Below are 112,345 nucleotides of genomic sequence, written 5' to 3' on the forward strand. Positions count from 1 at the left end.
CACCACGGGGCGGCATGCTACGTGAGTCGCCCCGGCCGCACGCGGCGGCCCGAGCGCAACGGGCCGCCGCGTCTGCGCGCCACCAGGGCGCGTATCGAGTCGTGATCAAAAACCAGGCATGCCGCCGAAGCCGGCCCCGAACGGGAGGAGCGACGACGCGTCCGGTGCCGCCGAAAGCTCCGACTGAAGGCCGCTCTGCTGGGCCGCTCGCGGGGCGGGCTGACCAGCAAGGTCCACCTCGCCGCCGACCGCAAGTGCCGCCCGCTGGCCTTCGTCCTGACCGCCGGACAGGCAGCCGACAGCCCGCAGCTCATCCCGGTGCCGGGGAAGATCCGGGTCCGGGGGCCCGTCGGCCGCCCCCGCATCCGGCCGGACGCGGTCGCCGGGGACAAAGCCTACTCATCCCGCGGAAGCAAGGCGGTCATCCCGGAGAAGTAGGACCAGGCCGCGAACCGGAGGAAGAAGGGCTCCCAGGGCGGCCGGCCCGTGGGCCACGACGCCGACCTCTACACACCCGATCCCCGCAGGCGAACAATCGCACTTCTACGGCGTGCACCGGGAACGAAACCGCCCCGGAGTGCTCGGCACTCCGGGGCAGTGGAGTGGATCAGTATTCGCTGGTGCAGGCTTGGCCGACGAACGCGCCGCTTGCTCGGAACTTCGCCGCGCAGGCCTCCACCCGGTATCCGGGGCCGTCCCAGTACCAGTAGGTCGAGTCCCCGCTGGAGTCGTGCAGGTAGTGCATGCCGCTCACCTGGGTCCACTGGTAGCCGCCGCTGAGGGTCCGGCGCTCGAGCCACATGTGGCAGACGTCACCGTTGTTGACGCTGCTGTCGGCGTAGAACACCCCTTGGGCGTAGTACGTCTGGGTGCTGTCGTAGTCCTTGACCACCAGGTCCACGTGGCAGCCGGCGACGTCCTTGGAGGAAACCTGGCCTTCGAACTCGGTGGCGTTGGCCGGGGTCGCGACGCCCAGGGCCAGGGCCAGGCCGGCGGTGGCGATGAGCGTCCGCCTGAGGTGCTTGTTGATGTCCTGCTCCTTCATACATATGTCTGTCGTGCGTGTGCACCTCGAACGGAACAGGAGACCGATAACGCCCCGCTAATGCGAGCATCACTCAGCACTCGTCCCTGGTAACCGTCGGGGCGGCGATATGGGACCGGATGACCCCGGTCGCGCTGGTCGGCTGGGTCATCATCAGGTTGGAAGCCGTCGTTCGCGAGGAGGCGCCGATGATCGGCACCCTTCCGTGCGTGGTCCTGGACTGTCACTACCCGGCGGTGCCGGCCCGCTTCTATGCCGCCTTGCTCGGCGGGGAGTTGGACCGGCCCGATCCGCGCTGGCCGCTGGACGAGGGGTGGGCCACCCTGCACACGCCGGACGGGCTGATGCTGGCCTTCCAGCGGGTCGAGGAGTTCCACCCGCCGCAGTGGCCGGACCCGGCCCACCCGCAGCAGTTCCCCTCGACGTCGGGGTGGCCGACCTCGACGCCGCCGAGCGCGAGGTGGTCGCACTCGGGCCGCCCCGATGAAGCTCGATGCCGGCTGGCGGGTCTTCGCCGACCTGCCCCGGCAGAAGTAGAAGCGCCGCTCCTACGGCGAGGGCGCCCACGGCCTGCGCGCGGGCGGCACTTGCGCTCGCCCGCGACGCACCAGAACCACCCCGTGAACCGCCGGCCGACAACCCGGCCGCCGGCCCGATCATGGCGGCGGGCCCGGGCCACGCACAAGTCCGGGGACGGGCAGCCCGGCCGCGCGTCTCAGTCGTAGTGCTTGAGCAGCGGCCACAGTCGCTCCCAGCTGTACTCCTGCCCCGTGCACACCAGGATCGGCAGTCCCTGCTCGATGTTGGCGATGCCCTGTCCGTTGTCGATGTGCCCGGCGACGACGCAACTGCGCCAGTACGGCTCCAGGGCCTGCGGGCCGTAGCCGATGGCGATGGTGGTGCCGGACACGCCGGTGGGCCGGCCGAATCGGCTGTACCCGTTCTGGTCCGCGTAGACGGCGGGCAGGCCGAGGGCCGGACCGTAGTGGGCCAGCGCCCCGGCCTCGCCGTAGTTGACGGCGAGCAGCGTGGCGCCGGGATTGCGCTGCTCCAGCACCGCCACCTCCCGGGCGAGTTGGGGCCAGCCGATGGAGTCGGCGTTGAACGGGTTGACCGCGGTGAGGTGCTGGTAGACGGACACCGGCAGGATCGGCGGCCCCACGGCGAGGGTGACCACGGCGCTGGCCGCGGTGAGCGCGGCGAACCACCGCCGCCCGCCCGACCAGCGGTCGGCCAGCCAGACCGCCCCGGCTCCGAGCAGGAGCGGGTACCAGCCCATCGGGTAGTAGAAGTTGCCGCCGGCGGCGACCACGATCACCAGGCTCACCGCGTAGGCGAGGGCCAGCATCCGGTAGCGGGTGTCCTTCCAGGTGAGCCGCCAGCCCATCACCCACACCCAGCTGAGCAGGGTGGCCGCCTCCACCTGCATGGGGAGGGCCACGAACCGCTTGGGCCAGGTGGACAGGTGGCCGGCCATCGTGAACTGCGGCCAGCCGTGCGCCGCCTGCCAGAGCAGGGCCGGCGCGGCGATGGCGAGCGCCAGCAGCACCGACAGCCAGACGGCGCGGTCGCGCAGCAGCCGGGCGTTGCCGGTGAGCGGGGCGGCGACCAGCAGGGACAGCGCCAGGATCACGATGGTGTCGTTGTTGAGCATGCCGAGGCCCAGCGTGGCGCCGAAGCCGTACCACAGGCGGCGGTCGCCGGTGCGCAGCAGCCGCAGCAGCAGCCAGATCGCCACCGCCCAGAAGAAGACGCCGGTGGTGGCGGTGGTGAACAGGTGTCCCTCGACGAGCACGAGCACAGAGGTCGAGACGGCGATCGCGGCGATCTGCTGGGCGCGGTGCGAGCGGGCCTCGTCCGTCCCCGCGAGCTCCCTGGCGCACAGGACCGAGACCAGCGCGATGGCGACCGCGAAGAGCATCGGCGCGATGCGCACCACCTGCACCGAGTCGCCGCCGATCCAGGTCTCGGCCCGGACGATCAGCGGCACCAGGGGCGGCTGGTCGTCGTACCCGGGAGCGAGGTGGCGGCTGGCGGCGAGCCAGTACAGCTCGTCGCGGAAGTAGCCGTAGCGGCCGGCGGTCGCCAGCAGGACGGCGCAGGCGCAGAGCAGCGGTGGAAGCACCCGTTTCCAGGCGATCCCGGGCAGCGCGGGCGGCCCGGCCGGCCTGCGGCGCAGGTGGCGGCGCACGGCGATCGCGGTGTACAGCGCGCCGACGACCCAGCCGAGGTCGACGGCCCACATCACGCCGTCGGCCCCGTGCCGCACCCGCAGCAGGTACGACAGCGGCAGCCGGACGGCGACGAACGACACGATCGTGCACACCAGTGGCACGACGGTGCGGCCGATGCCGTTGAGCGCGCCGTGGACCACGGCCATGACGGCGTAGAGGGCGAAGCACGGGTAGGTGACGAGGATGTAGACCTCCACCAGGTGCCGGGTGACCGGATCGGTGGTGGCGGCCGCGGCGAGGGCCGGGCGCAGCAGGATCACGGCGAGGCTGACGGCGAGTGCCGCCGCGAGGGTGAAGGGCAGCGTCCGGCGGACCGCGTCCCGGCCCCGGTCGGGCCGGCCGGCTCCGAGGTTCTGGGCGACGAAGACGGTGAGCGCACCGGACAGGTCGAGGAACGCGGTGGCGGCGAGGAACTCCAGGCGGCCGACGACGGTGACCGCGGCGAGCAAGGAGGCACCGAGCGGGGCGACGATCCGGATCAGCGCCACGATGCCGAGGGCGATGAGCAGGTACTGAGCGGCTCCGGGCAGGCCGAGCCGCAGGCCGGCGGCCGCTTCCGCGCACACGCCCGAACGGCCGAGGGAGCGGCGCGGCGCGAGGTCGCGTCTGCGGTACAGCACTGCGAGTCCGGCGACGGCGGTGCCGGTGGCGGCGGTCACCGTGGCGAGGGCCGCACCGGCGACGCCCAGGTGGAGCACCGCGACGTACAGCCAGGCCAGCAGGGTGTTGGCGAGGCTGCTGCCGATCATGAGCCGCATCTGGGCGCGGGAGTCGCCGAGTCCGCGCAGCAGGGCGAAGACGGCGGAGACCGCGAAGACGGACGGGAAGCCGTAGCTGAACGTCGACAGCAGCAGCCGGGCGTCGTGCAGCACCTCGCCGCGGGCTCCGGTCAGCCGCAGCACGGCGGCGCCGGCCGTGCGGGCGGCCAGCAGGCACAGGGCCGCCCACACCGCGGTGGCGAGGGCCAGGGCAGCGGCCACGGTGGCGGGGCCGTGCCGGGAGCGTTCACCGGTGAAGCGCGCGAGGCGGATCGCGAAGCCGCCGGTCAGGCCGAGGAAGACGCCGTCCGCGAGGAGGTAGAGCGGTTGGACGACGCCGGCGGCGGCGAGGGCGTCGACGCCGACCCAGTGGCCCAGGACGGCACCGTCGGCGAGCAGGTAGGTCTGCTGGAGGAGGTTGGCCAGGGTGAGGGGCACGGCGAAGCCGAGCACGGAACGCAGGACGGGGCCGCGGGTGAGGTCGGCACGGCCCCGGTCGGGGTGCCCGGCCGCCATCGCGCCGGCGCCGGCGGCGCCCGGGGACGCGGTGTCCCCGGGCGGTCCGGTACGGGTCGCCTCGCTCATCCGGGCTGACCGTCGGTCCCGGCGGCGCGGCGGCGCTCATCGGCGATCTTGGCCTGGGCGGCGACCGTGCGGTCCACGAGGAGGTCGCTGCTCTGCATCTCGATGCCCAGGACCGAGGCGACGGTGGCCACCAGCGACATCCCGGTGATCGAGTCGATGCCGAGGTCGAAGAGGTCGGCATCGACGTCGATGCTGGTGAATCCGAAGACATGGGCCCAGCAGCGGCCGATCGCCATCTCGGTCTCGGTGTACCGGCCGTCCAGGCGGCCGGTGAGCTCGACCGGCAACTCCTCGATCTCCCTGCGCACCTGTCCGGCCGTCCGTTCGCGGTGCGAGGCGCGGCGGCGCGAGGCCTCCTCGAGCTTGGCGGCGATCTGCGGGTCGAGTGCGATGTGGTAGCCGGGCAGGGCGTCGGCGTAGTCGCCCTCGTAGTGCAGTTCGCCGCCGAACACCCGGGCCCGGTCCGAGCGCAGTCCGGTGTCCGCGATCGCGAGGCCGAGCGCGGTGGGCAGCGCCTTGAAGGTGGTGTCGACGTTGGCACGGCTGCGGACCGCCATGCCGATCTCCTTCCAGGAGACCCAGTCGAAGGTGATGACGTGGCAGTCGGGGTCGGTCTCGGACTCCGCCAGGGTGTCCAGGAACTGGTTGGCGGAGGCGTAGTCGGCCTGCCCGATGGCGGGGAACACGGCCGCCACGGAGGAGAAGTGGACGATGAAGTCGGGCCGGTCGTCGCGGGTCAGCAGGTCGAGGACGAACGCGCCGTGGATCTTGGGGCGGATCACCGCGTCGAAGTCCGCCCGGGAGCGCTGCGTGATGACCTCCCCGCCGGGGAGGCCGGCCGCGTGGACGATGCCGTCGATGCGGCCGAAGCGCTCCCGGACGGCGGCGACGGCCGCCCCCAGTGCCTCGGGGTCGCCGGCGTCGGCGGCGAGGACCAGGACCTCCGCTCCCAGCTCGCGCAGCTCCCGCAGGGCGGCCCGCAGCCGCGCCCGGGCCGGGTCGCCGTCGCCGCCCGCGTCCTGGTCCGGGCCGCTGCCGGGATCGCCGGAGCGGCTGAGCAGCACGAGGTTGATGCCGGGTTGGCGGGCCGCGAACTCACGGCACAGGGCGAGGCCCAGTCCGGCGGTGCCGCCGGTGACCAGGTAGGTGCCGCCGGGCTTGAGGTAGTCGCCGCGGTCGGCGATCTCGGTCTCCGGCAGTTCGGCGAAGGTCTCGCGCAGCCGGGTGCCCTCGCGCAGGGCGACGACGGAGGTCTCCGCGCCGAGGATCTCGTCGAGGACGGTGCGGGCGGGCGTGGCCTCGTCGGTGTCGACGACGGAGACGGTGAGGTAGGGGTATTCGCGGCTCACGCTCTTGGCCATGCCCGCCAGCGTGGAGTTCTCGGCCACGACGCCGGGTTCCGCGCGGCGGGAGGCCAGGGCGGTTCGGGTGAGGACGGCCAGGTGGAGCTGGGCGCCTTCGGCGATCAGGGCCTTGGCGAGCCGGAACAGGCCGTGGAGGTTCTTCTCCAGGCGGGCGTCGAGGGTGGCCAGGTCCCGGGCCGGTTCGGCCTCGAAGCCGAGGGCGTGGACGAGGTGGGTGACGCCTTCGTCCACGGCCCGGACGGCCAGGTCCTCGTAGAACGCCTCGGCATCCGGCCCGTCGGGCGCATGGATGATCTGACTGTCCGTCAGTCCGGCTTCGCGGAGCAGCGCTTCGGCCCCGGTCGAGCCGTCGACCAGGGCGAGCACCCGGGCCTCGGGGTCGGCCGCGGGGGCGGGTCCGTCCGCGGGCCGGAAGAGGATCTGGTGGGTGGCCGGGCCCTCGGACCCGGGGGTGCCGAGCGCCAGGGACTCCCGCCAGTCCTCGGGGAAGTCGATCCAGGCGCGGCGTTCGTCGAACTGGTAGGGCGGCAGGTCGACCGGCCGCGGCGGCGAACCGGCGGCCTGGCGGGGGTCGGGTTCGAGGTCGGCCCCGGCGGCCCAGGCGGCGGCCCGGGCGGCGGTGCCCGGATCGGCCGCGCCGGCGGGGTCGGGGGCCCAGAACGCCCAGTCCGGGTGGCTGGAGTGGAACGGTGCGGCCTCCACGAGCCGGTTCGCGGCCAGCGCCTCGAGCCGGGAGCGCAGCTCGCCGAGGTCGGAGACGGTGAAGGCGACCCGGTGGCGGTGGGCGGCCCGGGAGTGCTGGACGGCGGCGCAGAGCTCCGCGAGGGTGACCGCGTCGAACAGGCCGCGCTCGAACCAGTCCGCGTAGGCGCGGGCCAGCAGCCGCAGCGACTCCTCGCTGTGCGCGCTGAGCGTGAACAGCTGGGCCGCGGGCGCGGGTTCGCCGGTGGCGCCGGGCGGCGGGACCGGCGCGGCGTACTCCTCCAGCACCACGTGGCAGTTGGTGCCGCCGAGCCCGAACGCGCTGACGCCGCACCGGAGCGGACCGTGCTCGCTGCTCCACGGCTCGGTGCTGGTGGGGACGCGGATCGGCGAGTTCTCGAAGTCGATCCGGGGGTTGGGCCGTTCGAAGCCGGCCAGCGGCGGCAGCCGGCGGTTGCGCAGGACCAGCGCCGCCTTGATGAGGCCCATGACGCCGGAACCCTCGAAGAGGTGCCCGATGTTGGCCTTGACCGTGCCCACCGCGCAGAACCGGTGGTCGCCGGTGTGCGGCGCGAACGCCTGCCGCAGGCCCTCGATCTCGATGGGATCCCCCAACGTGGTCGCGGTGCCGTGCAGTTCGATGTAGCCGATGCTGCGCGGGTCGACCCCGGCGTTCGCCCAGGCGGTGTTGAGGAGATCCGCCTGCGAGGCGGAGTCGGGCGTCGTCACCCCGCCGGCGACGCCGTCGTGGTTGACGGCGCTGCCCTTGATGACGGCGTACACCCGGTCGCCGTCGGCGAGCGCGCGATCGAGGCGCTTGAGGACGACGGCGCCCGAGCCCTCGCCGTAGCCGGTGCCGTCGGCGCGCTCGTCCAGGGTGCGGGTGCGGCCGTCGGAGGACTCGATGCCGATCCGGGTGTCCGGATGGTCGATCGGCGCGCTGACGATGCGCGCCCCGGCGACCACGGCGGTGTCGCAGTCGCCCAGCAGCAGGGCGTTCTTGGCCTGGTGGACGGCGACGAGCGAGGCGGAGCAGGCGCTGTCCACCACCATGCTGGGACCGCGCAGGTCCAGCAGGTGCGAGAGGCGGTTGGCCATCATGGTGGGCACGTTGCCGGTGAGCGCCGGCTGGATCAGCGACCGGTCGATCTTGGACAGGTACTCCAGGTAGGCCGAGCCCGGGTTGACGGCGAAGCCGACGAAGACACCGGTCCGGGTGCCGCGCAGCCGGGAGGCCTGGTAGCCCGCGTCCTCCAGCGCCAGGTACATGGCGCGCAGGGCGTGCCGCAGGTGCGGTTCGGTGGTCGCGGCCTGCCTCGGGGTCATCCCGAAGAACTCGGCGTCGAAGTACTCCGGGCGGTCCAGGTAGGCACCGTCGCGGTAGCCGATCTCGGCGTCCGCGGGGGAGCGGACGGTCGTGCCGAAGACGTAGCGCAGGTAGTCCTCGATGCTCCGGGCCCGGTGCTCGGGGAAGCGGCCGGTGAGGTTCCGCCCCTCCGCGACGAGGTCCCAGAACGCGTGGATGTCCCGTGCTCCGGGTACCTCCACCGAGATGCCGACGATTGCGATGTCCGAGCTCACGTTCTTCTCCTTCGGGACGGGCACGGCGCGGTCAGGCGATCGCGGGCAGCAGGGAGGTGAGGGTGCTCCCGTTGGCCTCGTCGAACCGGGTGACGCCGGCGCCCCGCAGCGAGCGCACGGTGCGCACCCACTCCACGGGGGCGGTGATCTGGGCGGCGAGCAGCGCGGCGGCGCGGGCCGGCTCGAAGGCCGCCGCAGTGACGCCGGAGAACACCGGTACGGCGGGGGGCGCGAAGGCCTGGCCGCTCAGGGTTGCCATGAACGCCCGCGCCGCGGGCGCCATCAACGGGGTGTGGAAGGGGCCGCTGACCGGCAGCGGGACCACCGCCCGCGCGCCTGCGCCCCGCAGCACGCCGGCGGCCTCGGCCATCTCGTCCCGGCCGCCGGCGACGACGGTCTGCCGGTCGGAGTTGCGGTTGGCCACGTAGACGTTCCGCACCCGCGCTGCCCGCAGCGCCGACTCCACGTCCTCGGCGGCCATCCCCGCCACCGCCGACATCGCGCCGCCGCGCACCGAGGCCATGGCCTCCGCCCGCGCCCGCACCAGGCGCAGGGCGGACAGCAGATCGAGGCAGCCGGCGGCCACCAGGGCGTTGTACTCGCCCAGGCTGTGCCCGGCGTAGCAGGCGACGGGCTCGGCCGCACCGCCCTCCTCCGCCTGGAGCCGCCGGGCGTCGAGCGCGTTGACCAGGAAGACGGCGGGCTGAGCGTAGCGGGTGTCGGCCAGCCGCCCGTCGGGGTCGTGCAGGCACAGGTCCCGGATCGAGTAGCCGAGCACCGCGTCGGCCGCTTCGACCTCCTCCGGGAACAGGTCGAACAACTCGGAGCCCATGCCGGGGCGTTGGACGCCCTGGCCGGGGAAGACGAGGCAGCGCACGGCGTGCCCCCCTTTCTCGTGGTGTGAAGGCCCTGCGCGCGACCGCGTTCGGTGCTCCGGCGGTCAGATCGAGCTGAACCGCGCGGCCGATCCGCTCTCGCGCAGCCGCGAGCGCGTCAGCGCGGCGGCGGAGACGCCGGGGCCGATGTCGAGGACCAGGTCCGGGGCCAGCTCCGCCACGGCGGTGTCGAGGAGCTGCGGCCAGTCGAAGGGACGGCACATCTGCTGCTCGGCCACCTCGTACAGGACGTGGGGCGAGAGTTGCAGGTTGGCGGGCGTGCCGGTGCCGTAGACCGGCATGGTCAGGTCGTCGCCCTTGACGGCCTGCCAGTTGTGGTCGATGTCGTGTCGGATCAGCGCCAGGGCGGAGCCCAGCACCGCGCTGTGGAAGGGGGCGGTGGCGCCCAGGTAGGTCCAGCGGACCCCGGGCCGCTCGAAGAGTTCGTCCTCGGCGAGCCGGAGCCTCATCAGCGCCTCGGTACCGCCGGTGAGGACGTGGAAGGTCGGCGAATTGACGAGGCCGATCTCGACCCGGGCTCCCGGATCGCCGCCGCTGCGCCGGATCGCCTCCTCGAGCGCCGGGCGCCGCGGGCCCACGACGGCGGCCATCGCCCCGGGGACGCCGGCCGCCGGCCCGAGCGCGGCGTGCCGGCGCAGCAGTTCCGCGTCCGACCGGGGCGCCGCGGGAACGGCCTGCTGACAGCGCAGCAGAGCCACGGTGACCTGGGCGACCGAGCGGGCGGCGGCTGCCGCGTACTCCCGCCGGCCGCCGACGTGCAGGGCCGAGAAGACGGCGGCGTAACTGCCCAGGCTGTGCCCGACCGCTCCGACCGGGCGCAGGCCGCCCGACCCGTTCGCCCGGGCCAGCGGATCCCCCGGCCCCGGCTGGAGGACGCAGAGCTGGTAGAGGTGCAGCAGCACGCCCTCGGCCACCGAGCCGAGCGAATTCACGGCCGCCGACTGCTCGGCGGAGTCGGCCAGCCAGTCGCGTATCGGCAACCCGCCCGGCAGGAAACGGGCGCATTCCTCGCGTCCGACGATCTCGAAGGCCGTTTCGACGCCCGTGAAAGCGGAGGCGAAGAATCGGGAATTCTGCTGCTGCCGGAACAGTTGACGGAGCCTGCTCAGCAGCGGTCCTTCGGGATCGCCCAGCCCGCCGAAATGAAGTAACACCCGCACAGGTATGTCCTCACCGGTAGCCGGAGTAGCGATCGGTCACTCGGTCAGCAATATGCAGCCGCGCGTGATTGCCGGTCAAAGTCCGATGAAACTTACATGCGCTCCGGTGCGGCCACCGGGCCGGGTGAGCGCGTTCCCGGGAAACTTCGTACGCCTTGACGGTGTCCGCCGCCGGAGCGAAGATCTCGTCATAACCGCCTGTCTTCGTCCGCCATTGTTGTCGGGCGCTGGAATGGAGGACCGCCCCGACCAGCACGTCAGGGAAGGAACCACGGTGGCGCTCACCGACCGGATGATCCGGATACCGGATGTCGACCGCATCCGCACTCAGGACCCGAACAACCACCTCCACTGCCGGAGGTCACAACTCCTGGCCTACGTCGCGGGCAGCACCCCCTGGTCCGACCTCCTGATGTACCGTGCGCTGGGTTCGACCGCGGCCGTCTACCGCCACTGCCACCTGCGCGGAAAGGACCGCTGGGCCTTCGAGCCGCCGTACGTGACCGGGGGCGATCTGCGTCTGCTCGGGTTCGAACTGCTCTCGGCCGGCACGGTGGCCATCGACCGGTTCGAATCCGGCCTGCCCGGGTTCCTCGCCGCCGGGCAGCCGGTGTTCTTCTACGCGCCCCGGCACCACCTCCCGCACTGGGTGGAGTTCATGCGCCGGGTCGGCACCGTTCCGGAGGAACAGCGGCTGCTGCACTCGTTCCTGGTGTGCGGGGCGAGCAGCACCGAGGTGCTGCTGCTCGACAACACCTCCGACGACCACGAGTACGTCCCGCTGACGGTGGGCTGGGACGTGCTGCGCGAGGGCTACGCCCGCGAGCCGGAGCGCTGGTTCGTCGACTCCTCCACCGTGGTGCGCGAGTCGGACCCCGATCTGGACGGGTTCGAGTCCGCGTACCGGGCGTTCCTCGCCCGGTACCGCGACGGGTTCCAGATCTATGACCTCATCGGTGCGGGCCTGGTGGCCGAGCGTGCGCAGGCCGGGGCCGTGTACCGGGTGCCCGGCGTCAACAGCATGGCCCTGCTGGCCGGTTCGCGCACCCTGTTCAGCCGGTTCCTGGCCCTCACCCGGCACGGCCACCAGGTCCGCGCCGCGTACTCGGGCATCGCGCAGCTGGCCAACGCGCTCTCGGACCAGGTCAACGCCTTCCACGCCGGGACGCCGACGCTGTCGGCGGGCCGGATCCGCAGCGGTCTGACCGAGCTGCGGGAGCGCGAGCAGCGGGCCGCGGTGCTGCTGACCGACGAGGCGGCCCGGCTGCCGCGCATCCTGCCGAGCGGTCCCGGCGTCCGCTGACCACCGGTCGGCCGCGACCCCGGGCCGACCTTGCCCGACCCTGCCGGCGTCCCCGCTCCTTCCCGTCTCCGGGCGCCGGGTACCCGGTACCCCGTGGAGTGGAGGAGCCCGTGACCGCACCCGCCGACGCCCTCGTCAGCCCGCCCACCCTCGCCGACGTGGCCCTGCTCGCCGGCGTGTCGACAGCCACCGCGTCCCGGGTCCTCACCGGCTCGGCGCGGGTGAGCGAAGAGACGAACCGCCGCGTCCAGGAGGCGATTTCACGACTCGGATACGTCCGCCGGCGAGCACCCTGGACCCATGGGCGGCACCGGGCGCAGGGTGGCTCCGTCGCCGCGATCATCACCGAGTCCAGCGAGCGGTTCTTCTCGGACCCCTTCTTCGCCCGCCTGCTCCACGGCGCCTCGCGGACCCTCGCCCCCGTCGGCTACCAGCTGGCGTTCGTCGCGGTGCGGGACCAGAGCGAGTACGCCGCGGCGGCCCGTTTCGTGCACCGCGGAGTCGACGGGGTCCTGCTGGTCTCCTCCCACGGCTCGGATCCGGTGATGGCCCTGCTGGACACCGCGAAGGTGCCCACCGTGCTGTGCGGCCGGCCGCTGGCGGAGCACGGGGCGCCGTACGTGGACACCGACAACTACGGGGGTGCGCAGGCCGCCGTGCGCCATCTGCTCGCGGCCGGCCGCCAGCGCATCGGGACCATCGCCGGGCCGCGCGACATGGCCGCGAGCCAGGACCGGCTCCGCGGCTTCACCGAGACCCTGGCGGCCACCGGCCTGGAACCCGTCGTCGACCTCGGGGACTTCTCGCTGGAGTCCGGCGAACAGGCCATGACCCGGCTGCTCAGGCGCCGGCCCGACCTCGACGCCGTCTTCGTCGCCTCCGACCTGATGGCGGCCGGAGCCCTGCGCTCGCTGCGCCGGGCGGGACGCCGTGTGCCCGACGACGTCGCGGTCATCGGCTTCGACGACGATCCGGTGGCCCAGCGCACCCGCCCTCCGCTCAGCACCATCCGGCAGCCGGTCGAGGAGCAGGGCTCGACGCTGGCCCGTCACATCCTCGCACTGATCGAGAACCGGACGGAACCGGATCCCAGGACTCTGCTGCCCACCACCCTCGTCTGCCGCGAATCGGCGTGACCCGGCCCGCCCGTGGAGACGGCCGGGCCGCCCTCAGAGCCTGCGCAGGAAGGTCCCGAGCGACTTCACCGCCGTGTCCGCCAGGTTGCTGAGCGCCTGGCCCAGCTGGTCCAGGTCCTCGCCGAGGGTGTTCGGCGCCTGCTGCTCGGCCGGGCGCTCCGGCTCCTCGGCCTCGACGGCCTCGCCCCGGTAGCCGACCGGGCCCTCGTTGACGCGCTGCGACCAGCCCAGGAACGAACTCCCGTCCTCCGCCAGGCCGATCGAGGCGGAGCAGGCCCGCTGGTCGGCCCAGGCGATCCGGTCGAAGGGGGTCTCCTCGCCCACCGCGAGGTGGAAGGTGAGCGGACCGCCCCGGTGCCAGCGCCCGCCCCAGCCCGCCTCGGTGGCGAAGGTCCGGGTCGCGCCCGGGTCCGCGTCGCCGGGAAAAGTCTGACGATCCGTCAACTCACCGCGGAGTTCGTACCACTGGCCGCCCGCGTCCCGCGCGTGGCCGTAGAAGGTGTTCAGCTCCAGCGCGAACTCCACCGACGCCTCCGCGCCCGACCGCACCCGCCAGTCCAGCCGGGACGGCATCGCGCCCTCGCCGGAGGCGAGGTGCAGCCGCCAGGTCGCCGTCGGTTCCCACTCCTGCGCGCCGGGCGCCCGGCGGTCGGTGCGGTAGGTCAGCAGCGAGCGGCCCATCGAGTCGGCCAGCCAGGCGCGTTCGGCCTCGTCGCGGTCCCAGACGGGTTCGGCCAGCACGCGGTAGAGCCAGAGGTGCGAGCGCGCGTCCGCGGCGCTGCGCAGGGTCAGCGTGTTGGTCTCGCCCGGGACCAGCAGGTCGGCGGGGACGGCGAAGACGATCTGCTGCGGGAGGTCTCCGCCGCCCGGTATCCGGTAGTCGCTGACGATCACCTCGGAGTTGACGGCGACCTCCAGCGGCGCGAAGCCGGGCCGCGGGCCGAGCTTGGAGACCAGGGCGCGGATCTTCACCGTGAGCTCGTCCTCGACGCCCTGCTCCGGGACCTCGAACTCGATCGCGACCGTGGCCCCGCAGTCGAGCGCGAAGTGGTCGCCCGCGAAGTAGGCCCGCTCGGCGGCGACCACGGCGTTGCCGGTCCGCGGGACGGCGGTGGAGAAATCGACGAAGACAGGCTGCACGTGGGGCTCCTAGGGACGACCACAGGGGCGCGGCGAACGGCGCGGGAGCCAGCCTATGCGGCGCCCCCGTCACCCTCGCTTCGAGAAGTCACTCCCCAGGACCGGGCTCCGCCGTCAGCCGACCCCCAGCCCGTCCAGCACCGCCCGCGCACCGCCCGCGAACGCCTCCCCCGGCTCCGCCGCCGACCGTTGCGCCAACGCCTCCGCCAGCAGCGGGAACGCCTCGCCGCCGACCCCCTCGCCCACGCCCTGCTGCTCCACTTCCAGCGCACCGATCACGTACGACACCAGCACGTGCAGCGCCCCCGCCCGCGCCGGGCCGGCCACGCCGGCGTCCGCCAGCGCCTCCAGCAGCCACTCCCGCCAGCGCATCACCGCCAGGCAGCCCCCGTGGTGGCGCACCGCCAGCGGCAGCACGCCCGGGTGCGCGGCCACCGCCTCGCGCATCGCCGCCAGCAGCGCCAGCAGCCGCGCCCGCGGCGGGCCCTGCGCCGGCTCCCGCAGTGCGGCGCCGAGCGTCAGGTCCACCACCAGGCACTCGAGTTCCTCCCGGTCCTCGACATAGCGGTAGAGCGCCATGGGGCGGCGGCCCAGCTCCTCGGCCGCCGTGCGCATGGAGAGGGCGGGCAGGCCGTCGCGGTCGATCACGGCGAGCGCGGCGGCGGCGATCTGCTGGGTCGTCAGAGAGCGGGGGCGGGGCACGGATTGACAGCGTAGGGCATACGCCTACAGTTTAGGCGTACGGCCTACCCCTATTGCGACGAGCCCGCGAGGAGCCCACGTGTCCCGTCTCCGGCCCGGCACCACCGCACCGTCCCTCCCGACCACCGACGTCACCGGCCTGCCCCTGCCGCCCGCGCCCGCCAACGGGCTGACGCACCTGCAGTTCCGCCGCTTCGCCGGCTGCCCGATCTGCAACCTGCACCTGCGCGGCTTCGCGCTGCGCCACGGGGAGCTGAGGGCCGCGGGCATCCGGGAGGCCGTCGTCTTCCACTCCCCGGCGGCCGAACTGCGCGAGTACGCAGACGCACTGCCGTTCGCCCTGGTCGCCGACCCGGAACAGCGGCTCTACCGCGCCTACGGGGTCGAGCGCGGAGCCCGGGCGCTGCTCGACCCGCGGGCCTGGCCCGCGATCGCCCGGGGCGTGCTCCGCAGCATGCCGCTGATCCTGCGCGGGCAGGAGCGGCCGCCGGCCAACCGCCCGCTCGGCGGGCGCCTCGGCCTGCCCGCCGACTTCCTGCTCGCCCCCGACGGCCGCCTGCTCGCCGCCCACTACGGCACCCACGCCGCCGACCACTGGACCGTCGACCAGGTCCTCAGCCTCGCCGCCGGAACCACCCCGCCACGGTGACCGCCGCGTCCAGCACCCGGAGCGCGAACCCCTCCACACGGCCGATCTCGGGCGGCCTCAGGTCCGCCTCCGAGACCGGGACCGTCCCCGGCATGCACCAGAGGTGGAGGCGCAGCTCCTGGGCGCCGTCGCAGAGCGAGTCCAGCCGCAGCAGCCGGTCCGCCTCGTCGGTGAACCGCGCCCGGTCCCACACCCTGGCCACCGTGGCGATCGGCACCGCGGTCCGCCCCTCACCCGCGCGCACCACCGCCCAGCTCGCGCCCGGCATCGGATAGGCATAGCCGGCCACGCTGTCGATGAACTCGCCCAGCGGGGTCGCACCGTCGGCCGTCAGCAGCCACACCGGCGGATGGTCGCCCGGGTGGATGTCCTCCCGCTCCACAGTCACTCGCATGCCCGGCACGCTAACCCGGCCGACCATTTATCGTCAATCTGACGCTAATAATGTGCATTATTACAGCGCCCGCCGCCCCGACCACGTACCAGAGGAGGTCCGGAACGTTGAACGTCGTCCCGAGCACCAGCCGCGCGAGCAGGCTGTGCCGGGCCAGCCCGGCGGGAATCCCGGTGGCCTGGAAGAACTCCACCGCCCAGCTCACCCCGAGCGCCACCGCCCCCGCCCGTGCCGGCCCGGTCCGCGGCGCGACCAGCACCGCCACCGCGTACACCAGCACCGTGTACAGCACGTCCCCGGCCACCTTGCCGGCCTCCGCCGGCAGCACACCCCGGCTGCCCAGCCCCGCCGCCACCGTCACCACCGCCGCGCCGAACGCGGCGAGGCGCACGCCCCGGCCACCACCCCGAAGATCATCCATTCCACGCACCCTACGGCCACCCCGCCCGCACCCCGCCGCGGCCGGCAAATGCCTTTGCCGCGCGAGCGGGCGTACACGATCCTCTCCGTCATGGACCTTCCCCAGCCCGTGATCGAACTGGACGCCCACCTGACCCTGCGCCAGTTCGACGGCGAAGCCGACCTCGCCGAGTTCTGCCAGGTCATCGAGGAGTCGCTGGAGCACCTGCGCCCGTGGATGCCCTGGGTGGCGGACCACAGCCCGGCCTTCACCGCCGACTTCCTCACCCAGCTCCCGGGCCGCTGGGCGAACGGCACCGAGCACACCTACGCCGTGGTGCTCGACGGCGCCATCGTCGGCGCCTGCTCGCTCTTCCGGCGCGACGAAACCCCGGCCGGAGCCCGCGAGATCGGCTACTGGCTGCACCCCGCCGCCACCGGCGGCGGCATCGCCACCCGGGCCGCCGGCGCCATGGTCGAGCAGGCCTTCCGGCTGCCCGGAGTCGAGTGCGTGGAGATCGTCACCGACCCGGGCAACCTCCCCAGTGCCGCCGTCCCCACCCGGCTCGGCTTCACCGTGGACCGCCGCCGCCCCGCCGAACGCGTCGCCCCGGCCGAGACCGGCGAGGAGCTGTTCTGGCGCCTGACCCGCGATCAGTAGCCGACGCCCGGAGCCACGCCCGAAGCGCCCCCGCCCCGGACCCCGTCGCGAGCCCTTCGCGACGGGGTCTTCCATGTGACCGATGACATATGAAATATTACCTTCGCTTTACCCCCACCCGCAGACCACCCCCGATCCGAAAGGACCGGTCACGTTGCGCAGACTCTCGGCAGCCCTCGCGGCTGCGCTGACCACCAGTGCGATAGCGGCGACGCTGCTCGGCGGTGCGGTCACCGCCCAGGCCGCCCCCGTCCAGCCCGAGACCGTCTCCGGTGCCCAGGCCCTCGCCGCCCAGGACGGCTCCGAGGGCCGCGAGGGCCCGCAGCAGAAGCAGATCCCCCCGCAGGAGCGGCTGCGCGAGTCGCTCCGCTCCAAGGCCCTGGAGCTCGTCAACAAGGGCGCCGTGGCGAAGAGTTCCGACGGCACGGTGCCCCCGGTCGCCAAGATCGGCAAGGACTACGTCCAGCTCGCCGAGAAGCGCACCGACAAGGTGTTCGTGATCCTCGCCCAGTTCGGCGACGAGGTCGACAACTCCACGCTCTACAACGGCGTCCCGCGCTACGGCGGCACCCCGGGGCCGCGGCACGACACCATCCCGCAGCCGGGCCGGGACGACACCCACACCTTCTGGCAGAGCGACTTCAGCCGCGACTACTACCAGAAGATGTTCTTCGACGGCACGCCCGGCGCCAACTCGCTGCGCAACTACTACCGCACCCAGTCCTCGGGCCGGTACGACGTCGACGGCACCGTCAGCGACTGGGTCACCGTGCCCTACAACGAGGCCCGCTACGGCTCCAACAAGGGCCCGCAGGGCAGCGGCGCCTGGACCCAGGCCCAGGAGTTCGTCCGCGACGCCTTCGACGCCTGGTACAAGGGCGAGCTGGCCAAGGGCCGTTCGGACGCCGACATCAAGGCGCAGCTGGCCCAGTACGACGTCGAGGACCGCTACGACCACCTGCACGACGGCAACTTCAACCAGCCCGACGGCTACCTCGACAACGTGATCGTGGTGCACGCGGGCGTGGACGAGACCTGGGGCGGCGGCGCGCAGGGCTCGGACGCCCTCTGGGCGCACCGCAGTTGGGAGTTCCCGGATCCGGCCGGCCGGACCGGTCCGGCGGGCAACAGGATCGGCGGCACCGAGATCGGTGACACCGGCTACTACGTCTACGACTACGTCCAGGCCGGCGAGAACAGCGGAGTCGGCCTCTTCTCCCACGAGTTCGGCCACAACCTCGGCCTGCCGGACCTCTACCCGCTCACCGGCGGGGACAACGGGGTCAGCTTCTGGTCGCTGATGTCCTCCGCCTCCTACCTGGGCCGCGGCAGGAACTCCACCGGCGAGTACCCGGGCGACCTGGACGCCTGGAGCAAGCTGCAACTCGGCTGGCTGAACTACGACGAGGCGCAGGCCGCCACCACCTCCAGCCACACCCTCGGGGTGAGCGCCTACAACACCGACCAGGCCCAGGCCGTCCTGGTGCACCTGCCGCCGGGCACCACCTCCACCGTGCTGGCCGACCCCGCCGAGGGCAGGGCGCAGTGGTGGAGCGACACCGGCGACAACCTGGACAACGCGCTGACCCGCACGGTGGACCTCACCGGCAGGTCCGGCTCCGCCGCCCTGGACACCGCCGCCTGGTGGGACGTCGAACAGGACTACGACTTCCTCACCTTCGAGGCCTCCACCGACAACGGCAGGACCTGGACCGCCCTCCAGGGCACCGCCAACGGCGTGCCGTACGGCAGGACCAGCGCCGACGTGCCCGGCCTGACCGGCGCTTCCGGCGCCTACCAGCAGGTCCACGTGCCGCTGGACGCCTACCTGGGCCAGCAGGTCGAGCTGCGCGTGCACGTGACCTCGGACGGCAACACCCACGGCAAGGGCGTGCTGATCGACGCGCTGAAGATCTCCGCCGACGGCTCGGTGCTCTTCGCCGACGGCGCCGAGAACGGCAACCAGGGCTGGGACACCCGCGGCTTCCTGATCGTCGACGGCAGCACCGCCGTCCAGCAGCACCCCCGGGCCTACCTGGCGGAGAACCGCCGCTACGTCGGCTACGGCGCCTACCTGAGGACCGGGCCGTACAACTTCGGCTACTCGGGCGTGAAGAACAAGGCCAACGTGATCGACACCTACCCCTACCAGGAGGGGGTGCTGGTCTGGCTCTGGGACACCGACTACCTGGACAACAACACCAAGGACCACCCGGGCGGCGGCCTGATCCTGCCCGTGGACGCCCACCCGGCGGCCACCCGCTTCGGTGACGGCTCCCTGGTGAACGGCCGGGCGCAGACCTACGACGCGCCCTTCTCGCTGAAGCCCACCACCGGCTTCACCCTGCACAAGGGCGGCGTGCCGACCACCATCGGCACCGAGCCCGCCGTGCCGGTCTTCAACGACCACACCGGCAGGTACCTGGACCCGGCCGACCCGCAGGTCGGCGTGAACGTCCCGGACACCAACACCCGGATCGAGGTCGTCCGCGAGACCCAGGGCGGCAGGCTGACCACCATCAAGGTCGGCCCCGCCGCCTGAGACTCCGCCCGAACCGCCTCGACTGCCGCTCCCTCTGCCGGGAGCGGCAGTCGACCGGGGTCCTACAGCTGGCTCAGGATCGTCGGATCCGTGATCCGCAGGTCGTCCGCCAGCAGCATCGCCTTGCTGAGGATCACCGCCAGCATCCGGTCGCCCTCGAACGGCAGGTAACCGGCCTGCGGAGAGACCGGGGTGGCGCTCGGCACGATGCACAGGTACTGGTCGTTCGGGGTCCGCAGGATGTTGCCCGACCCCAGGTGGATCTTGTAGGTGTGCCGCTCGCCCTTCACCTGGAGGAACCGGCCCTCGAGGGTGCAGCGGTCGGCGATCGCCAGCCTGGGGACCAGCCGCTCCAGCAGCGCCCGGCGGGTCTCGGCGCCCTCGGTCAACTCCCCGAAGCCGTAGGAGGTCCAGTACTCCTGGAACCGGCCCCGCGGTCCGCCGTCCTGCCAGGTCGGATCGTTCCCGATGCTGGCCACGCCGACGAACAGGTCCACGTCGCGCAGGACTTCGGAGAGCACCAGCGGCGGGACCTCGGCGATCGGCACCGGCCGCACCGGCTCGGCGCCGTCGGGCAACCGCATCCGGTACTCGCCGCCGTAGCAGGAGGCGGAGTTCTCCGGGGCGTCGATCGGGTAGAACCGCACCTGGTCGGTGGTCAGCCGCAGGTAGCTGCCGGAGTCGGTGGTGTCCTCTCCGAACTCCTCGCCCTCGCCCTGGATCCAGTACTCGGCGCGCAGCCCCCAGTGCGGCAGCCCGCGAGTGGCCGGCGGCGCCCAGTCGTCCACCATCAGCCGCAGCTTGTTGCGCCAGCCACGGATCGCGGCAAGCGAGTTGAACTGGTGTTGGCGCAGCACATGGGCGGCGAACCGGTTGGAGTAGCTGCCGGTCGCCCGCTCGGCGTCGGTCAGCAGGTACACCTCGCGGTGGGCCTGCTTGAACGGCTGGGTGATCCCGTGCCGCTCCAGCCAGTCGCGCCAGGCCACCACCTGGGCGGGCTCGTTCCCCACCGGGTGCCAGAGCCGGACCTCGGCCCCCTCGTGCACCGGGTCGTCGGCGAGCGTGCGCAGTTCCCCGGCGGCGAACCCGACCGCGGTGCCGTCCACCGTCCAGAGCAGCCGCCGGGCCAGCGTGCCGACCAGCGGGTGGTCCAGGTAGCGCTCGCGCCAGGCGGCGTACGGCCAGCTGCGGTCGGCGACGAACTGGCGGTCCAGCCGGTCGCTCTGGGCGGAGAGCATCTTCTCGATGTCCTTGACCGCCGTCTTCAGCTCCTTCAGCTCCTCGGCGTGGTCGCGCCTGACGGCGGCGGGCACGGTCCTGACCTCCTTGCCCGCCGGGTTGCGCCAGCCGAGTACCGCCTTGGTGCCCTGGACCTCCAGCACGCCGGTGACCTCGCCGAGCCGCACCTCGGCGCGCCCGACCTCGGTCAACCCATAGGCCGGCACGGCCAGTTCCTCGATCTCCTCGCGCGACAGGCCGAGCGCCACGGCCCGGCTCTCCAGCGCGGCGTCGAGCAGCTTCAAGGTGCCCTTGTAGGTCACCTTGGTCGCCAGCCGGGCGAGTTCGGCGAGCGCGGGCGCGCCGTCGAGCCGGGCCAGCGTGGCCACCGCGGCGTTGGCCACCCTGGGGTTGCGCGGACCGATCCCGGCGGCCTTCTTGAGCGAGGCCTCCACCAGGCGGCCGAGCGCCCGCACGCTGTCCTGGTGCGCGGGCAGCAGCGCCAGCAGCCAGGTCAGCCCGCGCAGCGCATTGGCATTGCACGGGTCGAACGCACTGTTGACATCGGCCTCGTACTCGCGCCGCTCCAACTCGAAGCTGCGCCGGCCGACCAGCGCCAGCCAGCCCACCACGGCCGCCCGGACCCGCTCGGCTCCCAGCGGCTCGACCACCTCCCGCGCCCGCTGCTCCCACTTCCCGCTCGGCCTGCTCGCCGTGGCGGTCATCGCATGCCGCAGCAGCGCCTGCCACTCGGCCGAGCCCCCGGCCTCCCGCAGCGCCTGCTCGGCCCACTCCTCACCGACGTTGAGCACCGGCTCGACCAGCTTCCGGTCGAGCTCGGCCAGCGACGGATACCGGTAGGCATCCAGCGCCGTCCGCCGGAAGACCGCCACCACGGCCGGCTCCAGCGCCCGGCCGGCGGCCAACTCCGCCTCGGCCAGGTACTCCTGGCGCTCCAGGTACCAGTAGGTCTGCCGCCGCCCCAGCTCCGCCAGCCGCTCCCGCCGCTCCACCGCCAGCCGGTCCCCGGGCAGCCCGTGCGCGATCGCGCAGACCAGCACCAGCACCGGCCCGGCCTCCTCCGCCCGGTACCGCGCCACCAGCGCATCGGCCAGCGCCGCCCGGCTCCGCTCCGGCAGCTCCCGCAACTCGTCCAGCAGCCCGGCCCCCGGCGGGTTCCACAACCCCCGGTTGGCGACCGCCAGTTCCACCAACCCGGCGGCGGCCGCCCCCCACTCCCCGGCGAGCGCCAGCTCCCGGGCCCGGTGCGCGATCAGCTCGATCTCCCCCACCCCTCAGCCCCCCACCAGCGCCACGAGCTTCAGGAAGGTGACCTCGGTGCCGAGCGCCAACTCGACCACCTCCTCCGGATCGGTCACCTGCCGCTCCCCCACCAGCACCAGGAACCCGTTCCCCGCGAACGCCTCCAGCGCCAACCGGCTCTGCGCCTCCGGATCGATCCGCCGCGGCTCCCGCAGCGCGAACCCGTTCAACACCCGCTCCGCATCCGTCGGCTGCACCAGCCCCCGGAACACCCGCGCACCCCGCGCATTGAACTCCGCGACCTCCTGGAACACCCGCCGCCGGATCAACTCACCCACCGTGAGCCGCTCCTCGGCGATCTCCAGCCCCCACCCGTCGCTCCGGTCCCCCGCCGTCGTCTCGTCGACGAACATCACGATTGCCATGCGGAGGAGCGTACGGCCACCCGGTGACAGGGGCGCCGGGGCCCTGGCGTCCGGTCAGCACCCCGGTCAGGCAACCCGGTCCGGGCCCGCGGGGCCCGGGAGGCGGTCCGGGTCGTCGAGCAGGATGGCCAGGTGGCGGCCGACATGGCCATCCCACTCGGCCGGGCCGAGGGCCAGCGCCTCCTTGCGCCACTTGCTCACCCGCTCCACCAGGTTCCCGAGGCCGCGGTCCTCGAGCATCTCGCTGACGGCGTCCCGGAAGGCCGGGTCCTCGCAGTCGTGGCGGTGCCAGATCATGGCCGGCAGCCCGGCCCGCAGGCCGGCCAGGATCTCCTGGCGGCCGGTGCCGCCCACCGCCGAGGGCGGCTCGCTGAGCACCAGGCAGACCGCCTGCTGGTCCTCCTTCAGCTCCCGCTCCAGCTGGTAGAAATCGCCCTCGCGCCCGGTCGGCCGGCTCCAGTGCGGGTGGCTGCCGACCGCCTGCTCGGTCAGCTGCCGCCACTGCAGGCGCCACCTGCGGTGCCAGGCGGGTCGGCGCAGGCGTTCCAGGCTGCGCAGCACCACCGGGTAGTCCATCACCAGCGGGGTGGGCACCGGTGAGTCGGACTCCTTGGACCACCACTCCACCGGTTCGTTGAGCAGTTCCCAGGGCAGGATGAACTCCAGCACCACCGGCGCCCGCAGATCGGCCCAGCCCTCCTCCACCGCCTCGATCAGCTCCTCGACGGCGGTGGCGAGTTCCGTGCGGTGCAGCGGCCGGGTCTCGCCCGGCACCGGGTGCCAGCCGTCCGCGTCGGACTGCCGCCAGTGCGAGAGGTGGAAGCGGTCCGGGTCGATGCCGTCCGGTGCCAGCTGGATCAGCAGGTAGGCCGGGATCAGCGAGGGGGCCACCGGGGTCGCGGTGTCCCGCTGCCAGCCGGCCAGTTCACCCTCCAGGCCCCAGGCGCGGGCCTGCTCGCGGTTCCACCGGCGCAGCGCCTCCGCCGCGGGCTGCTGGCCGTCCTCGACCAGGCGGTCGGCGACCAGGGCCAGGAAGGCCATGCTGACCGGCAGCGCACCGGCCGGCGAGTTCCCCCCGGCCAGGTGCAGGAAGGCGTACCAGGCCGTGGTGCACCAGGCGGGCAGTTCCTGGGTGCGCGAGCCGCTCGCCCGCCGGGCCAGCGCCGCGAGCCCGCCGTGGCCGACCCCCTGCAGGACGGTGCGCAGCACCCGCAGGTCGGCGCCCTCGTAGAAGTCCAGCGCGTCCCACTCGTCCACCAGCTGCCACAGCGCCGTGACCTCGGTGGAGTTCTGCTCAAGGTACTCCAGGCTCTGCGCCAGCCGGGCCAGGTCGCCGCGGTTCTCGGTGCAGGTCTTGATCAGCCGCAACAGCCAGGGCCGCAGCGCGATCTGGTCGGCGGCCTCCACCGGCCGGTCCAGTTCGGCCTGGAGCATGTCCAGCCACAGGTCGCGGGCGGCGGCGTGGCGAGCGGTGGCCGACCGCTGCAGGACGTCGGCCATCGCGGAGACGAGCGCGTTCCGGGCCCTCGCCCCGCTGTGTTCCTCTGACACTCACGCCCCCAGCGCTCGCAAGGCAACTGATAGTACTGAAAGACCGTCAACTCTTGCTGATAACGGTAACCTTAGAGGGTTGAGAAGAGTGAGATGGAGGCTCGCATGTGGCAAACTGCTGCCCCGTGATCGTCTCAGCGACGCCGTCGGCCGGGCTTCCGCACGCCCGTTCGGCGCATCATCCAGCGGCGGCGCGGGCCCGCGCTGCCACCGATGGGTCGCGGTGATCCGATGTCCCACTCGACGCGGGGCACCGCGGCCATCGACGACGCGCTGCGCGGCCTGCGGCTGCTCGGCGCCGATCCGGCATGCCCCGCGCCCGAGCTGCTGCTGGCCGTGGACGCCCACGGCACCATGGCGGTCTGGGAGGAGGTCGTCGCCGCGCTCCTCGAGGGACTCGCCGGGCTGGAGCAGGTCGCGGCGGTCCGCTCCGGCCGCCTGCTCGGCACGGAGCACGCCGTCCCCGAAGCGGTGACGCTGGAGACGGCTCCGGAGCCGTCCGCCCCGCACCTGCTGATGGTGGTCACCGACGGCCTCGGCTCCGCCTGGCGCTGCGGCGCGGTGCTGCCGCTGCTGCAGGCCCGGGCCCGGTCGCTGCCGGTCGCCGTGCTGCAGTTGTTGCCGCAGCAACTCTGGTACCGGACGGGGCTGGAGGTGCGGCGCGTCGGCTTGCGGGCCGCCGCCGGCTGGCTGCCGAACAGCGAACTGGAGTGCGAGGCGCACGACACCCCGCTCGACCTGCTGGCGCGCGAGGCCGATCCGGCGGCGCGCCGGGAGCGCCCCGACCGCCCCGACGAGTCGGTCCCGGTTCCCGTACTGGAGCTGGACGCCCGCTGGACGGAGCCGTGGGCCCGGCTGGTCTCCGGCCGGGCCGGGGACGGCGGCGCGGCCGGCGGTCCCGTCGAACTGACCGTGCTGCGCGCCGACCGCTGGAAGCGGCGCCCGGACGCGGCCCGCAACCTGCCCTGGACCGTGGACGCCCCGGACGGACGCTCGGGCGGCACCACGCGCGAGCGGGTCTCGGAGTTCCGCGCGGGTGCCTCCCCCTCGGCGTTCCGGCTCGCGGCCAGGCTCGCCGCGGCCCCGCTCTCGCCGCCCGTGATGCGCGCCCTGATGCGGGGCATGCCCGGCGGCGAGCCCGTGCACCTGGCCGAACTGCTGATGAGCGGCCTGGTCAGGACCGGCCCGGCGGAGCCGCCCGGACCGGAGACCGACCCGCCGTTCGAGTTCTTCGGCCAGGTCCGTGCGGAGCTGCTGGCGGCGGGGCGCCGCGGCGAGACCGTGCGGGTGCTCCAGGAGGTCCGCGAGCTGCTGGGCGGGTCGGCCGGCCCGCCCCTGCTGCCGCCGGCCGCCGAACCGCTGGACGCCGCCCGCGTTCCCGCCGTGACCCGTCGCAACGCCCCGTACCTGCGGATCGAGCTGGCCGCGCTGCGCGCGCTGTCCGGCCGCTGCCTGCGGCGCGCCCACGCACTGCAGGACGCCCTGCACGCCTTCGACGCGCAGCAGCAGCCGCGCCCCGTCGGCACCGACCCGATGGCCACACACACTGGAGGACCGCAGGTGAGCTCGCCCGCCACCACCGTCACCGTCGAGGGCGAGCGCCCCGCCCAGCCGCGCGTCTGGGGCGGCATCCCGCCGCGCAACCCGAACTTCACCGGGCGCCTGGAACTCCTCGAACTGCTCGAGGCCCGGCTGCGGCAGGGCACCACGGCGGTCCTGCCGGAGGCCATCCACGGCATGGGCGGGGTCGGCAAGACCCAGCTGGCGATCGAGTACGCCTACCGCCACCAGGCGGACTACGACATCGTCTGGTGGATCCCGGCCGAGCGGCCGGGCCAGATCGGCCAGGCGCTGGTGGAGCTGGCCCAGCGCCTCGGCCTCACCACCGGCCTGGAGGCCAACACCGCCGTGCCGGCCCTGCGCGAGGCGCTGCGCGAGGGCCGCCCGTACGCCCGCTGGCTGCTGATCTTCGACAACGCGGACAGCCCCGAACGCGTCCAGCAGTACTTCCCGACCGGCGGCAGCGGCACCATCCTGGTGACCTCCCGCAACCGCCGCTGGGGGCTGATCGGCGGCTCGCTGGAGGTCGACGTCTTCACCCGCGAGGAGAGCGTGGAGCTGCTGCGCCGCTCCGGCCCGGACCTCGCCGACGAGGAGGCCGACCGGCTCGCGGCCGCCCTCGGCGACCTCCCGCTGGCGCTCCAGCAGGCCGCCGCCTGGCGTGCCGAGACCGGCATGCAGGTCTCCGAGTACCTGCGCCTCTTCGAGGAGAAGCGCACCGAACTCCTGGAGGTCTCCCCGCCGCCGGACTACGAGCTCCCGGTCGCCGCCGCCTGGAACGTCTCGCTGGACCACCTGGAGAGCCGCAGCCCGGCCGCGCTGCGGCTGCTCCAGCTCTGCGCCTACTTCGCACCCGACCCGATCTCCCGCTCGATGTTCTCCGGCCTCGGCAACGGCAACATCACCCCCGAACTCGACGAGGCCCTGAACGACCCGATCCGGCTGGCGCGCGCGATCCGCGAGATCAACCGCTACTCGCTGGCCCGGATCGACCACCGCACCAACTCGATCGAGATGCACCGCCTGGTCCAGGCCGTCGTGATCAACCGGATGCCGCCCGAGGAGCAGGAGCGGATGCGGGCCGGCGTCCACCTGCTGCTGGCCGCCGGCGATCCCAAGTCGCCCGCCGCGCACGCCTACTGGCCCCGCTACGCCGAACTGTACGGGCACGTGGTGGCCTCCGGGGCGATCGACTCCGGCCACCGCTGGGTCGCCCAGCTGGTGCTGAACGTGGCCAAGTACCTCTACTTCTGGGGCGACCACGAGGTCTCGCTGGACTTCTCCGAGCACGCCTGGGAGGCCTGGCGGCAGACCTTCGGCGAGGACGACCGCCAGACCATGCTGATGGGCCAGTGGCTCGGCTTCATGTACCTGGTGGTCGGCCGCTACCGCGACGCCTCGCTGTTCGTCGCCCGCCTCCAGGAGGCCTACTCCCACACCGCGCCCGCGGACGGCCCGGACAGCCGCGAGGACGCCCTGGACGCCTACAACCTGGAGGCCGCCGTCCGCCGCGCCGAGGGCGAGTTCACCGTCGCCCGCCAGCTGGACGAGACGGTCTACGAGCGCGCCCGGCTCACCTTCGGCGAGGACGACCCGATCACCCTCAACGCGGCCCACAACCTCGGCGTGAGCCTGCGGCTGACCGGCGACTTCCAGCGCGCGCTCGAACTCGACAGCCGCACCTACGCGATGAAGGTCCGGATCTTCGGCGCGGACTACCAGGCGACCCTGATCACCGAGAACAGCGTGGCGATCGACGTCCGCGAGACCGGCGACTACGTCCGGGCGCGGGACTTGCAGGAGACCGCGCTGGTCGGCTTCCGCGAGGTCTTCGGCGACGACAACCCGCAGACCCTGCAGACCATGCGCCAGTTGAGCGTCGCGATCCGCAAGGAGGGCGACCACCTGGCCTCGCTGGAACTCGCCCAGCAGGCCGCCGGCCGCTTCTCGCTGCGCTACGGCGACACCCACCCGCAGTCGCTGGCCGCCTCGCTGACCCTCTCGGTCGCGCTGCGCCACAACGGCGACCTGCAGCGGGCCCGCGAGCTGGGCGCCAAGGCCTGCGAGCGCTACCGGCGGCTCTTCGACCCCCAGCACCCGCACGTGCTCTCGGCCGACCTCAACCTCGCGGTGACCCTGCGGCTGCTCGGCGAGGTCGAGCAGGCCCACCGCAGCAACGAGGCGACGCTGCGGGCGCTGCGCGACCGGCTGGGCGACCAGCACCCGACCACCGTGGTCTGCGCGATGAACCTCGCCAGCGACCTCTACACGCTGGGCCGGTTCGAGGAGGCGCGGGAACGGGACACCTGGGCCCTGGAGCGGAGCCGGACCTCCCTCGGCCCCGACCACCCGGTCACCCTGGCCTGCGCGGGCAACCTCGCCACCGACCTGCTCGCGCTCGGCGAGGAGCAGGAGGGTCTGCGGCTGCGGCACGAGACCGTGGAGCGGATGCGGCGCCGCCTGGACGAGCCCCGGTTGCAGCGCGGCGCCAGCGAGGGGCACCTGGTGACCCGTCAGACCGCCGCGGGCGAGCGGGTCAACGGCGACATCGACCCGATGCTGCTGTAGCGCGCGGGCGCGGTGCCCGCTGCCGCGCTCAGCCGGCGTCCGCGAGCCAGGCCGCGAGGGCGATCGGGTCCGCCGCCCGCGCTCCGGAGTCGAGCAGCGTGCCCTGCACCGCCCGGACGGTCTCCGGCCGGTCCCGCAGGACCGCCGCCGCCCGGGTGTGCGCGGCCGGCCGCGGGTCCGGGCCGGCGGCCAGCGCCTGGCCCAGGCCGGTCCACGCCGACGGGCTGTCCGGGTCGGCCGCCAACTCCGCCAGGAAGAGCCGGCGGGCCCGGGCCGGATCGCCCGCCGCCAGCGCGACATCGCCGGCCGTGGCCCCCCGGACACCGACCGTGCCGCCGTCCGGCCGACGGCCGCTCAACCGGGCGAACGCCGCCGGGTCGCCCAGCCGCAGCCGGGCCAGCGCCGCCCTGGTGTCGAGCCAGCGGGCGGCCGGGTCGACCCGGACCGACGGGGCGCTGACCGGTCCGCCGGGCGGGCGCGCCTCGCCGCGCGACCAGGCGAGAGCCGCTGCCGCGACGGCCTCCGGATCGGGCCGCAGGTGGTGGATCCGCCAGCGGGCCCGGTGGTCGGCCGCGGCCTGCCCGGCCGCCCTCAGCTGCTCGGCGGGCACCGGTTCGCCCTGCCAGGGCGTGCAGCGCTGCCGCAGGCCGTCGAGGAAGTCCCGGCCGAGCGGGGTGAGCAGCTCCGGACGGCCCGTCAGCAGGTCCAGTGTGCGCCACACCTGCCGGCGCCACAGGGCGAACTCGAACTGGGCGAGGCCGGCGGCCGGACCGCCGCCGCGCCGGTGCGCCCGCCAGAACCTGGTCACCCCGAGGAAGGCGTAGACGCCCTGGAGCAGGCCGCCGAACGGCCGCGGATCGTCGCGCCAGGGCGCGTAGAACAGCTCCTCGCGGGCCGGCCGCTCGGCGTGCAGCGGCGCCAGGTGGTCCAGGGCGCTGAGCTTGATGTGCTGGAACTCGTGCACCAGGGTGGCGGCGAACTGCACGGGGTCGTCGGGTTCGGAGGCCAGCAGCCCGCCGAAGGCGTCCCCGGCCGAGGCGCTGCGGGGGCGGTACCTCTCGGTCGCCGGCAGCGGGGAGATCGACAGCAGCCCCGCGCGCATGGCCGCGGCCGTCTGCGGCTCGTCGCGCAGCAGCAGCCGCCAGGACTGCTCGAGCAGCACCTGCCAGTGCTCGGCGCTGCGCGCGGGGAGCCGCGCCGGGGCGGCCGACCGCGCCATCGGGCGGTACGGGTCGAGGTCGTCCAGCCGGACGGAGAGGTCCGCGCCGGGCGCGCCGACCGCGAGGCTGCGCAGGCCGTACCAGCGCGGGCCGTCCTCGGCGGGCCGCTCCGGCAGCAGGACCTCGGCGGGGGCTCCGTCGGGCCCGGTCACCCCGCGCAGCCGGACCCGGCCGTCGGCCCTGCTCAGCTCGGCGGTCCCCCAGGACTCCGGTCCGGCCTCCGCGCCCGGCAGCACCGCGCATCCCAGGGTCGGCAGGACCACCCGGCCGGCGCGCACCGGCAGCCCGATCCGGAACTCCAGCGCCGTCCGCACCCCGGCGGCGGCGGCCAGGGCGTGCAAGTGGCCGAGATCGGCCCAGAGCGGGCCGGCGCCGTCCGCCCCGCCGCGCAGGCGGCGCAGCGCGTGCGCGAGCCACAGGCCGGTCTGCGGGTGCATCAGGACGTCGTCGAAGACGGCGGGGTCGGCCCGCTGCGCCTGCCCGAGCAGGTCCCAGGCGGCCTCCGCCGGGGGCAGCGGGCCGACGGCGCCGGGGCCGCGCCTGAGCGCGTCGTCCAGCGCGCGCAGGAGCAGCAGGCGGCGGCTGCGTTCGGCCGCCAGCAGGTGCCCCAGTGTGCGGGCGTCCCCGTCGCCCCGGGCCAGGGCCTGGAAGTCGCGGATCGGTAGGCGGTGCGGGCCGGGCACCGCCGAGCTCACGGCGGCCCCTGCCGGCCCGCACGGGCGCGCGTGTCGCCGGGCTCCGGGGAGTCACTGCCGTTGTAGCCGGCGATGTTGTGCCCCGGCGCGTCGAGTTGGCCGAGCAGTCTGTCGAGCACCGTCGACAGGGCGGCACCGTCATAGCGGCGCAGTGCGTCGATAGTGGCCCCCGAAAGGTCGATCAGGTCGGACTCGACAGCGGCCACGGCCTTCTCCACGACGGCTGGCCCCCCTTCCCCCAGGCTCGGATCGCGACCGACCCTTACCCTTCCTATGGTTTCCGCCCGTCAAACCTCGGAAACTCGGTTTGTCACAACCGGACTGACGGAGAGTCAGCCATTTTCGGCGGCCAGCTCGGCGACCACCGCGTCCAGTCGGGCCACGGCGGCCGAGTCGCCCTCCAGCATCCGCACCGCGTCGATCAGCTGGTCCAGCGCCCCCGGGTAGTGCAGGCAGCCGCGGACGATGTTGATCACGTCGATCTTCATCGCCGGGCTGCGCTGCGCGAGCGCGGCCACCTCCGGGCGGATGCTCTCCAGCAGCAGCGTGCGGCCCTGCGCGTCGCGGACCACGGGGGTGGCGAGCAGGGCCTCGATCAGGCCGTCCAGCGCGCGCCAGGGGAGCGTCTCGGGCAGCCGGGCGGCGGGCGGCGCGGACACCGCCCGCGGCAGCGGCACCAGCTGCGCGGGGTCGGGCGGCAGTCCGGCGTACCGGTGCAGCAGCTCCAGGGCGGCCGGGTCGAGTTCGGGGTACCAGCGGTCCACCCGGACCGCCGCCAGCCGGCCCGGGCCGTCCGCCGGATGGTGCCGGCTGACCAGCCCGATCACCACGCCGTCGCTCCAGACCGCGGCGCCGGACATGCCCTCCCAGGGCGACCTGGCCGGATCCGGGTCCCCGCCCGGCGCCGGCACGCTGAGTTCGAGCGTGCCGGCCCGGCGGTTGGAGAGCGCCGCCACGGTGCCCACCGCGTGGCAGGCGTCCCGGTACCGCGTGGGCGGTCCACCGCCGGGCGGCGGGACGGGATCGTCGCGGAGCTTGAACCGGGGGAAGCCCAGCGCGCTGCAGGCGAGCGTCACGTCCCGGTCCGGCACCAGGCCGTAGCGCGGCGGCTCCGGCGACGGGCCGCCCGGTGCGGCGGCCAGCTCCAGCAGGGCGAGGTCGGCCCCGGCGGACACCAGGACGGCCCGGGCCGGGCCGATCCACTCGGACGGGCGGTCGGCGTCCAGGCGCACCCGCAGGGCCGCCGCTTCGCGGACCACATGGGCGGCCGTCAGCACATGGGCGGCGGAGACCCGGTAGCCGGACCCGCGCCGGCCGGTCGCGCCGCGGCCCGGGCTCACCAGGATCTCGGCGGCCCGGGCGGCGTCGAGGCCCGCGGGACGGGTGGCCAGCGGTCAGCGCTCCTGCCGGGTCTCGTCGCCGGAGACCCACGGCGACCGGCCCGAGGCCAGCTTCGGCTGCAGCGTGAGGGTGATCCGCTGGGTGGCGGAGTGGTCGATCCTGCCCTCGGCGCCCAGCTCGGCCAGCCAGAACTTGAGCTTGCCCCCGGCGGCTCCGGACCGTTCGACGACCACCGCCGCCTCCAGTGTCACCGGGCCCAGCTCCAGCTGGAGTTCGGAGCCGTCCGCCTCGGCCTGCGCCATGGCGGAAACCAGCTGCTCGCGCAACTGGCCTATGACCTCTGCGAGTTCGATCATCGACGCCCCTCGTGCTCGATCGCGGGAGATCACTATAGCCGGATCAGGGGCCGTCTCAACTCGCCTTCGGCAGCGGGCCGCTGGGCAGCGGTACGGCCTTCAGGGCGTCCTTGCTGGTGATGTAGACGGCGGTGCCGGTGACCGCGGGCGGGCAGTAGACGGGGGTGGCGGTGTCGCAGTCCCAGCGGTGGGTGCCGTCGGTGGCGTTGAGCGCGACCACGGTCCGGCCGTAAGTCCCCACGTACACCAGGCCGTCGGCGACGGTGGCGGAGGTCACCACGCTGCCGGCCGGGAACGACCAGGCGAGCGCGCCGGTGGTCGCGCTGATCGCGAAGAGGGTGCGGTCGCCGTCGCGGGCGTAGACCATGCCGCCGGCCGCGGTGAGGTCCTGGAGCTTGATCCCGGGGCCCGCCGAGTAGACCCACTGCTGGGTGCCGCCGGCCGAACTGACCGCGAAGATCTTGTTGTCGGCGGCCAGGTACACGTTGCCGCCGTCCACGGCCTGCGACATCGCGGTCCCCGGGTAGCCGAACTTCCACCTGACCTGGTGGTCGTCCAGGCCCAGTGAGTAGAGCAGGTTGAGGCTGCTGCCGAAGTAGACGCCGTTGCTGTCCGCGGCCGGCATCCCGGCGATCTGGAAGGTGCCGGCCGCCCAGGCGCTCTGCCCGTTGGTGGAGTCGACGGCGTAGAGGCCTCCCCCGGTGGCGCGGACGAAGATCCGGTTGCCGAACACCGTGGGCGTGCCCACGACCTCGTCCTCCTGGAACGCCCACCTGGTGGCGCCGGTGGCGATGTCCAGGGCGACCAGGCGCCGGGCCCGGTCGATCAGCAGCACCATCGAGCCGGCGATCGCGGCCTGCCCCGCCGTGCCCATCACGGTGGTGGACCACTTCCTGGCGCCGGTGTCGGCGTCGTAGGCGTGGAAGCCGCCGTTGTCGTCGCCGAGCAGCACCAGGCCCGCGGCGCAGACCGGCGAGTACTCGGCCCCCGGGACGGCGGCGGACCACGGGCGGAACGACCGGTCCGGCTTGCCCTGGGTGAGCGCGTAGCCGGCCCCGGCCCCGCCCGCCGCGAGCACGCCGCCCGCGCCGAGCCAGAGGAACGAGCGGCGGCCCAGGCCTCGCCGGCGCGCAGGCGCAGCGGGTGTGGCGGGTGTGGCGGGAGCGATGTCCTCGGGCGGCAGCGGCGGGAAGAAGCCGGCGGGCGGCGCCACGGGGTAGGAGGTCTGCTGCGGGTAGGAGGCCTGCTGCGGGTAGGAGGCCGGCTGCGGCGCAGGGTGGGCCGGGGGAACGGTCAGCGGCACGGTCGCCACCGGCCCCGGCACCGGGGCCGTCTGCGCCGCGATGCCGCGCAGCCGCCGCTCCACCTCCGCCGCGCTCGCCGGCCGGTCCTGCGGCGCCTTGGCGAGCAGCGCCAGCACCAGCTCGTCCAGCGCCGGCGCGATGCCCAGCCGCACCGCGCCCGGCCGGGAGGGTATGGCGGTCAGGTGCGCGGTCATCATCGCGACCGGCCCGCTGACCGCGAACGGCAGCGCGCCGGTGAGCAGTTCGGAGATCACGCAGCCCAGCGAGTAGAGGTCCGACCGCTCGTCGCCGGGCAGCTCGTGGAACCGCTCCGGCGGCATGTAGGCGAGGGTGCCCATCACCTGGCTGGACTTGTTGGTGTTCTCCATGAACCGGGCGATGCCGAAGTCCAGGATCATCACCCGCCCGTCCTCGGTGAGCAGCAGGTTGCCGGGCTTGAGGTCCCGGTGCACCACGCCGGCCCGGTGCGCGGCGGCCAGCGCACCGGCCGCCTGGGCGGCCCACTCCACCGCGGTGCCGATCGGCGGCACGCCGTCCTCGTGCAGCACGGCGGAGAGGCTGCGGCCGCGCAGGAACTCCATCACCAGGAAGAGCGACCCGTCCACCGGGTCCTGCCCGAGGTCGTGCACGGTCACCACCCCGGGGTGCCGCAGCGCCCCGGCCGTCCGCGCCTCCCGGAAGAACAGCTCGGTGCCCACCGTGTCGCCCGGCTCGTGCGGCAGCAGCTTGACGGCCACCGTCCGCTCGATCACCCGGTCCCGGGCCTCCCAGACCTCGCCCATCCCGCCGCGCCCGACGAACCGGACCAACTCGTACCGCCCCGCCAGCACCCGCACCGCCGCCACCGCCTGCCCTCCCCGGCTGCCCCACTGGCACCGCACCGCGCATGCGCCACGGGTGACGATCTCATCCGGTGGTTCGCGGACCGACAGCGGGTGACCACCTTGGCCCCCTTGACGCCCACTCAGCTACGCCGCGGTGCCGACCAGCCGCGACTCCGCGCCGGCGCAGGCCGGGTGCGGCGGCACCGTCGAACAGGTCGGCCGGTCGCCCTGGAAGACCAGCGCCACCACCATCACCGCCACGAACCCGAGGTGCGCGACGAACACCCAGCCCGCCGCCATCACCGCCCGGCGCCCGCGCCGCGCCGTCACGGCCCCGACCGCGCCGACCAGCAGCACGGCGCCCACGAACACCGCCATCTGCACCAGCACCACCTGCGCGTGCTCCGCCCGGTACCGCTGCCACCCGGCGGCCAGCGCCCAGACGTCGAACGCCGCCCAGGGCACCCCGAGGCAGAGCGGCAGCGCAACTTGACGACCGTTCAGCACGGCTTCCCCCGAATGACGACCGCTCAGAGATCCCCGTGGTCCCCGAGCGGATCCCCATCCTGCAGCGTCTCGCCGAAGCGGTCCAGCGCCTGTTCCGGGGTGCAGCCGAAGGCACGGCCGATGTACTCCCAGGTCAGCAGATTGGTGCGGACGGTGCGGCCGACCAGCAGGGCGGTGGAGCCGGCGGCGCGCTCGAAGCGGGCGGCGGCCCGGGCGGCGGCGTAGGGGTGGGTGTCGGTGAGGTCGCAGACCCGGTCGACCAGGGCGGCGAGCAGCTCCTCGACCTCGCGCGGGACGATGCCCTCCGCGAGGTCGACGTGCGCCTCCCAGTCGGCGAACGGGCCGGTGCTCTCGCCGACGCCCTCGGTCGCCTCGTCGTCGCCGAAGTCCAGCAGGTGGAGCCGCTCACCGCGCCAGCCGCACCCGCAACCGCCGCGGACGGCGACGGCGCGCGGCCCGTCCGCGCCGTTGTAGAGCCACCAGGCGGAACGCCCGTCCGGCAGCGGCGCCGGCTCACTGCCGTCCGCCAACACCGCTGCCGGGAAGCCCTCGTGGCGTCCGGATTCGTCAACCCATGGCATGCCGCGCCCCTCGTGTCCCTGGAGTACGCCACCAGGGTTCTGGACCCGTGACGCACTGTCAAGGCTCCGCGACAACCGGTGCGGGCGCCTGCGGTCCACCGGTGCCGAGGCCGACGCTCCGGCGGCTACCCCCACCCCGGCGCCGGCGCCGCCGGCCAGCGCGGCACCGCCGGCAGCGGAGCGTCCGAGCGCAGTGCCGTCCCGTCCGCACGGCCCGCGAGCCAGGCGAGCAGCGCGTGCCCCGGGCCGCTCACGGTGGGGCCCGTCGCGGCGGGGGACCAGCCGCGGCCGAGGTCGGTGGCCTCGATCCGCCGCACCGGCACGGCGGCCGCCGCCAGGGTGGCGGCGGTCTGGTCGAGCGCCCAGCCGACGTACGAGGAGGGCCAGTCCGCCGACCCGTACCCCAGCTCCAGATCGGCGTGGTGGGTCTCGAACTCCCGCCGCGCCCGCTGCAGCACGAACCAGGCCGGGTGCCGCCAGCCGGCCAGCGCCGTGAGCAGCACCGGCCAGCGGTCGGCCGGCATCGCCGCGGCCTCGGCCAGCAGCAGGCGCAGGCTCTCCCTCAGGTCGGCCGCGAGCTCCGCCGCACCACGGCCGGCGCCCTCCCGCAGGGCCCGGTCCAGGGTGGCGCCGTCGGCGCGCGGACCGGGCTCGGTGCCGGTGCGGGCCAGGGCGAGCAGCCAGCGGTAGACGTCGGCACTGCGGGCGAGGTGGGTGATGACGTGGCCCCGGCTCCACCCGTCGAGCGCCGACGGCCCGCGGGCCTGATCGTCGGTCAGGCCGTCGAGGGCGGCGCCGAGGCGGGCGGCGGAGTCGCGGACCTCGTGGAGCAGGGCGGCGAGCTCGTCCGGGTCGAGGCCGACGGGGTCGAGTCGGGGGTGCGCGGTCATGGCCGAGCACTCTAGCGCCGCCCCGAACGGCCGCCCTCAGGCGCCGCTCAGCGCCGCGAGCAGCCGCTCGCCGGTGAACGCCTCGCCGCCGAGGCCCCACGCGCCGTCAGGTGCGTTGAGGATGTTGACCCAGATGTCCTCCCGGCGGTGGCCCGGCACGGTCAGCTCCTCGACGACCTCGGTGGCCGCGCGGATGAAGGCGGCCCGGGACTCCTGGGTCGGCAGGCCGATGTTCGGCAGCTTCAGCTCGACCATCACGATCGGCCGGTTGGTGCCGCCCGCATAGACCGCCTCCGGCGCCGGCAGGTGCACGGTGCCGCCGACGACGGCGAGGAAGGCGGGGTTCCCGGCGAGGCCGCTGGCCTCGGCGAGGGCGGTGGTGAGGCGGGGCAGGACGGCGCGCTCGCCCTCGGGGGTGAGCACGCCGCGGGGTGCGGTGACGGTGATGGGCATGGTGGTGCCTTTCGCTCCGGTCGAGCACTAGCTAGTACGTCCGTACTAGCGCTTCTCCAGCTTCGGCTAGGATGGGCGTACTAGTCAAGCCCGGAGAGTCCGGGGAGTCCGGAGCGGTGGGAACAGCTGGAGCGGCTGGAGAGGGGCGCGGAGCGATGGCGGGCGACACCCGGGAGCGCATGATCGACGCCACCGTCGAGGCGCTGCGCCGGCGGGGCGTGGCAGGCATGTCGTTCACCGAGGTGCTCCGTGCCAGCGGCGCGGCCCGCGGTGCGATCTACCACCACTTCCCGCAGGGCAAGGGCCAGTTGGTGGCCGAGGCGGCGGCCGCGAACGGCTGCGGCATCCGGGACCGGTTCGCCGCGCTGCCGGCCGGGGACCCGGGCACCCTCGTGGAGGCCTTCCTCGCCCTGGTCCGCCCGGTGGTCGAGGCCTCCGCCGACGGCTCCGGCTGCGCCGTCGCCGCGCTGACCATCGCCTCCGGCGAGGAGGCGGAGAACGCGGCGCTGCGCGAGGTCGCGGCCACCGCCTTCAGCTCCTGGACCGAGGCGCTGGCCGACCGCCTCCGGCTCGCCGGGCTGCCCGCACCCGCCGCCGCCGACCTGGCCACCACCTTGATCACGCTGCTCGAAGGCGCCCACATCCTCTGCCGGGCGGCCGGCTCGATCGAGCCCTTCGACCGGACCGCCCGCACCGCCCTGGCGCTGACCCGCACGGCGCACCCGGGCTGACCGCCCCTCACCCCTCGTCGACCGCCCCAGCGCCGCCCGCCCCGCGGCGGAAGCCGGCCGGTTCGGCGTCCTGGCCGACCACGCGGGCGTCTGCGCCCCGACCCGGCGCGGCGCCGCTCACTCCGCCATGCTCTGGGTGCCCAACACCTCCAGCAGCGCCAGCCGTTCGGCAGCCTCGGTGCCCGGCTGGGCGGTGTAGACGAGGATCCGCAGATCGCAGCCGGCCACGCTCAGCAGATCGCAGTCCAACGCGATCGGGCCGACCACCGGGTGGTCCACTACCTTGCCCCCGGAGAGCAGCCCGCCCACCGCGCCCGCCTCCCACAGCTCGGCGAACCGCGGGCTGCCGGAGCGCAGTTCGGCGATCAGCCGGCCCAACCGCTGGTCCCCCGGGTAGCGCCGGGCGGTGGCGCGCAGCGCGGCGGCCATCGCGACGTCCAACTCCCACTGCGCTCGCGGGGTGTGGCGCACCCGGCCATCACTCCGGCCGAGGAAGTTGCGCCACACCGCGTTGCGCTCCTTGCCGTGCCGCTCGCCCATCAGCGCCGTGTAGAGCGGGTTGGCGAGCAGCAGGTTCCACGCGGCGTCCGAGACGGCCACCGGCGTGCCGGCCAGCCGGTCGAGCAGCCGCTGCACGCTGGGCGGCAGGTGGCGGGGCACCGTGCCGTGGCCGGGCGGCACCAGACCGGCGGCGTGGAAGAGCTGCTCCCGTTCGGGATCGGGCAGCCGCAGCGCCCGGCTGAGCGATTCCACCACCTGCTCCGAGGGGTTGGCGGCCCGGCCCTGCTCCAGCCGGGTCAGGTAGTCCACCGAGATCCCGGCCAGCAGCGCCAGCTCCTCCCGCCGCAGGCCCGCGGTACGGCGCTGCCCGCCCGCGGGCAGGCCGGCGGCCTCGGGGGTGACCCGGCCGCGCCGGTGCCGGACCAGTTCGCCGAACTCGGTGGTTGCCATGCCACCACTGTGCACCCTCGGCGGCCGGGCTTCCTGGCCCTGGGAGTCCCAGGAAGCCCGGGACCTGGCGCGGTGCCGCCCCCGGACGCAGGGTGGAGCCATGACAGTCACACTCATCACCGGAGCCAACAAGGGCCTTGGCTTCGAAACCGCCCGCCGCCTGCTCGCCGCCGGGCACACCGTCTACCTGGGCAGCCGGGACCTCGAGCGCGGCCGGGACGCGGCGCAGCGGCTGGGCGCCCGGGCGGTGCAGCTGGACGTCACCGACGACGCGTCGGTCGCGTCCGCCGTCAAGGAGATCGAGGCGGCCGGCGGGCTCGACGTGCTGATCAACAACGCCGGTGTGCAGGCCGAGATGCTGCCGAACCCGGACGGGCCGCCGAAGATCATCGGCGCCGAGGAGCTGACCGCCGACATCATGCGGCGCACCTTCGAGACCAACGTCTTCGGCCTGGTCCGGGTCACCGGCGCTTTCCTGCCGCTGCTGCGGCGCTCGGCCGCGCCGGTGGTCGTCAATGTCAGCAGCGGGCTCGCCTCGCTCTCCGGCGTCACCGACCCGGACTCGCTCGCCTACACGTACCCCGGCGTCGCCTACCCCGCCTCGAAGGCGGCGGTGAACATGGTCACCGTGCAGTACGCCAAGGCGTTCCCGGCCTTCCGGATCAACGCGGTCGAGCCCGGCTTCACCGCCACCGACCTCAACCACCACGCCGGCCACCAGAGCGTGGAGCAGGGCGCCGAGATCATCGTCCGGATGGCGCTGGTCGGCCCGGACGGCCCGACGGGCGGCTACTTCGACGCCAACGGGCCGCTGCCCTGGTGAGTGGGCGCCTGCCCCCTACTCCGGTGCCGCCAGCAGCCGCTCCAGCCAGCGCAGCCGCGCCTCGCGGGCGGCCCGGCTGACGGCGGCGCCGGGAGCCAGGGTGTCGAAGCCGTGGCAGGCGCCCGGCCAGACGTGCAGCTCGGCCGCGCCCCCGCAGCGCCAGATGGCGTCCGCGTACCCCACGGCCTCGTCGCGGAAGGTCTCGGCGGAGCCGACCTCCAGGTACGCCGGGGGCAGGCCGGCCAGGTCCGTGGCGCGGGCCGGGGCCGCGTACGGGGGCAGGTCGGGCGCGCCGTACCGCCCGCCCAGCGCCGCCTGCCAGGCGGTGGCGTTGGAGCCGCGGTCCCAGGTGTCGTGGCCGTCCGCCTGACGGCTGGAGAAGGTCTCCCCGCGGTCGTCCAGCATCGGGCTCAGCAGCAGCTGCCCGAGCAGGCCCGGACCGCCCCGGTCCCGGGCCAGCAACGCGAGCGCGGCGGCCAGCCCGCCCCCGGCGCTCTTGCCGCCGAGCACGACGCACCGGGCGTCGAGCCCCAGGCACTCGGCCCGCTCGACCACCCAGCGGAGCGCCGCGTAACAGGCCTCGACCGGCTCCGGGTACCGGGCCGCCGGCGCCAGCGGGTACTCGACGGAGAGCACCGCGAGCCCGAGCGGCAGCGCGAGTTCGCGCAGCAGCCGCGGCAGCACGGACCAGGCGTTGCCGCCGATCAGCCCGCCGCCGTGCAGGTAGAACAGCACCGGCAGCGGCCCGCCCGCCCCGGCGGGCCGGACGCTCACCAGCGCCGTCCCGCCCGCGCTCAGCTCCGCGACCTCGAACCGGCCGCCGTCCGCCACCCGGGCGGCGGTCGGCCGGGGCCGCGACAGAGCGTCCCGCCGCTGCCAGTCGGCCAGCCCGTCCGGCGTGAGCGGCGGCGCGCCGGTGAGGCCCCTGGCGGCCAGCGCGGCGCGCACCTCGGGGTCCAGGTAGGGCGGCGGGAGGCTCATGACGCCGGATCACCTTCCTCGTACACCGGGGAACGGTAGCCGCGCCCCGCCCTCACCCCTTTCCCTCCGCCCACCACCGCGACCAGGTCAACGCCTGCCGCAGGTCCCCCGTGACCGGGTGCTCCGCCCCCAGGTGGCGTTCCGCGTCGGCCACCAGCTCGGTGAAGAGCGCCACCGCCTGCGCCCGCCGCCCCGGACGGCCCGACCGCGCGGTGCGGACGGCGAACCGGGCCCGGGCGCGCAGGCCGTCGGCGGTGTGCGCCGTGCCGTGGGCCGGGTTCGGGGCGAGGGCCAGGTCGGCGCTGGTGTGGGTGAGGCGGTGGCAGGGGTCCGGGGCCTGGGTGCGGCGCGGCATGCCGGGCGGCACCTGGCCGAGCGTCACCTCCACCCGGCGGTGCAGCAGCGGCAGGGTCAGCCGCTCCGGCCCGTCCGGCACCCCCTCGCGCAGCAGCTCCAGCACGGCGCCCGCGAACAGCGTGGTGCGGTCGCCGGGCGGGGACAGCGCCTTGCGGGTGCGGTCGGCGGCGGCCAGCAGGTTGACGTCGCCCGCGCCGGGCAGGTCCAGCGCGAGGCCGGCGAAGCAGCAGTCCAGCCAGGCCAGCCGGTGCTGCACGGGCGCCTGCTGCAGCAGGTCCAGGACCTGCTGGACGGGCAGCGCGGTGGTCGGCACGGCGTCCTGGTCGGTGTCCGGCAGCGCGAGGTGCAGCCGGTCGCCGGCCGGTACGCCGTGGCCCGCGTAGTAGAGGAGCAGCAGGTCGGGGCTGTCGGCGGCGGCCGCCCGCAGCGGGCGCAGCACCTCGTCGGCGCTGCGCGGGTCGTGGATCCGGGTGATCCGCTCCCAGCGCAGCGGCCCGCCGGGCCCGGCCAGCGCGTCGGCCAGTTCGTCCACCGAGGCCATCGCCTGGGGCAGCGGGTCGAGCCCCGGGTCCCGGAAGGCGGAGACCGAGACCAGCACCGCCCGGGACCGCTCGGGGTCGGCGGCCCGCGGCGGCCAGCTCACCGCGGCCCCGCGCCCTCGGGGGCCAGGTACTCCTCCAGCCGGTCCAGCAGCGCGTTCGCGTCCGCGATGCTCTCGGTCTCCAGCTTGAGCTCGCCGCCGTCGGGCCGGTGCAGGGTGAGCGCCACCTTGCCGCCGCGGCGCAGCCGGGCGGTGAGCCAGAGGGTGAGCGGCGGGAGCACCAGCGGGCCCAGCTCGGCGGCGTAGCGCACGGCGTCGGCGAGCCCGCCCTGCTCGCCCGGCGCGGGCGGGACCAGGCGCTGCTCGATCCGGCCGCGCAGCGCGCCGTCCCGCTGCAGGAACTCGCGCAGCTCGCGGGCGTCGGCGTCGGCCTCGGCCGGGTCGCCGTCGAAGGCGATGGTGAAGGTCATGGGGGCTCCCAGAGGTCATGGCGGACTGATCACGGCTCAGAACGCGGGCAGGTGCGGCTCCGGCCCGGCCGGCCGGGCCGCCCCCGGCACGGCATCGGTGACACCACCCGCCGGGAACCGGTCGTCGAAGAGCAGCCGGTGCCCGGGCACCTGGTACGGCAGCCGCAGCAGCGCACCCGCCTGCGCGGGCGTGGCGAGCGAGCTGACGGTCTGTTCGACCCATCCGTAGTGGCCCGGCGCCAGTCCCTGCTGATGGGTGACCGGCAGCGGGTCGAGGTTGAGCCCGGCGAGGTTCGCGGCCACGATGCCCGCCTCCCCCGGCACGACCGGCAGCACGGCCGCCCCGGCGATCCCCGCCAGCAGCCCGGCCGGCGCCAGCACCCCGCCGTCCCCGCCCAGCAGCGTGGCCCGGAGCCGGAAGAGCGGCCCCGCGAACCCCGCGAGCGCGCCCTCCAGCGCCGCCGCGGCCGGCCCAGCGGCCGGGTCGCCCGGGAACACCCGGCCCCACGGCGCGGCGGTCTGCCCGGGACTGGCGAGGCGGCGGTACTCGGCGGCGTAGCGGGCGAGTTCGCCCAGTTCGACCGGCTCCAGCCGGACCGGCTCCAGCGCGACCGAGAGCACCGTCGGCGCGGTGAGCGCGGCCAGCGCCGACCAGACCGGCTCCCAGCTCTCCGCCCCCGGCCGCAGTGCCCCGGCCAGCACGGCGTGGCTGCGGTCGCTGTCCGGCCGCAGCAGCGGGACGGCGGTCAGCGGCGGCCGCAGCTCCACCGCCTGACCGGCGGCCGGCACCGGGCGCAGCGCCGCGAGCAGCTCGGCGGGGTCGGTGATCGGGCGGGCGGCGAGGTGGGCGGGCAGCGCGCCGAGGCGCTCGCGCAGCGCCGACCCGGCGGCCCGGGCCGCCGCCGGCGTGGGCGCGGCCACCTGGCCGAGCAGCACGCAGCGCAGCAGCTGGCTGCCGGGGTCGGCCAGGTAGCGCAGGTCGAGGCGGGTGTGCTCGCCGGGGCGGAACTGGCGTTGCAGCCAGTCCAGTTCGGCGTGGACGGCTTCGGTGCGGCGCTGCTTCTCGGGCACGTCCAGGTAGCCGCGGTGGGCAGCCAGCCCCTGGGCGGGGGCCAGCCGGAGGCCGACCCAGGCCCAGGTCGCGTGCGGGGTCGAGTGCAGCAGCACGCCGTCGTCCGGCATCGGCGGCGTCAGTGGTGGTGGTGGGAGTCGCCGTGGTGGCTGGGCGGCGGCGAGCCGAAGTCCGGGGTGGACGGCATCGGCGGGTTGCCGCCGAACGGATCCCCGTGGTGCGGGTGGTGCTGCTGATGCGGGTGGTGCTGCTGGTGCGAGTGCGGGTGGTGCTGCTGGTGCGGCGGCGCGGGCAGGTCGGTCGGCAGCGGTGCCTGCGCGGGCGGCTGGAACGTCCCGCCCAGCACCACCTGCCGGGCCATCTCCGGCCCGGTCGGCCCGCCCGTCACCGGCGTCGCCTGCGGGTACTCGGTCCGCGGCGGCTGCCCGGAGCCGAAGCCGAACTCCGGCGCGACCTGCTGCCGTTCGATCGCCGTGACCAGCCCCTCCCGGCAGATCGCGTGCACGGCCTCGCGCATCGCCCGGACGTTCTCGGTGCGCAGCATCGCCCAGGAGAGGTCGGCCTGCCCGAAGATGCCGCCGACCGAGTCGAGCAGGAACCGGCCGATCAGCCGCCAGCCGCGCCGGGTGCGCCACATCTGCCAGCCCAGGTAGAGGCTGCTGCCGTAGCGGAAGACCGAGATCACGGCCTCGCAGTCGCCGTTGCTGAAGGCGAGCCGGCTGTTGGCCTGTTCGGCGCCGTGGCCGGTGGCGAGCCGGCGGTAGCGCACGCCCAGCGGGAACCCGCGCTGCGCGGCCACCCCGCAGATCTTGTAGTAGGTGGACTGCACGTCCTGCTCGCTGCGGTCCTGCAGCAGCACCCGCCACTCGGCGATCGGCTCGGTGAGCCGGGCGAGCAGCAGCACCGCCAGGAAGATCACCGGCACGTCGACCAGCATCACGCCGAAGAAGCCCAGACCGCTGTCGCCGCGGGTCTCGCCGTACGGGCCCCGGGAGACGGTGTCGCCGATCGAGACGACCGCGAACGGCAGTTGGACCAGCAGGGCGATGAACGAGACGAGCGCCGCGCGCGACCAGAGCCGGAACACGGTGGCCGCCGAGACCCGGTCGTCGAGCACCGTCTCGACCGGCTCGTGACGCAGCGTCTTGTCCAGGTAGGCGCCGTTGCCGTCCCCGCCGACCCAGCCGGGAATGGGCAGCGCACCGTCTGTCAGCAAAGGATCCCCCGATCCGACGTCCCGTCGACTCCGCTGAGCATGGTGGCACAGCAGCTCCGGCCTGTCACGTCGGGTTACCGGCCCGGGGGACGGAGCGGCGGCGGCCGCCCGGAACGGCCGCCGCCCGACGGTCCGTCAGCCCAGCAGGCCGGGCAGCTCCGCGATCGAGCCGAGCACGTGGGTGGCGCCGTCCGCCCGCAGGCGGTCCGCGCCGTGCGCGCCGGTCAGCACGCCCGCGACCACCGCCGCGCCGGCCCGGGTGCCGGTGAGCATGTCGTAGCCGGTGTCGCCGGCCACCGCGACCTGGTGCACCGCGTCGGTGCCGGTGCGCAGCAGCGCGGTCAGCGCCAGGTCCGGGTACGGGCGGCCGCGGCCGGCTTCGGCGGGGCAGAGGGTGAGGTCGGCGATCTCCTGCCAGCCGAGGGCGGAGAGGATCCGGTCCTGGGTGGAGCGGGAGAAGCCGGTGGTGAGGACGACCTTGCGGCCGCTCTCGCGCAGCGCGGCGATCGCCTCGGCGGCACCCGGCAGGGCCTCGCAGTGACCGGCGTCCACCAGGTCGTGGTAGGCCTGCTCGAACGCCAGGTTGGCGCGCTGGGCCTTCTCCTCCTCGCCGAACAGGTGGCGGAAGACGGAGATCTTGGACTCGCCCATGGTGGCGCGCACGTGGGCCAGCATCGGCTCGTGCTCCGGACTGCCGGGCTCGACGCCGAGGGCGAGGGCGGCGGCGTCGAAGGCCCGCTCGACCAGGCCGTCGTCGGCGACCGTGGTGCCGGCCATGTCCAGGACGACCAGGCGGATGTCAGGGGTGCTCATCGGTGGATGCCTCTTCACGTTGGTGCGGACTCGGCGACCACGGTGCGCGGTCCAGGTGACGCCAGGGTGGCCTGCTGGCGTCCGGCACCATAACAATCGCCAAGTTGTACAGCCAACACGGTCTCACCGGCTGACCAACTGGACTACCGTCGCACCGCCGCCCGCAGGTAGTTCCGCCGACCGAAGTGCGGCTCGTCCACCGCCGTCAGCTCCTCCACCTCGAACCGGTAGAGCGCCGCCGCACCACCGCCGGCCAGGAACTGCGCGCGCACCGCCGGGTCCTGGGCGAAGGCCGGGTAGCGGCCCTGGTAGGCGGCCAGCGCGGCCTCGGCGTGCCGGCCCCAGGCCTCGCCGGCCCGCCCGGTCAGCTGCAGTCCGCGCAGCTGCTCGCCGAAGACCGGCGGCGGCAGGAAGACGGTGGCGGCGGCCCTGGCCTGCTCGGCCAGGTGCAGGCTGTGCCGGGTGGAGCGCTCGCTGACGAAGTAGAGCACCAGGTCCTCGTCGAAGGCGTAGAACGCGAGGTTGGCGTGCGGCCCGTGCTCCGGCCCGGCGGTGGCCAGGGTCAGCACCATCGACTCGGCGAGCAGGCCCTCCACGCCCTTGCGGAGCTCCCCGGCGGGCCAGTCGCCCTGGATGACATCGAGCTGGTACGGCATGGCGGTGGGTCCCTTCCACGGTCGTCCCCGGCAGGTCGGCAGCGGTCGGCACGGCAGCCGTCCGCGACGACGGGCATCACATGCTGCCCCCGGCACCGGACACGCACAAGGGGCCGGTCCGGCGCCCGTGCACCGAACCGGCCCCTCGCGGCCGACGCTCCGTCAGGCCGTGGCCGGACCCGCCCCCAGGAACGGTCCCAGCACCCCGCCCCTTATCCGTTCGACCACCGGCGCGCACCGCCCCGCGACCAGCCCGAGCAGCACCCCGACCAGCAGCCCGACCAGCGCGCCGATCAGCACGTCGTGCGGGTAGTGCACGCCGATCCAGACCCGCGAGGCGCCCATCAGCACCGCCAGCCCCAGCGCGATCCAGCCGATCCGGCGGTAGGCGAACCAGAGCGCGGCGGCGGCCGCGAAGGCGATCACCGTGTGGTTGCTGGGGAAGGACCAGTCACCGGTGCCGGGACAGCTCTCCACCGTCACCGTCCGGGGCAGCTGCTGGCACGGCCGCACCTCATGCACCATGGTCTTCAGCGCCGAGTTGGCCAGGTACCCCGCCACCACGATCACCGGCGCCGCCAGCACCCGGGCCATCACCACGGAGTCCGCCCGGCGCGCCTGCCACCAGGCCAGCAGCATCAGCACCGCGAACACCCCCAGCCCCAGGTCGGACCAGACCCGCACGGCCTGGTCGAACCAGTGCGGGGCGTCCTGCGCCCAGCGGGTCACGGTGGTGTAGGCGCCGCCGTCGATGCCGCTGCCGTCGTACGCGAGCAGGTCCGCCGTCATCGGGCGTCACCTCCGGCCGCCCGGGCGGCCCGGCGGGCGCGGAGCAATTCGAGAGCAATCGGGATCACAGAGACAATTACTACCAGACCAATGATGGGCAACAGGTACTTGTCGATACTGGGAACGGACGACCCCAGCCCGTACCCGGCGAGCACCACGCCGACCGTCCAGAGCACGCCGCCGGCCACCTGCCAGAAGGCGAAGGTGCGCTGCGGCACCTCCAGCACGCCGGCCATCGGGTTGAGCACGGTGCGCACCACCGGGATGAACCGGGCCAGCACGATCGCCTTGCCGTGGCCGTACTGCGCCAGCAGTTCCTCGGCCCGCCGCACGCCCTCCGTCACCGCCTTGCGCCGGTTGCGGGCGAGCAGGGCCCGGCCGCCGCGCCGCCCGATCAGGTAGCCGACCTGGGCGCCGGCCAGCGCGCCCGCCAGCGCCGCCAGGAGCACCTGCCAGAGCACCAGGTGCGGGCCGCCGTGCGAGCCGGAGACGCAGAGCAGCCCGGCCGTGAAGAGCAGCGAGTCCCCGGGCAGCAGGAACCCGACCAGCAGGCCGGTCTCGGCGAAGAGCACCACGGCGATCCCCAGGGCGCCGAACGCGGACAGCACCGACGAGGCGTCGAGGATGTTGACCGCGAGGGTGGAGGAGGCAGCGAGCACGGTTGGCGGACCTCTCATACTTGGGGAGGCGGTCCTGCCGGACCCGCCCCGACCGTCTACAGTGACGTAGACGGTCTACACGACTGTAGACGATGACTGGAGGTCACCGCGACATGCCGGAACTGCCCGCCGTGCGCCGTCCGTCCGGGGAACTGGAAGCGCAGGTGCTCGCCGCGCTCTGGGCCGCCGACCGGCCGCTGACCCCGCAGGACGTGCAGCTCGCGCTCGGCGGCGAGCTGGCCCGCACCACCGTCGCGACGATCCTGGCCCGGCTGCACGACAAGGGGACGGTCGAGCGCTCCCGGGCCGGCCGGGCCTACGCCTACACTCCGACCGTGCGCGACCCCGCCGGGCTGGCCGCCCGCCGGATGCGCACCGAGCTGGACCGCGAGCAGGACCGCTCCACCGTGCTGGCCCGCTTCGTCTCCGACCTCTCCGACGACGACGAGCGCCTGCTGCGCGAGCTGCTCGGCGACGGGACGGCCGGCGGCGCGGTGGGCGGCGTGGACGGCGGCCGCGGATGATGCTCTTCGTCTGGTCCCCCTTCCTGGTGCCGTTCCTCGCCGCGCCGGCCGCCCGCCGGCTGGCCGAGGCGCTGCCGCCCCGCCCGGCCGCCTGGGTGCTCGGCAGCACCGGCGCGCTGCTCGCCGGCGCCAGCGCCGCCTCGCTCGGCCTGCTGCTGGCCGACGGGCTGCTGCGGATCCCGGCCGTCGCCGCGCTCGGCCACCTCTCCGTGCCCTGGCTGGACGAGGCCACCCCGACCGCCATGGTGCTGGCCGCGCTGGCCGGCCTGGCGCTGCTGCTGACCGGCGGGCTGACCCTGCGCACCGCACACCGCCAGTACCGCGACCTGCGCCGGGCCCGGGCCGCGCTCGGCCTGCCCGCCGAGCCGCGCACCCGGCTGCGGGACCGGCTCGCCCCGGCCGCCCACCCGCTGGAGGTGCTGGACGACGACCGCGCCGACGCCTACGCCCTGCCCGGGCGCCCCGGCCGGATCGTGGTCACCGCCGGCATGCTGCGGGCGCTGCCCGGGCCGGAGCGGGCCGCGCTGCTGGCCCACGAGCGGGCCCACCTGACCTCCCGGCACCACCTCTTCCTGGCCGCCGCCGAGTACGCCGCGGTGCTGCACCCGGCGCTGCGCCAGCTGCGCGCGCCGATCGGCTACCACCTGGAGCGCTGGGCCGACGAGGACGCCGCCCGCTCGGTCGGCGACCGCGCCGTGACCGCCCGGGCGGTCGGCCGGGCCGCGCTGGCCGCCGCCCGCGCCCCGCGCCGCGAGCGCCCGCTGCTGGCGCCCGCCGTCGCGGACGGGCCCGGGCCGGTCCCCCGCCGGGTGGCCGCCCTGCTCTCACCGCGGCAGACCACCCTGCTCGCCCCCGCCCCGGCGGCCGGCCGGCGCCGACGGGTGGTGACGGCGCTCGCGCTGGCCGCCTGCCTGGCCGTCAGCACCGCCGCCACGGTGGACGCGACCAAGGATCTGCACCACACGGTGGAGACCGCCCAGCTCGCCGAGGACGGCCGCTGACCACGCCAAGCCAGGAGGCTCCCGTGACCATCACCGTGCTGGGCGAGTGCGTGGCCGACGCCTTCACCACCGACGGGCGCCCCGGCGAGCTGGCGCTCACCGTGCACCCCGGCGGCGGCCCCGCCAACACCGCGACGGCGCTGGGCCGGCTCGGCACCCCGACCAGGTTCCTCGGCCGGCTCTCCGCCGACCCGTTCGGCGCGCTCTTCCGCGACCGGCTGGCCGGCTCCGGGGTGGACCTGGCCGACTGCGTGGCCGCCGCCGAACCCTCCACCCTGGCGATCGCCGCGCTGGACGGCGACGGGCAGGCCGGCTACACCTTCCACGCCGAGGGCACCGCGGACTTCCAGTGGCAGCGCACGGAGCTCGAAGCCGTCGACCTCTCGGCGTGCACGGCGGTTCACACCGGCTCGCTCGCCCTGGTGCGCGCCCCCGGAGCGGAGGCCGTCGAGGAGTTCCTGGCCCGCGCCGGAGCGCACGCCACGGTCTCCATCGACCCCAACCTCCGACCGCTGCTGGTCGCCCCCGAGCACTACCGGGAGCGGATGGCCCGCTGGTGCGCCCTGGCCGACCTGCTTCGCCTCTCCGCCGACGACCTGGCACTGCTGCACCCCGGGCTGGCGCCGGAGCAGGCGGTCGACCACTGGCACGAGCTGGGCGTGCCGCTGGTGGTGCTGACCCTCGGCGAGCGCGGGGCGCTGGTCTCGCTGCGCGGCGAACGGGCCTCGGTCGAGGCCGTTCGTACCCGGGTCGTCGACACCGTCGGAGCCGGCGACGCCTTCACCGCCGGACTGCTCCACCAACTCGGCCGGTCCGGCCTGCTGGGCGGCCGGCTGACCGGCGCCGGCCTCCCCGCCGTGCTCGAGGCGGCCCGGTTCGCGGCCCGGGTCGCCGCGCTGACCTGCGCCGTCGCCGGTGCCAACCCGCCCTGGCCGGACCGGCTGGCGGCCGGCTGACCCGGACGGCCCGCCATCCGGCGGGTGACCGACCGGGGTCAACCGCCCGTACTCGTGGGACGATCGCTCGACCGACGGCCCACCCGCACCCTTACGCTGTGGGCGACAGGGCCGGCCCGACCCTGCCCGGCCGGCGGACCGGGAACGCGGCAAGGGGAGCAGTCACCATGCGGAACATCGCGCGCCTCGGCCGGGGCGAGCCCGACCCGGCCCGCTACCCGACGGGGGCGGCACCGGACAGCGGGCGGACCCACGAGCAGATGGCGGCCGGCGACACACCCAGCCGCCGGCCCCGCCCCGAGATCGGCGACTCCTGGGAACGGCTGCGCCGGCTCGGCCTCGACCCCGAGCGCGGCCGCGACCCCGAGCACCTGGGCCCCGCCGAGCTGGAGCACCGGCGCCGGGCCAGCGGCCTGGACGCCGTGATGCCCGCCCTCCGCTCGGCCCTGCTCGACCCGGTCTCCGACCTGCCGCTGATCCTCGCCGTCGCCGACTCCGCCGGCACCCTGCTCTGGAACGAGGGCCCGCGCCAACTGCGCCGCAGCGCCGACCTGATCGGCTTCATGACCGGCGGCCACTGGGGCGAGGAGTCGGTGGGCACCAACGGCATCGGCACGGTGGCCCGCACCGGCCGCCCGCTGCGGGTGCACTCCACCGAGCACTACATGCTCAACCAGCACGCCTGGACCTGCGTCGGCGCCCCGGTCCGCGACCCGCGCACCGGCCGGGTGGCCGGCGTGGTCGACCTCAGCGGCCCGGCCCGCGGCGTCCACCCGCAGCTGCTCACCCTGGCCGTCACCGCCGCGAAACTGGCCGAGACCGAACTGCGCGCCGCCCAGCTGGAATCGCTGCACCGGCTGCGCACCGTCGCCGAGCCGGTGCTGGCCCAGGCCACCGGCCCCGCACTGGTGGTGGACCGGGACGGCTGGACGGCCGCCGCCACCGGTCTGCTCAGCCCGGTCAACCGGCTGCGGCTGCCCGCCGACGGCTGGGGCTCGGCCACCGTGCACTGGCTGCCCTCGCTGGGCCACTGCGCGGTCGAGCCGCTGGCCGACGGCTGGCTGGTCCGGCCGCTCACCCAGGCCGGCCAGGCGGTCTCCGAACAGTCCATCGGCGCCCGGCTGGTGCTCGACCTGAGCCGCGCCGACCACCCGGTGGTCTCGGTCCGCGGCGGGGCCGGCTCCTGGTCGCACCCGCTCAGCCCGCGCCACGCCGAACTGCTGCTGCTGCTCGCCACCCACCAGCCGGGCCGGACGGCGGCCCAGCTCGCCGAGGGCCTGTTCGGCGACCCGCACCGGACCGTCACGGTCCGGGCCGAACTCTCCCGGCTGCGCCGCTACCTGGGCGGGCTGCTGGAGCACCGGCCGTACCGTTTCGCCGAGTCGGTGCAGGTCGAGGTGGTCCGGCCGCACGACGCCTACCAGTTGCTGCCGGCCTCCTCGGCTCCCGGCATCCGGCGGCTGCGGGCGCTGCTGGACAACGGCTCGGTGCTGCTGCCGGGCTGCCGGACGGCGCCGCAACCCGAGCCGGCTGCCGGGAGCGTTCCCAGCCCCAGACAGGCCGGGCCGGGCCCCCGGCAGCCGGACGGCGCGCAGCGGCCGGCCTGACCCGGCCCCTGGGCCGTCGGCGCCCCGTCAGTCCAGGTCGCCGAGGAGCAGCGCGGTCAGCTGGGCGTCGGTCGGCCCGCTGTCCGGCTCGGCGCCCTCCGGCACCTCGGCGTAGGTGCGCTCCAGCCAGTCCCGCACCCGGGGGGCGGAGGCCTCCAGCAGCGCGCTGCCGTAAGGGGATTCCAGCGCCAGGTGCAGGGTCGCGCCGTGGCACGGGCAGTGCGCCGGCCAGAGCCGCACATCGCCCTGCCCGGTGAGCCCGCGCAGGCCGTCGCGGAGCAGTTCGCGGGAGAACACCCAGTCCACCTCGTCCGGGCGGCCGAGGTGGAAGGTGACCAGGACCTCGTAGGGACGCTCGGGTTCGTAGCGGAAACGCGTGGGCACGGTGCCCACCTTGTCCCGGCCGAGCGCGATGCGCAGGGTCAGGACCTCCTCCACCGGCGCGGCCGGACGGGGTGGCGACTGCGGCCTGGCCCCCTGCCCGGCCGGGTACGGGGATTCGCTGCTGGCGGACAGTGGATCGCGCGGCATGGCTGCTACTCCGGGGGCGAGACGGGAACGGCTCAGCCTGGCTCGCCGCCGGCCGGCACCGCAAAGGTTGCAGGAGGTTGCAGCCCCCTCCGGCACCCGTCCGCCGCCTCCGGGCGGGCCCCGCGGGCCGTGCTCGCGTTCGGAGCGGCCCATCCGACGGTACGTCAGTTTCCGGCGCGCGGCGCCGACTACTGCCAAAACGCGCCACCGGTGCCACGCGCCCGGGCGCCCGGGCGGATCGCCCACGCCGGTTACGCAGCGCCGCCGCGCTGGTACTCTCGTCAATCTGTCGATACGGGTGGGCCCATGGAGGCGGACCGGTGCTCCGGTGCGCGCGCGGGCGCGACCCGGGCGAGCTGGGCAGCGGCAGCCGGCCGGGGAGGCCGGCTGGGGAGGAGAGGAATCCGGTGACGCACCGGGAGAGCACCCCCGCGGCACCGCGGATCGGCACGGCGCCGACCGCCACGCCGCCGCAGGGCCGGCACAGCCGGCCGAAACCGTTCGTCGGCCAACTCCGGCTGCCCGCGATCAAGGTCTCCGGCGCGGCCATGGCGATGTCCACCGTGGTCGGCATCAGCATCGCCACCACCTGGCTGATCAGCGCCCAGCAGCGGATCGGCTACGGGGTCCGGATGACCTCGGTCGGCGCGACGCCGACCGACGGCAACACCCCTGGCAGCACCGCCAGTCGGCCGCCTGCGAGCACCGCGCCGCTGGCCGGCGGCGCGGCGGCGGGCTCGGCCGCCAGCCCGGGGCCGGTGCGCTCCGGCGGCGGTGCCGTCGCCCGACCAGGGACCGGCCCCCGGCCGGACGACGGGGCGAAGCCGGCGGCGGGCGGCGCCCCCGCCGTCGCCAGTGCGGCGCCCTCGCCGAACGCCCCGGTGCCGGGAGCGGCCGGTGCGGCCGGTGCCCCCGCGCAGGCCGTCGTCGCGAGCCCGGACGACCGCACGCCGCAGGCCGCGCCCAGCCCAGCCGCGCCGACCGACCAGCCCAGCCCGACCGCCTCGCCGTCCGCCCAGCCCGGGGCCACCGACCAGCCGCGGCCGACCACCGGCACGACCCTGGCGCCCGGCGTCGCCGCCCACCCCGGCACCCCCGCGCCCGCCGGCACCGGCACCCCGGGAGCTCCCGGGCCCGCCGGTACGCCCGGTTCCGGCTCGACCTGGACGCCCGGCCCCTCGGGGCCCGCCGGCCCTGACGACCCGTCCGGCCAGCCGATCGCCCACCCCGCCCCCGGCGACCCGACCGGCTCGGACAGCCCCGACGCCCAACTGCCGGACGGCAAGCCGGGCCTGCCGGGCCCGAACCCGGACGCCACCGGCGCGGGCCTCAAGCCCGGCCCGCCCGGACCGGACCCCGCCGCCGTCGGCGCGGGCCTCAAGCAGCCCGCGGGCAGCACCCCCGGCACCAGTGACCAGCCGTCGGCCCCCGCCCCGGTCCCGCCGGCCCGCACGCCGGAGCCGCCCGCGCCGCTCACCCCGCTCATCCCGGCCCCGCGTCCGGCCCCCGAGGCCACCGACACCGCCGCCACCGCTCCCGAGACCGCCGACGCCCCGATCCTCACCGGCCGGGGCGGCAGCACCGCCCGCACCGGGCTGGGCCGGCGGCACACCGTGACCCTCACCGTCACCGAGCCGCTGGCCGTGGTGGAGGCCGAACTGCGCCTCTCCCGGGCCGACGCGGGCGCGGGCGCGATGACCTGGAGCTCACTGCCCGGTGCCCGGGTGACGCTGCTCCAGCAGGGCTCCGACCTGGTCTACCGGTTCACCCCGCCGCCCGGCGAGGACGTCCTCCCGGGCACCTACCACTTCACCGTGCAGGCCGCCCGCGCGGCCGCCCCGGGCATCCGGGACGCGGGCAGCCGGTGGACCGCCTCCGGCTTCGCGCCCGCCCGCCCGCGCGCGGTGGCGGCGCACGGCGATTTCACGCCGATCAGCCCGCGCTGACCCGCCGTTCCCGACCCGCCGTTGGTTAGGCTGGGCGCAGAGACCAGCGCGCCAGGGGCGTGCGCCCCGTGCGCGCGCCCCGCTCCGCCGAGGAGGACCACGTGACCGAGGGCCTGACCCCGGGTGCCAACGCCCCGCTGACCGCGGTCCGGGTGACCGTGGAGGTGACGGCTCCTCAGCGGCTGGACGTCTCCGGACTGCTGCTCACCGCGGCCGGCCGGGTGCGCTCCGACGCCGACCTGGTCTTCTACAACGCCCCGCACGGACCCGGGGTGACGCACCGTCCGGCCACCGGGGCGATCCCGGACGCGATCACCGTGGACACCTGGGCGGTGCCGGCCGACGTGGCCAAGGTGCTGGTGGTGGCCAGCCTCGACGACCCGGCGGCCACCTTCGCCGGTGTGGAGCCGACCGCCACGGTGCGGGACGCGGACACCGGCCGGGTGCTGACCACCTTCACCCCGCCGCGGCTCGGCCGGGAGACGGCGCTGCTGGTGGTGGAGGTCTACCGGCGCGGCGCCGAGTGGAAGATCCGCGCGGTCGGCCAGGGCTACGCCGACGGCCTGGCCGGGATCGCCTCCGACTTCGGCATCTCGGTGGACGAGCCGCAGGCGGCCGCGCCCGCCTATCCGCCGCCGGCCCCCGCGGCCCCGCCGCAGGCGCCGTCCGCGCCGCCGGCCCCGTCGTACATCCCGCAGTCCACCCCGCAGTCCGCCCCGCCGGCGCCCAGCACCCCGCCGGCGCCCTCGCCGTACATCCCGCAGTCCTCCCCCTACATCCCGCAGTCCACCCCGAACCCGGCCCCGTCCGCGCCGGCCGCCCCGCCGGTGCCGCCGCCGATGCCCGCCGCCCCGCCGTCGGCACCGCCGGCGCCCGCCGAGGCGCCCCGGGTGAATCTGGACAAGGGCCGGGTCTCGCTGGTCAAGGGCGGCTCGGTCTCGCTGGTGAAGAGCGGCAGGCCGCCGCTCACCGCGGTCCGGATGGCGCTCGGCTGGGAGCCCGCCAAGCGCGGCCGCAACATCGACCTGGACGCCTCCTGCATCGCCTTCGACGCCAACCGGGAGCGCCTGGAGACCGCCTGGTTCATGAAGCTGAACGTCTTCAACGGCGCGATCCAGCACACCGGCGACAACCTGACCGGCAAGGGCTCGGGCGACGACGAGGCCATCGACGTGCACCTGGACGGCCTGCCCGCTGAGGTCTGCGGGCTGGTCTTCGTGGTCAACTCCTTCTCCGGCCAGCGCTTCAACGAGGTGCAGAACGCCTACTGCCGGCTGCTGGACGCGGCCAGCGGCGAGGAGCTGGTCCGGTTCGACCTGACCGGCACCCAGCCGCACACCGGCGTGGTGATGTGCAAGCTGGTCCGGCAGTTCTCCGGCGAGTGGGTGATGACGGCGATCGGCGAGTTCGTGGACGCCAAGACCGCCCGCGGAATGGTGAAACCGTCGGCGGGACTGCTCTGACCGAGCGGTAGCATGGGTTGCTTGTGCCCGTCCGGCGACCCGAGGTCAGTAAAAAGTGAGCCAGCCGCAGTCCATCAGCACCGCACAGGTCCTCGACGAGGCCGGCCGGCGGCGGACCTTCGCCGTGATCAGCCACCCGGACGCCGGCAAGTCCACGCTGACCGAGGCCCTGGCGCTGCACGCCCGGGCGATCAACTCGGCCGGCGCGGTGCACGGCAAGGGCGACCGCCGGGGCGTCACCAGTGACTGGATGGAGCTGGAGCGCGAGCGCGGCATCTCGGTGACCTCCGCGGCGCTGCAGTTCGGCTACCGGGAGCGGGTGATGAACCTGGTCGACACCCCCGGTCACGCCGACTTCTCCGAGGACACCTACCGGGTGCTCTCCGCGGTGGACTGCGCGATCATGCTGGTCGACGCGGCCAAGGGCCTCGAGGAGCAGACCCGCAAGCTCTTCGCGGTCTGCCGGCACCGCGGCGTCCCGGTGATCACCTTCATCAACAAGTGGGACCGCCGCGGCCGCGAGTCGCTGGCCCTGCTGGACGACATCCAGAGCGTGCTCGGCATCACCCCCGTCCCGCAGGTCTGGCCGGTCGGCCCGGCCGGCAACTTCCGCGGCATCGTGCAGGCCGCGGACACCGGCCACATGCTCCGCTACACCAAGAACCCCGGCGGCACCCACGTCGCGCTGGAGGAGACGCTCTCCGCGGCCGAGGCCGCCGACCAGGAGGGCGACCTCTGGGAGACGGCGCTGGAGGAGCTGGAGCTGGCCCTGGACTCCGGCCCCGGCTGGGACCGCGAGGCCTTCGAGAACGGCAAGATCACCCCGGTCTTCTTCGGCGCCGCGCTGACCAACATCGGCGTCAAGCTGCTGCTGGACGCGGTCGTCGACCTCGCCCCGGCGCCCGGCCCCCGGGCCCTGGACGGCGGCGGCTCGCGCCCGGTGGAGGAGGAGTTCTCCGGCGTGGTCTTCAAGATCCAGGCGAACATGGACCCGGCGCACCGCGACCGGATCGCCTTCGTCCGGGTCTGCTCCGGCGTCTTCGAGCGCGGCATGAACGTCACCCGCGCCGCCAGCGGCCGCTCCTTCGCCACCAAGTACGCCTCGACCGTCTTCGGCGCCGAGCGCACCGTCGTCGACACCGCCTTCCCCGGCGACGTGGTCGGCCTGATCAACGCCAGCGCCCTGCGGGTCGGCGACACCCTCTTCACCGGCCGCAAGGCCACCTTCCCGCCGCTGCCCGCGTTCGCCCCCGAGTACTTCGCGGTGGCCCGCCCCAAGGACATCTCCCGCTCCAAGCAGTTCCGCCGCGGCGTCTCCCAGCTGGACGAGGAGGGCGTGGTCCAGGTGCTGGTCTCCGACCGCCGCGGCGACCAGGCCCCGGTGATGGCGGCGGTCGGCCCGATGCAGTTCGACGTGGTGCTGCACCGGATGGAGCACGAGTTCTCCTCCCCCATCACCCTGGACCGCCTCTCCTACCGCCTGGCCCGGGTCACCGACGCCGCCGGCCAGGCCGAACTCGCCAAGGCCCGCCTCACCGACGCCGAGGTCCTGACCCGCCGCTCCGACGAGGCCCTGCTCGCCCTCTTCGCCGACAAGTGGCACCTCAACGCCTTCCAGCGCGCCAAGCCGGACATCCGCCTGGACCCGCTGATCGCGACGGCGGACTAGCCGTCGGCCCGCCGAGGGGCCGGCCGCCTGAAGGGATGAACCCCCAGGCGGACCGGCCCTTCGGCGTCCCCGGCGCGGTTGGCCTCCGGCCGACCCGGGAGAGGGGGCATCATGAGTTCGAGGTGAACACCGCCGACGTCCTCTGCCCCCGCATGCCGTCAGGCCCGGGTCGCGGGCGTGCCGAGGTGCCGGGCGAAGAAGCGCGCGGCGCTCTCCGCCTCGAACCGGGGCAGCTCCTTGTGCTTGCCCGAGTTGGCGTGCAGCGACTTCTCCGTCGAGGCGAAGGCGTCGAACAGCTCGAAGCTCTGCTCGCGCGTGATGTGCTCGTCGTCCCACTGCATGGCGTACTCGATCGGGATGGTGATCCGCCGGGCGGGCTCGACCAGCACGTCGGGCCAGTGCTGGCCGAAGACGGCGGCGGTGATCCGCGGGTCGCCCGCGACCAGCGGTACGCCGATCGCGGTGCCCATGTTGTTGCCGAAGAAGCCGACCGGGCCGTCGGCGCCGATCTCCGGGAGCAGCTGGAGCGCGTCCAGTGCGGCCCGCCACTCGGGCACGGCGAGCTCGGCCAGGTGGGCGTTGTAGCGGACCACCACCGGGCCCTCCGGCTCGCCGGCCGCCCGGGCGGCGAGGAGGGCGGCGAGTTCCGCCTCGTCGTGCGCGGTGGGCTGCCGGTCCCCGTGGGCGGGGGTGTCGAGGACGGCGACGTGGTAGCCGCAGTCGTTCACGAACAGCCGGGCGCGGCCGGTCATCGCGGGGTGCTTCTTGTGGTTGCCGCCGCCGTGCGCCATCAGCACCAGCGGTGCGCGGCCGGTGGCGTCGGCCGGGGACCAGAGGACGCCGGGGACCCCGTTGACGGTGAACTCGCGCTCGCGCATGCCGTGGACGAGGGAGTCGGAGGTGAAATGAAGAGCGTTCATGACGTGTGCCTTTCGGGAAAGCCTGGGTGTCAGGCGCTCCCGGCGACAGCTGCGTCAATCGCCGGACCGTGGCGACAGGGGGAGCACCCATGCGAGTTCAGCGTTCACGGGTCTCACCTCCTCCGGCCTGCTGGCGGCCTTGATCACGGTCGACGGGAAAGCTACCAGACTGATCATCAGTTCCGTCAAGCCTTGTGCGGGACCGTCATCCGCCTGACCGTCAGCTCATCCCGCACACAGCTGGGTCGACCGAGGCGCCCCGGATCCGCCCGGCCGCCGCGCCCGCCGTCTCAAGCGGCGCTCGACCGCGCCGCACCCCGGGCTGCCTAGGCTTCCGGTGCTGTGACTGGTCGTCAGGAGCGGCCGGCCGTTCCCGCGAATTGGAGTGAAGATGGCTCACCTGTCGATCGACGCGGACCGCTGCGTCGGCTCCGGCCAGTGCGTGGTGCTGGCCCCCGAGGTGTTCGGCGAGGACGAGGACGGCTTCGGCACCGTGCTCCCCCGCCAGGCGGCCGGCGCCCTCGAGGACCCGATGACCCGCGAGGCCGTCCGGTCCTGCCCCAACCAGGCGATCCTGCTCAGCGAGTAGGGAGCCGCGGAGAAAGGCCGGGCGTGACGGTGCCCGGCCTGATAGCGTGCACGCGACCGTGACACCGTCCGAGGAGGTGAGACCCATGACCGCTGGTTCCGTCTGGGTGCTCCCGCCCGTCGTCACGGTCGGGCGAGCGGCGTAGGTGTCGCTGGGAGCGCCGGCAGCAGGCTCTCCCGAGAGGCACAACGCCATGAACCCTCCCCACTTCACCTCCCGGTCCGTCCTCGACGGCGTGCTCGAGCGCGAGTTCACCGTCGACGGGGTCCCCGGCGTGCTCTGGTCCCCGGCCGACGGCTCCGGCCGCGCACCGCTGGTCCTGATGGCGCACGGCGGCGGCACCCACAAGAAGCACCCCGCGATGTCCGGCCGCGCCCGGCGCCTGGTGGCCGGCTGCGGCTGCCACGTCGCCGTGCTGGACGCCCCCGGCCACAGCGGCCGCCCGCGCACCCCGCACGACGAGCGGGAGATCGACCTGATGATGCGGACCATGGCGGCCGGCGAGCCGGTCGGTCCCGTCGTCGTGCGCTACAACGGCCACCTGGCGACCCGGGCCGTGCCCGAGTACCGGGCGGCGCTGGACGCCCTGCAACTGCTCCCGGAGATCGGCGCCGACGGCCCGGTGGGCTTCTTCGGCCTCAATATGGGCACCGCGATCGGCCTGCCGCTGGTGGCGGCGGAGCCCCGGATCGGCGCGGCCGTGCTCGGCCAGTTCTGGTACGACGAGGCGCTGGCCGAGCAGGCCGGGCGGATCACCGTGCCGGTCGAGTTCGCGATGCAGTGGGACGACGAGCACATCCCGCGCGAGTCCGGCCTGGCGCTCTTCGCCGCACTGGGCTCGGCCGAGAAGTCGCTGCACGCCAACTCCGGCGGCCACAAGGAGCTGCCGCGGTTCGAGGCGGACAGTGCGGTGCGGTTCTTCGCCCGGCAGTTCGGCACGGCGGTCTGACGGGCCCGGGCGGGCCGGTGCCCCGACACCGGCCCCGCCCGCGCGCCGCCACCGCCGTGACCCGAGAGAGGCTTGCCCTGTGACCGTTCATCCCCCCACCGCGATCGTCGAAGCTCTGCGCGCCGCCGGCTGCGTCTTCGCCGAGGACGAGGCCGCACTGATCCTCGACGCCGCCGGCTCCGCCCCCGACCCCGCCGCCACCGCCGCCCGGCTGGTGGAGCTGCGCGCCTCCGGCCTGCCGCTGGAGCACGTCGTCGGCTGGGCCGACTTCTGCGGCCTGCGGATCGCCGTGGACCCCGGCGTCTTCGTCCCCCGCCGGCGCACCGAGCTGCTGGCCCGCCGGGCGCTCGCCCTGGTTCGCAGCGGCGACACCGTGGTCGACCTGTGCTGCGGCTCCGGTGCGCTGGGCGCCGTGCTGGCGCACGCCGTACCCGGTCTGGAGCTGCACGCGGTGGACCTCGACCCGGCGGCCGTGGCCTGCGCCGGGCGCAACCTGGCCGGTCGCGGCACGGCCCACCTGGGCGACCTGTTCGCGCCGCTGCCGGACCGCCTGCGCGGCCGGGTCCGGGTGCTGCTGGCCAACGTGCCGTACGTGCCCACCGCCGAGATCACCCTGCTCCCCGCCGAGGCCCGCGACCACGAGGCCCGGATCGCCCTGGACGGCGGCCCGGACGGCCTCGCGGTGCTGCGCCGGGTGCTGGCCGGGGCCCCCGCCTGGCTCTCCCCCGACGGCGCACTGCTCTTCGAGACCAGCGACCGCCAGCTCCCGGCGGCCCTCGCCGCCATCCGCACCGCGGGCCTGCGCCCCGAGGTGACCCGGGACGAGGACCTGGAGGCCACCACGGTGATCGCCACCCGCTGACCGGAACCACCGGGCGGGCGCCGCGCGGCGCCCGCCCGTACGTCACCCCCCTGCGCCCTTTCCCCTCCCCGCAGAAAGTGATATCACTTTGCTAGGCCAGTGATAACGGCCGCAACGGGAGGACGAAAGGAGCCGGTCCATGACCGCGCAGCACGAGGAACCCCACATCCAGGGCGTCGAGATGCCCGCCCCCAAGGTCAGCGAGCAGCTGATCCGCGGCCGCGCCGGCCTGCCGATGCTCGCGCTCTGCCTGCTCGCCCTGCTCGGCGGCATCGCGCTGACCATCACCGGCATCGCCCTGCTCGCCTCGCACCAGAACGGCGCGGTCGGCGGCACCCTGGCCGCCCTCGGCCCGGTGGCCGCGCTCACCGGGCTGGTCCTCTGGGCCGGCCTGACCGTGGTGGCCCCTGGGCAGGCGCGGGTGGTGCAGCTGTTCGGCCGCTACAAGGGCACCATCCGGGCCGACGGCTTCGCCTGGGTCAACCCCTTCACCTCGCGCCGCAAGATCTCCACCCGGATCCGCAACCACGAGACCGAGACCGCCAAGGTGAACGACGCCGACGGCAACCCGATCCAGATCGCCGCCGTGGTGGTCTGGCAGGTCGAGGACACCGCCAAGGCCGTCTTCGAGGTGGACGACTTCGTCGAGTTCGTCGCGATCCAGACCGAGACCGCTGTGCGCCACATCGCCAACCAGTACCCGTACGACGCCCACCAGCCCGGCCAGCTCTCGCTCCGCGACAGCACCGAGGAGATCACCGGCCAGCTCTCCGCGGAGATCGCCGTCCGGGTCTCCTCGGCCGGCGTCCGGGTGGTCGAGTCCCGGATCACCCAGCTCGCCTACGCCCCCGAGGTCGCCCAGGTGATGCTGCAGCGCCAGCAGGCCGGCGCCGTGGTCGCCGCCCGCCGGCTGATCGTCGAGGGCGCGGTCGGCATGGTGGAGGAGGCGCTGGACCGGCTCGCCGAGCGCGATGTGGTGGAGCTCGACGAGGAGCGCAAGGCCGCCATGGTGAGCAACCTGCTGGTGGTGCTCTGCGGCGACCGCGGCACCCAGCCGGTGGTCAACACCGGCTCGCTCTACCAGTAGGAGCGCACCCGGGTGGCGAGCGAGCGGAAGAAGATCCTGCTGCGGCTGGACCCCGCGGTCCATGACGCGCTGGCCCGCTGGGCCGCGACCGAACTGCGCAGCACCAACGCCCAGATCGAGTTCCTGCTGCGCCGGGCGCTGGCCGACAACGGCCGGCTGCCCGGCGGCGTCGGCGGGCTGCCGAAGCGCGGCCGGCCACCCAAGGAGGCCGGGGACCCGGCCGCCGGGAGCGACGAGGAGACCGAGGAGACCTCGTGACCGAACTGCCCGAGACCCTGACCCTGCAGGGACGGATGTTCCTGCTCGCCTACGACCCCGAGCGCGGCCGGATGACCGGCCGGGCCGACCTGGACCTGCTGCTGCGCGCGGCCGCCCTGGCCGACCTGCTGCGGCTCGGCCTGCTCCGCGACGAGAGCGGCCGCCCGGTGGTGGCCGGGCCGGCCCCGGCCGGCCTGGACCCGCTGCTCGCCGACACCCTGCGCCGGCTCGCCGAGGGCCGCTCCCGGCCCTGGCACCGCTGGGTCGCCGCCGGCCGCCGGGGCACCGCCCGGGCGGTCCGCGCCCGGCTCGCCGACCAGGGGCTGGTCCGGCTGGAGGAGTACCGGGCGCTGGGGCTGTTCACCAGGGTCCGGATGGAGCCGCGCGACCAGCGGGCCCGCAAGGCGCTGGCCGGCGCCGTGAGCGCGGCGCTGCGCGACCCGCTCTCCCGGGTCCCGGTGGCGGACGCCGCCCTGGTGGCCCTGGCCGACGCGGCCCGCCTCTCGGTGGTGCTGAACTCCCGTCAGCGCCGCGAGCACAAGCAGCGGATCGCCGACCTGGCCGCGCTCTGCGGCCCGGTCCCGGCTGCGCTGCGCCGCGCCGTCCGGGACCGCCAGACCGCCGCCGCGTCGGGCTGATCCCTCGGGCGGAGGCGGAAATGCCGCCGCCGCGTCGCTGTGGCGACGCGGCGGCTGATCTCCCCGCTCGGGAGTCTGTGGGTGCGGGTCGGCTCTTCTGGAGGCCGTTCCCGCGCGAGGAAGCCGGGGTGCCGGATCTCTACCCCGGCTCTACGAGGGCGGTTCGCCCTCGGGCCCGGGACGGGCGGTGGCCCGTCCGGGCCGGCCGGCGGCGGCGCCGGTTCCGGCTCCGCCGCAGATCGGAGAGGCGGGTCAGCCCTTGGTGGCCATCGCCCGCAGGAAGAAGGCCAGGTTGGCCGGGCGCTCCGCGAGGCGGCGCATGAAGTAGCCGTACCACTCCTGACCGTACGGGAGGTAGACCCGCATGGTGTTGCCGGACTGGGCGAGGCGCAGCTGCTCCTCCGGGCGGATGCCGAAGAGCATCTGGTACTCGAAGCTGTCCCGGGTGCGGCCGTTCCACTCGGCCAGCTGGCCGGCGATCTTGATCATGTTGGGGTCGTGCGACGCGACCATCGGGTAGCCCTCGCCCGCCATCAGCACCTTGAGCGCCCGCACGTAGGCGAGGTCGACCTCGTGCTTGCCCTGGAAGGCCACCGACTCGGGCTCCTTGTAGGCGCCCTTGCAGATCCGCACCCGGGAGCCCGGGCCGGCGAAGTCCGCGCAGTCCGCCTCGGTGCGCCGCAGGTAGGCCTGCAGCACCACGCCCAGCCACGGGAAGTCGGCGCGCAGCTCGCAGGCGATCCCCAGGGTGGAGTCGGTGGTGGTGTGGTCCTCCATGTCCAGGGTGACCGTGGTACCCGCGTCCGCGGCCGCCGCGCAGATCCGCCGGGCGTTCTCCAGCGCGATCTTCTCGCCGTCCACCGGGAGGAACTGGCCCACGGCGGAGAGCTTCACCGACACCTCGGCGTCGGCCGCCAGGCCGGTCTCCTTGAGCGCGGCCAGCAGGTGCTCGTAGGCCTCCGCGGTGGCCGCGGCCTGGCCGGCGTCCTTGGTGTCCTCGCCCAGGTGGTCGAGGGTCACCTTGCGGCCGGTGGCGACCAGGTCGTCGGTGGCGGTGATGCCCTGCTCCAGCAGTTCGCCGGCGACGAACCGCTCGACTATCGCGTGGGTGGGCGGGAACTTCTCGACCAGGGTGCGCACCTGTGGGGAGCGGGAGGCGGCGAGGAGGGCGGAACGGAGCATCGGGACTCCCTGGTGGGGGCGGGGCAGGAAGAAGAGGGGTGGGGGCGGCGGTGAGGGAGCCGCCGCCCCCGGGGACGCGTGGCCGAGGGGCCGTCGGGTCACGCGGTCGGGTCTGACGGAACCTCAGCCCATGTGCGGGTAGCGGTAGTCGGTCGGCGGGACGAAGGTCTCCTTGATGGACCGGGTGGAGGTCCAGCGCGCCAGGTTCTGCTTGGCGCCGGCCTTGTCGTTGGTCCCGGAGGCCCGGCCGCCGCCGAACGGCTGCTGGCCGACGACCGCGCCGGTCGGCTTGTCGTTGATGTAGAAGTTGCCGGCCGCGAACCGGAGCTTCTCGGCCGCGTCCTGGGCCGCCGCGCGGTCCTGGGAGATGATCGAACCGGTCAGGCCGTACGGCGAGACCGACTCCATCTGGGCCAGCATCGCCTCGTACTCCTCGTCCTGGTAGACGTGGACGGCCAGGACCGGGCCGAAGTACTCGTCCCGGAAGTACTCGCTCGCCGGGTCCTGGCAGACCAGCACGGTCGGGCGGACGAAGTAGCCCACCGAGTCGTCGTAGGTGCCGCCGGCCAGCACCTCGACCTGCGGGTCGGCCTGGGCGCGGTCGATCGCGGCCTTGTTCTTGGCGAAGGCGCGCTCGTCGATCACGGCGCTCATGAAGTTCGCCAGGTCGGAGACGTCGCCCATGGTCAGGCCCTCGACCTCGTCGCGCAGCTCGTCCTTGAGCGAGGCCCAGAGCGAGGCGGGCACGTAGGCGCGGGAGAGCGCCGAGCACTTCTGGCCCTGGAACTCGAAGGCGCCGCGGACCATCGCGGTCTTCAGCACTGCGAGGTCGGCCGAGGGGTGCGCGACCAGGAAGTCCTTGCCGCCGGTCTCGCCGACGATCCGCGGGTAGGTGCGGTAGCCGGCGATGTTGGCGCCGACCTCGCGCCACAGGTGCTGGAAGGTCGCGGTGGAGCCGGTGAAGTGGATGCCGGCCAGCGCCGGGTGCTTCAGCGCCACCTCGGAGACGGCCAGGCCGTCGCCGGTCACCATGTTGATGACGCCCTTGGGCAGGCCCGCGGCCTCCAGCAGCTGCATCAGGTAGTGCGCGGCGAACTGCTGGGTGGGGGACGGCTTCCAGATGACCACGTTGCCCATCAGCGCCGGCGCGGTCGGCAGGTTGCCGGCGATGGCGGTGAAGTTGAACGGGGTGATCGCGTAGACGAAGCCCTCCAGCGGGCGGTGGTCGCTGCGGTTCCACACGCCGTCCGAGGAGATCGGCTGCTCGGCGATGATCTGCCGGGCGAAGTGCACGTTGAACCGCAGGAAGTCGACCAGCTCGCAGGGGGTGTCGATCTCGGCCTGCTGCGCGGTCTTCGACTGGCCGAGCATGGTGGCGGCGGCCAGCGTCTCGCGCCAGGGGCCGGCCAGCAGGTCGGCGGCCTTCAGGAAGATCGCAGCGCGCGAGTCGAAGGAGAGCGCCTGCCAGGCCGGAGCCGCGGCCAGCGCGGTCTCGACAGCCTCCCGCGCGTCGTCCTGGGTGGCGTTGCGCAGGGTGCCCAGGCGGGCCGCGTGGTTGTGCGGCTGGACCACGTGGATCTCGTCGCCGCCGCCCATCCGGTGCTCGCCGTTGATGGTCATGGTCAGCTGGACCGGCTCCTGGCCGCCCAGCTCCTTCAGCTTGGCCTCCAGCCGGGCCCGCTCCGGAGTGCCGGGGGCGTAGCTGTGGACCGGCTCGTTCACCGGCGCGGGGACCTGGGTCACAGCATCCATGGGCACGCGCTCTCCTTCGAACGTGGGGGGCTTGGTGAGTCCTGGGGGTCGCGGCCGGCGCTCGCACGCCGGCCCTGGAGGAACGGTAAGCCGCGGGGCCACCCCATCTGCTTGGCCAGGCGGCTAAAGTCATCCATACGGCATTGTTCGAACGGATGAAGGCGAGGCCGATGAGCGCTGCGGCCCCCGCCGGCATCCCGCTCCGGCAGCTGCTGATGTCGCTCGGCGAACCGCTGGTCGAGCTGCAGGCCGCTCCCGCCGGGCTGGACGTGCCGGTGCGCGACGTGGCGATCCTCGACCCCGAGGACCCGGCCACCGCGGCCCCCGGCGAGCTGGTGCTGGCGATCGGCGCCCGCGGCCGGGCCGCACTGCCCGCGCTGCGCGCCGCCGGCCGGGCCCGGGCCGCCGCCGTGGCCGTCAAGCTGGACGCCCCCGGGCAGGCCGACGCGCTGCGCGAGGCCGCCACGGAGGCCGGGGTGGCGCTGCTCTCGGTCCGCCGGGAGACCCGCTGGGAGCACCTGGACGCGCTGGCCCGGGCGGTGCTCGGCGGGCCGGACGCGCCCGAGGGCGGGGAGCCCAACCTGGGCGACCTCTTCTCGCTCGCCCAGACCACCGCGGTGCTCACCGGCGGCATCATCTCGATCGAGGACACCTCCAGCCGGGTGCTCGCCTACTCCCGCTCGGCCGACTCGGACGAGGTGGACGACCTGCGCCGGCTCTCCATCCTCGGCTGGCAGGGCCCCGAGCCGTACCTCTCCAAGCTCCGCGAGTGGGGCATCTTCCAGCACCTGCGCAGCTCCGACAGCGTGATCGCGGTGGAGCCGCACCCCGAGCTGGGCCTGCGCCGCCGGCTGGCCATCGGCATCCGGGCCGGCGCCCAGCCGCTCGGCACCATCTGGGTGCAGGAGGGCTCCCAGCCACTCGCCCCGCAGGCCGAGCAGGCGCTGGTCGGCGCCGCCCGGGTGGCCGCCGCCCAGCTGGTCCGCCGGCGCCGCGAGGTCTCGGCCGACGTCCGGCTCACCCAGACCCTGCTGACCGGCCTGCTGGAGGGCTCCACCGGACCGCAGTCGCTCGCCACCCACCTCGGCCTGCATCCGCACCGCCCGGCCGCCGTGCTCGGCTACGCGGCCCCCGGCGACCAGGCGGTGCGGGCCGAGGTGACCGGCCTGATCTCGGTGCACACCGCCGCCCGGCACCCGGGCGCGCTGCTCGCCCCGATCGACTCCCGGATCTACGTGCTGCTGCCCGACCTGCCGCCCGCGCTGCCGATGGCCACGGTCCGGGACTGGGCACGCGAGGTGGTCGCCGCCGCCCGCGACCACCTGGGCGTGCCGCTGCGGGCCGCGATCGGCTCCACCGTGCCCGGGCTGGCCCGGGTGCCGGACTCCCGGGCCCAGGCCGACCGGATCCTTGACGCGATGGGGCGCGGCGGGGTGGCGCCGGAGGTCGCCGCACTCGGCGACGTGCAGGCCGAAGTCCTGGTCAGCGAGGTGCTGGCGCTGCTCCAGGACCGCCCCGAACTGCGCGATCCGCGGCTGGCCGGGCTCACCGAGTACGACGCCCGGCACGGCACCCGGCTCGCCGAGTCGGTGCTGGCCTGGCTGGACGCGCTGGGCGAGGTCCGGGTGGCGGCCCAGGCGCTGCACATCCACCCCAACACCCTGCGCTACCGGGTCCGCCGGGCCGAGCAGCTGACCGGCATCGATCTGGCCCAGCCGCAGCAGCGGCTGCTCGCGATGCTGCAGCTGCGGCTGCCGGCAGCGGACCCGGGCTGACGCCGCCTCAGCGCCCTTCGCGGTGCCGGCGCCAGTGCTCCCAGGCCGTCAGCCAGTCCGCCTCCGCCTCGGCCGCGGGACCGCCCGGCACCGGCCCGCCGCTCTCCCCCAGCCGGGCCCAGGCCAGCTGCGCGGGCAGGCTGGGCACCTCGCTGGCGAAGACGGTGTAGCGGATCGACTCCTCCACCGCGGCCCGCCCGTCCCCGGTGCCGACCAGCCACTCGGCCCGCTCGGCCAGCCGGCAGAGCTGGGAGACCATCAGCTCCAGCGCGGCCCTGGCCTCCTGGCGGCCCTCCGAGGCGTACCGCATCTGCTGCCGCTCGGCCGCCGACCAGCGCTCCACCGGATCGCCCACCCGCAGCCGCCGGGGCAGCTTGACCTGCCCGCAGGAGAGCCGGTGCGCCCGCTCGGCCAGCGTCCGCTCCACGCTGGACTCCACCAGCAGCCGGTGCGCGTCCAGCCCGCCGAGCGCGGCCTGCCCGCGGTGCGCCTGGGCGATCCGGTGCTGCCGGCCGCTCTCCAGGCAGCGCAGCAGCTCGCTGCGGCCGGCCGCGTAGCGCTCGCAGTCCGAGTGGGTCAGCCCGTCCAGCTCCAGGTCGCCCGGGGCCACCCCGCGGCCGCAGAGCAGGACCACCGAACCGTCCACGGTGAGCCGCCCGGACCAGACCGTGCGGGCCTGGCCGGCCGGGCCCGGGCCGCTGCCGCGCTCCTCGTGGATCTGCACCGGCACGGCCTCGCCGGCCACGTTGATCCACTCCCGCAGGGTGCGGATCCGGCCCGGGCAGTCGCCCTCGTCCAGGCCCAGGTACTCGTAGATCCGGTCCCGCTCCCGCTCGATCAGCTCCTCCGGCTCGGGCAGCGCGGTGTAGCGCTCCACGCCGGGCTGGTAGGTGCGCACCGTCACGTACGGGCCGTCCAGCGAGCTCCAGTCGCCGGAGCCGACCTCGAACCAGGAGACCACGCCGCCCACCAGCTCGTACCCGCTCAGCGCGTCGCAGTCCACCACCGGCGGCTCGGCGCCGACCGGCGGCACGCCCCGGGCGCCGCGGCCGGACCGGTCCACTCCGTAGACCGTGAAGTCCAGTTCGGCGAAGACCTCCCGGACCATCCGCTCCTGCCCCGCCGGACCCCGCGCCTGGTCCGGCTCCGTTGTCCAGCTCTCACCGCTGACCGTCACCTGTGCCGCACCCCCGGGCTCGCCCTCGCTCGTTCCGCGGCGCCGCGTGCAGGACGGACCGCGTCCGCCCACGATACGTGGGCTCGACCTGCTGGGCCATCAGCTTCCCTCGTACGGTTGGCGGATCCGCCGACCCGGGGACGTCCGGGTGCCGGGCACCGTATCGTCCTGCTGCGTGCGCCCCGGGCCGGGCGGACGGAGGGAGGAGCCGCCGTGGATCCCAACCGGTACCACCTGGTGAGCGTCTGGCGGCTGCCCGCGCCGCCCGCCGCCGTCTACCGGGCCCTGCGCGACGTGCCGGACTACCCGCTCTGGTGGCCGCAGGTCCGCGAGGTGCGCGAACTGCCGGACGGCACCGGGCAGCTGCTGATCCGCTCGGTGCTGCCCTACTCGCTGCTGTTCACCGCCTGGCCGCGCCGGCAGGACGAGGCCGCGCTGGTGTTGGAGGCCGGGCTGGCCGGGGACCTGGCGGGCTGGTCCCGGTGGACCGTCGAGCCGGACCACCCGGACGGCAGCCGGGCCGTCTTCGAGCAGGAGGTCCGCCCGGGCAAGCCGCTGATGCGGCGGCTGGCGCTGCCCGGGCGGCCGCTCTTCCTGGCCAACCACGCGGTGATGATGCGGGCCGGCGAGCGCGGACTGCGGCGCCGGCTGCTCGGCTCCGACGGGTGATCAGCCCTGGGAGCGGGCCTTGAACGCCGCCTTGCGGGCCTCCTTGGCCACCCGCCGGTCCAGGTGCAGCTCGCCGACCGCCTCCAGCACCTGGGCCGTGTAGGGGTGCTTGACCCGCCACAGCTCGCCGAAGAAGGAGGCCGGGTCCTCCGTCACCGGCATCTGCGCGATCAGCTCGCGCAGCAGCCCGGCGTCGCCCTCGCTGTCCAGCAGCTGCGCGGCGAAGGTGTCCACGGTGGTCCAGAGCACCATCGACCGCTCCGGCGCCGGCACCTCGCCGGCACCGCGGGCGACCAGGAAGGCCCGGGCGCCGCCGCCCAGCTCGGGGTCGGCCAGCACCTCGCGGGCGGCCGGCTCGGCGGCCGCGCCCAGCTCGGTCAGCGCCAGCTGGGCCAGCATCCGGCGCAGCGGGGCCAGCCGGTCGTCGCCGCGGGCGGCGGCCAGCAGCTCGCGGGCGGCGGCCGCCGGCTCCCGGTCGGCGAGCCAGAACCGGATCTCCTCCTCGGGCCGCACGTTGACGGACTCGGAGATGCCGGTCAGCAGCGCGGCCGCGTCACCGGCGGCGTGCTCGCCGATCAGCGGGGCCTCGTAGCCCTCGTCCAGCAGCCACTGGCGGATGCCGTACTGGCCCAGCGGGGTCAGCTTCACCAGGCCGAACCGGGCGGCCTCGGCCTCGTCCGGCTCGCCCTCGCGCAGCGCGGCGGGCTCGGCCGCGGCCTCGCCGGCCTCGGGGGCCTCCTCCTCGTCGAACAGCTCCGGGTCGATCGGCTGGTACTCCAGCAGGCCGATCTCGGCCAGGTCGGCCAGCATCGGGTCCAGTGCGACCATCACATCGGTGATATCGCCCAGCATCTCCTCGTCCGGCTCCTCGCCGTCCGGCACCACCAGCAGCGCGGCCAGCACGCCCAGCGGCACCGTCTCCTGGCCCGGCTCGGCGAAGGCGGTGGCCTCGTAGAGCACCTGCAGTGCCTCGTCCAGCAGTTCGGCGGCCTCCGCCTGGACCTCCTCGTACTGGGCCAGCAGCTCCTCGGCCCGCTCCTCGTCGGCCTCCTCGCCGGCGTCCGGCTCGGCGTCCAGCGGCTCGATCTCGGCGGCCAGCTCGGCGATCACATCGGCGGCCGAGAGCCAGAGCTCCAGCACCGCCTCCGGGTCGCCGGCCTCCACCGGGGCCAGCTCCTCGCTCGGCCCGGCCATCCGGCGGCCCTCGGCGTCGTGCGCCAGCACCACCAGCTCCAGGTCGCAGGCGAGCGACCAGGCCCGCATCGCCTCCAGCACCTCCTCCTCGGCCACCTCGCCGGCGGCCGGGCCGAGCTCCAGGAAGCGGGCCGCCTCTTCGCGGTCCGGCTCCAGCAGGTCGCCCAGCTCGTCCACCGCACGGGCCGGCGCGGCCCATCTGGCCAGCCGCACCGCACGCCGCACCAGCGGCACCGCCAGCGCCGCCGCCACCAGCTCGGCCTCCGGGGCCAGCCGCACCGGCGGCACCAGCACCGGCTGGTCGTCCGCCTCCTCCGAGCTCTGCGCGCCATAGAGGTCGGCCAACTCGAAGTCGGCCGGCAGCAGGCTCTCCGCCGGCAGCGCGCCCGGTGCGGCCGACGGGTGGTCAGTGGTCTTGCGGCGTCGTCCGGCCATCGGGCGCGATCTCCTCGGAAGGGGGGTCCTGCGGGGTCCTGCACTGCGATCAGCGTATCGGCCGAGCAGCCCACCGTGCCCGTCCTGCGGGGGGCGCGCGCCTCCCACGCACGCCTCGGCTACACCACCCCGTATCCTTTGACCTCGACTGCACATCCCCGCACCACCTCGGCACCGCATCTCCTCGGCCTCCACCACAGCGCCGTCGAACAGGCAACGCCCCGGCACACCCCGCCGGCCCGGGGTGGTGCCCGGCCACATCAGGAGACCCCTGCCATGGCGGACCTCTCCCCCGCCGGCCCCGGCCTGCCCACCCGGCAGCTCGCCGGCAACCGGCTCTCGGAGGCCCTGCTCCCCCTGGAACTCGCCCCGCGCGGCCAGCTCCAGCTCTCCGCGCTCAGCCGCTGGAACGCCGTCCGCGGCGTCCGGGTCGCGCTGGTCGCGCTCGCCCTGCTCTTCCTGCTGATCGGCGCCAACCTGGCCACGCCGGTCTACCCGATGCTGCAGCAGCGCCTGGGCCTGACCGCCTTCGACACCACGCTGCTCTTCACCGTCTACGTCTTCGCGCTGGTCCCGGTGCTGGCCGCGGTCGGCCACTGGTCCGACCTGCTGGGCCGCCGGGCGCTGATCCTCACCGCCGTGGTGCTGGCCGCCGGCGGCGACGCCGTCTTCGCCACCGCCCACGGCTTCGGCCAGCTCGCGGCCGGCCGGGCCATCCAGGGCGTGGCGGTGGCGCTCTCCACCGGCGCGGCCGGCGCGGCCCTCGGCGACCTGCTGCCCGACCACCAGACCCTGGCCGCCAAGCTCACCCTGGCCTGCTCGGCCGGCGGCGTCGCCCTCGGCCCGATCGCCGGCGCCGCCCTGGCCACCGGCCGCAACCCGCTGCTCACCCCGTTCCTGGTGCACGCCCTGGCGCTACTGGCGCTCGCCGTCCCGCTCGCCGTGGTGCACCCCCGGATGCCCGGCGCCCCCCGGCACCCCGCCGAGCCGCCGCGGATCACCACCGCCTTCCACCTCAAGCCGCGCCGCCTCACCCTGCCCGTCCAGGGCCGCCGCACCTTCCTGCTCGCAGCCGGCGCCGGCTTCATCTCCTACGCGGTCTTCGGCGTCTACCTCAGCCTGGCCCCCGCCTTCTCGGCCCGCCTGCTGCACACCCACGCCCCGATGGCCGGCGCCGTGGTCGCCGCCCTGCTCCTCGGCTCCTCGGCGGCTGCCCAGCTCCTGGTCCCCCCGACCAGCAGCCGTCCGCTGATCGCCCTCGGCGTGACCGGCCTGGCCCTCGGCCTCGCCCTGGTCGTCCTCGCCCAGTACGCCCACCTGCCGGCCCTGCTCTTCGCCGCCAGCCTCCTGGCCGGCACCTCCCAGGGCCTCGCCTTCCGCTCCCTCTTCACCACCGCGGTCGCCGCCATGAACCCCGCCAACCGCGCCGCCGAGATGTCCACCCTCTGGGTCATCGTCTACCTCGGCTCCTCCGCCCCCATCGTCGGCGTCGGCGCCCTTGCACGGACCTACGGCCTGCTGCCGGCGGTCAGCGGCTTCGCGGCGGTGGCGGCCCTGGCCTGCCTGGGGCTGGCGGGGGCGGTGCTGCGGAGGCGCTGACGGGGTCAGTCGGACCAGCGGCCCCAGCCCGCTGTGTCCACCTCGATATCGAATGGCGCGGGCAGCCTCATGGCCTCACCAAAGTTCCAGGTGTGAAGCTCCTGATAGCGACCGGCGCGGCGGTCCGGATCCCCGTACAGGGTGATCCCGGGCCGTCGCGGATCGCGGTCCACCAACAGGTAGAACGGCACACCCGCCCGTGCGTAGCCAGTCCACTTGGTGCCCTGTGCCCGGCGTCCGATCACCGGCGCGCGGTCGTTGCGGGCATTGGACTTCGAGGTCACCTCGACCACCAGCGCCAGCTGATCGGGGGTCAAGAAGCGGGGGTTCTTGACCATCCCTTCGATCTCCACATCCAGGTGGAAGACCACCAGATCCGGAATGTAGCCCTCACCCGTGTCCAGCAGGTCGACCCCCGGTCCCTGCCTCGACCGCCATGGATACGACGCATCCATGAAGCTCCTGAGGTCAATGGCCCGCTGAATCGCACTCGCGGCCGAGCCGTGCACGAAGTCCGGTGGCGGCGACACCACGATCTCCCCCCCGACCACCTCGACGCGCATCTCCGGCGTCGCACCCACGTGGTCGTCGAGCTCGCCCCGGAGCCAGAGCTCGTACGGGGAATCCGGCAACATCAGATGTGCGATCGCAGCGACGGACACTTCGACTCTCCCTCCACGTTCGCGCCCCCAGCATCGTTCAGAATATGCGCGAAAGCCACCGCCGCAGATCCCTTCCCCCGGAAGGGATGAGTCCGCGGCGGTGGCGTTGACGATCGGGGTCGGCCTCAGACGTTGAAGCCCAGCGCCCGCAGCTGCTCGCGGCCGTCGTCGGTGATCTTGTCCGGGCCCCACGGGGGCATCCAGACCCAGTTGATCCGCAGATCCTTGACCAGGCCGTCGGTGGCGGTCTTGGCCTGGTCCTCGATCACGTCGGTGAGCGGGCAGGCGGCGGAGGTGAGGGTCATGTCGATGGTGGCGACGTCGCCCTCGTCGATGTGGATGCCGTAGATGAGGCCGAGGTTGACCACGTCGATGCCCAGCTCGGGGTCGACCACGTCCATCAGGGCCTCGGTGAGGTCCTCGACGGAGACGGTGCCCGCGGTGGTGCCGACGATGGCGACCGGGCCCTCCGCCGGAGTGTCGGGGGTGTCGGTGTCGCTCATGGTGAGGGGTGTTCCTTTCAGGCCGGGTGGGCGGCGAGGGCCTTGGCGGTGGCGTCCTTCCAGGCCATCCAGCTGAGCAGCGCGCACTTGACCCGGGCGGGGTACTTGGAGACGCCGGCGAACGCGACCGCGTCCTCCAGCACCTCCTCGTCGCCCTCGCCCTGGCCCTTGCTCTGCATCAGCTCCAGGAAGGCCTCCTGGATCTGCTGGGCCTCGCCGACCTGCTTGCCGACCAGCAGGTCGTTGAGCACCGAGGCGCTGGCCTGGCTGATCGAGCAGCCCTGCGACTCGTAGGACACGTCCGCCACGGTCTGGCCGTCCAGGCGGACCCGCAGGGTGATCTCGTCACCGCAGGTGGGGTTGACGTGGTGGACCTCGGCGTCCCCGTCGCGCAGCCCCTTGCCGTGGGGGTTGCGGTAGTGGTCCAGGATGATCTCCTGGTACATCGAGTCCAGCTTCATGGCACTTGCCCCGTCTCAGCCGAAGAAGTTGCGCACGTGGTGCAGGCCGTCGACCAGCAGGTCGACCTCGTGCGCCGTCGAGTACAGGTAGAACGACGCCCTGGTGGTCGCCGGAATTCCGTACCGCAGGCAGACCGGCCGCGCGCAGTGGTGGCCGACCCGGACCGCGATGCCCTGCTCGTCCAGCACCTGGCCGACGTCGTGCGGGTGGATGTCCCCCAGCACGAAGGAGATCGCCGCACCGCGGTCCACGGCGGTGCGCGGGCCGATGATCCGCAGCTCGGGCACCTCCTGCAGCCGGTTCACCGCGTACTCGGTGATGGCGTGCTCGTGCGCCGCGATCCGCTCCATGCCGATGTTCGACAGGTAGTCGATGGCCGCGCCGAGCCCGACCGCCTGGGCGATCGGCGGGGTGCCGGCCTCGAACTTGTGCGGGGCCGGGGCGTAGGTGGACGAGCCCATGGTGACGGTCTCGATCATCTCGCCGCCGCCGAGGAACGGGGGCAGGTCCTCCAGCAGCTCCTGGCGGCCCCAGAGCACGCCGATGCCGGTCGGGCCGAGCATCTTGTGGCCGGTGAAGGCGACGAAGTCGGCCTCCAGCGCCTGCACGTCGAGCACCATGTGCGGGGCGGCCTGCGAGGCGTCGATCAGCACCAGGGCGCCGACGTCCTGGGCGCGGCGGACGATCGCCTCGACCGGGTTGACGGTGCCGAGCAGGTTGGAGACCAGGGTGAAGGAGACGATCTTCGTCTTCTCGGTGATCAGCTGCTCGATGTTCGACAGGTCCAGCCGGCCCTCGTCGGTCAGGCCGAACCACTTCAGCTTCGCGCCGGTGCGCTGCGAGAGCAGCTGCCACGGCACGATGTTGGAGTGGTGCTCCATCTCCGTGATGACGATCTCGGACTCGGCGTCCACCCGGTACGGGTCGTCGGCCCAGCCGAGCATGTTGGCGACCAGGTTGAGCGACTCCGAGGCGTTCTTGGTGAAGATCACCTCGTTGCGGCTGGGCGCGTTGATGAAGGCCGCGACCTTGTCCCGGGCGCCCTCGTACAGCGCGGTGGCCTCCTCGGCGAGCACGTGCACGCCGCGGTGGACGTTGGCGTTGTGCTGCTCGTAGTAGGCCGCCAGGGCGTCCAGGACCTGCCGGGGCTTCTGCGAGGTGGCCGCGTTGTCCAGGTAGACCAGGGGCTTGCCGTCGTGCAGGATCCGCTGCAGGACCGGGAAGTCCTTGCGGATCGCGTCGGTGTCCAGAAGACCCGGCAGAGTCGGATTCGTCACTCTGAAGCGCCACCCTTCACGTACGCCTCGTAGCCCTCGTTCTCCAGCTTGTCGGCCAGCTCGGGGCCGCCCGACTCGACGATCCGGCCGCCCGCGAAGACGTGCACGTGGTCCGGCTCGATGTAGCGCAGGATCCGGGTGTAGTGGGTGACCAGCAGGGTGCCGACCTCACCGGTGGAGCGCACCCGGTTGATGCCCTCGGAGACGATCCGCAGCGCGTCGACGTCCAGGCCGGAGTCGGTCTCGTCGAGGATCGCGATCTTCGGCTTCAGCAGCTCCAGCTGCAGGATCTCGTGGCGCTTCTTCTCGCCGCCGGAGAAGCCCTCGTTCACGTTGCGCTCGGCGAAGGCCGGGTCCATCTGGAGTGCCGCCATGGCCTCCTTGACCTCCTTCACCCAGGTGCGCAGCTTGGGCGCCTCGCCGCGCACGGCGGTGGCGGCGGTCCGCAGGAAGTTGGAGACCGAGACGCCGGGCACCTCGACCGGGTACTGCATGGCCAGGAAGACGCCGGCCCGGGCGCGCTCGTCCACCGACATGGCCAGCACGTCCTCGCCGTCCAGCAGCACCTGGCCGCTGGTGACGGTGTACTTGGGGTGGCCGGCCAGCGAGTAGGCCAGGGTGGACTTGCCGGAGCCGTTCGGGCCCATGATGGCGTGGGTCTCGCCCTGCTTGACCGTCAGGTCGACGCCGCGCAGGATCTCGCGCGGGCCGGTCTCCGCCTCGACGGAGACGTGCAGGTCACGGATTTCAAGGGTTGCCATGGTGCTCAGGACTCCTGGGTGACGGAGACGAGCACGTCGTCCCCTTCGATCTTTACGGGGTAAACGGGGACCGGCCGGGTCGCGGGCGGACCGGAGGGCTTGCCGGTCCGCAGGTCGAAGCTGGAGCCGTGCAGCCAGCACTCGATCCGGCAGTCCTCGACCTCGCCCTCCGAGAGCGACACGTTGGCGTGCGAGCAGATGTCGTTGATCGCGAACACCTCGCCCTCGGTGCGGACCACGGAGACGGGCACCCCCGCCACCTCGATCCGCCGCGGGGTGTCCTCGGCCAGCTCGCTGAGCGAGCAGACACGCAGAAAGCTCACGCCACACCCGCCAGCTCGGCCTCGATCTTGGCCATCAGCTGGTCGTGGAGCTCGGCCACGCCGATCTGCTGGACCAGCTCGGCGAAGAAGCCGCGCACCACCAGGCGGCGGGCCTCCTCCTCCGGGATGCCGCGGGCCTGCAGGTAGAACAGCTGCTCGTCGTCGAACCGGCCGGTCGCCGAGGCGTGGCCGGCGCCGACGATCTCGCCGGTCTCGATCTCCAGGTTCGGGATCGAGTCCACCCGGGCGCCGTCGGTCAGCACCAGGTTGCGGTTGTGCTCGTAGGTGTCGGTGCCCTCGGCGGCGGCGCGGATCAGCACGTCGCCGACCCAGACCGCGTGCGCGTCCTGGCCCTGCAGGGCGCCCTTGTAGACCACGTTGGACCGGCAGTGCGGGGTGTCGTGGTCGATCTGCAGCCGGTGCTCCAGGTGCTGGCCGGCGTCGGCGAAGTAGAGGCCGAACAGCTCGGCCTCGCCGCCGGGGGCGGCGTAGGCGACCCGCGGGTGCAGCCGGACCAGGTCGCCGCCGAAGGTGACCACCACGGACTTGAACGAGGCGTCCCGGCCGATCAGCGCGGTGTGCTGGGCGACGTGCACCGCGTCCCGCTCCCAGTCCTGGACCGAGACGAAGGTGAGCTTGGCGCCGTCGCCGACCAGCAGCTCGACGTTGGCCGCCCGGGTGCCGCTGCCGGTGTGGTTGAGCACCACCACGGCCTCGGCGAACGGCTTGACCTCGATCACCACGTGGCCGAAGCGGACACCGCCCTCGGCGTGCACGTCGATCCTGACCGGCTCGGTCAGCACCGCGTCCTGCGGCACGGTGACCACCAGGGCCTGGTCGAAGGCGCTGAAGGCCTGCGCGGCGACCCGGTCGACCGGCTTGCCGGCCTTGCCGACCCGGGCGTCCTCCCGGCCGACCGTCTCGGCGGTGACGCCGTCCGGCAGCGCGAGGTCGGTCTTGTTCTCACCGTCGGCGGCCGCGGCGGCCGAGCCGTCGTGCAGACCGGCCAGGCGGTGCAGCGGGGTGAACCGCCAGTCCTCCTCGCGGCCGGTCGGCACCGGGAAGTCGTTCACGTCGTACGAGGGCTTGACCGTGACGCGGGCGTCGATCGGCTGCTGGACCGTCGCGCGGCCGGTACCGGGACCGGCGAGCTGTGCGCCGGCGCCGGCGGTGCCGACCTCGATCGATCCGGCGGTGGTCGAGCCGGAGGTGTTCTGCTCAGCCATGGCTGTTCGTGGTGCTCGCTTTCTTAAAGATCGAGGCAGTCTGAAAGTCTCGACGGGGAACGGTGACTGACGGAGTGTCAGCCGACCGAACCCTCCATCTGCAGCTCGATCAGCCGGTTCAGCTCCAGCGCGTACTCCATCGGCAGCTCGCGCGCGATCGGCTCGACGAAGCCGCGCACGATCATCGCCATCGCCTCGAACTCGGTCATGCCGCGGCTCATCAGGTAGAAGAGCTGGTCCTCGCTGACCTTGGAGACGGTCGCCTCGTGGCCCATCGAGACGTCGTCCTCGCGGACGTCCACGTAGGGGTAGGTGTCGGAGCGGGAGATGGTGTCCACCAGCAGCGCGTCGCAGAGCACGTTGGACTTGGCGCCCTTGGAGCCCTCGCCGATCTCGATCAGGCCGCGGTAGGAGGTGCGGCCGCCGCCCCGGGCCACCGACTTGGAGACGATGTTGGAGGAGGTGTTGGGCGCCAGGTGCACCATCTTGGCACCGGCGTCCTGGTGCTGGCCCTCGCCCGCGAAGGCGATCGACAGGGTCTCGCCCTTGGCGTGCTCGCCCATCAGGTAGACGGCCGGGTACTTCATGGTGACCTTGGAGCCGATGTTGCCGTCGACCCACTCCATGGTGGCGCCCTCGTACGCGACGGCGCGCTTGGTCACCAGGTTGTAGACGTTGTTCGACCAGTTCTGGATCGTGGTGTAGCGGCAGCGGCCGCCCTTCTTCACGATGATCTCGACCACGGCGCTGTGCAGCGAGTCCGAGGAGTAGATCGGCGCGGTGCAGCCCTCGACGTAGTGGACGTAGGCGTCCTCGTCGACGATGATCAGCGTCCGCTCGAACTGGCCCATGTTCTCGGTGTTGATCCGGAAGTAGGCCTGCAGCGGGATGTCCACGTGGACGCCCTTGGGCACGTAGATGAACGAGCCGCCGGACCAGACCGCGGTGTTCAGCGCGGCGAACTTGTTGTCGCCGGCCGGGATCACGGTGCCGAAGTACTCCTTGAAGAGCTCCGGGTGCTCCTTCAGCGCGGTGTCGGTGTCCAGGAAGAGGACGCCCTGCTGCTCCAGGTCCTCGCGGATCTGGTGGTAGACCACCTCGGACTCGTACTGCGCGGCGACACCGGCGACCAGGCGCTGCTTCTCCGCCTCCGGGATGCCCAGCTTGTCGTAGGTCGCCTTGATGTCGGCGGGCAGGTCCTCCCAGGACTCGGCCTGCTTCTCGGTGGAGCGGACGAAGTACTTGATGTTGTCGAAGTCGATGCCGGTGAGGTCCGAGCCCCAGGTGGGCATGGGCTTCTTCTCGAACAGCTTCAGACCCTTGAGCCGCAGGTTGAGCATCCACTCCGACTCGGACTTCTTCGCCGAGATGTCGCGGACGACCTCCTCGCTCAGGCCGCGCTTCGCCACAGCACCGGCTGCATCGGGGTCCGACCAGCCGTACTCATAGGTGCCCAGACCCTCGAGCTCGGGGTGCGAAACGGTGTCAGTCATGCGGGTTCCTCCGCGCGGACGGTAGCGGGTGGTTCGGTGGTCGTACCGGCAGTCGGCGCTGCACCGGTGCCCCGGCGGGGCGACGGTGCGGCACCGGGTGCCGGCACATAGGTGGTGCAGACCCCGTCGCCGTGGGCGATGGTGGCCAGTCGTTGCACGTGAGTGCCCAGGAGCTGCGAGAAGACCTCGGTCTCCGCCTCGCAGAGCTGGGGGAACTGCTCGGCGATGTGCGCGACCGGGCAGTGGTGCTGGCAGAGCTGCGCGCCCCCCGGGGCGCCGGTGGAGGCCGAGGGAGCCCGCCGCACCGTGGCAGCGTACCCGTCGGCGCTCAGCGCCTCGGCCAGCGCCTCGGCCCGGCGGTCGGCCCCGGCCTGCCGCACCGAGTCCAGGTACTTCTGGCCCTGCCGGCCGAAGCGGGCCCGGGCGAAGGCGGCGACCGCCTCCTGGCCCGCTTCGCCGCCCCCGCCCGACTCCGCGATCCAGCGCAGCGCGTCGGCGGCGAGCTGGTCGTAGGCCTGGTAGAAGGCGTCCCGGCCGGACTCGGTGAGCGCGAAGACCTTGGCCGGGCGGCCGCGGCCGCGGCTGCCGTAGACCCGCTGCTCGCGGGACTCGACCAGGCCGGCCGCGGCCAGCCCGTCGAGGTGGCGGCGGACGGCGGCGGCGGTCAGGCCGAGCCGGCCGGCCAGGTCGGCGGCCGAGGAGGGACCGTGGTCCAGGATCGAGCGGGCCACCCGGTCCCGGGTGGCCCGATGTCCGTCCAGCAGGCCGTCCCCCGGAAGCAGGGCGGCCGGGGTCGCGGGCACGGGAAACTCGGGGGCCGACTCGGCCTCCGGCTCCACGGGGTGCTCGCGCATGTTTTTCACAACACCATTGTTGCGTAATTACTTCCGACCGAACAAGCCGTGACGCACGCCTCAACGGTGGGATCCGTCACGCAGGCAAGCCTTACCTGAGGGGCCCGCGGCAGGACTCCTACACTGCCCGGTATGCATGCAGAACCCGCCGTCGAGGCAGCACCGGCCGTGGAAATCGGCGGCCTGGTCAAACGCTACGCCGGGAAAACCGCCGTGGACGGCCTGGACCTGCGGATCGGCCGCGGCGCCGTGACCGCCGTGCTCGGCCCCAACGGCGCCGGCAAGACCACCACCATCGAAACCTGCGAGGGCTACCGCCGTCCGGATGCCGGCACCGTGCGGGTGCTCGGGCTGGACCCGGTCCGGCAGGCCGCCGAGCTGCGTCCCCGGGTCGGCGTGATGCTGCAGTCGGGCGGCGTGTACCCGGGCGCCCGCGCCGTCGAAATGCTTCGGCACACCGCCAAGCTGCACGCCCACCCGCTGGACGTGGACGCGCTGGTGGAGCGGCTGGGCCTGGGCTCCTGCGGCCGCACCGCCTACCGCCGGCTCTCCGGCGGCCAGCAGCAGCGCCTGGCGCTGGCGCTGGCCGTGGTCGGCCGGCCCGAGCTGGTCTTCCTGGACGAGCCCACCGCCGGCCTGGACCCGCAGGCCCGCCGGGCCACCTGGGAGCTGGTCCGCGACCTGCGCCGGGACGGCGTCACCGTGGTGGTCACCACCCACCACATGGACGAGGCCGAGGAGCTGGCCGACCGGGTGGCGATCGTGGACCGCGGCAGGGTGATCGCCGAGGGCACCCCCGCCGAGCTCTGCCGGGACGGCGCCGAGGACAGCCTGCACTTCGAGGCCCCGGCCGGGCTGGACCTCGGCGGCCTGGTCAAGCTGCTGCCGGACGGCGCGGCGGCCACCGAGCCGGTGCCCGGCCGCTACCGGGTGCAGGCCTCGCCGGTGGACCCGCAGCTGGTCGCCCGGGTGACCGCCTGGTGCGCGGAGGCCGGCGTGCTGCCGGAGCGGCTGACGGTGCGCCGCCGCACGCTCGAAGAAGTCTTCCTGGAGCTGACCGGACGGGAGCTGCGCTCATGACCACGGTGGACTACTCGCCGAAGCCGGGCCCCGCCCCCGTCGGCCGGATGCTGCTGGCGCAGACCGCGCTGGAGACCCGGATGCTGCTGCGCAACGGCGAGCAGCTGCTGCTCACCGTGGTGATCCCGACCGTGCTGCTGGTGCTGTTCAGCGCCGTGGACGTGGTCGCGGTGACCGGCCCGGGCAAGCGGGTCGACTTCCTGGCCCCCGGCCTGCTGGCGCTGGCCGTGCTGTCCACCGCCTTCACCGGCCAGGCCATCGCCACCGGCTTCGAGCGCCGCTACGGCGTGCTCAAGCGGCTCGGCGCCACCCCGCTGCCCCGCTGGGCCCTGCTCACCGCCAAGACCGGCTGCGTGCTGGTCACCGAGGCGCTGCAGGTGGCGCTGCTCTCGGTGATCGCGCTGGCCCTCGGCTGGTCGCCGCACGGCAGCCCGTTGAGCGTGGTGCTGCTGCTGGTCCTCGGCACCGCCGCCTTCTCCGGGCTCGGCCTGCTGATGGCCGGCACCCTCAAGGCGGAGGCCACCCTGGCGGCGGCCAACCTGGTCTTCGTCCTGCTGCTGCTGGGCGGCGGCGTGATCGTGCCGCTCACCAAGTTCCCGAGCGCGGTGCGAGCGGTGCTGGACCTGCTGCCGATCAGCGCCCTCTCCGACGGCCTGCGCGCGGTGCTGCAGAACGGCGCCGGGGTGCCCTGGTCGGACCTGGGCATCCTGGCCGTCTGGTCGGTGCTCGGCCTGGCGGCGGCCGCCCGGTTCTTCCGCTGGGAGTAGCCCCGAAACACCGAGTGGGGGGGGGGGGGGGGGGGGGGGGGCCCCCCCCCCCCCCCCCCCCCCGCCCCCCCCCCAAGGGGCGCGGCGCCCCCCCCCGCGCCGCCCCCCCCCCGGCACCCCCCCCCCCCCCCAACCCACCCCCCCCACCCACCCCCCCCCCCCCCCCCCCCCCCGGCCCGCGCCCCGCCCCCCCCCCCCCCCCCCCCCCCCCCCCCCCGCTTCTCGTTCTGCTCCGCCGTTGCCTGACTGTTCCACGATCCCCGGGACCATGGTCTCCCCGGCAGCGTACGCTGAGCCTCCTGCTCCTGTGCCCTGCTTCGTTCTCCCGGGATTGCTGAAGCCGCTTAGGCGGGATGGCCGTGAAGAAGCTCGCCTTCTACTCCCTCGCCCTGGTCGCATGCCTGCTCGCCGCATTCCTCCTCCGAGGCTCCACCTGGGGAGACCTCGCCACCGGTGGCGTCGCGACCCTGCTCCTCCCGCTCTTCGACAGCCTCCTCTCCAGCCGCCTCCGGATCAGGCACCGCTGGTACTCCCTCCGTTACGCCACCTCCGACATCCGGGTCTCCGCCGCCTACCTCTTCAGGATCAAGGTCGACGACCGCTACCTCCTGATCAGGAGCAACCGGGCCCCGCACTTCCAGCCCGTCGGCGGCGTCTACAAGGCCTCCCGCGACGGGAAGGCGTTCCTGGCCGCCATCGGAGCCCGCGATGACGACCTGATCCCCATCGACACCGAGAGCGCGTCCGACCTCCGGATACGGATCAAGGGCTCGCAGTTGCCGAGGTTCTACGACTGGTTCGACGCCCGAAAAGGGCGCGAGGACTCCCCGTGGCGCGAGTTCCACGAGGAGCTGATCGAGCCCGGAATCCTCTCGCCCGCCGACTTCCCCTACGTCTTCCACGACTACCTCGGCCGCGAGGTCGACCGCATCCGCCACAGCCGCCACGCCGACTCCCTCGAAATCCTCATCGCCGACGTCTACGACCTCCTCCCGACCGCCCGCCAGGAAGCCGCCCTCCGCACCCTCCTCGCCTCCCACGGCCCCACCGTGGCCTGGGCCACCGCCGACACCATCCGCCGGCGCGGCGCCGTCCCCGGCGGGCAGCAGACCATCGACATCGCGCAGCACGCCATCCGGGTGATCTAGCGTCAGGACCCCGTTCGAAAGCCGGCCGAGCGCGTCAGGAAGCCGTCAACGCGCCGCCCGCGCGCCCGTCCGTCCGCTTGGCTGGCCCCGAGGGCCGGCGAAGGCCCGCGGACGGAGGGTCTGGGATGGCTGGGCGGCAGCGGGTCGTCGTCGGGGTGAGCGGGTCGCTGGGGAGTCTGACGGCGCTGCACCGTGCGGCCGGGCTGGCGCGGGAGAGCGGGGCGGAGCTCAAGGCGGTGCTGGTGTGGACGCCGCCGGGCGGGGAGTACAGCTTTCGGCGGGCGCCCTGTCCGCCGCTGCTGACGGCCTGCCGGGAGGCCGCCGTCGAGCGGCTGCGGGAGGCGATGGCGCAGGCGTTCCCGGTCGGGCTCGCCGATGTGGAGCTGAGCTGCGTCGCGGTGCGCGGGGAGCCCGGGTCGGCGCTGGTGGCGACTGCCGACCGGGCGGAGGACGTGCTGGTGGTGGGCGCCGGCGGGCGGCGCTGGTGGCGGTGGCCGCGGCCGGCGGTGGCCGGGTACTGCGTGAAGCACGCCGAGTGCGCGGTGCTGACGGTGCCGCAGCTTGCGTTGCAGCGGCAGCTGGACCTGCTGCCGGGGCGCTGAGCGGTGCGGCTGTACCGGGTGCGCCCCGGTGGGCGGTGGTTCCGGCCGCAGCGGCGGCGGCTGGCGGTGTCGGCGGCCGGCGCGCTGGCGGTGCCCGCCGGGGCGCTGCTGGCCGCCGGGCTGGCGCTGGCGGGGGAGCTGCGGGCCGGTCCGTGGGCGCTGGGCGCCTTCGCGGTGCTCTGTGCGCTGCTCGGGGCGGCCGCCCGGCCGGGAGCGGCGCCGGTGATCGGCGGGATGGAGTGGCTGTTCTACAACGGGTTCGCCGTGCACCGGTACGCCACCGTGCTGTGGGCGGGCGCGGCGGTGGAGGGCGGCCGGCTCGCGCTGCTCGCGGGCGCGGCGCTGCTGGCGGCGCTCCCCGCGGCCTGGCCGCGCCGGCGGCCGCGGGTGGAGTGGATCCGGCTCAGCGGCTGACCTCCACCGTGACCAGGTAGGTTCGCTGGTCGGGGAGGCAGGGCTTGGCCTCGCCGCAGGCGTTTCGGGTCGCGGTGAGGTGGGCAGTCCCGGCTGCGGCGGCGCGGAAGGTGCTGCTGACGGTGCCGCAGCCCCCGCCGGGCGGGCAGGGGGAGGAGGGGGACGGGGACGAGGGGGTCAGCGGCTGCAGGACCTGGGGGGAGGAGCTGCTGACGGCGGACCAGTAGGTGCTGCCCAGCCGGAGCTCCACCTGCTGCCCCACCCGGGCGTGCACCGTGCTGCCGTTGGCGGCTTCGGTGAGCCCGAGCGGGGCCGGGGCCGCCGAGGGCGGCCCGCCGCACGCCACTGCGAGTCCCAGAAGGACTGCGATCAATCCCCTGCGCACCACACCGACCGCCTCCTTGCGTCTTCCACCAGGATGCCCCGTTACGACCGCATCAACGATCCGTCAGAGAAGCCCCTACCCGCGTATCGAACGCGTATGGGCCGCCCGGCCCCGCCACCCTCACCCGACACGATGCCGGAAGCACACCCAGCAGGAGGACCCGCGATGTCACTGACCCCCGAAGCCGCCGTCGAGGCCGCCGACCCTCCGGATACCGAGGAGGCGGCGGCACCGCACGACCGCGACCGGCTGACCGCCTTCGGCGGCCTGGCGGCCCTGTCACTGGACGCGATGGCCTCGGTGGCGTACGGCCCCGAGTCGATCGTGCTGGTGCTGGCCGCCGCCGGCAGCCACGGGCTCGGCTTCACCCTCCCGGTGACCATCGCCATCGCGGTCCTGCTCGCCGTGCTGACCGCCTCCTACCGCCAGGTGATCGCGGCCTTCCCCGACGGTGGCGGCTCCTACGCGGTGGCCAGGACCCACCTGGGCCGGCGCACCGCGCTGACCGCCGCCGCCTCCCTGGTGATCGACTACATCCTGAACGTGGCGGTCAGCGTCACGGCCGGCGTGGCCGCGCTCACCTCCGCCTTCCCCTCCCTCTACCCGGACCGGGTCTGGCTCTGCCTGGCCGTGCTGGTGCTGGTGACCGGGGTGAACCTGCGCGGCATCGCCGAGTCGGCCCGCTGGTTCATGGTGCCGACCGCCGTCTTCGTGCTGTCGATCATGGCGATCGTCGTGGTCGGCCTGTTCCGCTCGCACCCGGCCAGCACCGCCGCCGCGGCCGGCCACGCCTCGGCGCTGGCGCAGAACGCCACCGGGGTCGGCGCGCTGCTGCTGCTCAAGGCCTTCGCCTCCGGCTGCTCCGCGCTGACCGGCGTGGAGGCGGTGGCCAACGCGGTGCCGAGCTTCCGGGCGCCGCGGGCGAAGCGGGCCCAGCACACCGAGCTGGCGCTCGGCGCGCTGCTCGGCGTGATGCTGATCGGCTTGGCGGTGCTGATCGGCCGGTTCAAGCTGCAGCCGGTGGACGGCGTCACGCTGCTGGCGCAGCTGGCGGACGCCTCGCTCGGCCACGGCTTCGGCTTCTACCTGGTGCAGTTCTCCACGGTGATCCTGCTGGCGCTGGCCGCCAACACCTCCTTCGGCGGCCTGCCGGTGCTGATGCGGCTGCTGGCCCGGGACAACCACCTGCCGCACGTCTTCGCGCTGCGCGCCGACCACCAGGTGCACCGGCACGGCGTGCTCTTCCTGGCGCTGGTCTCGGCCGGGCTTCTGGTGGCCTCCGGCGGCGACGTGAACAGCCTGGTGCCGCTCTTCTCGATCGGCGTCTTCGTCGGCTTCACCATCTGCCAGGTCGGCATGGTCCGGCACTGGACGCTCTCGCGCTGCGCCGGCTGGCGCGGCAAGGCGGCGCTGAACGGCTTCGGCGCGGTGCTCACCGGGGTGGCCACCCTGGTGGTGACCGGCACCAAGTTCACCGAGGGCGCCTGGACCGTGGTGGTCGCGCTGCCGCTGCTGGTGCTGCTCTTCGAAGCGGTGCACCGGGCCTACGGGCGGATCGGCGAGCGGCTGGAGCTGGGCCGGGTGCCCGGTCCGGTGGTCCGTCAGCGCTCCACCGTGGTGGTGCCGGTGCACTCGATCACCCGGCTGACCCGGGAGGCGCTGGCCGCCGCGCTGTCGCTGGGCGACGAGGTGCTGGCGGTCACCGTGGTGCCGACCGAGCCGGACGCCGAGGACCGGCAGTCGCTGGAGGCGCTGCGCCGGGACTGGCAGCTCTGGCAGCCGGGCGTGCCGCTGGTCGAGGTGCCGGACGCGCACCGGCGGCTGGGCCGGCCGCTGGTCGGCTTCGTCAACGGCCTGTCGGCGGAGCGGGTGACGGTGCTGATCGCCGAGGTGGAGCCGGAGCACCTGTGGCAGCGGGCGCTGCAGAACCAGCGCGGCATGCTGATCGACCGGGCGCTGCGCCGACACACCGAAGCGGTGGTCTGCCGACTGCGGTTGCACATGTGACCCGAAGAGACGGTTGTGACCTCAACTTGTAAGGCACATACCGCCTCATGATCCATGAATCAGAGCTGAAACGTCACGATTGCCCTACCTGCCTGATAACGGCCCGGTATTTTGACGCGGTCTTAACGCCTGCTCTCAACGCACCCTGAACCGTCCCCTGAACGGCCCCCGCCCTCCGACGGAACCGCCCTGGCCTGCGGAAACGTCCGCCGGAGGAGCGGCGCCGGGTGCTCCGGACCCCCGCGAGTCGGCCATGGCCCATACGCCCGGGCCGCATACGCTCCCGGATGTGTTCAATGTGCCCTCGGCGCTCAAGCGCCTCGTGATCGGCAGGGCCATGCGGAGCGAGGAGCTGGGCGAGACCCTGCTCCCCAAGCGCCTGGCCCTGCCGATCTTCGCGTCCGACCCGCTCTCCTCGGTGGCCTACGCCACCGAGGAGATCCTGCTGGTGCTCACCGTCGGCGGCACCGCCTTCCTCTACCTGACTCCGTGGGTCGCCCTCGGCGTCGTGGTGCTGATGGCCGTCGTGGTGCTCTCCTACCGCCAGGTCGTGCACGCCTACCCGGGCGGCGGCGGCTCCTACGAGGTGGTGACCCGCAACCTCGGCGACCGGGCCGGCCTGGTGGTGGCCGCCTCGCTGATGGTCGACTACGTGATGACCGTCGCGGTGTCGGTGGCCTCCGGCGTGGACAACATCATCTCGGCCTTCCCGGCCCTGGGGGACCTCCGGGTCGTGATGGCCTGCGCCTTCGTGGCGATCCTGGCCGCGATGAACCTGCGCGGCGTGCGCGAGTCCGGCAAGGCCTTCGCCGCGCCGACCTACCTCTTCATCTTCGGCATCCTGCTGATGGTGGTGACCGGCTTCATCAAGATGGCCTTCGGCCACGCCCCGGTCGCCTCCAGCGCCAAGTACGCGATCCTGCCGACCGACGGCAACGGCACGCTGGCCGGCATCGCGCTGATCATGCTCGGTCTCAAGGCCTTCGCCTCCGGCTGCACCGCGCTGACCGGCGTCGAGGCGATCTCCAACGGCGTGCCGGCCTTCCGCACCCCGAAGTCGAAGAACGCCGCCACCACCATGGCCTGGATGGGCGCCACCGCCGTGGTGATGTTCATCGGCATCACCACGCTGGCCCTGGTCGCCAAGGTGCACAAGACCACGGACACCTGCCAGCTGGCCGGCTACCCGGGCGACTGCCACACCGCCTCGCAGCCCACCGTGATCGCCCAGCTGGCCTCGTCGATCTTCGGCGGCGACCACAGCCCGCTCTTCTACTTCATCCAGGCCGCCACCGCGCTGGTGCTGATCCTGGCCGCCAACACCGCCTTCAACGGGTTCCCGCTGCTCGGCTCGATCCTGGCCCAGCACCGCTACCTGCCCCGGCAGTTCCACACCCGCGGCGACCGGCTGGCGTTCTCCAACGGCATCATCGCGCTGGCCGTGGTGAACATCCTGCTGCTCTGGTTCTACAAGGCCAACGTCAACAACCTGATCCACCTCTACATCCTGGGCGTCTTCACCTCCTTCACGCTCTCCCAGATCGGCATGGTCCGACACTGGAACGAGGTGCTGGGCACCGAGACCGACGCCAAGGCGCGGGCCGGCGCGCAGCGCTCCCGGGTGATCAACGCCTTCGGCGCCTGCACCACCGGCCTGGTCCTGGTGATCGTGATGGCCACCAAGTTCCTGGAGGGCGCCTGGCTGGCGGTGCTCGCGGCGGGCGTGCTCTTCATGATGATGCGCGGCATCCGCAAGCACTACGACTCGGTCGCCGAGGAGCTGACCGTGGACGACCCGCAGGCGGAGTCGGTCCGCCCGTCCAAGGTGCGCGGCATCGTGCTGGTCTCCAAGCTGCACAAGCCGACCCTGCGGGCGCTGGGCTACGCGGAGGCGTTCCGCCCGGACACCCTGGAGGCGGTCAGCGTCGCGGTGGAGAAGGAGGACGTCGACGAGCTCAGGCGGCAGTGGGTGGAGTTCGACGTCCGGGTGCCGCTCAAGGTGCTGGACTCGCCCTACCGCGAGATCACCAGGCCGGTGGTCGCCTACGTCCGCTCGGTGCGCCGGACCAGCCCGCGGGACGCGGTCGCGGTCTTCATCCCGGAGTACGTGGTCGGCCACTGGTGGGAGCACCTGCTGCACAACCAGTCGGCGCTCTGGCTGAAGAGCCGGCTGCTCTTCACGCCCGGCGTGATGGTGATCAGCGTGCCCTGGCAGCTCTCCTCGGCGCCCAAGGCCGACCGCCCGGCCCGCCGCGGCCCCGGCGCGGTGCGCCGCGGCGAGCCGGCCGGCCACGGCCCCGGCAACGGCAAGCGGGACCCGATCGGGGCCCCCGAGAACGTCTGACGCGGCATCAGCCGACGGGCCCCGGGCACTGCGCCCGGGGCCCGTCGGCGTCCGCGTGCCCGCCGGCAGGTGCTTAACGGCCGGATCACGGGGGCGTCAGGGCGGCGCTAAGGCCCGTAAGGAGGGCGTCAACAAGCCGGAAGCACCCGTATGGAGGGCGTCAACAAACGCGGAAGAGGGGCGAACGGGCGATTTGCTACTGGAGCCGGTGGTCCTGCCGGCGTCGTGCGGAGCCCTGGGGCCGCCCACGGCAACGTCCTGGAGCAACTGGTGGAGCTCATGCTCGATCTCGTCTTCGTCGGTCTCACGGTCCTCGTGTTCGCCGTCCTCGCTCTGATCGCCAAGGGGGTGGAGAAGCTGTGAGCGCGGAGAACATCGCAGGCCTCGTCATCGCTGTCGCGCTCATCGGCTATCTCGTCGTGGCGCTGATCTACCCGGAGAAGTTCTGACATGAGCTCCACTCTCGCCGGGTGGCTGCAGGTCCTCGCCCTCGTGGGTGCCCTGGCCCTGTGCTACCGCCCCCTGGGCGATTACATCGCCCATCTATTGACGTCCGCCAAGCACCTGAGAGTCGAGCGCGGCATCTACAAGGTGGTCGGCGTCGATGGCGACGCCGACCAGCGCTGGCCCGCCTACCTGCGCTCGGTGCTGGCCTTCTCGGCCGTGTCGGTGCTCTTCCTCTACGGCCTGCAGCGCCTGCAGAACCACCTGCTGCTGGACCTGGGCAACAAGCCGGTCGCCCCGCACGGCGCCTGGAACACCGCGATCTCCTTCGTGACCAACACGAACTGGCAGGACTACGGCGGCGAGTCCACCATGGGCCACCTGGTCCAGATGTCCGGCCTGGCGGTGCAGAACTTCGTCTCCGCCGCGGTGGGCATCGCGGTGGTCGCCACGCTGATCCGCGGCTTCACCCGCTCCAGGACGGACCGGGTCGGCAACTTCTGGGTGGACCTGACCCGGATCAACCTGCGCCTGCTGCTGCCGCTGTCGATCGTCTTCGCGCTGGTCCTGGTGGCCAACGGCGTGGTCCAGAACTTCCACGGCTTCCACGACCTGACCACCCTGGGCGGCGACACCCAGTCGATCCCGGGCGGCCCGGCGGCCTCCCAGGAAGTGATCAAGGAGCTGGGCACCAACGGCGGCGGCTTCTTCAACGCCAACTCCGCGCACCCGTTCGAGAACCCGACCGGCTTCACCAACTGGCTGGAGATCTTCCTGCTGCTGGTGATCTCCTTCGCGCTGCCGCGCACCTTCGGCAGGATGGTCGGCGACAACCGGCAGGGCTACGCGATCGTCTCGGTGATGGGCCTGTTCTGGGTCGCCTCCGCGGCCGCGCTGACCTTCTTCGAGACCCACCCGGCCGGCCAGGCGCTCAAGGCGGCCGGCGCGGCGATGGAGGGCAAGGAGAACCGCTTCGGCCTGTGGGGCTCGGCGCTGTTCGCCTCCTCCACCACCCTGACCTCCACCGGTGCGGTGGACGCGGCGCACGACTCGCTCACCCCGGGCGGCGGCGGTGTGACGATCTTCGACATGATGCTCGGCGAGATCGCGCCCGGCGGCACCGGCTCGGGCCTGTACGGGATGCTGGTGCTGGCGATCGTGGCGGTCTTCGTGGCCGGCCTGATGGTCGGGCGCACCCCCGAGTACCTGGGCAAGAAGCTGGGCGGGCGGGAGATGAAGTTCGCCTCGCTCTACATCCTCACCACCCCGGCCATCGTGCTGATCGGCACCGGCACGGCGATCGCGCTGGGCGGCGAGCGGGCCAACATGGGCAACACCGGCGCGCACGGCTTCTCCGAGGTGCTCTACGCCTTCACCTCCGGCGCCAACAACAACGGCTCGGCGTTCGGCGGTCTGACCGTCACCTCGACCTGGTGGGACACCGCACTGGGCCTGGCCATGGTCTTCGGACGGTTCCTGCCGATGGTCTTCGTGCTGGCGCTGGCCGGCTCGCTCGCCCGGCAGCAGCCGGTCCCGGCGTCTGCGGGCACCCTGCCCACCCACAAGCCGCTCTTCGTCGGTCTGCTCTCGGGCGTCGTCCTGATCGTCGTCGGCCTCACCTACTTCCCGGCCCTGGCTCTGGGGCCGATCGCGGAAGGTCTGCACTGATGTCCACCACTGTCACTCCCGCTCCGGCCGACCCGGGGACGGCCGCCCCGCACAGAGCCTCCAGCGGCCTGCTCGATCCCAAGCTGATCTGGAAGTCGCTGCCCGACGCGGTGAAGAAGCTCGACCCCCGGGTGATGGTCAAGAACCCGGTGATGTTCGTGGTCGAGGTCGGCTCGGTGGTCACCACCGTCTCGGCGATCGGCAAGCCCTCGGTCTTCGCCTGGGCGATCACCGTCTGGCTCTGGCTGACCACGATCTTCGCCAACCTGGCCGAGGCCGTCGCCGAGGGCCGCGGCAAGGCCCAGGCCGACACCCTGCGCAAGGCCAAGACCGAGTCGGTGGCCCGCCGCCTGGTCAACTGGCCCGCGAGCAACGACGAGGAGGAGGTGCCCGGCACCGCGCTGCGCCTGGGCGACCACGTGGTGGTCGAGGCCGGCCAGGTCATCCCCGGCGACGGCGACGTCGTCGAGGGCGTCGCCTCGGTCGACGAGTCGGCGATCACCGGCGAGTCCGCCCCGGTGATCCGCGAGTCCGGCGGCGACCGCTCGGCCGTCACCGGCGGCACCAAGGTGCTCTCCGACAGGATCGTGGTGAGGATCGCCACCGAGCCCGGCAAGTCCTTCATCGACCGGATGATCGCCCTGGTCGAGGGCGCGGCCCGGCAGAAGACCCCCAACGAGATCGCGCTCAACATCCTGCTGGCCTCGCTGACCATCGTCTTCCTGGTCGCGGTGGTCACCCTGCAGCCGATGGCGCAGTACGCGGGTGCCCCGCAGTCGATGATCGTGCTGGTCGCGCTGATCGTGGCGCTGATCCCGACCACCATCGGCGCGCTGCTCTCGGCGATCGGCATCGCCGGCATGGACCGCCTGGTGCAGCGCAACGTGCTCGCCATGTCGGGCCGCGCCGTCGAGGCGGCCGGCGACGTCAACACCCTGCTGCTGGACAAGACCGGCACCATCACCCTGGGCAACCGCCAGGCCGCCGAGTTCCTGCCCGCCGCCGGTGTGACCAAGGACGAGCTCGCGGACGCCGCCCAGCTCTCCAGCCTCGCGGACGAGACCCCCGAGGGCCGCTCCATCGTCGTCCTGGCCAAGACCGACTACGGCCTGCGGGCCCGCGAGCAGGGCGAGCTCACCCACGCCACCTGGGTGCCGTTCACGGCCCAGACCCGGATGTCGGGTGTCGACCTGGCGGAGTCCGACGGGCTGCACCAGGTCCGCAAGGGCGCGGCCGGCTCGGTCGCCAACTGGGTCACCGACAACGGCGGCACGGTCGGCGCCGACGTCGCCGAGCTGGTCGACGGAATCTCCGCCGCCGGCGGCACCCCGCTGGTGGTCGCCACCAAGGCCGGCGACGCGCCCGCCCGGGTCCTTGGGGTGATCTACCTCAAGGACGTGGTCAAGGAGGGCATGAAGGAGCGCTTCGACGAGCTGCGCCGGATGGGCATCAAGACCATCATGATCACGGGCGACAACCCGCTGACCGCCCGGGCGATCGCGGAGGAGGCCGGCGTCGACGACTTCCTGGCCGAGGCCACGCCCGAGGACAAGATGGCCCTGATCAAGAAGGAGCAGGAGGGCGGCAAGCTGGTCGCGATGACCGGCGACGGCACCAACGACGCCCCCGCCCTCGCCCAGGCCGACGTCGGTGTGGCGATGAACACCGGCACCATGGCGGCCAAGGAGGCCGGCAACATGGTCGACCTGGACTCCAACCCCACCAAGCTGATCGAGATCGTCGAGATCGGCAAGCAACTCCTCATCACCCGAGGCGCGTTGACGACCTTCTCGATCGCCAACGACGTGGCCAAGTACTTCGCGATCATCCCCGCGATGTTCGCCAGCGTGTACCCCGGCCTGAAGCACCTCAACATCATGGGCCTGCACAGCCCGACCTCGGCGATCACCTCGGCGATCATCTTCAACGCGCTGGTCATCATCGGGCTCATCCCGCTGGCCCTGCGTGGCGTGAAGTACCGCCCGGCCAACGCCAGTTCGCTGCTCGCCCGGAACATCGGCATCTACGGAATCGGCGGCCTGATCGTGCCGTTCATCGGAATCAAGGCGATCGACCTGATCGTCCAGTTCATCCCCGGCCTGCGCTGAGCAGCGGAAGGAGGAAGCCCCAGATGTCCAAGCCCCTGCCCGCCTCGGTGCGCACCCACTGGACCGCACTGCGGATGCTGCTGGTGATGACGGTGATCCTCGGCATCGCCTACCCGCTGCTGGTCACCGGGATCAGCCAGCTGGCCTTCGCCGACAAGGCCAACGGCTCGGTGGTCAAGACCGCCGACGGCAAGGAGATCGGGTCCAGCCTGCTGGGCCAGAACTACAACCTGCCGAAGAAGGCCCCTTCTGGTTCGACTACGGGGAACGACCCCAACGAGCAGGCCCAGCCCGACCCGCAGTGGTTCCAGCCCCGCCCCTCCGCGGCCGGCTACGACCCGCACGGCTCGGCCGCCAGCAACCTCGGCCCCAACGACGACGGCCTGAAGAAGACCATCGACGACCGCCGCGCCGCGATCGCCGCCTTCGACGGCGTCGACCCGGCCAGCGTGCCGGCCGACGCGGTCACCGCCTCCGGCTCCGGCCTCGACCCGCACATCTCGGTGGCCTACGCCAAGGAGCAGGTCGGCCGGGTCGCCGCCAAGCGCGGCGTCGGCGCCGACCAGCTCGACAAGCTGATCGACAAGTACACCGACGGCCGCTCGCTGGGCTTCCTCGGAAACCCCGGCGTCAACGTCGTCCTGCTCAACAAGGCTGTCAGCGAGCTCAAGTGACAGACAGCCAGAAGAGGTGACGAGGACCGGTCCGCACGCGGGCCGGTCCCGTCACGTCTCCAGCCCGCCCAGAGGAACCCACCAGAGGAGTGAGGAAGTCCCCATGGCACGCGACCTCGCCGCGACCGCACCGCCCAGGCGCGGACGGCTGCGGGTGTACCTCGGCTCGGCGCCGGGCGTCGGCAAGACGTACCGGATGCTGGACGAGGCCCGGCGCAGACAGGAGCGCGGTGCCGATGTCGTGGTGGGCTACATCGAGTGCCACGGCCGCAGGCACACCGAGGGCATGCTGGCCGGCCTGGACGTCATGCCCCGGGTGCGACGCACCTACCGGGGAACCGAGTTCAGCGAGATGGACCTGGACGCCATCCTGGCCCGCCGCCCCGCCGTGGTGCTGGTGGACGAACTCGCGCACAGCAACATCCCCGGCGGGCGGCACGCCAAACGCTGGGAGGACGTCGAGGAGTTGCTGGCCGCCGGACTGGACGTGATCACCACGGTCAACATCCAGCACCTGGAGAGTCTCAACGACGTGGTCCAGAAGATCACCGGAACGCCGCAGCGGGAGACCGTGCCGGACGAGGTGGTCCGCCGGGCCGACCAGATCGAACTCGTCGACATGGCCCCGCAGGCACTGCGCCGGCGGATGGCCCACGGCAACGTCTACAAGGCCGAGAAGGTGGACGCCGCGCTCACCAACTACTTCCGGGTCGGCAATCTGACCGCCCTGCGCGAACTGGCCCTGCTCTGGGTGGCCGGCCGGGTCGACGAGGGGCTGCGCGACTACCGGGCCGAGCACAACATCGACCGGGTCTGGGAGACCCGCGAGCGGGTGGTGGTCGCCCTCACCGGCGGCCCCGAGGGCGAGACGCTGATCCGCCGCGCCGCCCGGATCGCCGACCGCACCGCCGCCGGCCAGCTGCTCGCGGTGCACGTCACCCGCAGCGACGGCCTGGCCGGCGCCTCCCCGGCCGCGCTGGCCAACCAGCGCCGGCTGGTGGAGTCGCTCGGCGGCAGCTACCACGTGGTGGTCGGCGACCACATCCCGACCGCGCTGCTCGGCTTCGCCCGGGCCAACGACGCCACCCAGCTGGTGCTCGGCACCAGCCGGCGCGGCCGCACCGCCCGCTTCCTCACCGGCCCGGGCATCGGCGAGACCACCGTGGACGCCTCCGAGGACATCGACGTCCACATGGTGACCCACGAGTTCACCGGCCGTGGCCGGCTGCTGCCCTCGCTCGGCCGGCGCTACTCCCCGCGGCGCACCGTGGCCGGCTTCGCCGCCGGGCTGGCCCTGCCGTTCGCCCTGACGGCGCTGCTCTCCACCCTGCACCACTCGCTCAACCTGACCACCGACGCGCTGCTCTTCCAGCTCGGCGTGGTCGCCGTGGCGCTGCTCGGCGGGGCCGCCTCCGCGCTGGTCGCCTCGCTGATCGCCTCGCTGCTGCTGAACTACTACTTCATCCCGCCGGTGCACACCTTCACCATCGGCGAGCCCAACAACGTGATCGCGCTGGTGGTCTTCGCGGTGGTCGCGCTGACCGTCTCCACCGTGGTGGACCGGGCCTCCCGGCAGACCGGGCGGGCCGCCCGGGCCACCGCCGAGGCCGAGACCCTCTCCACCCTGGCCGGCACCGTGCTGCGCAGCCGGGAGAACGACGCCTCGGCCATCCCCATCCTGCTGGAGCACTCCCGCAACGCCTTCGGCCTGGACTCGGTCGCCCTGCTCTCCCGGGAGCAGCGCGAGGTGCTGGCCCGCAGCGACGCCTCCGGCCCGCCCGCCGCCGAGGCCGAGACCACCGAGGTGCCGGTGGGCGCCGACGCGCTGCTGATCCTCACCGGCCGCCGGCTGCCCGCCGACCAGCAGCGGATGCTGACCGCCTTCGCCGCCCATGTGGCGGCCGCCCTGGAGCGCGACCGGCTGGCCGCGGTGGCCGCCGAGGTGGAGCCGATCAAGGCCGCCGACAAGATGCGCACCGCGCTGCTCGCCGCGGTCAGCCACGACCTGCGCACCCCGCTGGCGGCCGCGCTGGCCTCGGTCGGCTCGCTGCGCAGCCCGGACGTCGAGTTCTCCCCGGAGGACGTCTCCGAACTGCTGGCCACCGCCGACGAGTCGCTGCTCAAGCTGACCAGGCTGGTGGACAACCTGCTGGACATGAGCCGGCTGCAGGCCGGCGCGCTCACCCTGCACCTGGCCGCGGTCCACCTGGACGAGGTGCTGCCCCGCGCGCTCGACTCGCTCTCCCCTCCGCCATCCGCCACCGCCCCCGACGCAGACGCTCCGCGCCGCCCCTCCTGGACGGACGCCCCGGTGCAGCCGCTGGACCTGGAGACCGCCCCGCCTGTGCTGGCCGACCCGCCGCTGCTGGAGCGGGTACTGGCCAACGTGATCACCAATGCGCTGCGGCACAACGCCCCCGGCGCCCCGGTGCTGGTCAGCGCGAGCGCCTACCCCCGGCCCGAGCCCGGCGGCCCGCCCGCCCGGCTGGTGCAGATCCGGATCGCCGACCGCGGCCCGGGCATCCCGACCGCAGACCGGGAGCGGGTCTTCCTGCCCTTCCAGCGGCTCGGCGACACCGACAACACCACCGGGGTGGGCCTGGGCCTGGCCCTCTCCCGCGGCCTGGCGGAGGCCATGGGCGGCACCCTGGAGGTGGAGGACACCCCCGGCGGCGGCACCACCATGCTGCTCACCCTGCCCGCGGCGCCGCAGGAGTCGGAGGACGTCCGGTGAGCCAGATCCTCATCGTGGACGACGAGCCGCAGCTGCTGCGCGCACTGCGGATCAACCTGAGGGCCCGTCAGTACCAGGTGGCCACCGCCGACACCGCGGCCGCCGCGCTGGACGCCGCCGACCGCAGTCGGCCGGACGCCGTGCTGCTCGACCTCGGCCTGCCGGACCTGGACGGGGTGCAGGTGATCCACCGGCTGCGGGACCGCGGCCAGGTGCCGATCATCGTGCTCTCCGGCCGCAGCGGCGCCGACGACAAGATCCAGGCGCTGGACGCCGGCGCCGACGACTACGTCACCAAGCCGTTCCTGATGGACGAGCTGTTCGCCCGGCTGCGCGCGGTGCTGCGCCGGCCCGGGGCCAGCCTCCCGATCGCCCAGGCGGTGATCGGCGACCACGTGGTGGACCTGACGGCCGGCACGGTCACCCGGGCAGCCGGCCCCGGCGCGGCCGGCCCCGCCCAGCTGCGGCTCACCCCGACCGAGTGGAAGATCCTCACCATGCTGCTGGCCAGCCCCGGCCGGCTGCTGCCGGGGCCGCAGATCCTGCGCGCCGTCTGGGGCCCCGGCCACGAGGAGCGCGGCAACTACCTGCGGGTCTACCTGGCCGGACTGCGCCGCAAGCTGGAGCGCGACCCGGCCCGCCCGCGGCACCTGATCACCGAGCCGGGGATCGGCTACCGCTACGAGCCCTGACCCCGCGCCGGCCCGGCGTCAACGAACCGTCAAGACCGTGCTCAGCGGCGCCAAGGGGGCGTCAAGAGGGCCGATCACCGATCGGCGCAGGTCTACGTTCGAGCCCTGCGGCAGCGGCTCCGGACGGGAAGCGGAGCCGGGCCGCGAACGGGGGAGGACGCGCGGCGATGGCAGTCGAAGAGAGAACGGCGACCGTACCGGGGGAGGATCCGTCGTGGGGGACGGATCCGGGTACCGCGCAGGGCTCGGCTTCGCCGCGCGTCCCACGGCCCGCCGGCCGCCCGGCACGGCTGCGCGGCGCCGCCCACTGGACCACCCCGCGCCGGGTCCGGGCGCTCACCGCCCTGGCGCTGGCCGCCCTGCTCGCCTTCGCCGGGGTCACCGCGAGCGTGCTGACCGGCGCCCGGGACGCCGCCGACGAGATCGGCCACCGGGCCGCCCCGCAGGCCGTGCGGGCCGCCGACCTGTACTTCGCGCTCAGCGACATGGACGCCCAGGCGGCCAACCTGCTGCTGCTCGGCTCGGACGGCAGGTACGCCGCCCAGCGCCCTGCCGTGCTGGCCGCCTACGAGCAGCGCCGCAAGCAGGCCGACGCCGACCTGGAGCAGGCCGCCGAATCGGTCGGCGGCGCGGCCGGCGCCCGCCGGGCCGCCCAGGACGAGCTGGACGGACTCGGCCGCTACGAGGCGCTGGTGGCCCAGCTGGAGGACCAGGAGAACGCCGCGCACGCGGCCCCCGGCCAGCCGCCGGCGGACGCCCTGGCCAGCTACCGGCAGGCCACCGACCTGCTGCGGGCCACTCTGCTGCCGGGTGCCGACACGGTGGCCGCCAACAACGCCGCCACCGTGGACCACCGCTACGGCGACGAGCGGTCGGCCCTCTCGGCCGGCTACTGGGAGGTGCTGGCCGCCGGCCTGCTGGCGCTCGCCCTGCTGGCCGCGCTGCAGCGCACCCTGGCCGTCCGCTACCGCCGGCTGCTCTCCCCGCCGCTGCTGCTGGGCGGCGCGCTCACCGCCGCCGCGCTGGTCTGGGGCCTGGGGGCGGCCGCCGCGGCCGACGGCCAGCTGCACACCGCCAAGGCGAACGCCTACGACTCGGTGATCGCGCTCGGCCGGGCCCGCGCCGTGGCCTACGACTCCAACGCGGACGAGAGCCGCTGGCTGGTCGACCCGACCCGGGCCGAGCAGTACCAGCAGGCCTTCCTGACCAAGAGCCAGCAGATCGCCGGCTTCGACGCCGTCACCGCCTACCCCCGGTACCTGCCCGCGCTCAACCAGGCCACCGCCGAGCACCGGGGCAGCGCCGCCACCGTCCCGTTCCACGGCTTCCTCGGCGACGAGCTGCGCAACATCACCTTCCCCGGCGAGCAGCAGGCCGCCGACCGGGTGCTGGAGGACTACCGCACCTACCAGTCCGACGACACCACCATCCGCACCCTGCAGGGCCAGGGCCGGCTCGGCGAGGCGATCGCCTTCGACACCGGCACCGGGCGCGGCCAGTCGGACGGCGACTTCAACCAGCTCAGCGAGGACTTCGACCAGGTGATCGCGATCAACCAGTCGGCCTTCGACCGGGCCGTCGCGGACAGCGACGCGGACCTCGGCGCCGGGGCCGCCGCCGGGCTCGGGGCGCTGGCCGCCGCCGCGCTGGCGCTCACCGTGCTGGCGGTCCGGCCCCGGCTGCGCGAGTACCGCTGAGCCGCCGTCACCCGACCGCCCGTCAGTGCGGGTGCCCGGCCTGCCGGGGCAGCGCCAGCGCCACCGTGTCGGCGAACTCCCGGACCGCGCTGGTCCGGGAGACCACCCGGCCGCTGTGCACCACCAGCCGGCTGTGCCCGCCGGCCAGCGCCCCGGCCAGGCTGTCGCCGCGCACCGCCAGCAGCTCGGCCGGGTACCCGGCGTCCACCCGGACCGGGACCAGCCCCATCAGCAGCCGGGCCTGCCCGCTGACCGAGTCGTAGGCGGCCTCCGGGCTGAGCACCCCGCCCGCCGCCAGCAGGTAGGCGGCCTCCAGCGGATCGGCCCGGCCCACCGGGTTGGCCGCGTCCCGCAGCGCGCCGCTGCCCGCCGCCACCGGCAGCTGATGGTCGATCAGCTCCCGCAGCACGGCGGGGCCGAAGCCGGTCGGCGGGCCGTCCAGACCGCCGCAGCCGCCGTTCTGCGGCAGGCAGACCACCCGGGCGCCCGCCGCCCGCAGCGCCGCTCCGCCGCCCGGCGGCAGCTGGTGGCAGGGCCCGAGCGCCACCCGGGGGCGCAGCGGGCCCAGCGGCGCGGTCAGCCGGGCCAGCAGCGCCGGATCGCCGCCGGCCAGGTGCAGGTCGACCGGGCAGTCGAACTCGGCGGCCAGCTCGGCCACCAGCCGCACGAAGCCGACCGGGTCCGGGTCCAGCTCCGGGCAGCCGCCGATCGCGTCGGCGCCCAGCCGCAGCGCCTCGCGCAGCCGGTCCCGCCCGTCCGCCCCCGCCGTGCCGGTGAGCAGCCGGGGCACCGCCACCGCCTGCAGCTCGGCCAGTCCGCGCAACGCCTGCCGGGCGGTGAGCACCGCCTCCAGCCGGCGCAGCCCGTGCACGTCGCCGATCCGCACGTGGGTGCGCTGGGCGGTGGCGCCGTAGCCGAGCGAGGTGAGGGCGGCCTCGGTGACCCGGCGGACCGTGGCGCCGGGCTCCTCGGTGCCGCCCGAGGTGCCGCCCGCGCCCGCGGGCGGCGGGGAGGCGCCGGTGAAGGCGGTGTCGTGGTGGGCGTGCGGCTCGGCGGGCGCCGGCAGCAGCAGGTAGCCGGTCAGGTCGATCCGGGCGCCGGCCGCCACCACCGGGCCGGTGCCGGTGTCGGTGCCCGCGCCGGCCGGCAGGGCGGATGCGGGCAGCGGGCCGAGCCCGCCGGCGGTGCCGACGGCCTGGATCCGGTCGCCGCTGATCCGCACGTCCACCAGCCGCCCGTCCACCAGCCGGGCGCCGGCCAGCAGCAGCACCGGCCCGTGGCCCAGCGGGTTGCCGCCGCCCTGCGCGCCGGAGCCGGTCCGGTCCGGCTGAGGGTCGTCGTCGGGGGGTGCGGCGTCCGGGCTCATCGGCGGAGCTCCTCCCTGAAGATCACTGGCGGTCGAGCCTAGGCGCCGGCGGGCCGCCGACCGTGCAGACTCGCGCTGAGCGGCGGGCGGAACCGGTCGGCCGCCGTTCGAACACCGATGTGCCGGGAGGCCGTCCGTGCGACGCCGCCGACCTGGGATCCTGCCGTCGGGATACGGATTTCACCTTGGGGCGGGAACCGTGTAATCTCTTCCTCGTTCAACCGGTTCGCCCCTATAGCTCAGTCGGTAGAGCGTCTCCATGGTAAGGAGAAGGTCTGCGGTTCGATTCCGCATGGGGGCTCTGATGGAGGAGATCCACTTCGGTGGTGATCTTCCATCAAGGCGGTGTAGCTCAGTTGGTAGAGCAAGCGGCTCATAATCGCTGTGTCACCGGTTCAAGTCCGGTCACCGCTACCCCGCGTAGTCGGTCGGGAGAACAAAACCCCGATCGGCTACTCTTGTTGTGTCATCACCCCGTTGTCCAAGGAAGGCACTCCCGTGGCTGCCACCGATGTCCGCCCGAAGATCACGCTGGCTTGCGTGGAGTGCAAGGAGCGGAACTACATCACCAAGAAGAACCGGCGTAACGACCCGGACCGTCTTGAGATGAAGAAGCACTGCCCTCGCTGCAACTCGCACACCGCGCACCGCGAGACCCGCTGACCCCTTTCGAGGAGTCATCGGGCCTGGCCGTGACAGGTCTTGACTTCAGGCCGCATCCCGATTCGGGATGCGGCCTGAAGTCTTTTTCGTACTGGTATGACTGAGTTCCCGGATATGAGACTCCCGGACAACTGAGGAGCAGTTCCATGGCACTTGACCCCTCGTTCATCGGGCGGACCTACCCGCCCACCGAGCCGTACCAGGTGAGCCGGGAGAAGATCCGCGAGTTCGCGGTGGCCGTGCGTGACCTGAACCCGGCCTACCTCGACCCGGAGGCGGCCAAGGCGCTCGGCCACCCGGACGTGATCGCGCCGCCGACCTTCCCGGTGGTGCTCTCCATGCCGGCCGCCGACCAGGTGATCGAGGACCCGGAGCTGGGCCTGGACTTCAGCCGGGTGGTGCACGGGGATCAGAAGTTCGCCTACTCCCGTCCGCTGCGGGCCGGCGACCGGGTGCGGGTCGGGCTGACCATCGACAACATCAAGTCGCTGGCCGGCAACGATGTGCTGACCGTCACGGCGGAGCTGGTCGAGGAGAGCGGCGAACACCTGGTGAACGCCACCATGACCCTGGTCGCCCGGGCGGCCGCCGCGGACGAGACGAAGGGCGCGTGACCCCGATGGCGATCAGCTTCGACGAGGTCGAGGTCGGCACCGAGCTGCCGGCCCAGTCGTTCCCGGTGGACCGCGCGGCACTGGTCCGCTACGCGGGTGCCTCCGGCGACTTCAACCCGATCCACTGGAACGAGAAGTTCGCCCTGGCGGTCGGCCTGCCGGACGTGATCGCGCACGGCATGTTCACCATGGCCCAGGCGATCCGCGTGGTCACCGACTGGATCGGCGACCCCGGCCGGGTGGTGGAGTACGGCGTGCGGTTCAGCCGTCCCGTGGTGGTGCCCAACGACGACCAGGGCGCTGTGGTGGAGGTCACCGGCAAGGTGGCCAAGCTGCTGGAGGGCAACCGGGTGCAGGTGGACCTGGTCGCCACCAGCGGCGGGCAGAAGGTGCTCGGGATGTCCCGCGCGGTGGTCCAGCTCGGCTGACCGCCCGGCCCGTGAAGCGCCGTCCCCGGACTCTCCGGGGGCGGCGCTTCCGCGTTTCGTGCGTCACAGTCCCGGCGGCGCTATTATGGATAGTGACAGGTTCCACTATCCGAGTCGAAGGCAATGCCATGCCCACGCTCCCCTGGACCACCCCCAACCCGCCCCGGCCCGGCACCGACCGGGCGCTGGTGATGGCCTCCCGCTTCGAGGTCCGCTCGCTCGCCCAGGTGCCCGGGTTCTTCCTCGCCTCGCTGCGCGCCTGGAAGCAGGTGCGCACCGCGCCCGGCGCGCTCGGCGCCTCGCTGGTCGCCGAGCCGCTCAAGCGCACCTTCTGGACCCTCTCCGCCTGGGAGGGCCGGGCCGAGCTCCAGGCCTACGCCGCCGCCGAGCCGCACCGCGGTGTGATGAGGGCGATGCGGCCGGCCATGAAGGAGTCGGTCTTCACCTACTGGGAGGCCCCGGTCGACCGGCTGCCGATCGACTGGGCCGAGGCCCGGCGCCGGCTCGCCGAGCAGCAGCGGGCCGACCGGGCCGCCACCGAGACCGCCTGACCGGCCGCCAGCACGGATTGCGAGAGCCCCATGCCGATATCCGACCGCAAGGTCCCGCTCTTGTTGTCGATCACCGCCTGCGGCCTCCCGATGTTCATGGTGGCGCTGGACAACCTGGTGGTCTCCACCGCGCTGCGCACCCTGGCCGTCGACCTCAGGGCCGGCACCCAGGACCTGCAGTGGTTCGTCAACGCCTACGTCCTCTCCTTCTCCTGCCTGCTGCTGACCGGCGCGGCGCTCGGCGACCGGTTCGGCCGGCGCCGGGTCTTCGCCCTCGGCATCGCGGTCTTCACCCTGGCCTCCGCCGCCTGCGGCCTGGCCCACACCAGCACCGGGCTGATCGCGGCCCGCACCGTGCAGGGCTTCGGCGCGGCCGCCGTGATGCCGCTCTCGCTCACCCTGCTCTCGCACGCCGCGCCGGAGAAGGTGCGCAGCCTGGCGCTCGGCCTCTGGGGCGCGGTCAGCGGGCTGGCCATCGCCCTCGGCCCGGTGGTCGGCGGCGCGGTGGTGGACGGCCTGGCCTGGCAGTGGATCTTCTGGATCAACGTGCCGGTCGGCCTGCTGGCCGTGCCGCTGGTGTTCCGGGCCCTGGACGAGAGCCGGGGGAGCCGGGCCGGCCTGGACCTCACCGGCATGGTGCTGGCCGCCGCCGGACTGCTCGCCCTGGTCTGGGGCATCGTCAACGGCGGCACCGACGGCTGGACCAGCCCGGGGATCCTGGCCGCCTTCGCCGCCGCCGCGCTGCTGCTGGCGCTCTTCGCCGGCTGGGAGCGCCGGGCGGCGCACCCGGTGCTGCCGCTCGGCCTCTACCGGATCCGGGCCTTCACCCTGACCAACGCGGTCTCGGCCGCGATGTACTTCGGGGTGTTCGGCTCGATCTTCTTCCTCGCCCAGTACCTGCAGATCGCGCCCTTCCGCACCCCGCTGCAGGCCGGGCTGCTCACCCTGGCCTGGACCCTGATGCCGATGGTGATCGCGCCGCTGGCCGGGGCGCTCACCGACCGGGTGGGCGGCGGGCGGCTGATGGCGCTCGGGCTCTTCCTGCAGGCCGCCGGGCTGGCCTGGCTGAACCTGGCCGCCACCGCCGACACGCCGTACTCGCGCCTGGTCGGCGCGATGCTGCTGGCCGGCACCGGGATGGGCTTCGCGATCGCGCCGACCGCCGCCGTGGTGCTGGGCGCGGTCGGCCCGGAGCACCGGGGCGCGGCCTCCGGCGCCAACACCACGGTCCGGGAGATCGGCGGGGCGCTCGGCATCGCGGTGCTGAGCAGCGTCTTCCTGGCGCACGGCAGCACCGCCGGGCCGGCCGAGTTCGTCCGGGGGCTGCACCCGGCGGTCTGGACCGGCACCGCCGTGGTGCTGCTCGGCGCGGTCTGCGCGCTCTTCATCCCGCGCGCCCCGCGGCCGGCGGACGCCCCCGGCGCGCGGCCGGCCGCCGAGCCGGCGGCGGCCGCTCCCTGAGCGGCCGTCAGCCGCCCTCGAAGATCCGGTGCGAGGCGTCCTCCTGGGCCAGCCGGCGCAGCGCCGCGATGATCGCGTCGCCCAGCACGGTGCCCACCACGGCGCTCTCCACCTTGCCCTCCACGCCCTCGCGCCGGGCCACCGCCGCCAGCTCGGCGGTGGCCAGCCGGCCGGCCGCGTCCGCGTAGTCCTCCAGCAGGACCAGCAGGTCCTCCTGGCCGAGCTCACGGTAGGTCACCAGCAGCTGGACCAGGGCCGGGCGGGCCGGGCTGTCCGGCATGACCTGCCAGCCCCGCCGGGCGACCAGCTCCTCCACCTGCCGCTCGGCCTGCACCCAGTGCGCGGTGGCGGCCGGCGCCACCTGCGGGGTGACGGCGCGCTGGGCGGTGCCGAGCGCCTCGTGCAGGGTGGTCTCCGGGGCGTCCACCGCCTGCAGCACCTCGCGGGCGGCGGCCACCGAGAGCTTGCCCGCCTCGGTCATCGCCCGGATCAGCCGCAGCCGGCGCAGGTGCTCCTCGGTGTACTGGGCCTGGTTGTGGCTGGTCAGCTCACCGGCCGGGAGCAGGCCCTCGCGCAGGTAGTACTTGATCGTCGGCACCGGCACCCCGGTGCGCTTGCTCAGCTCGCCGATGCGCATATGGATAGTCTACGTCTCCGTTTCAGGCCGTCAGCGGCCCGGCCATATACCGTGGTCGGGTGCATGTGACCGAGAACGCGCCCCTCGCCCCGCTCACCACCCTGCGGCTCGGCGGCCCGGCCCGCCGGCTGGTGACCGCGCGCACCGACCAGGAGGTGATCGCCGCGGTGCAGGCCGCCGACGCGGTCGGCGAGCCGCTGCTGGTGATCGGCGGCGGCAGCAACCTGGTGATCGGCGACCAGGGCTTCGACGGCACCGTGCTGCGGATCGCCACCACCGGGCACACCCTGGACGGCACCGTGCTGGAGCTGGCCGCGGGCGAGGTCTGGGCCGACGCGGTGGCCACCGTGGTGCTGGAGCACGGCCTGGCCGGGATCGAGTTCCTGGCCGGCATCCCCGGCTCGGCCGGCGCCACCCCGGTGCAGAACGTCGGCGCCTACGGCCAGGAGGTCGCCCAGACCATCACCGAGGTGGTCGCCTACGACCGCCGGGCGGGCGAACTGGTCACCCTCGCCAACGCCGACTGCGGCTTCTCCTACCGGCACAGCCGCTTCAAGGCCGAGCCGGACCGCTGGGTGGTGCTCCGGGTCCGGTTCGCGCTGGAGGACAACGAGGGCCTCTCCACCCCGATCCGCTACGCCGAGGTGGCCAGGCACTACGGCGTCGAGCAGGGCGAGCGGGTCGAGGTCGCCGCGGCCTGGAGCGCGGTGCTGGAGCTGCGGGCCGGCAAGGGCATGGTGCTGGACGAGACCGACCACGACACCTGGTCGGCCGGCTCCTTCTTCACCAACCCGGTGCTCACCCCCGACCAGTACCGCGCGTTCCTGCACCGGCTGGACGGCCGGCAGGCCCCCGCCTACCCCGCCCCGGACGGCAGTACCAAGACCTCGGCGGCCTGGCTGATCGACCAGGCGGGCTTCGAGAAGGGCTACGGCAGCGGCCCGGCCACCCTCTCCACCAAGCACACCCTGGCGCTCACCAACCGCGGCCGGGCCACCACCGCCGACCTGCTGGCGCTGGCCCGGGAGATCCGGGCCGGGGTGCACGCGGCCTTCGGGGTGGAGCTGGTCAACGAGCCGGTGCTGGTCGGCGTCGAGCTCTGAGCCCGCCCCACCCGGCTCAGCCCGCCCGGCGGGACCGGCGGACCAGGTGGACCACCAGGACCGCCACCAGGACCATCAGCAGCAGCCAGAACCAGAACCCGCCGCCCGGGCCCGGGCCGATCGCCCGGGTGGAGTGCCAGAAGTAGTGGTGCGTGGTGTGGTGCACATGGGTCGTGTGCGTCGTGTGACTGGTGTGGCCACTGTGGCTGGGGTGACTGCTCATGGGGCGTCAGACTGTCATGCCGCGGCCCCGGTCAGCCAGAGGTCGATCTCACCCAGCAGCTCCTTGCGCACCCCCTCCGGCGCCCGCGAGCCGCGCACCGACTGCCGGGCCAGCTCGGCCAGCTCCTGGTCGGAGAAGCCGTGCACCTCCCGGGCCAGCCGGTACTGCTCGGCCAGCCGGGAGCCGAAGAGCAGCGGGTCGTCCGCGCCCAGCGCCAGCGGCACCCCGGCCTCGAACAGGGTGCGCAGCGGCACCGCGCCGGCCCGCTCGTAGACCCCGAGCGCCACGTTGGAGGCCGGGCAGACCTCGCAGGTCACCTGACGGTCCGCCAGCCGCTGGAGCAGCCGGGGATCCTCGGCGGCCCGGACCCCGTGGCCGATCCGGCCGGCCCCCAGGTCGTCCAGGCAGTCCCGGACCGAGTCCGGGCCGGCCAGCTCCCCGCCGTGCGGGGCGGCCAGCAGCCCGCCGCGCCGGGCGATCGCGAAGGCCCGGTCGAAGTCCCGGGCCAGCCCCCGCCGCTCGTCGTTGGAGAGCCCGAAGCCGACCACCCCCTGGTCCGCGAAGCGCACCGCCAGCCGGGCCAGCGTGCGGGCGTCCATCTCGGACTTCATCCGGTTCGCCGCGACCAGCACGCGGATCCCCACCCCGGTGGCGGCCGAGGCCTCCCGCACCGCGTCCAGCACCAGCTCCAGGGTCGGGATCAGCCCGCCCAGCCGGGGCGCGTAGGAGGTCGGGTCGACCTGGATCTCCAGCCAGCGGGAGCCGTCCGCCACCTCGTCCTCGGCGGTCTCCCGGACCAGCCGGCGGATGTCGGACTCGTCCCGCAGCACCGAGCGGGCGGTGTCGTAGAGCCGCTGGAAGCGGAACCAGCCGCGCTCGTCGGTGGCCCGCAGCTTCGGGGGAGTGCCCGAGCTCAGCGCCTCGGGCAGCCGGACCCGGTGCTTCTCGGCCAGCTCCAGCAGGGTGGCGGGGCGCATCGATCCGGTGAAGTGCAGGTGCAGGTGGGCCTTCGGCAGTGCCGCTACGTCTCGCTCTTCCATTCACGAATCCTGCCGCAAACCCCGGCAAAAGGGGAACCGCCCTGTTCAGGTCCCCCGAAGGGGTGAACAGGGCGGTCCGCGGCGGGCTGACGGGAGGTCAGTCCCGGGCCTCGCCGAGCAGCTTCTGCATCCGGCTGACGCCCTCGGCCAGGTCCGCGTCGCCCAGCGCGTAGGAGAGCCGGAGGTAGCCCGGGGTACCGAAGGCCTCGCCCGGCACGACGGCCACCTCGGCCTCGTCCAGGATCAGCGCGGCCAGCTCGCCGGAGGTCTGCGGGCGCTTGCCGCGGATCTCCTTGCCCAGCAGGCCCTTGACCGAGGGGTAGGCGTAGAAGGCGCCCAGCGGCTCGGGGCAGTAGACGCCCTCGATCTCGTTGAGCATCCGCACGATGGTCTGCCGGCGCCGGTCGAAGGCGGCCTTCATCTCCTCGACCGCCGACAGGTCGCCGCTGACCGCGGCCAGCGCGGCCTGCTGGGCCACGTTGCTGACGTTCGAGGTGGCGTGCGACTGCAGGTTGGCGGCGGCCGCCACCACGTCCTTGGGGCCGATCATCCACCCGACCCGCCAGCCGGTCATCGCGTAGGTCTTCGCCACGCCGTTGACCACGATGCACTTGTCGGCCAGCTCGGGCAGCAGGGCCGGTAGCGAGGTGAAGGTGGCGTCCCCGTAGACCAGGTGCTGGTAGATCTCGTCGGTCAGCACCCAGAGGCCGTGCTCCACGGCCCAGCGGCCGATCGCCTCGGCCTCGGCCTCGGTGTAGACCGAACCGGTGGGGTTGGACGGCGAGACGAAGAGCACGACCTTGGTGGCGGCGGTGCGGGCCGCCTCCAGCTGGGCCACCGTCACCTTGTAGTCCGCGGTCTCGTCCGCCACCACGTCGACCGGCACGCCGCCGGCCAGCCGGATCGCCTCCGGGTAGGTGGTCCAGTACGGCGCCGGCACGATGACCTCGTCGCCCGGGTCGAGGATCGCCGCGAAGGCCTCGTAGATGGCCTGCTTGCCGCCGTTGGTGACCAGCACCTGGGAGGCGTCGACCTGGTAGCCGCCGTCCCGCAGGGCCTTCGCCGCGATCGCCGCCTTCAGCTCGGGCAGGCCGCCGGCGGGGGTGTAGCGGTGGTTCTTCGGGTCCCGGCAGGCCGCGACGGCCGCCTCGACGATGTAGTCCGGGGTCGGGAAGTCCGGCTCGCCGGCGCCGAACCCGATGACCGGGCGGCCGGCCGCCTTGAGGGCCTTGGCCTTGGCATCGACGGCGAGGGTGGCGGACTCGGCGATGGCGCCGACGCGGGCGGAGACCCGGCGCCCGGCGGCTGACGAGGGGGAGGAAGCGCTCATACCTGCATCGTCGCAGACCCCCCGGAGCCCCTGCCCCCGGGTTTCACGATCCGTACCCGCGCTGTCCACCTGCTGAAGAGGTTCGACCAAACGCCGCCGAACCCGTACACTCACTGATCGACGGCCCGAGCCGATCGCAGCAGACCAGAAGCGTCCACCACGCAGGCGGTCCGATGCGGTAGGTTGGGGCCACTCGGTCGCCGTGAGGCGACGGAGGGCACTAGCTCAATTGGTAGAGCACCGGTCTCCAAAACCGGCGGTTGGGGGTTCGAGTCCCTCGTGCCCTGCTGCTCGAACCGAATCCAGCCCGTTCGCTCCCCAAGAGCGAGCGGGCTTGATGCGGAGAGGGCCCCAGTCCGCTTTGCCCAGCAAAACGACCCGGATTCAGGTGAGGACGAGTGACGGAGACCACGGGCTCCACCGCAACGCCTGAGAGCGGCAACAGCGACGCCGCCGATGAGGCGCCCGTCGACGCCGCCGAGGACACCGCGGTCGAGGACGGCAAGGAACTCTCCCGCCGCGACCGCAAGCGCGCCAACAGGGAGCGCGGCGACGGCACCAAGTCCGGCGGCAAGCGCGCCAAGCGCGGCCTCCTCGCCCGCACCGGGCTGTACTACCGCCAGATCATCGCCGAACTGCGCAAGGTCGTCTGGCCCACCCGCAGTGAGCTGCTGAACTACACCAGCGTCGTCGTGGTCTTCGTGGCCGTCGTGATGACCCTGGTCGCCACCATGGACTGGGGCTTCGCCAAGGCCACCTTCTGGATCTTCGGCTGACCGCACCGGATTCCTGAGTGCCACCACCCGACCCGGGACGGACCCTCGCCACAGGGGGACCGCCCGGGTCGTGCTGTCGGCGGCCGACGGCCGGGCCCGCTACCGTTGAGTCGGTACTGTTGAGGCTTGACTGTTGACGGGTCGCCCCCGCCGTACTCATCTCCACATCTCCAGGAAAGAAGCCGCCACCGTGTCTGAGTCCCCCCTGTACGACGCCGACGAGACCGTCCGCGAGGCGGATGAGGTCGCCGCCGAGCTGGACGCGGCCGAGGCTGCCGGCGTCGAGGACGCCGAGCAGATCACCGACGGTGCGGACAGCTACGAGGACGAGGCCGAGGACGCGGACCTGGACGAGGCCGGGGAGCCCGCCGAGGAGGCCGCGCTGCACGAGGTGAGCGAGGACGAGGCCCTCGAGGCGGAGACCGCCGAGGCCGCTGAGGCCGAGGTCGAGGCCGAGGAGCCGGAGGCCGAGGAGGAGGACGTCGACCCGGTCGCCAAGTTCCGCGAGGAGCTGCGGTTCATGCCGGGCGAGTGGTACGTCATCCACACCTACGCGGGCTACGAGAACCGGGTGAAGCAGAACCTGGAGCAGCGCGCCGTCTCGCTCAACGTCGAGGAGTACATCTTCCAGGCCGAGGTGCCGCAGGAGGAGGTCGTCCAGATCAAGAACGGCGACCGCAAGACCATCCGGCAGAACAAGCTCCCCGGCTACGTGCTGGTCCGGATGGACCTCACCCCGGAGTCCTGGGGCGTGGTGCGCAACACCCCCGGCGTCACCGGCTTCGTGGGCAACGCCTACGACCCGTACCCGCTGACCCTGGACGAGGTCGTCAAGATGCTGGCGCCCGACGTCGAGCGCGCCGCCGCCAAGGAGGCCGGCAAGCCCTCCCCGGTCAAGCCGAGCGAGATCCAGGTGCTGGACTTCGAGGTCGGCGACTCGGTCACCGTCACCGACGGTCCGTTCGCCACCCTGCAGGCGACCATCAACGAGATCAACCCCGACTCCAAGAAGGTCAAGGGCCTGGTCGAGATCTTCGGCCGGGAGACCCCGGTCGAGCTCTCCTTCGACCAGATCCAGAAGAACTGAGGGCTCGGAGCAGAGCTTCTCGGGGGCGGGGCCCAGGCCCCGCCCCCGAACCCGTTTTGGACCAGCGGCGCGCACGCGTTAGCCTGGTCCGCTGTGTGTACTCTCGCCCGGGTGTCGCCCCGGAGCCGTGCACACGTCCATCGAAGGAAGGACCCGGAGAGACATGCCTCCCAAGAAGAAGAAGGTCACGGGGCTTATCAAGCTCCAGATCAACGCCGGTGCGGCCAACCCGGCCCCGCCGGTCGGCCCCGCGCTGGGTCAGCACGGCGTGAACATCATGGAGTTCTGCAAGGCCTACAACGCGGCCACCGAGTCGCAGCGCGGCATGGTCGTGCCGGTGGAGATCACGGTCTACGAGGACCGCACCTTCACCTTCATCACCAAGACCCCGCCGGCCGCGCGGCTCATCCTCAAGGCCGCGGGCATCGAGAAGGGCTCCGGCGAGCCGCACAAGACCAAGGTCGCCAAGCTGACCTCGGCCCAGGTGCGCGAGATCGCCACCACCAAGCTCCCCGACCTGAACGCCAACGACCTGGACGCCGCGGAGAAGATCATCGCGGGTACCGCCCGGTCCATGGGCATCACCGTCGAGGGCTGACAGCCCTTTTCGTCCCAGTGGTAGGGCCGGCGCGGCCCACACCACGACTCCATACATCCAGGAGCAAGCAGTGAAGCGCAGCAAGGCCCTCAAGGCCGCGGACCTCAAGGTCGACCGCGACCGCCTGTACGGCCCGCTCGAGGCCGTCCGCCTCGCCCGGGAGACCTCCACCACCAAGTTCGACGCGACCGTCGAGGTTGCCATGCGTCTGGGCGTCGACCCGCGCAAGGCCGACCAGATGGTCCGCAGCACCGTCAACCTGCCGCACGGTACCGGTAAGACCGCCCGGGTCCTGGTCTTCGCGACCGGCGACCGTGCCGCGGCTGCGGAGGCTGCTGGCGCCGACATCGTCGGCTCCGACGAGCTCATCGACGAGGTGGCCAAGGGTCGTCTGGACTTCGACGCCGTCGTCGCCACCCCGGACCTCATGGGCAAGGTCGGCCGCCTCGGCCGCGTGCTCGGTCCCCGTGGCCTGATGCCGAACCCGAAGACCGGCACCGTCACCCCGGACGTGGCCAAGGCCGTCACGGACATCAAGGGCGGCAAGATCGAGTTCCGCGTCGACAAGCACTCGAACCTGCACTTCATCATCGGCAAGACCTCCTTCACCGATGAGCAGCTGGTCGAGAACTACGCCGCCGCGCTCGACGAGGTCCTGCGGGCCAAGCCGTCCGCCGCCAAGGGCCGCTACATCAAGAAGACCGCGTTCTCCACCACCATGGGCCCCGGCATCCAGGTGGACCCGAACCGCACCCGCAACCTCCTGGTCGAGGAGGACCCGGCGGCGGTCTGATCCGCGGCCAGGTCCGACTGACCTTCCGTCAGGGCCCGTCCCCCACCAGGGGGCGGGCCCTGACGCGTTCGGGAACCGCCGGGTCCGCCGGGGGTGTCCTCCCGGGTGACACCGACAGTTCAGGGGGACACATGCGGATCACCCGCACCGCGGCGACCGCGGCGCTCACCGGCCTGCTCGCCACCGCGCTGGCGGCCTGCGGCAGTTCCGGCTCGTCCGGCGGCTCCGGCACGGCCGCCAAGCCGTCCGGCGCCGGCAGCCCGGCCGCCGGCGCGCCCGCCGGCGCGCTGCCGGGTGGCGGCGCCAAGGCCGAGCTGCTGGCCGCCGCGGCCGTGATGGCCAAGGCGGGCAGTGCCAAGATCACCAGCACCGGCAACGGCGGCGGCAAGCCCGGCACCGACGCCGTCGGCCACTACGCCTGGGGCGGCCAGCCCAAGCTCGACCTGCGCCGGCAGTCCAACGGCACCGCGCTGGCGGTCCGGGCGGTCGGCGGCCAGGTCTACCTCGGCACCACGGCGCAGCCCAGCCCGCTGCCCGGCGGCAAGCACTGGGTGGAGCTCACCGGCACCGAGTCCGGCACCTTCCAGTCGATGCTGGTGATGCTCGACCCGGTGGCCCAGCTGACCGCCGCCGCGCAGAGCGGCAAGGTGACCGACGCCGGCACCGACGCGGCGGTCGGCGGCGCCCACCACTACCAGGGCACGGTGCCGGCCGACACCCTGCTGGCCGGCCTGTCGAACCTCACGGCCGACCAGCGCTCGGCCCTGCAGGCCCAGCTGGCCGGCGGCAGCGTCAAGCTGGACTTCTGGCTGAACGCCAAGCGCGAGCTGGTCCAGGAGCACCAGTCGGAGCTCAACTCCGCCGGCGCCCCGACCGGCACCGGCGACGTCAGCACGGTCTACGCCGACCTGGGCAGCGCCGTGGACGTCGCCGCCCCGGCGGCGAGCGACCTGGCGGACCAGAGCGCGGCGCTGCAGCTGCTCGGCCTGGCCCAGGGCTGAGCCCGCCCCCGGGCCCTCCCGGGGCCTCCCGGGGCCTCCCGGGGCAGGGGGCCGGACCGGATTTGGAGTTCGCGCCCCCTTGACCGTAGGCTGGCGTCTGCCGAAGACCGCTGGTTGTCGTGACGCGCCCCCGGGCCGTCCGACCGAAGGTCCTGTGCCCAGCACAGGCAGCCCGCGCAGGAGTGTTTGGAGCTTTGACTTCCGGTCCGTGCGATTCGTCGCGCAGCCGTAGAGGTCGTACCGAGCCCCGTGCCCCCTGTGCACCGGGGCTCTTCTCATACCCTGGCGAGCTGCCCTCCGCTCCAGTGGTCCGAGGCACCGTAGGTCGACTGTTCCAAGGTCGGCCGACCTCGACATCACGGAAGGAGGCGTAAGCCTATGGCCAGGCCTGACAAGGCTGCTGCCGTCGCGGAGATCACCGAGAAGTTCCGGTCCTCCAACGCGGCCGTGCTGACCGAGTACCGCGGTCTGACGGTGAAGCAGGTCAAGACCCTGCGTCGCTCGCTGGGCGCCAACGCCCAGTACGCCGTGGTGAAGAACACGCTGACCAAGATCGCGGCCAATGAGGTCGGGATCACGGAGCTCGACGACCAGTTCAACGGTCCGACGGCTGTCGCCTTCGTCACCGGTGACCCGGTGGAGTCGGCCAAGGCTCTGCGTGACTTCGCCAAGGAGAACCCCGCCCTCATCATCAAGGGTGGTGTTCTCGACGGTAAGGCGCTGACCGCCGACGACATCAAGAAGCTCGCGGACCTCGAGTCCCGCGAGGTGCTGCTCGCCAAGCTGGCGGGTGCCCTGAAGGCCAAGCCCTCCCAGGCTGCCGCGCTCTTCCAGGCCCTGCCCTCCAAGCTCGTCCGCACCGTGGACGCGCTGCGCGAGAAGAAGGCCGAGCAGGGCGGTGCCGGTACGCCGGCTCCCGCCGAGGACGCCGCCGCCGAGTGATCGGCGACGGGCTGACGCCCTCGCAGCGGGCCCGCGCCCGCCACAACCCGTACATCCCGGCACCACCTGCCGAATGAGTGGAAGGACGCCATCATGGCGAAGCTGACCCAGGACGAGCTGCTCGCGCAGTTCGAGGAGCTCACCCTCATCGAGCTCTCCGAGTTCGTTAAGGCGTTCGAGGAGAAGTTCGACGTCACCGCCGCCGCGCCGGTCGCCGTCGCCGCCGTCGGTGGCCCGGCCGCCCCGGCCGAGGCCGCTGAGGAGCAGGACGAGTTCGACGTCATCCTCGACGGCCCGGGCGACAAGAAGATCCAGGTCATCAAGGAGGTGCGCACCCTGACCTCCCTCGGCCTGAAGGAGGCCAAGGACCTCGTCGACACCGCCGGTGCCGTTGTCCTGGAGAAGGTCAACAAGGAGACCGCCGAGAAGGCCAAGGCTGCCCTCGAGGGCGCCGGCGCCAAGGTCACCGTCAAGTGATCTGACGCTCTCGCGAGCCTCTGACAGGCCGGGCCGGCCACCCTTCGGGGTGGCCGGCCCGGCCTGTTCGCGTCTCCGGCC

105 protein-coding genes, 3 tRNA genes and 1 pseudogene are annotated in these 112,345 nt (G+C 73.8%); 57 read left to right on the plus strand and 52 right to left on the minus strand.

What is annotated here, in order from left to right:
• Nucleotides 1-108: 108 nt before the first annotated feature.
• Nucleotides 109-510 (plus strand): annotated as a pseudogene (locus ACFYNO_RS03310) (IS5/IS1182 family transposase); the annotation flags it as partial.
• Between the two features lie 97 nt (nt 511-607).
• On the opposite strand, the gene ACFYNO_RS03315 reads toward ACFYNO_RS03310, so the two are convergent.
• A complete protein-coding gene (locus ACFYNO_RS03315) occupies nt 608-1,045 on the minus strand; it encodes a hypothetical protein (RefSeq protein ID WP_388004445.1) in 438 nt (145 codons plus the stop codon).
• A gap of 188 nt (nt 1,046-1,233) precedes the next feature.
• Between ACFYNO_RS03315 and ACFYNO_RS03320 the strand changes: the two genes are divergently transcribed.
• Entirely contained in the window at nt 1,234-1,770 is a 537-nt protein-coding gene (locus ACFYNO_RS03320; RefSeq protein WP_388005470.1) for a VOC family protein, read from the plus strand.
• Here the strand turns inward: ACFYNO_RS03320 and ACFYNO_RS03325 are convergent.
• The 4 genes from ACFYNO_RS03325 to ACFYNO_RS03340 form a co-directional block, all read right to left on the minus strand.
• Nucleotides 1,761-4,622, minus strand: a complete 2,862-nt coding sequence (locus ACFYNO_RS03325) for an MATE family efflux transporter (RefSeq protein WP_388004448.1) — start codon at nt 4,620-4,622, stop codon at nt 1,761-1,763. The genes ACFYNO_RS03320 and ACFYNO_RS03325 overlap by 10 nt on opposite strands.
• Entirely contained in the window at nt 4,619-8,269 is a 3,651-nt protein-coding gene (locus ACFYNO_RS03330; protein WP_388004451.1) for an SDR family NAD(P)-dependent oxidoreductase, read from the minus strand. Before ACFYNO_RS03330 ends, ACFYNO_RS03325 begins: the two co-directional genes overlap by 4 nt.
• A 31-nt stretch (nt 8,270-8,300) precedes the next feature.
• Complete coding sequence (locus ACFYNO_RS03335) at nt 8,301-9,146, minus strand: ACP S-malonyltransferase (RefSeq protein ID WP_388004454.1); 846 nt, start codon at nt 9,144-9,146, stop codon at nt 8,301-8,303.
• Between the two features lie 63 nt (nt 9,147-9,209).
• Nucleotides 9,210-10,145, minus strand: a complete 936-nt coding sequence (locus ACFYNO_RS03340; RefSeq protein WP_388004457.1) for a hypothetical protein — start codon at nt 10,143-10,145, stop codon at nt 9,210-9,212.
• 412 nt (nt 10,146-10,557) lie between these two features.
• On the opposite strand from ACFYNO_RS03340, the gene ACFYNO_RS03345 reads away from it, so the two are divergent.
• The gene (locus ACFYNO_RS03345) at nt 10,558-11,628 is read left to right on the plus strand and encodes a hypothetical protein (RefSeq protein WP_388004460.1); all 1,071 of its coding nucleotides are present in this window, start codon (nt 10,558-10,560) and stop codon (nt 11,626-11,628) included.
• Nucleotides 11,629-11,738: 110 nt separating this feature from the next.
• Nucleotides 11,739-12,764, plus strand: a complete 1,026-nt coding sequence (locus ACFYNO_RS03350; protein WP_388004463.1) for a LacI family DNA-binding transcriptional regulator — start codon at nt 11,739-11,741, stop codon at nt 12,762-12,764.
• A gap of 33 nt (nt 12,765-12,797) precedes the next feature.
• Here ACFYNO_RS03350 and ACFYNO_RS03355 read toward each other — a convergent pair whose 3' ends face one another.
• Nucleotides 12,798-13,904, minus strand: a complete 1,107-nt coding sequence (locus tag ACFYNO_RS03355) for a hypothetical protein (protein ID WP_388004466.1) — start codon at nt 13,902-13,904, stop codon at nt 12,798-12,800.
• Nucleotides 13,905-14,018: 114 nt separating this feature from the next.
• Nucleotides 14,019-14,606, minus strand: a complete 588-nt coding sequence (locus ACFYNO_RS03360; protein ID WP_388004469.1) for a TetR/AcrR family transcriptional regulator — start codon at nt 14,604-14,606, stop codon at nt 14,019-14,021.
• Nucleotides 14,607-14,685: 79 nt separating this feature from the next.
• On the opposite strand from ACFYNO_RS03360, the gene ACFYNO_RS03365 reads away from it, so the two are divergent.
• A complete protein-coding gene (locus tag ACFYNO_RS03365) occupies nt 14,686-15,255 on the plus strand; it encodes a peroxiredoxin-like family protein (RefSeq protein ID WP_388004472.1) in 570 nt (189 codons plus the stop codon).
• On the opposite strand, the gene ACFYNO_RS03370 is transcribed toward ACFYNO_RS03365, so the two are convergent.
• Together ACFYNO_RS03370 and ACFYNO_RS03375 are read right to left on the minus strand one after the other, a co-directional pair.
• Nucleotides 15,221-15,649, minus strand: coding sequence for a hypothetical protein (locus ACFYNO_RS03370; RefSeq protein ID WP_388004475.1), 429 nt, complete (start codon nt 15,647-15,649; stop codon nt 15,221-15,223). The genes ACFYNO_RS03365 and ACFYNO_RS03370 overlap by 35 nt on opposite strands.
• Before the next feature lie 10 nt (nt 15,650-15,659).
• The gene (locus tag ACFYNO_RS03375; protein ID WP_388004477.1) at nt 15,660-16,070 is read right to left on the minus strand and encodes a DUF2809 domain-containing protein; all 411 of its coding nucleotides are present in this window, start codon (nt 16,068-16,070) and stop codon (nt 15,660-15,662) included.
• Nucleotides 16,071-16,160: 90 nt separating this feature from the next.
• Here ACFYNO_RS03375 and ACFYNO_RS03380 point away from each other — a divergent pair, with 90 nt between their 5' ends.
• Nucleotides 16,161-16,709, plus strand: coding sequence for a GNAT family N-acetyltransferase (locus ACFYNO_RS03380; protein WP_388004480.1), 549 nt, complete (start codon nt 16,161-16,163; stop codon nt 16,707-16,709).
• Between the two features lie 154 nt (nt 16,710-16,863).
• Nucleotides 16,864-19,251: an immune inhibitor A domain-containing protein gene (locus ACFYNO_RS03385; protein ID WP_388004483.1), complete on the plus strand. Its 2,388-nt coding sequence runs from the start codon at nt 16,864-16,866 to the stop codon at nt 19,249-19,251.
• A gap of 62 nt (nt 19,252-19,313) precedes the next feature.
• Here the strand turns inward: ACFYNO_RS03385 and ACFYNO_RS03390 are convergent, their stop codons facing one another.
• The 3 genes from ACFYNO_RS03390 to ACFYNO_RS03400 form a co-directional block, all read right to left on the minus strand.
• The gene (locus tag ACFYNO_RS03390) at nt 19,314-21,761 is read right to left on the minus strand and encodes a DUF4132 domain-containing protein (RefSeq protein WP_388004486.1); all 2,448 of its coding nucleotides are present in this window, start codon (nt 21,759-21,761) and stop codon (nt 19,314-19,316) included.
• Between the two features lie 3 nt (nt 21,762-21,764).
• Nucleotides 21,765-22,157 carry a hypothetical protein gene (locus ACFYNO_RS03395; RefSeq protein ID WP_388004489.1) on the minus strand — a complete coding sequence of 131 codons (393 nt, stop codon included), beginning with the start codon at nt 22,155-22,157 and terminating at the stop codon, nt 21,765-21,767.
• A 66-nt stretch (nt 22,158-22,223) separates the two neighbouring features.
• Nucleotides 22,224-23,657 (minus strand): hypothetical protein, encoded by a 1,434-nt coding sequence (locus tag ACFYNO_RS03400; protein WP_388004492.1) that lies wholly within the window; start codon nt 23,655-23,657, stop codon nt 22,224-22,226.
• Nucleotides 23,658-23,939: 282 nt separating this feature from the next.
• Between ACFYNO_RS03400 and fxsT the strand changes: the two genes are divergently transcribed.
• Entirely contained in the window at nt 23,940-27,836 is a 3,897-nt protein-coding gene (fxsT, locus tag ACFYNO_RS03405; protein ID WP_388004495.1) for an FxSxx-COOH system tetratricopeptide repeat protein, read from the plus strand.
• Between the two features lie 28 nt (nt 27,837-27,864).
• Here fxsT and ACFYNO_RS03410 read toward each other — a convergent pair whose 3' ends face one another.
• The 9 genes from ACFYNO_RS03410 to ACFYNO_RS03450 form a co-directional block, all read right to left on the minus strand.
• Complete coding sequence (locus ACFYNO_RS03410; protein ID WP_388004498.1) at nt 27,865-29,751, minus strand: aKG-HExxH-type peptide beta-hydroxylase; 1,887 nt, start codon at nt 29,749-29,751, stop codon at nt 27,865-27,867.
• Nucleotides 29,748-29,957 carry a hypothetical protein gene (locus ACFYNO_RS03415; protein WP_388004501.1) on the minus strand — a complete coding sequence of 70 codons (210 nt, stop codon included), beginning with the start codon at nt 29,955-29,957 and terminating at the stop codon, nt 29,748-29,750. Before ACFYNO_RS03415 ends, ACFYNO_RS03410 begins: the two co-directional genes overlap by 4 nt.
• Nucleotides 29,958-30,083: 126 nt before the next feature.
• Nucleotides 30,084-31,091: a trypsin-like peptidase domain-containing protein gene (locus ACFYNO_RS03420; protein WP_388004504.1), complete on the minus strand. Its 1,008-nt coding sequence runs from the start codon at nt 31,089-31,091 to the stop codon at nt 30,084-30,086.
• A gap of 54 nt (nt 31,092-31,145) precedes the next feature.
• A complete protein-coding gene (locus ACFYNO_RS03425; protein WP_388004507.1) occupies nt 31,146-31,448 on the minus strand; it encodes a trypco2 family protein in 303 nt (100 codons plus the stop codon).
• 55 nt (nt 31,449-31,503) lie between these two features.
• A complete protein-coding gene (locus ACFYNO_RS03430; RefSeq protein WP_388004510.1) occupies nt 31,504-33,597 on the minus strand; it encodes a PQQ-binding-like beta-propeller repeat protein in 2,094 nt (697 codons plus the stop codon).
• Nucleotides 33,598-33,720: 123 nt separating this feature from the next.
• Complete coding sequence (locus tag ACFYNO_RS03435; RefSeq protein ID WP_388004513.1) at nt 33,721-34,083, minus strand: hypothetical protein; 363 nt, start codon at nt 34,081-34,083, stop codon at nt 33,721-33,723.
• 23 nt (nt 34,084-34,106) lie between these two features.
• Complete coding sequence (locus ACFYNO_RS03440) at nt 34,107-34,664, minus strand: hypothetical protein (RefSeq protein WP_388004516.1); 558 nt, start codon at nt 34,662-34,664, stop codon at nt 34,107-34,109.
• Nucleotides 34,665-34,789: 125 nt separating this feature from the next.
• Complete coding sequence (locus ACFYNO_RS03445) at nt 34,790-35,554, minus strand: maleylpyruvate isomerase family mycothiol-dependent enzyme (protein ID WP_388004519.1); 765 nt, start codon at nt 35,552-35,554, stop codon at nt 34,790-34,792.
• A 36-nt stretch (nt 35,555-35,590) separates the two neighbouring features.
• A complete protein-coding gene (locus ACFYNO_RS03450; RefSeq protein ID WP_388004522.1) occupies nt 35,591-36,007 on the minus strand; it encodes a 4-oxalocrotonate tautomerase family protein in 417 nt (138 codons plus the stop codon).
• A gap of 155 nt (nt 36,008-36,162) precedes the next feature.
• On the opposite strand from ACFYNO_RS03450, the gene ACFYNO_RS03455 reads away from it, so the two are divergent.
• On the plus strand, nt 36,163-36,738 hold the full coding sequence (locus tag ACFYNO_RS03455; protein WP_388004525.1) for a TetR/AcrR family transcriptional regulator: 576 nt from the start codon (nt 36,163-36,165) through the stop codon (nt 36,736-36,738).
• A 117-nt stretch (nt 36,739-36,855) separates the two neighbouring features.
• On the opposite strand, the gene ACFYNO_RS03460 is transcribed toward ACFYNO_RS03455, so the two are convergent.
• A complete protein-coding gene (locus tag ACFYNO_RS03460; RefSeq protein WP_388004528.1) occupies nt 36,856-37,689 on the minus strand; it encodes a helix-turn-helix transcriptional regulator in 834 nt (277 codons plus the stop codon).
• Between the two features lie 100 nt (nt 37,690-37,789).
• On the opposite strand from ACFYNO_RS03460, the gene ACFYNO_RS03465 reads away from it, so the two are divergent.
• A complete protein-coding gene (locus tag ACFYNO_RS03465; protein WP_388004531.1) occupies nt 37,790-38,512 on the plus strand; it encodes an SDR family oxidoreductase in 723 nt (240 codons plus the stop codon).
• Nucleotides 38,513-38,527: 15 nt separating this feature from the next.
• Here the strand turns inward: ACFYNO_RS03465 and ACFYNO_RS03470 are convergent, their stop codons facing one another.
• The 9 genes from ACFYNO_RS03470 to ACFYNO_RS03510 form a co-directional block, all read right to left on the minus strand.
• A complete protein-coding gene (locus tag ACFYNO_RS03470; protein ID WP_388004534.1) occupies nt 38,528-39,493 on the minus strand; it encodes an alpha/beta hydrolase in 966 nt (321 codons plus the stop codon).
• Between the two features lie 52 nt (nt 39,494-39,545).
• The gene (locus tag ACFYNO_RS03475; RefSeq protein ID WP_388004537.1) at nt 39,546-40,493 is read right to left on the minus strand and encodes a caspase domain-containing protein; all 948 of its coding nucleotides are present in this window, start codon (nt 40,491-40,493) and stop codon (nt 39,546-39,548) included.
• Nucleotides 40,490-40,861 carry a hypothetical protein gene (locus ACFYNO_RS03480; protein WP_388004540.1) on the minus strand — a complete coding sequence of 124 codons (372 nt, stop codon included), beginning with the start codon at nt 40,859-40,861 and terminating at the stop codon, nt 40,490-40,492. Before ACFYNO_RS03480 ends, ACFYNO_RS03475 begins: the two co-directional genes overlap by 4 nt.
• Nucleotides 40,862-40,897: 36 nt before the next feature.
• Nucleotides 40,898-42,043 (minus strand): hypothetical protein, encoded by a 1,146-nt coding sequence (locus ACFYNO_RS03485; RefSeq protein WP_388004543.1) that lies wholly within the window; start codon nt 42,041-42,043, stop codon nt 40,898-40,900.
• Nucleotides 42,044-42,051: 8 nt separating this feature from the next.
• Nucleotides 42,052-43,149, minus strand: a complete 1,098-nt coding sequence (locus tag ACFYNO_RS03490) for a hypothetical protein (protein WP_388004546.1) — start codon at nt 43,147-43,149, stop codon at nt 42,052-42,054.
• Nucleotides 43,150-43,284: 135 nt separating this feature from the next.
• Nucleotides 43,285-43,962 (minus strand): phosphonatase-like hydrolase, encoded by a 678-nt coding sequence (locus tag ACFYNO_RS03495; protein ID WP_388004549.1) that lies wholly within the window; start codon nt 43,960-43,962, stop codon nt 43,285-43,287.
• Nucleotides 43,963-44,105: 143 nt separating this feature from the next.
• Nucleotides 44,106-44,618 (minus strand): pyridoxamine 5'-phosphate oxidase family protein, encoded by a 513-nt coding sequence (locus tag ACFYNO_RS03500; protein ID WP_388004552.1) that lies wholly within the window; start codon nt 44,616-44,618, stop codon nt 44,106-44,108.
• A gap of 162 nt (nt 44,619-44,780) precedes the next feature.
• The gene (locus ACFYNO_RS03505; protein ID WP_388004555.1) at nt 44,781-45,407 is read right to left on the minus strand and encodes a phosphatase PAP2 family protein; all 627 of its coding nucleotides are present in this window, start codon (nt 45,405-45,407) and stop codon (nt 44,781-44,783) included.
• On the minus strand, nt 45,404-46,084 hold the full coding sequence (locus tag ACFYNO_RS03510; RefSeq protein ID WP_388004558.1) for a DedA family protein: 681 nt from the start codon (nt 46,082-46,084) through the stop codon (nt 45,404-45,406). Before ACFYNO_RS03510 ends, ACFYNO_RS03505 begins: the two co-directional genes overlap by 4 nt.
• Before the next feature lie 95 nt (nt 46,085-46,179).
• Between ACFYNO_RS03510 and ACFYNO_RS03515 the strand changes: the two genes are divergently transcribed.
• The 4 genes from ACFYNO_RS03515 to ACFYNO_RS03530 all read left to right on the plus strand — a co-directional run bounded on the left by ACFYNO_RS03515 (nt 46,180) and on the right by ACFYNO_RS03530 (nt 50,154).
• Nucleotides 46,180-46,590, plus strand: a complete 411-nt coding sequence (locus tag ACFYNO_RS03515) for a BlaI/MecI/CopY family transcriptional regulator (RefSeq protein WP_388004561.1) — start codon at nt 46,180-46,182, stop codon at nt 46,588-46,590.
• Nucleotides 46,587-47,591, plus strand: coding sequence for a M56 family metallopeptidase (locus tag ACFYNO_RS03520; RefSeq protein WP_388004564.1), 1,005 nt, complete (start codon nt 46,587-46,589; stop codon nt 47,589-47,591). The genes ACFYNO_RS03515 and ACFYNO_RS03520 overlap by 4 nt, the downstream gene beginning before the upstream one ends.
• A gap of 23 nt (nt 47,592-47,614) precedes the next feature.
• The gene (locus ACFYNO_RS03525) at nt 47,615-48,547 is read left to right on the plus strand and encodes a carbohydrate kinase (RefSeq protein ID WP_388004567.1); all 933 of its coding nucleotides are present in this window, start codon (nt 47,615-47,617) and stop codon (nt 48,545-48,547) included.
• Nucleotides 48,548-48,714: 167 nt separating this feature from the next.
• On the plus strand, nt 48,715-50,154 hold the full coding sequence (locus ACFYNO_RS03530; RefSeq protein ID WP_388004569.1) for a GAF domain-containing protein: 1,440 nt from the start codon (nt 48,715-48,717) through the stop codon (nt 50,152-50,154).
• Nucleotides 50,155-50,181: 27 nt separating this feature from the next.
• Here the strand turns inward: ACFYNO_RS03530 and ACFYNO_RS03535 are convergent, their stop codons facing one another.
• Nucleotides 50,182-50,685 (minus strand): SsgA family sporulation/cell division regulator, encoded by a 504-nt coding sequence (locus ACFYNO_RS03535; protein ID WP_388004572.1) that lies wholly within the window; start codon nt 50,683-50,685, stop codon nt 50,182-50,184.
• A gap of 407 nt (nt 50,686-51,092) precedes the next feature.
• On the opposite strand from ACFYNO_RS03535, the gene ACFYNO_RS03540 reads away from it, so the two are divergent.
• The 3 genes from ACFYNO_RS03540 (at nt 51,093) to ACFYNO_RS03550 (ending at nt 55,763) form a co-directional block, all read left to right on the plus strand.
• On the plus strand, nt 51,093-52,631 hold the full coding sequence (locus tag ACFYNO_RS03540) for a hypothetical protein (RefSeq protein WP_388004575.1): 1,539 nt from the start codon (nt 51,093-51,095) through the stop codon (nt 52,629-52,631).
• Nucleotides 52,632-52,744: 113 nt separating this feature from the next.
• A complete protein-coding gene (locus ACFYNO_RS03545; protein ID WP_388005473.1) occupies nt 52,745-54,094 on the plus strand; it encodes a TerD family protein in 1,350 nt (449 codons plus the stop codon).
• A 55-nt stretch (nt 54,095-54,149) separates the two neighbouring features.
• A complete protein-coding gene (locus ACFYNO_RS03550; protein ID WP_388004578.1) occupies nt 54,150-55,763 on the plus strand; it encodes a peptide chain release factor 3 in 1,614 nt (537 codons plus the stop codon).
• A gap of 158 nt (nt 55,764-55,921) precedes the next feature.
• Here the strand turns inward: ACFYNO_RS03550 and ACFYNO_RS03555 are convergent, their stop codons facing one another.
• Nucleotides 55,922-56,683: an alpha/beta hydrolase gene (locus tag ACFYNO_RS03555; RefSeq protein ID WP_388004581.1), complete on the minus strand. Its 762-nt coding sequence runs from the start codon at nt 56,681-56,683 to the stop codon at nt 55,922-55,924.
• Between the two features lie 391 nt (nt 56,684-57,074).
• Between ACFYNO_RS03555 and ACFYNO_RS03560 the strand changes: the two genes are divergently transcribed.
• The 6 genes from ACFYNO_RS03560 (at nt 57,075) to ACFYNO_RS03585 (ending at nt 61,066) form a co-directional block, all read left to right on the plus strand.
• On the plus strand, nt 57,075-57,272 hold the full coding sequence (locus ACFYNO_RS03560) for a ferredoxin (RefSeq protein WP_388004584.1): 198 nt from the start codon (nt 57,075-57,077) through the stop codon (nt 57,270-57,272).
• A gap of 193 nt (nt 57,273-57,465) precedes the next feature.
• A complete protein-coding gene (locus ACFYNO_RS03565) occupies nt 57,466-58,221 on the plus strand; it encodes a dienelactone hydrolase family protein (protein WP_388004587.1) in 756 nt (251 codons plus the stop codon).
• A gap of 79 nt (nt 58,222-58,300) precedes the next feature.
• The gene (locus tag ACFYNO_RS03570; RefSeq protein ID WP_388004590.1) at nt 58,301-59,083 is read left to right on the plus strand and encodes a putative protein N(5)-glutamine methyltransferase; all 783 of its coding nucleotides are present in this window, start codon (nt 58,301-58,303) and stop codon (nt 59,081-59,083) included.
• Nucleotides 59,084-59,222: 139 nt separating this feature from the next.
• Nucleotides 59,223-60,170, plus strand: a complete 948-nt coding sequence (locus ACFYNO_RS03575; protein WP_388004592.1) for an SPFH domain-containing protein — start codon at nt 59,223-59,225, stop codon at nt 60,168-60,170.
• A 12-nt stretch (nt 60,171-60,182) separates the two neighbouring features.
• Nucleotides 60,183-60,428: a hypothetical protein gene (locus ACFYNO_RS03580; RefSeq protein ID WP_388004595.1), complete on the plus strand. Its 246-nt coding sequence runs from the start codon at nt 60,183-60,185 to the stop codon at nt 60,426-60,428.
• Complete coding sequence (locus ACFYNO_RS03585) at nt 60,425-61,066, plus strand: GPP34 family phosphoprotein (protein WP_388004598.1); 642 nt, start codon at nt 60,425-60,427, stop codon at nt 61,064-61,066. The genes ACFYNO_RS03580 and ACFYNO_RS03585 overlap by 4 nt, the downstream gene beginning before the upstream one ends.
• Nucleotides 61,067-61,318: 252 nt before the next feature.
• Here the strand turns inward: ACFYNO_RS03585 and ACFYNO_RS03590 are convergent, their stop codons facing one another.
• A complete protein-coding gene (locus tag ACFYNO_RS03590) occupies nt 61,319-62,248 on the minus strand; it encodes a proline dehydrogenase family protein (protein ID WP_388004600.1) in 930 nt (309 codons plus the stop codon).
• Between the two features lie 123 nt (nt 62,249-62,371).
• Complete coding sequence (gene pruA, locus ACFYNO_RS03595; RefSeq protein ID WP_388004603.1) at nt 62,372-64,000, minus strand: L-glutamate gamma-semialdehyde dehydrogenase; 1,629 nt, start codon at nt 63,998-64,000, stop codon at nt 62,372-62,374.
• Nucleotides 64,001-64,170: 170 nt separating this feature from the next.
• Between pruA and ACFYNO_RS03600 the strand changes: the two genes are divergently transcribed.
• Nucleotides 64,171-65,775, plus strand: a complete 1,605-nt coding sequence (locus ACFYNO_RS03600) for a PucR family transcriptional regulator (protein ID WP_388004606.1) — start codon at nt 64,171-64,173, stop codon at nt 65,773-65,775.
• A gap of 7 nt (nt 65,776-65,782) precedes the next feature.
• On the opposite strand, the gene ACFYNO_RS03605 is transcribed toward ACFYNO_RS03600, so the two are convergent.
• Complete coding sequence (locus ACFYNO_RS03605; RefSeq protein ID WP_388004609.1) at nt 65,783-66,952, minus strand: hypothetical protein; 1,170 nt, start codon at nt 66,950-66,952, stop codon at nt 65,783-65,785.
• A gap of 213 nt (nt 66,953-67,165) precedes the next feature.
• On the opposite strand from ACFYNO_RS03605, the gene ACFYNO_RS03610 reads away from it, so the two are divergent.
• On the plus strand, nt 67,166-67,621 hold the full coding sequence (locus ACFYNO_RS03610) for an SRPBCC family protein (RefSeq protein ID WP_388004612.1): 456 nt from the start codon (nt 67,166-67,168) through the stop codon (nt 67,619-67,621).
• On the opposite strand, the gene ACFYNO_RS03615 is transcribed toward ACFYNO_RS03610, so the two are convergent.
• Complete coding sequence (locus tag ACFYNO_RS03615) at nt 67,622-69,250, minus strand: hypothetical protein (RefSeq protein WP_388004615.1); 1,629 nt, start codon at nt 69,248-69,250, stop codon at nt 67,622-67,624. It abuts the gene before it with no gap.
• 276 nt (nt 69,251-69,526) lie between these two features.
• Here ACFYNO_RS03615 and ACFYNO_RS03620 point away from each other — a divergent pair, with 276 nt between their 5' ends.
• Entirely contained in the window at nt 69,527-70,849 is a 1,323-nt protein-coding gene (locus ACFYNO_RS03620) for an MFS transporter (RefSeq protein ID WP_388004618.1), read from the plus strand.
• A 5-nt stretch (nt 70,850-70,854) separates the two neighbouring features.
• Here the strand turns inward: ACFYNO_RS03620 and ACFYNO_RS03625 are convergent, their stop codons facing one another.
• The 9 genes from ACFYNO_RS03625 to ACFYNO_RS03665 form a co-directional block, all read right to left on the minus strand.
• Entirely contained in the window at nt 70,855-71,511 is a 657-nt protein-coding gene (locus ACFYNO_RS03625; protein ID WP_388004621.1) for a Uma2 family endonuclease, read from the minus strand.
• Nucleotides 71,512-71,636: 125 nt separating this feature from the next.
• Nucleotides 71,637-72,014 (minus strand): metal-sulfur cluster assembly factor, encoded by a 378-nt coding sequence (locus tag ACFYNO_RS03630; protein ID WP_388004624.1) that lies wholly within the window; start codon nt 72,012-72,014, stop codon nt 71,637-71,639.
• Between the two features lie 17 nt (nt 72,015-72,031).
• A complete protein-coding gene (gene sufU, locus ACFYNO_RS03635) occupies nt 72,032-72,475 on the minus strand; it encodes a Fe-S cluster assembly sulfur transfer protein SufU (protein ID WP_388004627.1) in 444 nt (147 codons plus the stop codon).
• A 15-nt stretch (nt 72,476-72,490) separates the two neighbouring features.
• A complete protein-coding gene (locus ACFYNO_RS03640; RefSeq protein ID WP_388004630.1) occupies nt 72,491-73,753 on the minus strand; it encodes a cysteine desulfurase in 1,263 nt (420 codons plus the stop codon).
• Nucleotides 73,750-74,514 carry a Fe-S cluster assembly ATPase SufC gene (sufC, locus tag ACFYNO_RS03645; protein ID WP_388004633.1) on the minus strand — a complete coding sequence of 255 codons (765 nt, stop codon included), beginning with the start codon at nt 74,512-74,514 and terminating at the stop codon, nt 73,750-73,752. The genes ACFYNO_RS03640 and sufC overlap by 4 nt, the downstream gene beginning before the upstream one ends.
• Before the next feature lie 5 nt (nt 74,515-74,519).
• On the minus strand, nt 74,520-74,837 hold the full coding sequence (locus tag ACFYNO_RS03650) for a bifunctional 3-phenylpropionate/cinnamic acid dioxygenase ferredoxin subunit (RefSeq protein WP_388004636.1): 318 nt from the start codon (nt 74,835-74,837) through the stop codon (nt 74,520-74,522).
• Nucleotides 74,834-76,063 (minus strand): Fe-S cluster assembly protein SufD, encoded by a 1,230-nt coding sequence (gene sufD / locus ACFYNO_RS03655; protein WP_388004639.1) that lies wholly within the window; start codon nt 76,061-76,063, stop codon nt 74,834-74,836. The genes ACFYNO_RS03650 and sufD overlap by 4 nt, the downstream gene beginning before the upstream one ends.
• A gap of 77 nt (nt 76,064-76,140) precedes the next feature.
• Nucleotides 76,141-77,556: a Fe-S cluster assembly protein SufB gene (gene sufB / locus ACFYNO_RS03660; RefSeq protein ID WP_388004641.1), complete on the minus strand. Its 1,416-nt coding sequence runs from the start codon at nt 77,554-77,556 to the stop codon at nt 76,141-76,143.
• Nucleotides 77,553-78,410 (minus strand): helix-turn-helix transcriptional regulator, encoded by an 858-nt coding sequence (locus tag ACFYNO_RS03665; protein ID WP_388004644.1) that lies wholly within the window; start codon nt 78,408-78,410, stop codon nt 77,553-77,555. The genes sufB and ACFYNO_RS03665 overlap by 4 nt, the downstream gene beginning before the upstream one ends.
• A gap of 132 nt (nt 78,411-78,542) precedes the next feature.
• Here ACFYNO_RS03665 and ACFYNO_RS03670 point away from each other — a divergent pair, with 132 nt between their 5' ends.
• From ACFYNO_RS03670 to ACFYNO_RS03690, 5 genes are all read left to right on the plus strand, one after another.
• Nucleotides 78,543-79,490 carry an ABC transporter ATP-binding protein gene (locus ACFYNO_RS03670; protein ID WP_388004647.1) on the plus strand — a complete coding sequence of 316 codons (948 nt, stop codon included), beginning with the start codon at nt 78,543-78,545 and terminating at the stop codon, nt 79,488-79,490.
• Nucleotides 79,487-80,257, plus strand: a complete 771-nt coding sequence (locus ACFYNO_RS03675) for an ABC transporter permease (RefSeq protein WP_388004650.1) — start codon at nt 79,487-79,489, stop codon at nt 80,255-80,257. Before ACFYNO_RS03670 ends, ACFYNO_RS03675 begins: the two co-directional genes overlap by 4 nt.
• Before the next feature lie 359 nt (nt 80,258-80,616).
• Nucleotides 80,617-81,405, plus strand: a complete 789-nt coding sequence (locus ACFYNO_RS03680) for a hypothetical protein (RefSeq protein WP_388004653.1) — start codon at nt 80,617-80,619, stop codon at nt 81,403-81,405.
• Between the two features lie 125 nt (nt 81,406-81,530).
• Nucleotides 81,531-82,007, plus strand: a complete 477-nt coding sequence (locus ACFYNO_RS03685; RefSeq protein ID WP_388004656.1) for a universal stress protein — start codon at nt 81,531-81,533, stop codon at nt 82,005-82,007.
• Between the two features lie 3 nt (nt 82,008-82,010).
• Nucleotides 82,011-82,421, plus strand: coding sequence for a hypothetical protein (locus ACFYNO_RS03690; RefSeq protein ID WP_388004659.1), 411 nt, complete (start codon nt 82,011-82,013; stop codon nt 82,419-82,421).
• Here the strand turns inward: ACFYNO_RS03690 and ACFYNO_RS03695 are convergent.
• Nucleotides 82,411-82,794 (minus strand): hypothetical protein, encoded by a 384-nt coding sequence (locus ACFYNO_RS03695; RefSeq protein ID WP_388004662.1) that lies wholly within the window; start codon nt 82,792-82,794, stop codon nt 82,411-82,413. The genes ACFYNO_RS03690 and ACFYNO_RS03695 overlap by 11 nt on opposite strands.
• Nucleotides 82,795-82,971: 177 nt before the next feature.
• On the opposite strand from ACFYNO_RS03695, the gene ACFYNO_RS03700 reads away from it, so the two are divergent.
• The 10 genes from ACFYNO_RS03700 to ACFYNO_RS03745 all read left to right on the plus strand — a co-directional run bounded on the left by ACFYNO_RS03700 (nt 82,972) and on the right by ACFYNO_RS03745 (nt 97,174).
• On the plus strand, nt 82,972-84,813 hold the full coding sequence (locus tag ACFYNO_RS03700) for an APC family permease (RefSeq protein ID WP_388004665.1): 1,842 nt from the start codon (nt 82,972-82,974) through the stop codon (nt 84,811-84,813).
• A 337-nt stretch (nt 84,814-85,150) separates the two neighbouring features.
• Nucleotides 85,151-87,157: an APC family permease gene (locus tag ACFYNO_RS03705; protein WP_388005476.1), complete on the plus strand. Its 2,007-nt coding sequence runs from the start codon at nt 85,151-85,153 to the stop codon at nt 87,155-87,157.
• A gap of 225 nt (nt 87,158-87,382) precedes the next feature.
• The gene (locus ACFYNO_RS03710) at nt 87,383-87,520 is read left to right on the plus strand and encodes a hypothetical protein (protein WP_388004668.1); all 138 of its coding nucleotides are present in this window, start codon (nt 87,383-87,385) and stop codon (nt 87,518-87,520) included.
• A complete protein-coding gene (kdpF, locus tag ACFYNO_RS03715) occupies nt 87,517-87,606 on the plus strand; it encodes a K(+)-transporting ATPase subunit F (protein WP_388004671.1) in 90 nt (29 codons plus the stop codon). The genes ACFYNO_RS03710 and kdpF overlap by 4 nt, the downstream gene beginning before the upstream one ends.
• A 1-nt stretch (nt 87,607) precedes the next feature.
• On the plus strand, nt 87,608-89,269 hold the full coding sequence (gene kdpA, locus ACFYNO_RS03720; RefSeq protein WP_388004674.1) for a potassium-transporting ATPase subunit KdpA: 1,662 nt from the start codon (nt 87,608-87,610) through the stop codon (nt 89,267-89,269).
• Nucleotides 89,269-91,377 (plus strand): potassium-transporting ATPase subunit KdpB, encoded by a 2,109-nt coding sequence (gene kdpB / locus ACFYNO_RS03725; protein WP_388004677.1) that lies wholly within the window; start codon nt 89,269-89,271, stop codon nt 91,375-91,377. The genes kdpA and kdpB overlap by 1 nt, the downstream gene beginning before the upstream one ends.
• A 23-nt stretch (nt 91,378-91,400) precedes the next feature.
• Entirely contained in the window at nt 91,401-92,051 is a 651-nt protein-coding gene (kdpC, locus tag ACFYNO_RS03730; RefSeq protein ID WP_388004680.1) for a K(+)-transporting ATPase subunit C, read from the plus strand.
• A gap of 103 nt (nt 92,052-92,154) precedes the next feature.
• A complete protein-coding gene (locus ACFYNO_RS03735) occupies nt 92,155-94,785 on the plus strand; it encodes a DUF4118 domain-containing protein (protein ID WP_388004683.1) in 2,631 nt (876 codons plus the stop codon).
• Complete coding sequence (locus tag ACFYNO_RS03740; protein WP_388004686.1) at nt 94,782-95,477, plus strand: response regulator; 696 nt, start codon at nt 94,782-94,784, stop codon at nt 95,475-95,477. Before ACFYNO_RS03735 ends, ACFYNO_RS03740 begins: the two co-directional genes overlap by 4 nt.
• A gap of 167 nt (nt 95,478-95,644) precedes the next feature.
• Complete coding sequence (locus tag ACFYNO_RS03745; RefSeq protein ID WP_388004689.1) at nt 95,645-97,174, plus strand: hypothetical protein; 1,530 nt, start codon at nt 95,645-95,647, stop codon at nt 97,172-97,174.
• Between the two features lie 22 nt (nt 97,175-97,196).
• On the opposite strand, the gene ACFYNO_RS03750 is transcribed toward ACFYNO_RS03745, so the two are convergent.
• A complete protein-coding gene (locus ACFYNO_RS03750) occupies nt 97,197-98,540 on the minus strand; it encodes a hydrolase (protein WP_388004692.1) in 1,344 nt (447 codons plus the stop codon).
• Between the two features lie 228 nt (nt 98,541-98,768).
• Between ACFYNO_RS03750 and ACFYNO_RS03755 the strand changes: the two genes are divergently transcribed.
• From ACFYNO_RS03755 to ACFYNO_RS03785, 7 genes are all read left to right on the plus strand, one after another.
• Nucleotides 98,769-98,841, plus strand: a tRNA-Thr gene (locus tag ACFYNO_RS03755).
• A 40-nt stretch (nt 98,842-98,881) separates the two neighbouring features.
• Nucleotides 98,882-98,954 (plus strand) — tRNA-Met (locus ACFYNO_RS03760).
• Between the two features lie 84 nt (nt 98,955-99,038).
• The gene (rpmG, locus tag ACFYNO_RS03765; protein ID WP_006604855.1) at nt 99,039-99,203 is read left to right on the plus strand and encodes a 50S ribosomal protein L33; all 165 of its coding nucleotides are present in this window, start codon (nt 99,039-99,041) and stop codon (nt 99,201-99,203) included.
• A 146-nt stretch (nt 99,204-99,349) separates the two neighbouring features.
• Complete coding sequence (locus ACFYNO_RS03770) at nt 99,350-99,817, plus strand: MaoC family dehydratase N-terminal domain-containing protein (RefSeq protein ID WP_388004695.1); 468 nt, start codon at nt 99,350-99,352, stop codon at nt 99,815-99,817.
• 5 nt (nt 99,818-99,822) lie between these two features.
• The gene (locus ACFYNO_RS03775; RefSeq protein ID WP_388005479.1) at nt 99,823-100,245 is read left to right on the plus strand and encodes a MaoC family dehydratase; all 423 of its coding nucleotides are present in this window, start codon (nt 99,823-99,825) and stop codon (nt 100,243-100,245) included.
• Between the two features lie 128 nt (nt 100,246-100,373).
• On the plus strand, nt 100,374-100,796 hold the full coding sequence (locus tag ACFYNO_RS03780) for a DUF3291 domain-containing protein (protein WP_388004698.1): 423 nt from the start codon (nt 100,374-100,376) through the stop codon (nt 100,794-100,796).
• 30 nt (nt 100,797-100,826) lie between these two features.
• Nucleotides 100,827-102,257, plus strand: coding sequence for an MFS transporter (locus tag ACFYNO_RS03785; protein ID WP_388004701.1), 1,431 nt, complete (start codon nt 100,827-100,829; stop codon nt 102,255-102,257).
• A 7-nt stretch (nt 102,258-102,264) separates the two neighbouring features.
• Here the strand turns inward: ACFYNO_RS03785 and ACFYNO_RS03790 are convergent, their stop codons facing one another.
• A complete protein-coding gene (locus ACFYNO_RS03790) occupies nt 102,265-102,894 on the minus strand; it encodes a MerR family transcriptional regulator (protein ID WP_388004704.1) in 630 nt (209 codons plus the stop codon).
• Nucleotides 102,895-102,953: 59 nt separating this feature from the next.
• Between ACFYNO_RS03790 and ACFYNO_RS03795 the strand changes: the two genes are divergently transcribed.
• Complete coding sequence (locus tag ACFYNO_RS03795; RefSeq protein WP_388004707.1) at nt 102,954-103,997, plus strand: UDP-N-acetylmuramate dehydrogenase; 1,044 nt, start codon at nt 102,954-102,956, stop codon at nt 103,995-103,997.
• Nucleotides 103,998-104,013: 16 nt separating this feature from the next.
• Here the strand turns inward: ACFYNO_RS03795 and ACFYNO_RS03800 are convergent, their stop codons facing one another.
• The 3 genes from ACFYNO_RS03800 to ACFYNO_RS03810 all read right to left on the minus strand — a co-directional run bounded on the left by ACFYNO_RS03800 (nt 104,014) and on the right by ACFYNO_RS03810 (nt 106,590).
• Complete coding sequence (locus ACFYNO_RS03800) at nt 104,014-104,163, minus strand: hypothetical protein (RefSeq protein WP_388004710.1); 150 nt, start codon at nt 104,161-104,163, stop codon at nt 104,014-104,016.
• Between the two features lie 71 nt (nt 104,164-104,234).
• Nucleotides 104,235-105,260, minus strand: a complete 1,026-nt coding sequence (locus tag ACFYNO_RS03805; RefSeq protein ID WP_388004713.1) for an adenosine deaminase — start codon at nt 105,258-105,260, stop codon at nt 104,235-104,237.
• Between the two features lie 97 nt (nt 105,261-105,357).
• Nucleotides 105,358-106,590, minus strand: a complete 1,233-nt coding sequence (locus ACFYNO_RS03810; RefSeq protein ID WP_388004716.1) for a pyridoxal phosphate-dependent aminotransferase — start codon at nt 106,588-106,590, stop codon at nt 105,358-105,360.
• 214 nt (nt 106,591-106,804) lie between these two features.
• On the opposite strand from ACFYNO_RS03810, the gene ACFYNO_RS03815 reads away from it, so the two are divergent.
• The 8 genes from ACFYNO_RS03815 to rplL all read left to right on the plus strand — a co-directional run bounded on the left by ACFYNO_RS03815 (nt 106,805) and on the right by rplL (nt 112,264).
• Nucleotides 106,805-106,877 (plus strand) — tRNA-Trp (locus tag ACFYNO_RS03815).
• Between the two features lie 111 nt (nt 106,878-106,988).
• Nucleotides 106,989-107,366, plus strand: coding sequence for a preprotein translocase subunit SecE (gene secE / locus ACFYNO_RS03820; RefSeq protein ID WP_388004719.1), 378 nt, complete (start codon nt 106,989-106,991; stop codon nt 107,364-107,366).
• A 190-nt stretch (nt 107,367-107,556) separates the two neighbouring features.
• Nucleotides 107,557-108,453 (plus strand): transcription termination/antitermination protein NusG, encoded by an 897-nt coding sequence (gene nusG, locus ACFYNO_RS03825; protein ID WP_388004722.1) that lies wholly within the window; start codon nt 107,557-107,559, stop codon nt 108,451-108,453.
• Between the two features lie 163 nt (nt 108,454-108,616).
• Nucleotides 108,617-109,051, plus strand: coding sequence for a 50S ribosomal protein L11 (gene rplK, locus ACFYNO_RS03830; protein WP_388004725.1), 435 nt, complete (start codon nt 108,617-108,619; stop codon nt 109,049-109,051).
• Nucleotides 109,052-109,121: 70 nt separating this feature from the next.
• Nucleotides 109,122-109,844, plus strand: a complete 723-nt coding sequence (gene rplA, locus ACFYNO_RS03835; protein WP_388004728.1) for a 50S ribosomal protein L1 — start codon at nt 109,122-109,124, stop codon at nt 109,842-109,844.
• 131 nt (nt 109,845-109,975) lie between these two features.
• A complete protein-coding gene (locus ACFYNO_RS03840) occupies nt 109,976-110,845 on the plus strand; it encodes a hypothetical protein (RefSeq protein WP_388004731.1) in 870 nt (289 codons plus the stop codon).
• A 378-nt stretch (nt 110,846-111,223) separates the two neighbouring features.
• Nucleotides 111,224-111,787: a 50S ribosomal protein L10 gene (rplJ, locus tag ACFYNO_RS03845; protein WP_388004734.1), complete on the plus strand. Its 564-nt coding sequence runs from the start codon at nt 111,224-111,226 to the stop codon at nt 111,785-111,787.
• Nucleotides 111,788-111,880: 93 nt separating this feature from the next.
• A complete protein-coding gene (rplL, locus tag ACFYNO_RS03850; protein WP_388004737.1) occupies nt 111,881-112,264 on the plus strand; it encodes a 50S ribosomal protein L7/L12 in 384 nt (127 codons plus the stop codon).
• The last annotated feature ends 81 nt before the right edge of the window (nt 112,265-112,345 follow it).

The sequence above is a fragment of the Kitasatospora sp. NPDC006697 genome (assembly GCF_042869935.1).
Taxonomy (GTDB): domain Bacteria; phylum Actinomycetota; class Actinomycetes; order Streptomycetales; family Streptomycetaceae; genus Kitasatospora.

Coding starts and splice junctions, on each gene's coding strand:
- ACFYNO_RS03590 (WP_388004600.1), bottom strand. CDS start 62,248: ATGCTCCGTTCCGCCCTCCTCGCCGCCTCCCGCTCCCCACAGGTGCGC.
- ACFYNO_RS03840 (WP_388004731.1), top strand. CDS start 109,976: ATGCGGATCACCCGCACCGCGGCGACCGCGGCGCTCACCGGCCTGCTC.
- ACFYNO_RS03575 (WP_388004592.1), top strand. CDS start 59,223: ATGACCGCGCAGCACGAGGAACCCCACATCCAGGGCGTCGAGATGCCC.
- kdpB (WP_388004677.1), top strand. CDS start 89,269: ATGTCCACCACTGTCACTCCCGCTCCGGCCGACCCGGGGACGGCCGCC.
- ACFYNO_RS03630 (WP_388004624.1), bottom strand. CDS start 72,014: ATGAGCGACACCGACACCCCCGACACTCCGGCGGAGGGCCCGGTCGCC.
- ACFYNO_RS03560 (WP_388004584.1), top strand. CDS start 57,075: ATGGCTCACCTGTCGATCGACGCGGACCGCTGCGTCGGCTCCGGCCAG.
- ACFYNO_RS03565 (WP_388004587.1), top strand. CDS start 57,466: ATGAACCCTCCCCACTTCACCTCCCGGTCCGTCCTCGACGGCGTGCTC.
- ACFYNO_RS03395 (WP_388004489.1), bottom strand. CDS start 22,157: ATGGCAATCGTGATGTTCGTCGACGAGACGACGGCGGGGGACCGGAGC.
- sufU (WP_388004627.1), bottom strand. CDS start 72,475: ATGAAGCTGGACTCGATGTACCAGGAGATCATCCTGGACCACTACCGC.
- rplL (WP_388004737.1), top strand. CDS start 111,881: ATGGCGAAGCTGACCCAGGACGAGCTGCTCGCGCAGTTCGAGGAGCTC.
- rplK (WP_388004725.1), top strand. CDS start 108,617: ATGCCTCCCAAGAAGAAGAAGGTCACGGGGCTTATCAAGCTCCAGATC.
- ACFYNO_RS03735 (WP_388004683.1), top strand. CDS start 92,155: ATGGCACGCGACCTCGCCGCGACCGCACCGCCCAGGCGCGGACGGCTG.
- fxsT (WP_388004495.1), top strand. CDS start 23,940: ATGTCCCACTCGACGCGGGGCACCGCGGCCATCGACGACGCGCTGCGC.
- ACFYNO_RS03500 (WP_388004552.1), bottom strand. CDS start 44,618: ATGCCGTACCAGCTCGATGTCATCCAGGGCGACTGGCCCGCCGGGGAG.
- ACFYNO_RS03485 (WP_388004543.1), bottom strand. CDS start 42,043: ATGCCGGACGACGGCGTGCTGCTGCACTCGACCCCGCACGCGACCTGG.
- ACFYNO_RS03320 (WP_388005470.1), top strand. CDS start 1,234: ATGATCGGCACCCTTCCGTGCGTGGTCCTGGACTGTCACTACCCGGCG.
- ACFYNO_RS03440 (WP_388004516.1), bottom strand. CDS start 34,664: ATGCCATGGGTTGACGAATCCGGACGCCACGAGGGCTTCCCGGCAGCG.
- ACFYNO_RS03530 (WP_388004569.1), top strand. CDS start 48,715: ATGCGGAACATCGCGCGCCTCGGCCGGGGCGAGCCCGACCCGGCCCGC.
- ACFYNO_RS03470 (WP_388004534.1), bottom strand. CDS start 39,493: ATGAGCCTCCCGCCGCCCTACCTGGACCCCGAGGTGCGCGCCGCGCTG.
- ACFYNO_RS03670 (WP_388004647.1), top strand. CDS start 78,543: ATGCATGCAGAACCCGCCGTCGAGGCAGCACCGGCCGTGGAAATCGGC.
- ACFYNO_RS03460 (WP_388004528.1), bottom strand. CDS start 37,689: ATGGCAACCACCGAGTTCGGCGAACTGGTCCGGCACCGGCGCGGCCGG.
- ACFYNO_RS03700 (WP_388004665.1), top strand. CDS start 82,972: ATGTCACTGACCCCCGAAGCCGCCGTCGAGGCCGCCGACCCTCCGGAT.
- ACFYNO_RS03665 (WP_388004644.1), bottom strand. CDS start 78,410: ATGCGCGAGCACCCCGTGGAGCCGGAGGCCGAGTCGGCCCCCGAGTTT.
- ACFYNO_RS03615 (WP_388004615.1), bottom strand. CDS start 69,250: ATGGCCGGACGACGCCGCAAGACCACTGACCACCCGTCGGCCGCACCG.
- ACFYNO_RS03495 (WP_388004549.1), bottom strand. CDS start 43,962: ATGAGCACCCCTGACATCCGCCTGGTCGTCCTGGACATGGCCGGCACC.
- ACFYNO_RS03345 (WP_388004460.1), top strand. CDS start 10,558: ATGGAGGACCGCCCCGACCAGCACGTCAGGGAAGGAACCACGGTGGCG.
- sufC (WP_388004633.1), bottom strand. CDS start 74,514: ATGGCAACCCTTGAAATCCGTGACCTGCACGTCTCCGTCGAGGCGGAG.
- ACFYNO_RS03535 (WP_388004572.1), bottom strand. CDS start 50,685: ATGCCGCGCGATCCACTGTCCGCCAGCAGCGAATCCCCGTACCCGGCC.
- ACFYNO_RS03370 (WP_388004475.1), bottom strand. CDS start 15,649: ATGCGAGTGACTGTGGAGCGGGAGGACATCCACCCGGGCGACCATCCG.
- ACFYNO_RS03685 (WP_388004656.1), top strand. CDS start 81,531: ATGGCTGGGCGGCAGCGGGTCGTCGTCGGGGTGAGCGGGTCGCTGGGG.
- ACFYNO_RS03505 (WP_388004555.1), bottom strand. CDS start 45,407: ATGACGGCGGACCTGCTCGCGTACGACGGCAGCGGCATCGACGGCGGC.
- ACFYNO_RS03770 (WP_388004695.1), top strand. CDS start 99,350: ATGGCACTTGACCCCTCGTTCATCGGGCGGACCTACCCGCCCACCGAG.
- rplJ (WP_388004734.1), top strand. CDS start 111,224: ATGGCCAGGCCTGACAAGGCTGCTGCCGTCGCGGAGATCACCGAGAAG.
- ACFYNO_RS03805 (WP_388004713.1), bottom strand. CDS start 105,260: ATGGAAGAGCGAGACGTAGCGGCACTGCCGAAGGCCCACCTGCACCTG.
- ACFYNO_RS03445 (WP_388004519.1), bottom strand. CDS start 35,554: ATGACCGCGCACCCCCGACTCGACCCCGTCGGCCTCGACCCGGACGAG.
- sufB (WP_388004641.1), bottom strand. CDS start 77,556: ATGACTGACACCGTTTCGCACCCCGAGCTCGAGGGTCTGGGCACCTAT.
- ACFYNO_RS03465 (WP_388004531.1), top strand. CDS start 37,790: ATGACAGTCACACTCATCACCGGAGCCAACAAGGGCCTTGGCTTCGAA.
- ACFYNO_RS03555 (WP_388004581.1), bottom strand. CDS start 56,683: ATGAACGCTCTTCATTTCACCTCCGACTCCCTCGTCCACGGCATGCGC.
- ACFYNO_RS03375 (WP_388004477.1), bottom strand. CDS start 16,070: ATGGATGATCTTCGGGGTGGTGGCCGGGGCGTGCGCCTCGCCGCGTTC.
- ACFYNO_RS03600 (WP_388004606.1), top strand. CDS start 64,171: ATGAGCGCTGCGGCCCCCGCCGGCATCCCGCTCCGGCAGCTGCTGATG.
- sufD (WP_388004639.1), bottom strand. CDS start 76,063: ATGGCTGAGCAGAACACCTCCGGCTCGACCACCGCCGGATCGATCGAG.
- ACFYNO_RS03775 (WP_388005479.1), top strand. CDS start 99,823: ATGGCGATCAGCTTCGACGAGGTCGAGGTCGGCACCGAGCTGCCGGCC.
- ACFYNO_RS03810 (WP_388004716.1), bottom strand. CDS start 106,590: ATGAGCGCTTCCTCCCCCTCGTCAGCCGCCGGGCGCCGGGTCTCCGCC.
- kdpC (WP_388004680.1), top strand. CDS start 91,401: ATGTCCAAGCCCCTGCCCGCCTCGGTGCGCACCCACTGGACCGCACTG.
- ACFYNO_RS03400 (WP_388004492.1), bottom strand. CDS start 23,657: ATGGCCGACGTCCTGCAGCGGTCGGCCACCGCTCGCCACGCCGCCGCC.
- ACFYNO_RS03790 (WP_388004704.1), bottom strand. CDS start 102,894: ATGCGCATCGGCGAGCTGAGCAAGCGCACCGGGGTGCCGGTGCCGACG.
- ACFYNO_RS03380 (WP_388004480.1), top strand. CDS start 16,161: ATGGACCTTCCCCAGCCCGTGATCGAACTGGACGCCCACCTGACCCTG.
- ACFYNO_RS03455 (WP_388004525.1), top strand. CDS start 36,163: ATGGCGGGCGACACCCGGGAGCGCATGATCGACGCCACCGTCGAGGCG.
- ACFYNO_RS03520 (WP_388004564.1), top strand. CDS start 46,587: ATGATGCTCTTCGTCTGGTCCCCCTTCCTGGTGCCGTTCCTCGCCGCG.
- ACFYNO_RS03325 (WP_388004448.1), bottom strand. CDS start 4,622: ATGAGCGAGGCGACCCGTACCGGACCGCCCGGGGACACCGCGTCCCCG.
- pruA (WP_388004603.1), bottom strand. CDS start 64,000: ATGGATGCTGTGACCCAGGTCCCCGCGCCGGTGAACGAGCCGGTCCAC.
- ACFYNO_RS03515 (WP_388004561.1), top strand. CDS start 46,180: ATGCCGGAACTGCCCGCCGTGCGCCGTCCGTCCGGGGAACTGGAAGCG.
- ACFYNO_RS03510 (WP_388004558.1), bottom strand. CDS start 46,084: ATGAGAGGTCCGCCAACCGTGCTCGCTGCCTCCTCCACCCTCGCGGTC.
- ACFYNO_RS03480 (WP_388004540.1), bottom strand. CDS start 40,861: ATGACCTTCACCATCGCCTTCGACGGCGACCCGGCCGAGGCCGACGCC.
- ACFYNO_RS03780 (WP_388004698.1), top strand. CDS start 100,374: ATGCCCACGCTCCCCTGGACCACCCCCAACCCGCCCCGGCCCGGCACC.
- ACFYNO_RS03785 (WP_388004701.1), top strand. CDS start 100,827: ATGCCGATATCCGACCGCAAGGTCCCGCTCTTGTTGTCGATCACCGCC.
- ACFYNO_RS03705 (WP_388005476.1), top strand. CDS start 85,151: ATGCGGAGCGAGGAGCTGGGCGAGACCCTGCTCCCCAAGCGCCTGGCC.
- ACFYNO_RS03620 (WP_388004618.1), top strand. CDS start 69,527: ATGGCGGACCTCTCCCCCGCCGGCCCCGGCCTGCCCACCCGGCAGCTC.
- ACFYNO_RS03675 (WP_388004650.1), top strand. CDS start 79,487: ATGACCACGGTGGACTACTCGCCGAAGCCGGGCCCCGCCCCCGTCGGC.
- ACFYNO_RS03425 (WP_388004507.1), bottom strand. CDS start 31,448: ATGATCGAACTCGCAGAGGTCATAGGCCAGTTGCGCGAGCAGCTGGTT.
- kdpA (WP_388004674.1), top strand. CDS start 87,608: ATGAGCTCCACTCTCGCCGGGTGGCTGCAGGTCCTCGCCCTCGTGGGT.
- ACFYNO_RS03750 (WP_388004692.1), bottom strand. CDS start 98,540: ATGAGCCCGGACGCCGCACCCCCCGACGACGACCCTCAGCCGGACCGG.
- ACFYNO_RS03315 (WP_388004445.1), bottom strand. CDS start 1,045: ATGAAGGAGCAGGACATCAACAAGCACCTCAGGCGGACGCTCATCGCC.
- ACFYNO_RS03745 (WP_388004689.1), top strand. CDS start 95,645: ATGGCAGTCGAAGAGAGAACGGCGACCGTACCGGGGGAGGATCCGTCG.
- ACFYNO_RS03450 (WP_388004522.1), bottom strand. CDS start 36,007: ATGCCCATCACCGTCACCGCACCCCGCGGCGTGCTCACCCCCGAGGGC.